This is a genomic window from Kitasatospora sp. NPDC096204, assembly GCF_044763205.1.
Classification (GTDB): Bacteria; Actinomycetota; Actinomycetes; order Streptomycetales; family Streptomycetaceae; genus Kitasatospora.
Window position 1 is genome coordinate 112558 of sequence record NZ_JBIWFT010000006.1, and the last position, 115343, is coordinate 227900.

Below are 115343 nucleotides of genomic sequence, written 5' to 3' on the forward strand. Positions count from 1 at the left end.
GCTGGCAGCCCAGCCGCCGGGAGCCGACCGTGTGCACCACGCCCTCCGGCAGGGCCGCCGCGACGCGCCGGGCCAACGCCCGGGCGGTGGCGGTGTGTCGGGCCGACTCCGGGGCGGGGGAGGCGACCGGCTGCTCGGGCACCGTGCGCACCTCGCCCGTCCCCAGCGAGACCACCGCGCGCGGCCGCATCGGCTCGGCGCCCCGGCGGGAGAGCACCACCAGCTCGCCGACCCGGGCCGGGGCCGCGGTGAGCCGGGCCGCGCAGTCGGCGGCCACGCGCTGCGGGTCCTCGCCGCGCCCGAGGGTCAGGTGCGGGGTGAAGCCCCCGGCCCGGCCGCGGCAGCGGGGGAAGCGCCGCTCCAGAGCGTGCCGCAGCGCCGCCCACGGGGCGGGGGACGCGGCGGCCGGGTCCAGCCAGACGGTGGCGTCCTCGCGGTGCCCGAAGGTGTGCACGCCCTCCAGCCGCGCGGTGAACGGCGCCACCTCGGCGGCCGCCGCGCCCAGCAGCGGCAGGGCGCGGTCGAACTCGGCCTCCGGGACGAAGCCGAACAGCAGGTTGACGTGCGGGGGCCAGCGGCGCAGCCGCGGGTCGTACGCCTCGCGCAGCCGCTGGATCGGCGGCCACAGTTCCTCGGGCGGCAGCCAGGCGACGGCGGTACGGGCGGTGGGCGCGGCGTCCAGGACGTCCGGTGAGCGGCCGGCGGAGCCCTCGCCGTCGAGCGCGAGGTCGACGGCCACCCCGTAGTGGTCGGAGGGCAGGAGCCCGTCCTCGGCCGGGCGGTCGCCGAGCAGGACGGCGGCGGTGGCGCGGGCGCCGTCGCCGCGGTGCAGCACGCGGTCCAGGCGGCCCGGCCGGCCGGTCAGCGAGGAGACCGCGGCGAGCGGGTTGGCGGTCGGGTCGAAGGTCGGGGTGTCGTCGGCCGGCCCGCGCACCTCGGTCCAGGCGTCCCGCAGGCCGAGCGCGGCGGCCGGTCCCGACGCGTCGGAGCGGGCGTCGTTGAAGTCCCCGAGCAGCAGCAGCTCGCCCTCGACCCCGGCCAGGCCCTCGGCCAGTCGGGCGAGTTCGGCCTGGCGCCGGCCGGCGCCGTCCGGTGAGTGGTCGCTGCTGAGGTGGACGGCGGCGACGGTCAGCGCAGAGCCGGCGGTCCGTACCGAGAGGGCGGTGACGGCCTTGTGCGGGCCCAGCGCGTGCCGTCCGGCCGCCAGCACCGGCAGTCGGCTGAGCAGCAGCAGGCCGTGGTCGTCGATCTCGGGCCCCAGCGGGTCGGCGCCCACGGTGTACCCGGCGCGGACCCAGGGCGCCGCCAGCAGCAGCGCGACCAGGGCGGGCTCGACCTCCTGGAGGGCGATCACGTCGGCGTCGGCGGCCGCCAGCGCGGCGAGCAGCAGGGGCCTGCGGCGGGCGGTGGCGATGCGGTCGCCGTCGTAGCGGTCCCAGAGGGTGTTCCAGGTGACCACGCGCAGGCCGGCGGCGGCGGTCGGGGCCTTCTGACCGGCCTCCGCGGGGCGCCAGCCGCCGTCCGGGTGCCAGGCGTACGGGGTGGTCGCGGTGAAGAAGGGTGCGGGCAGCCGGGGCGGGTCGGTGCGGCGCCCGGCCTCGGTGCGGTCGAGCAGGTCGACGCCCGAGGCGCGGTCCCAGACCCGTACGCCGTCCGCCTCGACCCAGTGCACCCGGTGCCAGGGGATCTCGCCGGAGGCGGTGAAGGCCTCCAGCGGGACGCGCTCGGTGCGGTCGTCGCGCTGGCGCACGCCCAGGGTGAACCGGGCCGGGTCGAAGCGGGCGTCCCAGCGGATGCGCTGGCAGATCTGTTCGATGGGGCGCATCAGTCCTCCTGCTCGTCGAGCGTGCCCGCCGTGTCCTCCACCGTGCCACCGGGGCCGACGTACCAGGTGCGGTGCGCCTGGCCGGGGTACGGCGGGCCGTAGCGGTGCAGCTGCGAGGTGAGCACCTCGGCGGGCACCGGGTGCGGCCGGACGGCGTTACGGCGCCGCAGCTCGTCCGCGCCGACCACCGGGACGACCTGGGTGACCAGGGCGTCGCGGCGCTGGGCGACGGCGTGGACGAGGGAGCGCTGCTGCCGGTTGAGCGAGGTGGCGTCCCAGACGGCGGTGGGCCCGGTGGGGTCGCCGGGGACGAGGGCGGCCTCCAGTCGGGCCAGCCCGACGCGCAGCACCGCGGCGTTGTCGCGCTGGTCGGCGCGCGAGCCCCGGGCGGCACGCAGGTCGTCCAGGCTGATCCGGGCGGCCACGTCGGTGAGCCCGGCGGCGAAGCCGCTCTTGCCGCTGCCGGAGGGGCCGCAGAGGTGGACCAGCCGGGGGAAGCGGCCGTCGCGCCAGCGCCAGGTGGCCGCCGCGGCCTCCTCGGCGGTGGCGATCCGGCCCAGGGCGTACGCCTCGCGGGCCTGGGCCCAGCAGCGGTCGGCGGCGTCGCGGTCCAGGCCGGCCAGCGCCTCGCGCAGGCCGGCCCGCAGTGGGGCGAGCGGCGCCCGGTCGAGCAGGCCGGCGTCCTCGGCGTACAGCGCGGACCAGGCGACCAGCTCGCGTTCGGCCGGGCCGGGGGCGGCGGTCGCGGCGACGGCGTGCAGCACCCCGAGGTCGGCGGCGGCCGAGAGCCTGACCAGCCCGGCGCGGCGCTCCTCGTCCGGGTAGGGCCGTTGGAGGGCCGGGTGCAGCCCGACCAGGTCGGCGACCTGCCGGGCCAGCGGCAGGCCGAGCGGCCCGGCCAGCAGAGGGGCCAGCGACTGGCGGGGGGCGGTGCGCAGCGCGGTGGCGAGCACGCCGGCCAGCCGGGCGTCGCCGCCCCGGCCCAGTTCGTCCAGCCGGGCCGATACCTGGGCCAACTCCTCGGGCGGGACGGTGAGTTCGGGGAGACCAAGGGCGGCTGCGAGGGCGGGGGGTTCGGGCAGCGCGCCGGACCGGACGGCCCAGAGCGCGGCGCCCGGGCCGAGGCCGTTCTCCACCACCGCGGCGTGCATCCAGTGGGTGTCGGTGCGCACGTGGCGCGGGCGCACCCACTTGGCGACCCGCTCGCCGAACTCGGCCCGGGGGAAGCCCCGGACGGTCCGCACCACGTACCCCTCCTGACGGTCGAGGTCCAACCGCAGGGCGCGCAGGGCCCGTTCGTCGTAGCGGCCGCGCCACAGCACCCGGGGGGCGGGGATGCCGAGGCGGCGCAGGAAGCGGACGGTGTCGTCCCAGTCCAGGCAGTGGTCCCGGCCGTCGGGGCCGCCCGTCGCGCCCGGCCCGCTTGTGCCGCCCGTCGTGCCCGTCGTGCCCGTCGCGCCCGTCCAGACCGAGAAGCCGTAGAACCAGCTCTCCAGGTCGGTGTACGGGATCGAGTGCCGGGCGAACAGGTTCTCGCCGCAGATCCGCCAGCCGTCCGGGATGCGCGGGGCGATCCGGCCCTGGAGGCCCTTCACCCAGGCGCGGGAGGGGTGGTGGGCGGAGTCCAGCGAGCGGGCGTGCAGGCCGTCGCGGTAGAGGGTGGTGTTCTCGCCGTCCAGTTTCTCGGTGACGACGACCTCGGCGCCGGCCAGCGCGGACAGGTCCCCGGCGCGTACGTCGTCCGCCGCGGCGCCCGGTGACCAGGGCAGATGCGGCGTCCGGGGGTAGTGCACACGCATGTCCGGCTCCCTGGTCGTTCTTGATCCGGCGGACACTGTAGGAGCGGCCGCGCGGCCCGGGCCACCGAATAACCGGGGGCCTCCGGTCGCCGGGGCAGGGCCTGGCGGCGGAATCCGGACGACACGCGGGCAGGAACGTCACTGCACCCCCGCGCCGCGCCCCCGCGGTGCAATGGCGCGACCCGACACGCCGTCACCAGGGGAGGCCGACAGTGGAGACCAGGACGAGGGACGCGGATCCGGTCCGGGTGCTGGACGTGGCGAGCGCCGACTACCGCCGGGCGTTCGAGCTCTTCCTGGCCGGCACCGACGAGAAGCCGATCACCCACGCCCGGCTGGGCGAGATCGCGGCCGCCCTGCCGCACCGCCGGGTCCTGCTGGACCTCGGCGCGGGCGACGGCCGCACCACCGCCTACCTGGGCCGCTCCTTCGAGCGCACGATCGCGGTGGAACCCAGCGCCGCGATGCGGGAGAAGCTCCGTACGGCCTGCCCCGACGCCCTGGTCCTCCCAGAGCCGCTCGACCGGGCGCACCCGCCCGAGCAGGCCGACCTCGTCCACCTCTCCCACGTGCTCTACTACGTGCCCGAGGCGGACTGGCTCGGCACCGTCACCCGCGCCCTGGACTGGACGGCACCCGGCGGCACCCTCCTGGTGGTGCTCCAGAACCCGGAGAGCCCCTGCATGCGGATGGCCGCGCACTTCACCGGCGTCCGCTACGACCTCGGCCCGCTCGCCGACCGCCTGCGCGAGCGGCACCCGGAGCACGACCACGCCCTCGAGACGCTCGGCCTCCACTACCGCACGCCCCACCTCGCCGAGGCGGTGGACGTCGCCGAGTTCATGGTCAACGTCGCCGACCTGGCCACCCTCGACCCCCGCCCCTCCCGCACGGCCCTCACCGCCTACGTCCAGGAGCACTTCGCCCTCCCGGCCGGCGGCTACGCCATCGGCCACACCCAGGACATGCTCATCATCCGCCGCGCCACCCGCACCTGACCCGCAGCCCGCAGCCCGCAGTCGGCAGCCCGGGGACCGTCTCCGGTTGAGCCGCCGCCCGAGTTGTGCACGACCTCTCGTCAATTCGATGTTTGAAAGTCGAGAGAGAGTGCTGAACTGGCCGATTCCCCTGCGGACGAGCTCGGGAGCGTGTGAGGATGGCGGGCGTGCCGCCAGCTCCCGAACTCCGCCGTTGGCTTTCCAGTCAGCCGCCGGATGCCCTTCAGCACCTGCTCGCCTTCGTCGCCGTCGTGCACGGCCACCCCTTCGCGTACCGGGGCGAACCGACCCGGCAGGCCCGCGCGAACGCCGCGGGCATGCGTTCCTGGGTCGCCAAGGCGCCCACGGACCTGCTCCTGCACATAGCCGCGGTCGGGCACGAGGTGGCCGACCAGATGGCTCGTCAGCACGGCTTCACGAAGCAGGGTTTACGGGGCGCGGGCACCGATTTCCTGACGGCGGTGTTGACGAGCCTGCCACCGTCGCTCGCCTGCCTCGCCCTCCACTGGTATCCGCTGGCCGACGAGGACATGCCCGAACGCGGCCGGGTCCTGGAGCACTGGGACGCACTGTGGGAGGCCGCCGTCACGCCGGCCGACTGGCCCGAGCCGAAACGCCGCCGCGCGAGCAGAGCGGAGCCGCCCGCGTTCGGCGCGGCCGCGCAGGAGGACCAGTGCGGCGACCCGCACAGCACACGATCCGAAGCCGCAGACGGGGAGAACTTGGTGTCTGACGACCTGGCGGGGCAGCTCGAAGCCGCTGCGCACCGCCTGCGCAGGGAAGGCGAGGCGCTGGCCGGTCGGCTGGAGAGCCTGGCGGTGGACGTCCGCAGGGGAGCGGGGCATCGGGACACCGGCCTGTCCGCGGCAGTGGACGCCTGGTTCGACCGGCGCGCCGCCACGGCCGAGTTGGCGCTCGGACTCGGCGCCGACGTCCGGTGGACGGCCGCGCAGACCCATGACGACCTCGACCGGATCCTGGCGGACGTCCGCTCGGCGAAGGCCGACGAGGAGATCGCGGCGGCGGAGGCCGAGCGCGCGGAGCTCGTCGCCATGGTGGCCACGGTGAACTACGCGGGCGTACGGAGTGCGCTGCAGGTGGAGATCGACGCCATCGACGCCCGGCTCCGGGAGTTGCGGTCGGTCGCGGAACGGCAGCCGGTGCCCGGCCCGGCCGACGTCACCCGCCCCGAGGAGTCCGCCGGGCCGGACGGGGCGGCCGACGCCGCGGGTGAGGAGCCGGCGTCCCCGGCCGGTGCGGAGGCGGATGTCGTCCCGGCCGCGATCGAGCGCGAAGCGCAGCCGCCGGAGGCCGCGTTCGAGGCGTCCGAGCAGCCCGTCGACACCCTCGACGCGCCGGTCCCCGAGGAGGAGTTCGCGGTCCAGGAGACCGTGCCGGCGGAGCCCACGGCGGGCGCCGGCGCGACCGGATCCGAGCCGGCGCCGGCCGGCGAGGCCCCGGAGACCGCACCGACGGAGCCGCCGGCGTCCCCGCGGACCGCGGCCGAGCCGGAGAGCCGAGTCGGGCCCGCCGCCACCCCCACCGTCACCGCCACCGCCACGGTCGCGATCGGCGAACCGCCGGTCGTGCCCGAGCAGTCGGTGGAGAAGCGCGCCGTTCCCCCGCTCGGCATCCCGAAGCAGACGTCGGCCGAGACCGAGCCGAAGACCGCCGAGCCGGTCGCGGCACCGGTGACCGTCGGGCCGACCGCTGAGCCGACCGTCGAGCCGACCGACGTCTGGACGCGGACCGGTGACGGCCCCTCCCCGGTCGCGCGGCTGATCTCCGAGGGCCGGCTGGCCGAGGCGTACTGGCTGACCACGGCCGCCCGGGAGCGCCGGGAGCGGCGCCAGTCCCTGGCCTTCGCCACGTCGGCGTTCGGGCTGGCCCCCGGGCAGCAGGCGGCGATAGCCCTGCAGATCAGCGTCGAGGACGGCACGCTGCCGACCGCGGAGGACCGGGACGGCTACCTCATCGCGCTGGCCGCCGCGGTGCGCAGCGGACTGCAGGCGGGGTGGGCGCTGCCGATCGTCAACGACTTCGCCCAGCTCCCGGGCCTGCCCGAGGTCTGGAACGAGCTCTTCAGGACGCTGGCCCTGGAGATCCGCAGGGGGGTGTCCGTCCAGCCGGGCGACGAGGTCCGGCTCGGGCAGGACGACACCGTCGACCCGGCGGACCTGCGTGACCGGGCGGAGGCCCTCAAGGCCCGTCTGGGGACCAGCAAGACGGCGTACCAGCTCGCGTCGCGGGTGCTCCAGACCCTGCTCAAGGACGACGCGGAGCTGGGGCACACCCTCAACCTGATCGTGGCGTGGTCGGCGGGCGGTGCCACCTCCGAGGAGCTTCGTCAGGACCTGGAGAACACCTACGGGGAACACGACGCGATCGATCGGATCATCGGGGAGACGACGCGCCGGGTCAGTTCGCCCAACCAGCGGAAGACCAAGATCATCGCCACCGCCCGGGACCAACTCCGGGGGCGCATCGGGGAGGTGATGGCGCTGCTGCGCGAGGCGGTCCAGGTCGCCGAGATGCCGCCGCGCGGCGACAGCCGGCGGCTCGGAAACGAGCTGGTCGCGGCGCTGCGGCCGGCGCGGCAGGCGGCGCTGCTGCCGGGCCCCGGCGGCGAGGCGGTCCGACTGCTGCTCGACTGGATCGGCACCGGGGACTCCCGGGGCGTCTCACGGGCCCTGCCCGGTCTGCCCGGCACCGACGTGCTGCTCGCCCTGCCCCGCCTGGCCTGGACCGCGGCGGCCGACGGCCAGGACACGCCCGACCTCTGCGCTCCGGACTCCCTGGACGCCATGCTGGAGCTCGTGCGGCCCGCCGACCCGGGGAAGGCCTTCGGTGCCCACCTCGACCGCGGAGACCTGCACATCGCCGGGCGACTGCTCGACCTGGCGGTGGCGGGCCGGCCGGGCACCGTCGCCGCGCCCGAGGCGAGCCAGCTGGACGCGTGGCGGCGCAGGCTCGGCGACGCCGAGGCCCACTGGCGGGAGCGGGCCGACGCGGCCCTGCGCCAGGCCGACAACCTCTTCGCGCAGGTCCGCCTGCAGAACCTGCTCACCCCCGAGCAGGAGAGCCACCTGGCGGCCCAGCTCCTCGACCTCAAGACCTCGGACCGCAGCCTGCGGTTCCGTCCGCTGCTGGAGCGGGTGCGGGACGTCGTCTCCCAGCTGAACGACCGGATGGTGGAGAAGACGGACCAGCTGCGCGAGCAACTGGTCGAGCTGAAGCTCGAAGAGGCGGACCTCGCCCGGATCAGCGCGCTGATCGACCGCGGCGACGTCGCCACCGCCGAGGAACTGCTCACCTTCGCCCGCAAGGGCGACCGCATCCCGGAACAGGTCGTCGAGACCGGCACCGAGCTGGCGGCCTTCCTGGAGGGCGTGCGCCACCCGGACTCGCCCAAGGCCGGCAGCACCGGAGCCGACGCGCGCTGGTGGTTCGACCACTACGCACGCGGGCGCTCCGGTCAGGCGGAGACCGAAGCGGTCACGGCGGCCCTGGCGGCCTGGGAGGCGCTCGGACGCCTGAACGAGCGCCGCAACTCCTTCCAGAAGCACGTCCCCAGCGTGCTGCGGATGCTCGGCCTGAGCGTCAAGGGCCCCGTCCGACTGGTGGACCAGGACCGCAAGGACTGGCAGGTGATGACGCTCTCGATCACCGCGGAGATCAGCGACAACGTCCCGGGCTACGTGTCCCTGATCGGCTCCCGTGCCAAGGGCGTCTACCGGGTCCTCCTCGTCGGCACCGAGGAGGTCGGCGCCGACGCCCTGCTGCGTCACCTGCCCGAGTCCGCACTCGGCGCCAACATCATCCTCTACCTGCAGCCGCTCGGCATCGGCGGGCGCCGGCGGCTCGCCCAGGCCTCCCACCAGAAGCCGCAGCAGGCGATCGTCGTGGACCCGGCGGTGTTCGGCTGGATCGCCGCCGGTGAGGCCCGCTCCTTCCGCGCGGTGCAGCGGGTGACGCTGCCGTGGGCCGCGTACCGGCCGTACGAGCCCTTCCGGGCCGGTCAGGTCGCCGCCGAGGTGTTCAAGGGCCGCGACCACGAGAAGCGCACGATCATGGCCCGCGAAGGCGGCCTCTTCCTCTACGGCGGGCGGCAGCTGGGCAAGTCCTCGCTGCTCCAGCAGGTGGCCGACAGCTTCCGGTCCGGACACGGCGGCAACCAGGTCGCGGTCTACACCGACCTCCGGTTCGCCGAGATCGGGCTCAGCCGGCTTCCGCAGGAGATCTGGAGCGTGCTGGCCCAGCAGCTGAAGGCCGCCGGGGTGCTCGACCGCAGCGTCTCGGAGCACGCCACCCCCACCGCCATCGGCGACCAGGTCCAGCAGTGGCTGAACGCGAGCGAGGAGCGCCGCATCCTCTTCCTCGCCGACGAGGCGGACGCCTTCCTCAACGCGGACGCCCGGCCGGTCGAGACGGCGGGGGCGCAGTCGACCTTCCGGACCCTCACCGGCCTGATGAAGCTGATGGCCGACACCGAGCGCCGCTTCAAGATCGTGTTCGCGGGCCTGCACCAGGTGCAGCGCTACAACCGGCTCACCAACTCCATCACCGGGCACGGCGGCGAACCGGTCCTGGTCGGTCCGCTGCGCGCGAAGGCCGCGATCGACCTGGTCGTCGAGCCGCTGGCCGCGGCCGGACTCTTCTTCGAGAACCCCGACCTGGTCTGGAGCATCCTGGCCCTGACCAACAACCAGGCCAACCTCGTGCAGATCGTCTGCGAGGGACTGGTCGAGGAGATGCAGGGCCGCTCCCTGTCCGCGGAGGGCGGGCGCCCCCGGATCACCAACGCCGACGTGCAGAAGGTCGTCGAGAACGGAGGCATCCGGGACAAGATCCGGGACCGGCTCCGCCTGACCATCGACCTGGAGGACCGGTACCGGGTCCTGACGCTGATCCTGGCCCTGCGCAGCCTCACGGACGGCTACGCCCGCGGCTACACGCCCCAGGAGCTCCAGGAGGAGGCGCACCGGGTCTGGCCGGACGGGTTCCCGGAGCAGAACGGCGTGGACGAGGTCAGGACCGACCTGGTGGAGATGGAGGGCCTCGGCCTGGTCCTCCCGCTCCCCGGCCGGAGCAACAGCTTCGTCATGCGCAGCCCGAACCTCGTCAACATGCTCGGCACCCGTGACGAGCTGGAAGCGGAGCTGCGCACCAGCGAGTTCACCCAGAAGTACGACTACAACCCGCGCGTCGCCCGCCGGTCCATCGGCGTCGACCGCGAACGGGTCATGCGGATGAGCCCGTTGACGGACGAGCAGTGGCACGCCGCGCTGTCCTGGCGCACGTCGGTGATCACGGCCACGGCGGCGCTCGGTGCCGGCGCCCTGGCCAGGGCCGCGGAGCAGCACGTCGGACAGGCGCGCCAGGTGGTGCCCGTGGCGCCCGCGGAGCTGACCCAGACGGTCACCAAGTGGGCCCGGGAGCGCTCGCCGCACCTGCTCTTCGTCGACCTGCGGGGCGTTCCCGTGGCGCGGGTGCGGGCCGACGTCGAGCGACTCGCCAAGTACGCCTCGGCGTCGGAGGAGGACGGCAAGGAGATCCCGCGCCGGCGCGCGCTGGTCGTCGTCGACCCGTTGACCGCGCTGCGCCCCGAGTTCCCGGACGTCTTCCGGACGCAGCCGCGGCGCTGGAACACCACCAGCCTGCGGGCCTGGCCGGAACAGCCCTTCGTCTCGGTCCAGGAGCGTCGCAACCTGATCGAGGTGACCGGGGGCTGGCCCGGCTTCGTCGAGCGGGCCATCGCCCAGTACCTGCAGGGCACTCCCCGGGAGAGGGTCTTCGACGGGCTCCGGGCCCGGACGGACGACCCGGAGTTCGCCCGTGACCACCTGCGGCGGGTCGGCCTCTCCGACCGCCGGGTCGGGCAGCTGGCCGGCTGGGCCGACATGTTCAGCGTGGAGGAGCACCGGCAGGGCAGGGCCCACACCATCCCCCAGGACCTGGCCGTCGTGCTCGACGACGACCTGGACGAGGCCGAGGCGCTGCTGGCGGACCTGGAGGCCCTCGGGGTCCTCGACGACGACGGCGAGGTCCTCACCGTCGACAGCGTCACCTTCCGCGCCCTCAAGACCGTGGCGGGCGCGCAGGGCGGGGCGGTGTGACCGAGCTCATCGATCCGGCCGGCGCGCTGTCCGCGGAGGCGGTCCGGTACCTGCCGGGCGCACGGCGCCACTGCGCCGGGGTGCTCGCCGACCTGCGGGCCGGGCTGAGCTGCGTCTGGCTGTTCCCGGACGCCGAGGTGGAGTCGGACCGTGCCGACCGGGCCGTGGAGCAGGTGATCCACGGCCTGGACGACGTCGTGGACGTTCCCGGCCGGGAGCCGGGTCCGCGCCCGGCCCCGGCGCCTGCGGACCCGCCGGAGCCGTGGGGTTCCTGGGAGCCGCTCGGCAGCGGGGGCGAGCCGGGCGATCACCGCTTCGAGGACGCCTTCGACGTCGACGACGGCTTCGGGGACTGGGACGCGTTCGGGGCCGTCGGCGGTGGCGGCCACCGGGCGTCCGCCGGCCTGCCGCCGGCCCCCACCCTCGACACCCCGTCGTCCGGCGGCCCGGACACCGACGTCGCCGCGCGCCTGGCCCGCAGCCTCGGCCTGGACGGGGACCTGGTCTCCGGGCTGGTCGGCGGCGCGGACGGCCGTACGCCCGTGCTCGTCGTCCGGGCCTGGACCGAGGCGGACCCGCGCGCGGTCTCCCGGCTGATACGTCGCTTCCAGGCCGCCGTGAAGGAGGCCGGCCTCAAGCCGAGCGATCGTCCGCGTCTCCTGGTGGCCTCCCGCCTCCAGGACCTGGAGGCGGACACCACCGGGCTGCTCGACGGAACGGTGTCGAGGCCGCACTGGTGGTGGGGGGTCTGGAACCACCTCGACACGGCCACCGTGGTCGCCGACGCGATTCCGCACACGGGCTTCGGAGGGGCCCACGACCGCATGACGCCGGCCAAGCTCATCCGGCACGCCCTGCGCCGCGAGACCGTGGTCCAGACGGCCGGGCCGGATCTGGGACTGGCGGTGGAACTCGCCAGGGCCTGGAGCGGCAGGACCGGCGACCTGGCCTCCGCGCTCCGTGCCTGCTGCCCCGTGGACACCGCCGTCGAGCAGGGCGCCCAGGGGCAGGCCACGCCCGGAGCGGCGTACGCGCCGCTGCCCGAGAACGGCCTGCGCGAACGCTGGTCGGCCGGGCTGGTCGACAGCTGGGAGGGGCAGGTCCGGCACAGCCCCCGTGCCGGCGCGGGGACGTCCGGTGGCACGGAACTCGACAAGCTGGTCTGGCAGGCCCAGAACCGCGTCCTGCTGCCGCTCATCGACGACGCCCGCCTCGGCTTCGTCGAGCTGCTTCCACGCATAGCGGTGCGCGGTGTCACCCGACTCGTCGACACCTACGTCCGGAGGTCCCTGCGAGAGGCCAACGGCTCGTCGGCGGATGCGGCATCCATGGAACTCGGCGAGCTCTACGACGCGGCGGTGCACCGGGACATCACCCTGACCGACGTCCAGTTCGCCCGGCTGCGCACGCTCCGGCGGGCCCGCAACAAGCTCGCCCACCGCACGCCCGTCGACGACGCCCTGCTCCAGGACCTGCTGGACGCGCTCACCGGCTTCTGACACCCGCGCCCGGCGAGGCGTGGCCCGGCGGGCCGGGCAGGGGGAATTCGGTTGCGGCCGTGCCGCGCAGGAGGACGGTCTCCACGCGCTGCCCGTCACCTGGTGACCGGTGCCGCCGGCCCCGACCGACGGCCGGGGCGGCGGCACGAGCAGCCGGGGACGAGGCCTGGCGGCACCTGACCGGCTGGAAGCGCCGGCTCGACCTGCCGGAGGCCGGCCACCTGTCGTTCTGCGACGTGCACCGGCTGGTGGACGCCCTCGGCATCCGCGAGCAACTGCCGCCCGAGGGCCTCGCGGAGCAGTACGGCAGCATCAGGGGCGACCGCGCGCTCGCCGCCACCCGGGCGTACCTCGGCGCGTTCTTCGACCGGCACCGGCACCGGCACCGGCACCGGCACCGGCTCGACCGTCCGGGCCGGCTGCTGGACGGGCCGTCGGCGGCCTATCCGGAGGTCCGCTTCGCCCAGTAGGCCACCGCCTCGGCGGATCCGGCCCGGTCTGCCCCGGTCCGCCCCGGTGCGCTCCGGCCCGCCCCGGCGGCCGGGGCGCCCTCGGCGAACGATTCCGGTCAAGGTCGCGCCGGTCTCCGCCGGTCGTGTCCTGAGACGAACGTTCGGACGGGGGAAGAAGATCCGGACTCTTGCCCCGGCCGAATTAGTCATCTTAACTAGGCACCCATGGCCGTAGATCCACTGCGGTTCGTCATCGCCGGCCTCACCGGCACCCGTGTGCGCTGACCCGGTTCGCCCATGTTCCGACGGGTGCCGACCACCCGTCACCCCAGAGCCCGGTGCGCGGTCGAAGCTGTCCGACCGGGCACCGAGCGAGGCGACCCCTCCGTACCGCCGGGTCACCGGCCCGCCGCCGCCACGCACCGCCGCCACCGCGCCGTCGATCCCCGCAGTGACCCTCCCCTGGAAAGGTCTGGCCTTGTCGGAGACGCACCAGCCCCACGGCACCACCCCGGACCACGCGGACACGCCCCCCGCGCGACAGGGCGACGGCCCGGCGGCGGCCGGAGGCCCGCTCCCGGAGCTGTCGCCGGGGCAGCGGCGGCTCTGGATGCTGGCACAACTGGACGGCGCCGACACGGCGTACAACGAGACCCTGGCCTTCGCCCTGCGCGGGCCGCTGGACCGCGCGGTGCTCGCCCGGGCGTTCGACGAACTGGTCTCCCGGCACGAGGTGCTGCGTACCCGGCTGGTCGCCACCGGCGGCGGTGTCCACCAGCTGGTCGGTCCGCCCGACTCCGGCTACGCCCTGGTGACGGACGATCTGACCGGACTCCCGGACGCCGGGGCGCGCGTCGCCGCCCTGCAGCGGGCGGAGACCGAAACGCCGTTCGACCTGGGCCGGGGCCCGCTGGCACGCGGCCGGCTGATCGCGCTGGCCGAGGAGCACCACGTGCTGCTGCTGACACTGCACCACACCGTGTTCGACGGCTGGTCCATGAACGTGATCCTGCGCGAGGTCGGAACGCTGTACACGGCCTTCCGCGACGGCGCGGACTCCCCGCTGCCGCCGCTGTCCCCGCAGTACGCCGACTACGTCCGCTGGCAGCGCGAGTGGGCGGCCGGGGACGAACCCGCGGTGCAGGCCGCCCACTGGCGGGCGGCGCTCGCCGGCGCGCCGACCCTGCTCGAACTGCCCACCGACCGCCCCCGCCCGCCGGAACAGGACTACCGCGGCGGCCGGGTGCCGGTCCTCATCGACGGCGAGCTCGGCACCGCCCTCAAGGAGCTCGCGCGGCAGCAGGGCGCCACGCTGTTCACGGCCGTGCTGGCCGGCTGGTCCGTGGTGCTGTCGCGGTTGACGGGCCAGAGCGACGTCGTCGTCGGCGTCCCGAGCGCGAACCGCCGCCGCGGCGGTTTCTCCGAGCTGGTCGGCTTCTTCGTCAACTCCCTCGCCGTACGGGTCGATCTGGCGGACTCGCCGACCGGATCGGCCCTGCTCAAGCAGACGCGCGCCACGCTGCGGGCCGCCCTGCAGCACCAGGACCTGCCGTTCGAGCAGGTGGTGGAGCTGGTCAACCCGCCGCGCAGCACCGCCCACACACCGCTGTTCCAGACCATGCTCGCCTGGCAGCCCTCCCGCAACGGCGCGCTGGACCTGCCCGGGATCGAGGTCGAGCCGTTCCCGATCCCGTACGCCGGGGCCAAGTTCGACCTGGCCCTGTCGCTGGCCGAGGAGGAGGACGGCCGGGTGACCGGCTACCTGGACTACGCCCGCGCGCTGTTCGACCATCCGACCGTCGAACGCTACGCGGGCTACCTGCACCGGGTGCTGACCCAGCTGGTCGACCGGCCCGACCTGGGCGTGGACGACCTGGAACTGATGGACGAACAGGAGCGCCGCCTGGTCCTGTCGGACTGGAGCGGCGCCGACCGCGCCCGCCGCGCCCTCCCCGACGACCGGGCCGACGCGCCGGCCGGCTTGGTCGAGCGCTTCCAGGCCCAGGTGCGGACCCGCCCCACCGCTCCGGCCCTGGTCTGCGCGGGGGAGCGGCTCGACTACGCCGAGCTGGACCGCCGCGCCAACCGGCTGGCGCACGCGCTGATCGCCCGCGGCGTCGGCCCGGACCAGGTGGTCGGCCTGCACACCGGACGCTCGACCGAGCTGGTCGTGGGCGTCCTCGGCATCCTCAAGGCGGGCGCCGCCTACCTGCCGCTGGACCCGGGGCAGCCGGTCGAGCGGCTGGCCGCGATGGTCGAGGACGCGGCGCCGGCCCTGGTGCTCAGCGACGCCGACCTCCCGCCCGAGGGCCGGCACTCCCTGCGGGCCGTCGAGGCCGAGGCGCGGCGCGACGACGCGCCGGAGGTCGCCGCCGGGCCGTCGCAGCTCGCCTACGTCATCTACACCTCGGGCTCCACCGGCCGCCCCAAGGGCGTGGCGGTGACCAGGGGCAGCGTCACCAACCTCCTCGACACCTGGCTGGCGCGGTTCGGCGCCACCCCGGGTGAGGCGGCCTCCGCCTGGTCGAGCATCGGATTCGACGCCTCGGTGCACGAGTTGCTGCTGCCGCTCACCACCGGCGCGGTGCTGCACCTGGTCCCCGACGAGCTGCGCGGCGACCCGGAGGAACTGCTGGCCTGGATGCGCGAGCACCGCGTCGTGCAGGCCTTCCTGCCGCCGTCCTACGTCACGTGGATCGACGAGGACCCCGCGGCCCGCCTGGCTGGGCTGGCGCTCCGTCAGCTGCTGACCGGGGTGGAGCCCCTCCCGGAGCGGGCGCTGCACCGCCTCCGGCAGGCGCTGCCGGGCCTGCGCGTCTGCTACGGCTACGGGCCCACCGAGGCCACCCTCTACAGCACCGCCTACACCGACCCGCGGCCGCTGGACCGGCGCTGCCCGATCGGCCGCCCCCTGGACAACACCCGCCTCTACCTGCTCGACCGCCGGATGCGGCCGGTGCCGACCGGGGTGACCGGCGAGGTCCACCTCGGCGGGGCGAGCCTCGCCCGGGGCTACCTGCACCGCCCGGACCTGACCGCCGAGCGGTTCCTCGACGACCCCTTCGTGCCCGGTGAACGCCTCTACCGCACCGGGGACCTCGCCCGCTGGCTCCCGGACGGCAACGCCCAGTACCTCGGCCGCGCCGACGACCAGGTCAAGCTGCGCGGCTTCCGGATCGAGCCGGGGGAGGTCGAGGCCGCGCTGCTGGCCCTGCCCGGTGTGCGGGAGGCGGCGGTGCTGGCCGACCGCGACGCCACGGGCGAGCTGCGCCTGGTGGCGGGCGTGGGCCTGGGCGTGGACCGGGAGGACGCGCGGCCGCGCCGACCGCACGAGTGGCGTGCCGCCCTGGCGCGGCGGCTGCCGGACTACATGATCCCCGCGCTGTTCGTGGAACTGCCGCGGCTGCCGCTCAACCGCAGCGGCAAGCTGGACCGCGCCGCGCTGCTGGACGCGGCCCGCTCGGTCACCCGTACCCAGGTCAACACGGCGAGCCCGCGGGACCACGTGGAGATGGCGCTGCACACCATCTGGCGGCGGGTGCTGCTCCATCCCGGCATCGGGATATCCGACGACTTCTTCGAGCTGGGCGGCACCTCGATATCCGCCATCAAGGTGGCCCTGGCCGTCCGCGAGGAGTTCGGCGAGACCCTGCCGATCCGCGAGATCGTGCAGAACCCGACCATCGAGGCCCTGGCCGAACGGATCCGGGCGGGGGCGTCGGGCACCGCGGCGGGCGCACCGGACGGCAACCTGGTCGAGTTCCGTGCGGGGGACGGCCGGCGGCGGGTGGTCTGCGTCCATCCGGCCGGCGGCACCGCCTTCTGCTACCTACCGCTGGCCGCGGCGCTGCCCGAGCGGGTCGGCGTCCTCGGGGTGCAGTCGCCCGGGATCAACCCCGGGGAGACGCCGCTGCCCACGGTCGAGGCCATGGCGGAGCGGTACCTGGCCCTGGTCGAGCCCCGGCCGGACGAGACGCTGGTGCTGTGCGGGCTCTCCTACGGCGGCCTGGTCGCCCACGAGATGGGCCGCCGGCTGGCCCGGGCCGGGCACACCCGGTTCAGCGTGGTGCTGCTCGACACCCACGGCACCGAGGACGCCGAGCGGCTCGCCTCGATCGAGCCGGTGCCGATGGCGGAGTTCCGCGACAAGCTCGTCCGGTTCAACGGGATGTACCCGGGGATCGAGGACGAGCAGATCGAGCGGTACTTCCGGATCTACAACCACAACCGGATGACCGCCCGCGACTACCAGGCGCCGCCCTCGCCGGCCCGGCTGGTGCTGGTCGAGGCCGCCGGGGACGGGCCCGAGGAACCGGAACAGCGGCAACAGGAGCAACAACAGGCGCTTGAGGTACGCGAGTTCTGGCGGCGGCGGGCCGGCGGCGGCCTGCTGGTCGAGCCGGTCGCCGGCGGCCACTGGGACCTGCTGGAGAGCGCGGCGGTGCCCCGGATCGCCGAGCTGATCGCGGCCGAACTGGACCGGTTCCCGGTGCCCCCGCCGCATGGACAGCCGTCCGCCGAGCCCGCCGTGGAGGCCTGATGCGTGCCGAGAGCGCCGTACCCGCCACGCCCCCGGCCACCGGCCTGGCCCGGGCCGTGCACGAGCGGGCCCTGCGCACCCCCCGCGCCCCCGCGCTGGTCGACGGCGACGTGCGGCTGGACTACACCGGCCTCGACGCCGCCGCCGCGGCCGTGGCCCACGGGCTGCGCCGCGCCGGCGTCCGCCCCGGCCAGGCGGTGGCGGTCTGCCTGCCACGCTCCTGGCAGCTGGTCTGCGTCATGCTGGGCGTCCTGCGGCTCGGTGCCCAGGTCGTCCCACTGGACGCGCAGAGCCCGGCGGACCGCAGGTGCCACATCCTGACCGACTCGGGCAGCGTGGCACTGGTCCACGGCGGGACGGCGCCCGACGGCCTGCCGGGCGGGCTGCCCGCGCTGGAGGCGGCGGCGCTGCTCGCCGCCGGACCGGCCGGCGACGACACGGTCTCCACCGGGGCGCCGGTGTCCTTCCTCTTCTACACCTCGGGCACCACGGGCCGCCCCAAGGGCGTGGAGGTGCGGGACGCCGGGATCCTGCGGCTGGCCGCCCCCGGGTACATCCGCATCGAGGAGGGGGCCCGCTACTCCTGCCTGTCCAACCCGGCGTTCGACGCCCTCAGCTTCGAGGTCTGGGTGCCGCTGCTGACCGGCGGCTGCTGCGTCGTCCTCGGTGACGAGGCCGTCCAGACGCCGCACCGGCTGGCGGCCGCCCTGCTGCGGGAGCGCATCGACACGGCCTTCGTCACGGTGGCCCTGTTCAACGCGGTGGTGGACACGGAGCCGTCCTGCTTCGCCGGGGTCGGACAGCTGCTGGTCGGCGGCGAGCAGCTGAACGCCCGGCTGATCCGCCGCTGGTACCGGCACAACGCGACGGCCCCCACCCGGCTGCACAATGTCTACGGCCCCACCGAGGGCACCACCTTCGCGCTGTGCCACCCCGTCCCGCGCGACTTCGACGGGGACGTGGTCCCGATCGGACGGGCGCTGCCGCAGACCGGGGCCGTGCTGGTCGTCCCGGACGGCGACCGGGCCGCGGCGCCCGGCGAGGTGGCCGAACTCCTCCTGTCCGGTGCCGGTCTCGCGGCCGGCTACCGCAACCTGCCCGAGGAGACGGAGCGCCGCTTCGTCCGGCTGCCCTGGTACGACGACGGCCACGCGACGCACTACCGCACCGGGGACCTGGTGCGCGCCGACGCCGACGGCCTGATCGAGTACGTCGGGCGCGCCGACCGCCAGGTGAAGGTCCGCGGCTTCCGGATCGAGCCCGGCGAGCTGGAGCGGCAGATCCTCGGGCACCCGGCGGTGCGGCAGGCGTACGTCTGCACCCGCAGGGCCGGGGAGCACGGCCCGAACGAGCTGCTGGCGTACGTCGTCCTCGGGCAGGAGGTGCCGTTCGAGGAGTTCGACCGCCACCTGGCGGCCGGGCTGCCCGGCTACATGAGGCCGCATCACATCCACCTCGTGGACGCGCTGCCGCTGACCGCCAACGGCAAGGTCGACCAGGCCGCCCTGCTGCGCCGCGAGGACCGGCCCTGGCGCCGCCCGGAGTGCGGGCGCGCGGACGCCGGGGCCACCACCGACCGGCAGCGCGAGGTGCTGGCCCTGGCGGCCGAGGTGCTCGGGGTGCCGGACCTGCGGCTGGACGACACCTGGATCGCCTCCGGCGGGGACTCGCTCAAGGCGCTGCGGCTGCGCTTCGAGGTGCGCCGGCGCTGGGGCTGCGAACTGCCGCAGGCCCGCGTGCTGACCGGGGACGTGGCCGGGATCGCCCGGGCCGTGGCGGAGGCCGGGCCGGCCGCCGACCCGCCCTATCCGGTGCCGCCCGCCCCCACCCTGGCCCGTTCGGCGCCCGCCACCAGCGAGCAGCAGCGCCTGTGGCTGCTGCAGCAGCGGGCGCCGCGCTCCCGGGCCTACGCGGTGGAGCTGGCCTTCCGGCTGGACGGCGCGGTCGACGCCGACGCCCTGCGGGCTTCGCTGCGGGAGCTGGTGCGGCGGCACGCGGCCCTGCGCACCGCCTTCCGGGCCACGCCCGAGGGCCTGCGCCAGCTGGTCGGGGAGCCGTACGACCCGTGGACCGAGCCCGAGCCCGGCTGTTCCCCGGAGGAGGTCGGCACCGGCGGCGAGGACGGCGTCGCCCGCGCCGAGGCGAATCGTTTCTTCGCTCCGTCGTTCGACCTGGCGCGCCCCCGGATGCTGCGCGCCCGCTGGCTGCCCCAGGACGGCGGCGGGGTGCTGCTGCTCCACCTGCACCACATCGCCGTCGACGGCTGGTCGCTCAACGTCCTGCTGGCCGACCTGTCGACCGGCTACCGGCACGCGCTCGACGGCGCCGCCGAGGCCTCGCGCCCCACGGACGGCGCCCCGGCGCCCACCCCGCTGGACTACGCCGCCTGGCAGGCCGACTGGTTCGCCGGCCCCGCCTACCGGGCCCAGCGTGCCGAACTGCGGGCCCACTACGCCCGGACGGACGACTCGCCCGACCATGAGGCGCTCGACCACGACCCGCTCGACCACGGCCCGCTCGACCATGACCCGCTCGACCACGACCCGCTGGGCCCGGCCGGCACCCGGCCCTCCTCCGCGGCCCGCCTGCTGCACACCTCGCTGGACGTCGTACGGCGCGCCGCCGTGGACCGGCTCTGCGCCGAACTGGGCATGACCCGCTTCGAGTTGCTGCTCGGCGTCTTCGCCTGGAGCCTGTACGGGGTGACCGGCGCGGCCCGGCCGCGGATCGCCGCCCCGGTGGCCAACCGGCCGGTCCAGGAGTTCGAGGGCAGCGTCGGCATGTTCGCCAACACCGTGCTGCTGCCGCAGGCCGTCGCGCCCCGCGAGGACCTGCGCGGCCAGCTGCTGCGCCTGGGCGCCGACGCCCGCCGGGTGCTGGACCGCCAGGACGTGGCGCTGGCCGACGTCCTGGCCGACCGGGAGCCGGCCGGGGGCGGCACCCCCTTCGACTACCTCTTCGTCCTGGAGAACACCGACTTCGCCGCGCTGGCCCTGCCCGGCTGCGCCTCCCGCCCCCTGTGGTGGGCCCCGGCCGAGGCCAAGTGCCCGATGACGCTGTCCGTGGTCGAGCACGAGGGCGGTCTCGACTGCCTGTGGGAGTACGCCGAGGAGCGCTTCGACGCCGCCGAGGCGGCGGCCATGGCGGGCCTGTTCCGGCGGGGCCTGGACCTGCTCACCGACGGCGGGACGGCGACCCCGGCCGACCTGGCGGCGCCCTACCGCCGCGGGCTTCCGGAACCCGGCCGCGGCGCCCCGACGGCGCTCGCCTGGACGACGGTGGCCGAGGGCTTCGCCCGGCAGGTCGCGCGCACACCCGCCGCACCGGCCCTGAAGTCCGAAGGCCGGTCGGTGAGTTACGCCGAACTCGACGCCCACGCCGCGGCGCTCGCCGCCGAACTGCGGGCCGCCCACCCGCTGCCGGAGGAGGACGACCGCCCGTGCTGCGTCGCGCTGCACCTGCGGCCGTCGGTCGAGCACGTGGTGGCGCTGCTGGCACTGGTCCGGCTCAACGTGACCATCGTGCCGCTGGACCCGTCCTACCCGCCGGCCCTGCGCCGACAGGTGCTGGACCAGGCGCAGCCGCTGTGCGTGCTGCTCCCGCCGGGCGGTGACCCGGAGTTCGACGCCGTCGACCCGGGCCGCGTCGCACGCCACCCGGTGGTGCTGTCACCCCTCACCACGGCGGCCGCACCCGCCGCCGCCCCGGCGCACCGCGGAGCCCGTCCGCTCTACACCCTGTTCACCTCGGGCTCCACCGGTGTCCCCAAGGGCGTGCAGGTGTCCGACCGCACCCTGGCCAACCTGCTGCAGTGGCAGGCCGAGTCGGGAGGACTGTCGGCCCCGGCGGCCACCCAGCAGTTCTCCATGCTCTCCTTCGACGTGTCCTTCCAGGAGGTCTTCGGGACGCTGTGCGGCGGCGGCTGCCTGCACCTGGTGCGGCCCGGCTGGCGCCAGGACGCCCCCGCACTGCTGGAGCAGCTGGAGACGGCCGGGATCGAGCGCGTCTTCATGCCCTACGTGGCCCTCCAGCTCCTCGCCGAGCACGCCGTCCACCTGGGCCGCTACCCCTCCCGGCTGCGGGAGGTGGTCACCGCGGGCGAGCAGCTGGTGTGCACCGACGCGATCCGCCGCTGGTTCGCCGGCCTGCCCGGCGCACGGCTGTTCAACCACTACGGCCCGACCGAGACCCACGTGGTGAGCGGCCTGTGCCTGGACGGCGACCCGTCCCGGTGGCCCGAGCGCCCCGCCATCGGGCGGCCGGTGGCGGGCGCGGTGCTCACGGTGGTCGACGAGGCCGACGAGCCCGTTCCCCCCGGCCGGGCCGGCGCCCTGCTGATCGGCGGCACCATGGTGGCGCGCTGCTACCTCGGTGACCCGAAGCTCAACGCCACGCGCTTCGTCGAGCTGCCAGGCCTCGGCCTGTGCTACCGCAGCGGCGACCGGGCCCGGTTCGACCGGCAGGAGCGGCTGCACTTCCTGGGCCGCGACGACGACCAGATCAAGCTCAGCGGACACCGGCTCGAACCGGGACAGGTCGAGGCGGCCCTGCTGCGGCACCCGGACGTCGTCAACGCCGTGGTGGCCCCCGACGGCGGGGAGCTGGTGGCCTGCCTGCAGTGCCGCGGCGAGGCGCCCACCGCCGAGGACCTCACCGCGCACCTGGCGCCGCTGCTGCCGGGACACGTCCGAATCGCCCGCTTCCGGGTGGTGAAGGAGCTGCCCAGGACCCCCAGCGGCAAGCTGGACCGCCGGGGCGCGCTGCGCTCCGCCGGGCGGGAACTGCGCCGGCCGACGGCCCGCGCGGCCGGCCTGACGGCACGCGAAGCCCTGCTGACCGAGGCCTTCGAGACGGTCACCGGTCTGACGATCGACCCGGGACAGACCTTCTTCGACGCCGGCGCCTCCAGCCTGGCCCTGATGCGCTTCCACCTCCGCTGCACCACCGAGGCGGGCCTGCGCTTCACCGTCGCCGACCTCTTCGAACACGTCACCATACGGGCGCTGGCCGCCTTCCTGGACCGGCCCGCACCGGCCGCCGCCACCGACCCGCTCGCTGTGACCGGCCCGCCCGCCGTGGACGAGTCGGTCACCGTGGACGAGCCGACCGCCGTGGACGAGCCGATCGCGGTCGTCGGCATGGCGGTCCGGCTCCCCGGCGCGTCCGACCTCTCCGCGTTCTGGCGGATGGTCACCACGGGCGGCACCGGCATCGAACACTTCGACGCCGCCGACGGCCTGGTCGGGGCACGCAGCCAGTTGGACGGCCCACTGGACTTCGACCCGGACCACTTCGGCATCAGCCGGCCGGAGGCCCGGCTGATGGACCCCCAGCAACGGCACCTGCTGATGAGCTGTGTCGAGGCACTGGCACACGCCGGGATCGCCGACCCGTCGGGTCTGCGCGTCGGCCTGGTCGCCGGCGCCGGCGAGAACACCTACTTCCAGTCCATGCTCCGCGAGGCCGACCCCGAACGCCTGCCCGACGGCTTCCAGTTGGCCCTGCACCACGACAAGGACTTCCTCGCCACCAAGGCGGCCTACCACCTGGGGCTGACCGGCCCCGCCTTCACCGCCCAGGCGGCCTGCGCCAGTTCCCTGGTGGCCGTCCACGTCGCCGCCGGGATGCTGCGCCAGGGCGACGCCGAGGTGATGCTGGCCGGCGGAGTCCTGGTCGACCCGACCCTGACCGACGGATACCGCTACCAGCCGCAGCACATCTTCTCCGTGGACGGCCACTGCCGGCCCTTCAGCGACGACGCGAGCGGCACCATCGGCGCCAGCGGCGTCGGCGTGGTGGTGCTCAAGCCGCTCCGCCTGGCCCGCCGCGACGGCGACACCGTCTACGCCCTGATCACCGGCTCGGCGCTGAACAACGACGGCTCCGACAAGCTGAGTTACAGTGCCCCCTCACTCGCCGGGCAACGCGAGGTGATCCGTGCCGCCCTGCGCCGCAGCGGTCGCACCGGCGCCGACCTCGGCTACGTCGAGGCCCACGGCACCGCCACCCGGCTCGGCGACCCGGTCGAGGTCGGCGCCCTGCGCCAGGCCTTCGACCTGGACCGCTCCGGCCACTGCGCACTGACCTTGGTCAAGAGCCAGATCGGACACCTGGGCGCGGCGGCCGGAGTGGTCGGACTGGTACGGGCCGCGCTCGCCGTCCACCACGGCGTGATCCCGCCCAACGTCGGCTTCCACGCCCTCAACCCGCAGCTCGGCGCCGACCCCACGCCGTTCCACATCCCCACCGAGGCCCGGCCCTGGCCCGCCGGCCGGGACCGCATCGCGGCGGTGAGCAGCTTCGGGATCGGCGGCACCAACGCCCACGCCGTGCTGGAGGCCGACCGGCCGGCCCCGGGGACGGCGGGCGCAGCGGCGCCGGACACCGCCGCGACTCCCTGCCTGCTGCTCTCCGGCAGCAGCGAGGCGGCCCTGCGCGCCGACGCCGCCCGGATCGCCGACTACCTGGAGGCCCGGCCCGCCGCCTATCCGCAGGTACTGCGCCACCTCCAGGCGGGCCGTCCCGCCCGCCGCCGACGGCTGGCGGCGGTCTGCCCCGACGCCGCCACCGCCGTCGCCTGGCTGCGCGGTGCGGCGCCGATCACGGACGCGGGAACGGAGGAGGCCCGTACCGGGGAACCCGTCCCGGCCGAAGGCCGCACCGCCGAGGAGACGGCCGCGGCCTGGCTGGCCGGAGCGAGGATCGACTGGCCCGCCGGCCCCGCCCAGGCACCCTGGGACTTCCCGCCGCCCGCCTTCGCGCTGGCGGAGTTCGACTTCCCCCGCGCCACCGCGACCCCGGCCCCGGCCCGCCCGGCGGTTCCGGCCGCCGCCGACGTCCCGCGGCGCCTGCCGGAGGACGCCTGGCTGCACCAGCCGCACTGGGCCCGGCTGCGCCGCGCGGGCACGGCGACCGGTGCGCCCGCCTCCCGGCTGCTGGTGCTGCTCACCGACGGACCGGCGCCCCCGGACGCGGTCCGCGCCTTCGAGGCCACCCACGCCCGGGTGGTGCGGGTCCACGCCGCCGAGGCGTTCGCCCGGCGGGGCGACGACGCCTACGAGGTCGACCCGGCCGACCCCGCCTCGCTCGGCCGGCTCCTCGACGCCCTGGCGGACACGGGAGCGGGCGACGGCGGCATCGACTGGCTGCACGCGCTGCCGCTCGGGATCGGCGGGCCGGTCGGCCGGGACAGCCTGGCCAGGGCCCGCTGGGCCTGCCTGGACACTCCGGCCGCGCTGCTGCGGGCCGCTGCCGAGGCCACCCGGTCACTCCGGCTCAGGCCGTGGTGGCTGTCCTACCGGGCGAGGCCGGTGGACGGCCCGGTGGGGCGGCCGGAAGCGGGCCTGCTGGCCGGTGCCGCCGAGGTGGCACCCCAGGAGGGAGTCGCGGCGGGCCACTGGGTCGACCTCCCCGACGCCGACCCCGCCTCCTGGGCCGCACCCCTGGCGGCGCTGCTCGCCGAGACCGCGACCACGGCGGACGCTGCCGTACTTCCGCGCCGGCTGGCGCTGCGCCGGGGCCACTGGTGGGAGCAGGTCACGCTGCCGGTGTCCCCGGCCGTCCCGGGCTCCGCCGGACCACCCGACCGGGGCGTGCACCTGGTCCTGGGCGGCACCGGCGGGATCGGCCGCGGCATCGCCGCCTGGCTGCTGGAGCACGGCGCCGCCCGGGTCCTGCTGCTGGCCAGGCGCCCCCGACTGCCGGAGGAGCTGACGCCCTGGGCCGACCGGGTCGAACTGGTCGACGCCGACCTCGCCGAGTCCACGCCCGAGGAGGTCCTGGCCCGGATCGGCCGTCACACCGAGCGGCTCGACGGAGTGGTCCACGCCGTCGGGGCGGCGAGCGGCGGCATGATCACCCGGCGCGACGCCGGGGCGATGAGCCACGCGTCCGCCGCCAAGCTGCAGGGCGCCCTGCTGGTCGAGCAGCTGATCGAGCGCTACCGGCCGTCGACGGCGGTCTACTGCTCGTCGATGTCCGCGGAGCTCGGCGGCGTCGGCCAGTTCGACTACGCGGCCGCCAACAGCCTGCTCGACGGCTTCGCCCAGTACCGGTCCGGCGAGGCCGAGTCCACCGTCCGGATCGGCGTGAACTGGGACGTGTGGAGCGAGACCGGCATGGCGCTGCGCGTGCCCCAGGCCGACGCCCGCCACCGGGCGCACCTCTCGGTCGGCCTGACGGTGGCCGAGGGCCAGCGGGTGTTCGCGCGGGCAGTGGGACTGCAGCTGCCGCAGGTGCTGGTCTCCACCACCGACCTCCGGGAGTCCCGCGCGTTCTACGCGGCGCCCGGCGCCCGGGCCCTCGTGCCTGCCGACACGTCACCGGTGTCCGCCGACGGCGCCACCGCGGCCGGTGCGGCCGGTGCGGCCGACGCGGCGGACCTGAGCGCGGCCGTCCTGCTCCGCGGCTGGCTGTGCGACTGGCTGGACGTCGACCACATCGATCCCGACGCCCCGCTCTACGACCTGGGCGCCGACTCGCTGACCCTGCTCGACCTGATCGGCGTGGTGAAACGTCACCTCGATGTCGAGCTCGACGTCGCGCGGTTCAGCCACCGGGTCTCCCTCACCGAGATCCTCACCCGGTTGTCCGAGGCGGCACCCACCGGGGCCGTCGCCACCGAGGACGTGGTCCCGGTGGTCTGGCAGCACGGTACCGGAGCCGACGTGCTGTGCCTGGTGCACCCGGTCGGCGGCGACATCCAGGCCTACCGGTCCCTGGTGTCGGCACTGGGCCCCCGGCTGACCGTCTGCCTGATCGCCGATCCCGCGCTGGAACGGCCCGGGGCCGCGGACTGGACGCTCGCCGAGCGGGCACGCCGCTACGCCGCCGCCCTGCGGGCCCGCTTCGCGGACGGCACCCGGCGACTGCACCTGGCCGGCTGGTCCTTCGGCGCCTGGGCGGTGATGGGGATGGCCGCGGAGGCGGAGGCGATCGGCCGGCCGGTCCACGGCGTCCACCTGATCGACCCGCCGCCGCCCGGTTCCGGCGCGCTCTTCCAGGGCTACGACGACGCCCAGCTCCAGGCGGTGTTCGAACACGAACTCGGTCAGGGCGGGTCGGGGCCGGCCGGCCCCGAGGCGCACGGCTACGCCGAACGCCTGGTCCGGTGCTGCCGGGCCAACCTGCGGAGCATGGCCGAGTACCGGATGCCGCTGCTGAGCGCCACGCCCAGCCGGCTGTGGCTGGCCGGGCGACCGGTACCGGGGCTGCCCTCGCCCGGGTCACCGGAGCGGCAGCGGGAGCTGTGGCGCCCGCACCTCCCGGAACCCAGCACCTGGCACCGGCTCGACACGACGCACTACGGCATCGTCCGCCCGCCCCATGTGCACGCGGTGGCGGCGGCGATCGACGCGGCCTCGGACGACCCGCCCGGGGAGCGCGGCGACCGCCCCCGAAGGTGATCCCGGCACGCTCCCCGGCCCCGGTGCTCCGGGCCGCACCAGCCGCTCCCGTCCCGCACCGACGCCCCGCCCGACCATCGGAGACCGTCCCTCGTGAACCCCTACCAGTCCCTCCCCGCGCGCTCGTTCTGGCGCTCCGCCGTGGCCGAGCCGGACCCGCTCGCCATCGACGACCTGTGGACGCCCGCGTTCGCCATCGGGCAGGACGAACCGGTCCTCACCGCGGGATCCTGCTTCGCCGCGCACATCGGCCGGGCCCTGCTGGAGCGGGGCATGAACTGGTACGACGCGGAACCGGCCCCGCCCGGGCTGACCGAGGAGGAGCGCAGGGCGCGCCACTACGGGGTGTTCTCGTTCCGCACCGGGAACATCTACACCGCCGCCATGCTGCGCCAGTGGCTCTCCTGGGCCTTCGGCCGCACGACCCCGCCCACCGAGGCGTGGCTGGAGGACGGCCGGTACCACGACCCCTGCCGCCCGTCCGTCGAACCCGGCGGCCACGCCTCCGCCGAGGAGATGCTGGCGGCCCGGGTCAGGACCCTCACCGCCATCCGCGAGGCCGTCACCGAAGCCGGCTGCCTGGTCTTCACCATGGGCCTGACCGAGGCGTGGCGGGACCGTGCCGACGGCACCGTCCTGCCGTCCTGCCCCGGCACCGTGCGCGGCACCTTCGACCCGGACCGCCACGTCTTCCACCAGTTCACCTTCGAGGAGGTCCGCCGCGACCTGACGCGGGCCCTGGCCCTGGCCCGCGAGGCCAACCCCCGGCTGCGGGTCCTGCTGACCGTCTCACCGCACCCGCTGACCGCGACCGCCACCGGCGGCCACGCGCTCACCGCCAACACCTACTCCAAGTCGCTGCTGCGGACGGTGGCCGGGCAACTGACCCGGGAACTCGACGACGTGGACTACTTCCCGTCGTACGAACTCATCACGGGCCTGCCGTTCCGCAGCCGGTTCTACGCGCCGAACCTGCGTGAAGTGACGCCCGAGGGCGTCGACTTCGTCATGCGCCACTTCATGGCCGGGCTGTCCCGGCCGGCGGCGGACCCGCGCCCGGCGGCCGAGCCGCGCCCGGTCCCCACCGGCGCGCCGGCGGCGGAGCCGAAGGGGGTGGACACCTGTGACGACGCCGTCCTCGACTACTACCGCCCCCGCTAGGTTCCTGCTGCTCGGCGACTCGCACGCGGGCCCGATCGGACGGGCCGCGAAGGCCGCCCGGATCCCCTTCCAGGGCGGTCCGATCGGCGCCGGGCGCGAGTTCACCGACGACTTCTTCGAGCCGCGCGAGCACGACGTCGTGTTCCGCAAGGCCGAGGCCGACGCCTACTACCGGAGCTTCCTGGCCGACCTGGACGTGGCCGGCCTCGGGCACCTCGCGGTCCCGCTGGTGTGCACCTTCGGCCTCAGCTCGCACTTCGTCGCCACCCGGGAGAACTGGCACCTCCACCGCCGCCGCGACGGCGGCTTCGCCCCGGGCTTCCTCACCGGGCCGCTGTTCGACGCCGTCGTCCGCGCCACCGTCCGCGACGCACTGGCCTTCTACCGCCATGCCCTCGGCCTCGGCCTGCGGGTGCTGGCCGTGCTGCCGCCGCAACGGGTGCCGGAGCAGTCCGACCCGGCGGTGTTCATGGCCGCGCAGGAGACCGTCCGAACCGCGCTCGACGAACTCGGCGTCGAGCTCGTCGACCTCCGGGCCCGCACCACCGGACCGGACGGCCTCCAGCGCCCCGAGCTGTGCGAGGCCGACGACGCCATCCACGGCAACCTCGCCTTCGGCCGGCTGGTCCTCGCGGACCTGCTGGCCCGCGGGCTGTGACGACACCGAACACCCCACCACAGGAGCAGGTCATGGAGCAGTACGAACTGGACGCCGTCAGGGCCGTCACCACCAGGCCCGCCAAGGAGTACCGGACCATCGCCGTCGACCCCGTCACCCCGGTGATCGGCGCCGAGGTCACCGGCGTCGACCTCTCACAGGAGTTGCCGGGCGAACAACTGGCCGAACTGAAGCAGGCGTTCCTCGACCACCACGTCCTGGTGTTCCGCGACCAGCACCTGACGGACGAGGACCACAAGCGCTTCGCCGCGCACTTCGGCGAACTGCGCCCCGTCAACCCGCCCCCGGTCGACGCCGATCCGTACATCCTGGAGATCAGCACCGATGCCGCGGCCGAGAACGTCGCCGGCAACGGCTGGCACGCCGACGGCACCGCCGACGCCGAACCCTCGCTCGGATCGATGCTCTACATCACCCGCGTACCGGAACCGGGCAGCGGCGGCGACACCCTGTTCGCCAACATGCACCTCGCGTACGAGATGCTGTCCCCGACGATGCGCGGACTGCTCGACGGCCTGACCGCCGTGCACGACGGCCTCGTCGCCTTCCAGGGCTACACCCCGCCGCCGGGATACGTGATCCCCAAGAACGAGCACCCGCTGGTGGTGCGGCACCCCGAGACCGACCGCAGGATCCTCTACGTCAACAAGGCCTACACCGCGCGCATCCCCCAGCTGTCGGCCGACGAGAGCCGGGCCCTGCTCGATCTGCTCTGCGCGCTGCCGGCCCAGCGGCCCATGCTGACCTGCCGCATCCGCTGGACCCCCGACACCCTGGTGTTCTGGGACAACCGCTGCGTCCAGCACCACGCCACCTACGACTATCACCCGCACACCCGCTACGGCCGCAGGGTCGCCATCGACGGTGGGCCGCTCAAGGGCTGAACCAGCCCGGGCCCGGGCCGCTCAGCCGTTGAGCGGCCCGGCTCAGGCCGCGTCCGCGCGGGCCAGACCGTCGGCGAGGCCGTCGGCCAGCCGCGCCCAGGTGGCGCGCTCGCCCTGCTCGTCCTGCCCGACGGCGTGCACCCGCACCACCGCGCGGACCCGGGCGAACGGGCAGGTCTCGGCATAGGCGTCCGGATCCGCCGCCGCGTAAGCGGCCGCCAGGGCCGCCGAGTTGGCCAGCGCGTTCGCGTCGGCATGGGCCCGCACGTTGGCCGTGGTGTTGAGCTCCGCGTAGGTCTCGCCGTACCGGGTGGCCTCGGCCGCGTCGTAGCCGTTCGCCAGAGCAAAGGAGCCTGCGGCGGCAGCGGCCGTGGCATGGGCCTCGGCGTACGGGTACGCGTGCTGGAAGAGCTCCCGCAGCTCCGGTTCGAGGGCCGCGCGCCACGTGGCCTCGTCGACCCGACGGCCGCTCAGCGCACCCGCGTGCAAGGCCAGGACGGCCTGGAGAGGTGCGGCGGACCTGCCGTGCCGCTCGCTCGCCTCGGCCAGCACCGGGCCGACGGTGAAGCAGTGCCAGTCGTGGATCACGCCGAACGGTACCCGGCCGTCCAACCGCTCCAACTCCCGCCGCACCCTGCGCTCCCAGGCCCGAGCCGCGTCCGCGTCCATGCCGTCGGACAGCACCTCCGCCACCTGCGCCAGCCAGGCCGGCCCGGTCGGCCCGCCTCCTGTCGGTGCCGCCCCGCCGGGGGCCGGGGCCGGTGAGTCGGCGCCGAGGGCGGCGGAGTGGGCGGCGGGAACGGTCTCGGGTGAGGTCATCTGGTCTGCTCCTGAGTGGTGGACTGTCCGACTCCTCGCCTACCCACGCGGACGACTCGGGTCACCTCGGCGTCGAGGTCCGCGCCGGGACGCACGAAAGGTGGTGGCCGGGGAAGGAGTCCTTCCCCGGCCACCACCCTTCTCCCTGTCAGGGGCGGTTCAGCCCGATCGGGGTCACACGGCCGATCCTCCCTGTGCGGCCAGGAGGGGCATCAGCCAGTCGAAGTCGGTCAGCATGAAACCGGTGCTGAGGTAGGGCAGCTCCGAGTCGAACTCCGTCGGCAGTGTCCAATCCTGGTACTGGTACTGGAGGTAGGGGTTCTGCCACGCCATCAGGTGGTCGCCGCTACCGCTGTCCTCCTGCTTCGGGCTGTCACTCTGGTGCCAGCCGTCACCGTGGCCGTGGCCATCCCCGTGACCGTGACCGGGGTGGTGGTCGCACTTCTCCTCGCACGGCGGGAGGCACCGGGCGAGCGCCGAGGACGGCGGAGTGGTCACCGGTGGCGTCCCGGGCGGGGAGTTCGGCGGCACGTAGGAGGCGGTGACGGTGTTGACCGTGTCCTTGCTGATCAGGCTGGAGCAGTAGAACGTCTTCGTCTCTCCCGCCGCCAGGTCGAACGACCCGGCCGCCGTCTCGCAGCTCCGCTCCTGGGCGTCGTTCAGCGTGATGCCGGTCAGATCCATGGTGCCGTCGTTGGTGACGGTGATCTGCCAGAAGACCAGGCACTTGTCCGGTTCACACATGTCAGCGGGCCCGTTCCCCTTGCGCAGGGTCACCTCCTTGACCCACGGCCCGGTCCCGCCGGCACCACAGTCGGCGGCGTTGTCGGACTCGCAGACCTTCTTGTCGACGATCAGCGACTGGGTGCCGGTCACGTCGACGGTGGCCTCGGACGGGGGCGTGGTGACCGGGGTGCCGTCCGGGGCGTGGCCCGATGCGGTCACGGTGTTCACCGTGCGCTGGGTGACGTTCGCCAGGTCACAGAAGACCTGACGCGACGCGCCCACCGCCAGGTCGAACGTGCCCGCAGCGGTGACGCAGGACGGGGAGACGCTGTCCGTGAGGGTGATGCCGGTGACGGGGACGTTGCCGGTGTTGGTGACGGTGATCCGCCAGTAGGCGGTGCTCCCCGAAGGCACGGTGGTGTTCTTGGCCCACGGTCCCGGGCCACCCGCCATGCAGTCGGCGGCGTTGGTGGAGGTGCAGACCTCCTTGTTGATGCTGATCGACGGTGCGGCGGGCGGGGTCACGTCGACCGTCGCGTCGGACGGGGGCGTGGTGACCGGGGTGCCGTCCGGGCCGTGGCCCGTCGCCGTCACGGTGTTGACGGTGTGCGCGGTGACGTTCGTCAGGTCGCAGAACACCTGGTGCGAAGCCCCGACCGCCAGGTCGAACGTGCCGGCTGCGGTGACGCAGGACGGGGAGACGCTGTCCGTGAGGGTGATGCCGGTGACGGGAACGGTGCCGGTGTTGGTCACCGTGATTCGCCAGTACGCGGTGTTCCCGGAGGGGATGGTGGTGCTCTTGGCCCAGGGGCCGCTGCCGCCTTCCACGCAGTCGGCAACGTTGGTGGAGGTGCAGACCTCCTTGTTGATGCTGATCGACGGAGTGGGCGCAGGCACGTCCACCGTCGCGTCGGACGGGGGCGTGGTGACCGAGGTGCCGTCCGGGCCGTGGCCCGTCGCCGTCACGGTGTTGACGGTGTGTGCGGTGACGTTCGTCAGGTCACAGAACACCTGGTGCGAAGCACCGACCGCCAGGTCGAAGGTGCCGGCTGCGGTGACGCAGGACGGGGAGACGCTGTCGGTGAGGGTGATGCCGGTGACCGGTACCGTGCCGGTGTTGGTGATGGTGATTCGCCAGTACGCCGTGCTCCCGGACGGGATCGTCGTGCTCTTGGCCCAGGGGCCGCTACCGCCTTCCACGCAGTCGGCAACGTTGGTGGAGGTGCAGACCTCCTTGTTGATGCTGATCGACGGTGCGGCGGGCGGGGTAACGTCGACCGTCGCGTCGGACGGCGGTGTGGTGACCGGGGTGCCGTCCGGGCCGTGGCCCGTCGCCGTCACGGTGTTGACGGTGTGTGCGGTGACGTTCGTCAGGTCGCAGAACACCTGGTGCGAAGCACCCGCGGCGAGGTCGAAGGTCCCCGCAGCAGTCACGCAGGACGGGGAGACGCTGTCGGTCAAGGTGATGCCGGTGACGGGAACCGTGCCGGTGTTGGTCACCGTGATCCGCCAGTACGCGGTGTTCCCGGACGGGATGGTGGTGCTCTTGGCCCACGGGCCCGGACCGCCCTCGACGCAGTCGGCGGCGTTGGTGGAGGTGCAGACCTCCTTGTTGATGCTGATCGACGGAGTGGGCGCAGGCACGTCCACCGTCGCGTCGGACGGCGGTGTGGTGACCGGGGTGCCGTCCGGGCCGTGGCCCGTCGCCGTCACGGTGTTGACGGTGTGCGCGGTGACGTTCGTCAGGTCACAGAACACCTGGTGCGAAGCCCCGACCGCCAGGTCGAACGTGCCGGCTGCGGTGACGCAGGACGGGGAGACGCTGTCCGTGAGGGTGATGCCGGTGACGGGAACGGTGCCGGTGTTGGTGATGGTGATTCGCCAGTACGCGGTGTTCCCGGAGGGGATGGTGGTGCTCTTGGCCCAGGGGCCGCTGCCGCCTTCCACGCAGTCGGCAACGTTGGTGGAGGTGCAGACCTCCTTGTTGATGCTGATCGACGGTGCGGCGGGCGGGGTAACGTCGACCGTCGCGTCGGACGGCGGTGTGGTGACCGGGGTGCCGTCCGGGCCGTGGCCCGTCGCCGTCACGGTGTTGACGGTGTGTGCGGTGACGTTCGTCAGGTCACAGAAGACCTGGTGCGAAGCCCCTGCGGCGAGGTCGAAGGTCCCCGCAGCAGTCACACACGACGGGGAGACGCTGTCCGTGAGGGTGATGCCGGTGACGGGAACGGTGCCGGTGTTGGTGATGGTGATCCGCCAGTACGCGGTGTCGCCGGAGGGGATGGTGGTGCTCTTGGCCCAGGGGCCCGGACCGCCCTCGACGCAGTCGGCGGCGTTGGTGGAGGTGCAGACCTCCTTGTTGATGCTGATCGACGGTACGTCCACCGTCGCCTCGGACGGGGGCGTGGTGACCGGGGTGCCGTCCGGGCTGTGGCCCGACGCGGTCACGGTGTTGACGGTGTGCTGGGTGATGTTCGTCAGGTCACAGAAGACCTGGTGCGAAGCCCCCGCCGCGAGGTCGAACGTTCCCGCGGCTGTCACACACGACGGCGAGACGCTGTCCGTGAGCGTGATCCCGGTGACGGGGATGTTGCCGGTGTTGGTGACGGTGATCCGCCAGTAGGCGGTGCCACCGGGAGCGACCGTCGCGCTCTTCGCCCATGGCCCGGGTCCACCGTTCGCACAGTCGGCGGCGTTGCCCGAGGTGCAGACCTCCTTGTTGATCGTCAGCTGCGGCGCACACTCCGGACCGGGAGTGACCTGGAGGGTGACGGTGTTGGAGGTGACGGGAGCGCCGCCGTTGGTGACGGCGGAGGCGTGGTCGGAGACGGAGGTGACGGAGCAGTCCGTGCCCACCGTGGTGTCGTAGCAGATCTGCGGGGCGTCACCGACGAAGGTGACCTGCATCTGCGGCTGGCCGCCGGTGAAGGAGGAGTCGCTGATGAGGTCGATGTTGCCGATGACCTGGATGGGCTGGTCGGTGATCGATACCGAGGAGATGTCCGCCGTCCCCGTGGCCGGGTCGAACGGGAAGGTGCCGATGGTGGTGCCGTCGGACGCCAGCACGGTCACCGTGGACTGGGCGAAGTCGACGGTGGTCGGGTCGATGCCGACGAGGCTGACCGTCCCGTAGGACCTGACGTGTCCGGTCAGCCCGTCGCAGTAGTACGCCGAGGGGTTGATGGTGCTCTGGGCCCTGGTCTTGAGGCAGGGCGAGGCCCCGGTGACCGGGTCGAGGGAGAACAGGAAGCCGGTGTCGCCGAGGCTGTACTTGCACTGGCCGTCGTAGGCGAAGCCGTACGGACTGGTGTTGCCGCCGTTGACGTTGGGCGGGCCGTTGACGACGCCGTCGGTGCCGTACCGGGTGCACGGGCCCTGGATCGTCCAGTCGTAGCAGAACAGGCTGCTGCTCAGGGTCGGGGTGTTGCCCGTGTAGAGCCAGAACGGGAACTCGGTCTCCAGGTGCCCGTTGGGGGAGGTGATGGTCAACGGGACCTGGTAGTTGGCCTCACCGGGGCCGACGTTGGTGCTGACCAGGGCCTGGAGACCGGGGGGCGCGGCGATCGGGTTGCCGGCGAAGTCGAAGCAGACGGGGGTGCCGATCGGCGGGTTGGTCTGCTGGTAGACGCCGCCCGCGATGGTGCAGACGCCGGTGGCGGCGCCCGAGGAGTCGTGCATCGCGAAGACGTTGTCGACCCGGGCGGGTCCGCTGCTGATGGGGGTGACGATGACCTTGGGGGTGGCCCAGCCGGTGCAGGCGGCGCCGGTCGACGGGTCGAAGCAGCCCATCACCCCCGGCAGCGGGTTCTGCTGGTTGTCGGTGGCGTAGACCTTGCCGTTGATGACCGTCATGGTGCCGACGTAGTCACCGGGGAAGCCGGTGGGCTCGTTGGGGGGCAGCCCGATGTCGAAGGTGCCGCAGGAGGCGTTGGTGGTGCGGTCGTAGCAGAGGATCTCTCCGGTGCTGGACACCGCGTAGATCAACCCGTTCGGTGCCTCGACGACGCCGCCGATGGTCGAACCGCTGCCCTGCTGGAGGACCGTGAAACCGCAGCTGGCCTGGGCCTGGAGGTCGATGCAGCCGACTCCGATGCGCTGGTAGACGGCCCGGTCGACCGCCGCGTAGTACAGCTTGGAGCCGTCCAGCACGTAGGTCGGGGTGCGGGTGCTGCCGAGGTCGCCGGTGGTCGCGCCGGGCACCGAGGAGTTCAGCGGCTGCGGCCAGGTGGTGGGTGCGCCGCTCGGGGTCGGGCAGGGGCCGTTGGTCAGCAGGTCCGTGCAGACCACGGCGGCGGTGTTCGAGGACCCGTGGTGGTAGATGTTCCAGGCCTGGGGCGTGGCGACACCGTTGATCGTGGCGGTGAAGAGGATGGGGGTGAAGCCGTCGCCACCGGTGGCCGTGTTGACCGGCTTGAACGGTGGCGGGATCGGGACGACCGCGCCGGTCGCGGGCGCGGAGAGTTTGGGGTTGGTCGCCTGGACGGCGTTGGTGGCCGTGCCCTCGTCGGTCGTGGTGAAGGTGGTGCCGCCGTTGGTGGACCACTCCTTGCTGAAGCCCGGGGGCACCTGGAGCGAGCCGGGCACATAGGTCTGGGCCTGCGGGGTGCTGCCCGGTCCGCCCTGGATCACGTCGGTGATCGTGGTGGAGACCGGTGTGTTCTCCGGGTTGGTGGCGGAGACCACCCAGCGGATCGGGTCGCCGGGCGAGGCGGTGGTGGTGCTGCCGGTGGCGAGGTCGGTGCCGGTCTTCGTCAGGGTCACCGGCAGCTGACGGCCGGTGTGACGGTCGGTGGCGCCGGCGCCACCGGCGGTGGACGTGGTCGGGTTGTCGGCGGCGTACGCGGCCGCGGGCGCGGTGAAGGACGCGGACGCGGTGGCGAACGCGACGAGGAGGGGCAGCGCCGCCCGGGTGAGGCGGTTTCGGAGCGCTACCGGTCCATGGCGTCTTCGCTCGCCTCCGCTGATGGGTGGACAGCGCCTCATGAGAATTCCCTTCGATTGAGCGACCCGGTGTCACACGGTGTGCTGGACGGTGGTGGTGATGTGGGCGGGCAACCGTGGGGCAGGGACGCGCAGTGAATGAGTCGCTACCCACAGTGACCGTACGGGTGTAGTATGACTTCTGAAAATCCGACATATAGCTTTATTGCCTCCAAATGAGGAGGCATTCACCCTGGTGTGTGGGACAGCGGGCCGACCGGCCCCCGGGATGCGGAAGGGCGGCCGGAGCAGTGCGCTCCGGCCGCCCTTCCTGTGGCGGTGTCAGACGAGGCCGGTGACCAGGAGGAGATCGCTGACCCGTTCGGCGCCCGAGGTGACGGTGACTCGGTAGAGGCCCGGCCGGGGGAGCGTGACAGCGGCGACCAGGGTCGCCTCGCTGAGGAGGAGCCGGGGTGTGGCCACGGTCACCCCGGTGGCCTCCTCGACGATGCGGCAGGCGGTGTCCTCCGGCGGTGCGCCGTGCACCATCAGCGGCCACGGCTGCCCGGAGACGGCCGTCTCGGGGAGGGACAGGCCGAGCCCGGGGCGCTGGAGGGATCCCGTGGCCGGGTGGGGCCGATGGGCGGCCGGCCGCCGGTCGGTGAGCACGGACCGGACGAGCTCCAGGACGTTCGGGTCCGAGGGGAGGGTGCCGTGCCGGCCGGACACGTACAGGACGGCGTTCGAGGCGGAGGGCGCGGCGGCGTCGCGGGGGACGAGACCGTCCCCGCCGCGGTCCCAGCGGACGATCTCGCCGGTCTCGCTCCGGTACGGGCGGCCGCCGGCGTGGGTGCGCGGTGCCGTCAGCAGCGGCTCGACGCCGTCCCCGGTGAGCCGCAGGCCCTGGACGGTCGGCTGGCCGATGCCGACGACGGCGCGGGTGCGGGGGAGGAAGGGTGCACGGGACTCCGCGGCCCGTGCGGCCCGTGCGGCGGCGGCGAGGTCAGGGTCGCCGCCGAGGCGGTGGACGTCGTCGAGGTGGAGTCGGCGCGGTCCGTCGTCGGTCTCGACGCACCGGAAGTCCGGCAGCAGGTCGTACACCCCGGGCAGGGTGGCGGCCAGGCCGTGCAGCGAGCGCGGAAGGAAGCGGCGACGGCCGCTGAGCAGCTCGGCGACGGCGGGGGTGCCGCCGGGGACGGGTGTCAGCGGTGGTGGGAGTGTCCGGAGGCGTGGGCGAGGTCGTCCACGAGGGTGGGGGAGGGCTGGGGGATCTCGCCGTGGTCCTCGTCGTCGGAGTCGACGGGCAGCTGGTGGACGACGGCGGCGACGCGGGCCGGCAGGCGCAGCGTCAGGCCCTCGTGGCAGGCGGCGAGGGTCTCGGCCCACACGGCGGGCGGGAGCGGCCGGCCGGGCCAGGGAGCGGTCGGCGCGGCCCGGTCGCGGGGTTCGGCGGCCAGCCGGTCGGCCTGGTTGCGCCAGTAGTCGGAGTCGCGGAACTCGCCGCGGCTGGCGTGCAGGAAGGACAGGCAGCTGGCGGCGGTGGTGCTGCCGCCGCCGGCGGCGAACTGCAGCCAGAACTGGCAGCCGTCGTCGTGTCCGGTCAGGTGGAGCAGCGCCGCCAGGACGAGCGCGCCGCCGGGGTGGACGCGCTGCCGGTTGTTGGTGAGGGCCTTCAGGGAGTCGGCGGCCTCGGGCTGGGCGATGATCAGGGTCGCGGCGAGGTCGAGTTCGTGGCGGGCCTGGAGGTGTTCGGCGCCCAGGGGGGATCGGGCGCGGACGAGGCGGCGCAGGTCGGGGGCGGACACGCCGTCGGGCAGCTCGACCGGTTGATCGGGTTCGTCGTCGTACCCGTAGGGCCAGTTCCAGGGGGCGGCTGCCCGGCGGTCGTGTCCCCGTGTCACTTCATGTCCTCCGTGGTGGTCTCGGCGCCGAGGAGCCGGCGGAGCCTGGCCAGGCCCTGGCTGGTGGTGGTGCGGGCGTTGGTCTCGGTGATGCCGAGGTAGGTGGCGATCAGCGGGTAGTCGATTTCCAGCATGTAGCGGAGGACGATCATGTCGTACTGGCGCTCCGGCAGACGCAGGATCGCCTTGTAGAGCGCCTCGTAGTCGTTGTCGAGGTTCTCCAGGCTGATGCGGGCCTGGGCGTGGGCGCGCCGGATGGCGACGGCCCAGTCCGGGAGGACCGCCCTGGGCGGGGTCTGGCCGGTGCTCAACTCCCGGTCGGCGATGCACCGTTTGGCGATCATCCAGGCGTGGGCCTCGACGTCGGGCTGGCTCAGGACGCCGACCCAGTTCTGCCGCAGTTCCCGGCGGATGCCGCGGACCGCCTGTTCGACGAGTTCCGGGTCGTGCAGCCGCGCCCGGGCGACCGCACGCCAGGCCTTCTCGTGGCGCTCGCAGAACGGCCGGTACGACAGTCGGTGAGTGGGCCGAACCGCTGCCCACTCGTCGTCACTGGTCAATGATCCTCCTCGTCGGCCCCCGGGGGACGACGTTCGGCCGACCCGGGGTCGGGCACGGTGGGGTCCGTGGAGGACGCGCCGTCCTCCCTACGGACATCCAATCGTTCCGGGGAGCCGAATGTGAAGGCAATCACAAAAAGGCTTATACGACCTGACATTGATGATGAGTTAAATGATGATCAGTCATATTCGATCGGAAGCGGTCGGGTCGGACTCCGGGACGGACGCCCCCGGTCGAGCCGGGCAGCCCGCGCCCGTCGAGGCGGGACGGCGCTTGATTGTCCGCTGCGGGGTGTGGGCATAGTGGACGATGGCCCGCGCCAGGGGTTCGCCACGCCTCACCACGGGGTTCGTGGTGCGCGCCGGCCTGCGGGCGTGACAACAGCCGACGCAGGGGGAAACGCATGGCAGCAGAGCAGCACGACGAGACCGTCACACCGTCGGACGCCGAGGTCAACCTCGCGATCCACCGCCCCCACACGGCACGGATGTACGACTACTTCCTCGACGGCACGACCAACTTCCCCGCCGACCGGGAGGCCGCCGGACACGCCCTCGCCGTCTTCCCGCAGGCTCCGTTCGCGGCCCGCGCCAACCGGGCCTTCATGCACCGCGCCACCCGCGCACTCGCCCGGAGCGGCATCACCCAGTTCCTCGACGTCGGCACCGGCATCCCCACCTCGCCCAACGTCCACGAGATCGCCCAGCGGACCGAACCGCGGGCCAGGATCGTCTACGCCGACAACGATCCCATCGTCCTCACCCACGCCCAGGCCCTCCTCCACAGCAGCCCCGAAGGGCGTACCGCGTACGTCCAGGCCGACGTCCGCGAGCCCGAGGCCCTGCTGGAGGCGGTTCGGGCCACCGGTGTGCTCGACTTCACCCGGCCGATAGCCCTGAGTCTCGTCGCCCTGCTCCACTTCGTCCCCGAGGGTGCCCACGAGATCGCCGAGACCCTCAGGAACGCGATGCCGGTCCGCGGTTCGGCCCTCGTGATGAGCCACTTCACCCCCGACTACGCCCCCCAGGACGCGGCCCGGATGGAGCGGGTCTACCGCGACAACGGCAACCCCGTCCGGGCCCGCGACCACGACGAGTTCAGCCGGTTCTTCACCGGCTGGGACCTCCTCGACCCCGGCATCACCTCCACCCCCCGCTGGCGCCCCGAGCCGGACGACGAACGGATCAGCGACGCCCAGGCGTCCTGCCTGGCCGCCGTGGCCATCCGTCCCTGAGCCGCCCTCGACGCCAGTCTGGCAGGCCGACGGCGCCGATGTGAAAGGCCGTCGCGACGAATTCGCGCCGGACCTTCGACTGCGCTCCGGACGAGCCGGCGCCCCCGGGTCCGGACCGTGAGGTCCCGGACCGGGGGGCGCCGTGACGCCTGGGTCAGGACCGGACGCTCGCCCCCGCCCAGGCCCGGTTGCCGAGGAGGGTCTTGATGTCCGAGGCGAGCCCGTTGTCCGGGTTCACCCGGAAGCCGAGCTCGTAGAGGGTGTTCTTGTCCCAGTTGGTGGTGAGTAGCCGGACCGGGACGTCGCCGGGGTGGGCCTGGAGGGCGAGCTTGAGTTCGGCGACGACCCGGGGGTTGATCCGGGCGGCGGGGACGGTGATGTGGACGGGCGGCTTGGTGCCGAGTTCGGCGGAGGAGACGTCGAGGGTGGTGATCTCCTGGCCGAAGACGCTCAGTGACCCGTCGCGCTCGTTGAGCCGGCCGCGGATCGAGATCACGTTGTCCTCGATCATCTGCTCGGCCATCAGGTTGTAGGTCGCGGGGAAGAACAGCACCTCGACCGAGCCGTCGCGGTCGGCGAGGGTGATGATCGCCCACGCGTTGCCGGCCTTGTTGATCCGCCGGTCGACGCCGGTGATCAGCCCGGCGAGGCGCACCTCGCCCTCGGAGCGGCCGGAGCCGAGCAGTTCGGCGATCGAGGTGTCGCGGCTCTGGGAGAGGATGTGCTCGGCGCCGTCGAGCGGGTGGCTGGAGACGTAGAGGCCGAGCATCTCGCGTTCCAGGGCGAGGAGTTGGCGGCGCGGCCACTCGTTCTCGGTGAGCTGGAAGTCCAGTCCGATGCCGGGGCCGTCGTTGCCGCCGTCGAGGGCGCCGAACAGGTCGTCCTGCCCGATGGCCTGTTGCTTCTTCACCCCGGTGACGGCGTCGATCGCGCTCTCGTGCACGGTGCTGAGCGAGAGCCGGGAGTGGCCGAGCGAGTCGAAGGCGCCGGCCTTGATCAGGGAGTCGACGGTGCGCTTGTTGCACACCACCAGTTCGACCTTGTCCAGGAAGTCGGCGAAGGAGGTGTACTTGCCCTGTTCGTCGCGGGTGCGCACCAGGGACTCGATCACGGGCACGCCGACGTTGCGCACCGCCTTGAGGCCGAACCGGACGTCGCTGCCGACGGCGGTGAAGTCGACCACCGACTCGTTGACGTCGGGGGAGAGGATCTTGATGCCCATCTGCCGGCACTCGGCCAGGTAGACCGCCATCTTGTCCTTGTCGTCGGCGACCGAGGTGAGCAGGGCGGCCATGTACTCGGCGGGGTAGTTGGCCTTGAGGTAGGCGGTCTGGTAGGAGACCAGGCCGTACGCGGCGGAGTGCGACTTGTTGAACGCGTAGCCGGCGAACGGGACCAGGACGTCCCAGACCGCCTGGATGGCCTCGTCGGAGTAGCCGCGTTCCTTGCAGCCGGCGTGGAAGGGGACGAACTCCTTCTCCAGCACCTCCTTCTTCTTCTTGCCCATCGCCCGGCGGAGCAGGTCGGCCTGGCCGAGCGAGTAGCCGGCGAGCACCTGGGCGGCGCGCTGCACCTGCTCCTGGTAGACGATCAGGCCGTAGGTGGGGCCGAGGACCTCCTTGAGGGGCTCCTCCAGCTCGGGGTGGATCGGGATGATCTCCTGCTGGGCGTTCTTGCGAAGCGCGTAGTTGGTGTGCGAGTTCATGCCCATCGGGCCGGGCCGGTACAGCGCGGAGACGGCGGAGATGTCGGCGAACTCGGTGGGCTTCATCAGGCGCAGCAGGGCGCGCATGGGGCCGCCGTCGAGCTGGAAGACGCCGAGGGTGTCGCCGCGGGCGAGCAGCTGGTAGGTGGTGGGGTCGTCGATCGGGATGTTGTCGATGTCGACGTCGACGCCCCGGTTGGCCTTCACGATCTTGATGCAGTGGTCGATGATGCCCAGGTTCCGCAGACCCAGGAAGTCCATCTTGATCAGGCCCATGGCTTCGCACGACGGGTAGTCGAAGCCGGTGATGATGGTGCCGTCCTTGTCCCGCATGTGCAGCGGGATCAGGTCGAGCAGCGGCGTCGAGGAGAGGATCACCGCGGCCGCGTGCACGCCGGTGCCGCGGATCAGGCCCTCGATGCCGAGGCCGGTGTCGATGATCTTCTTGACGTCCGGCTCGTTCGCGTAGAGCCCCCGGATCTCGGTGCCCTCGTTGTAGCGGGGGTGCTTCTCGTTGAAGAGGTCGGCCAGCGGGACGCCCTTGCCCATCACGTCCGGCGGCATCGCCTTGGTGATCCGGTCGCCCATCGAGAACGGGTAGCCGAGGATCCGGTTGGCGTCCTTGACGGCCGCCTTGGCCTTGATCGTGCCGAAGGTGTTGACCTGCGCGGTGTACGCGGAGCCGTACTTCTCGGTGACGTAGCGCACCATCTGGTCGCGCTGGCGGTCGTCGAAGTCGATGTCGACGTCCGGCGGGTTGATGCGCTCGGGGTTGAGGAAGCGCTCGAACAGCAGGTCGTGTTCCAGCGGGTCGAGCTGGGTGATGCCGGTCAGGTAGGCGACCATCGAGCCGGCCGCCGAGCCTCGGCCGGGGCCGACCGGGATGCCGTTGTCGCGGCCGTACTGGCAGATGTCGGCGACCACGAGGAAGTAGGCGTCGAACCCCATCGGGGTGATCACGCCCATCTCCAGCTCGACCCGGTCGAGCACCTCCTGGCTCGGGTTGTCGCCGTAGCGGTGCTGGAGGCCGGCCGCGATCTTCTTGCGCAGGTACGAGGCCTGGGTCTCGCCCTCGGGCACGTCGAACTGCGGCATCCGGTCGACGTAGGTGAAGACCTCCTCGTACGACTCGACCCGCTCGGCGATGGCCAGGGTGTTGTCGCAGGCCTCCGGGAGGTCGCGGAACAGCTCGCGCATCTCCTCGGCGGTCTTCACGTAGTAGCCCGAGCCGTTGAACTTGAAGCGGTTCGGGTCGTCCTTGTTCTTGCCCACGCCGACGCAGAGCAGGCTGTCGTGGGCGTCGGCCTGGTCGGCGGTCACGTAGTGCGAGTCGTTGGTGGCCAGCAGGGGGATGTTCAGCTGCTTGGCGAGCCGGAGCAGGTCCTCGCGGACGTCGCGCTCGATGTCCAGGCCGTGGTCCATCAGCTCCAGGAAGTAGTTCTCCTTGCCGAAGATGTCCTGGTACGCGCCGGCGGCCTTCACGGCCTCCTCGTACTGGCCGAGCCGCAGCCGGGTCTGCACCTCGCCGGAGGGGCAGCCGGTGGTGGCGATGACGCCCTCGGCGTTCGCGGCGATCAGCTCGCGGTCCATCCGGGGCTTCATGTAGTAGCCCTCCATCGACGCGAGGGAGGAGAGCTTGAACAGGTTGCGCAGGCCGGTGGCGTTCTGTGCCCACATCGTCATGTGGGTGTAGCGGCCGCCGCCGGACACGTCCTTGCCGCCCTCGCCGTCCGCGCCGGTCGGGCGCTGGCCGCCGGGGGACCAGAACACCTGCTTCTTCAGGAAGCGCGAGGACGGTGCCACGTACGCCTCGATGCCGATGATCGGCTTGACGCCGGTCTTCGCGGCGGCGTGGAAGAACTCGTAGGCGCCGAACATGTTGCCGTGGTCGCTCATCGCGATGGCGGGCATGCCCTGTCTCTCCGCCTCGGCGAACAGCTTGCCGTTCTTCGCCGCTCCGTCCAGCATCGAGTACTCGGTGTGGACGTGCAGGTGCGCGAAGCTGTCGGACACGGCGCTGTGCTCCTGGGACGGGTGTCGGGAGGGGGAGCGGTCCACGCTAGCCGATCGGCGGCGGCGACGCGCCGGGCGGGGGTCGGTTGCCGGGACCTTGACGCATCCTTCCCGCTTCCCTGACGGGCTCTGCGCGTTCGCGACGGAGCCGGGACCACCGTCGACCGAACTCGCCGCCGGGGGTGGGCCGTTGCGCGCCGTGCGGGTGCCCGCGGAAGCCACGGCGGGCCAAGTTCGCGGTTTTCCACGATGCCCGTGCGTGGTGGCCGCGTGCCAGTCTGTGACTGCCACCGCAGCCCGCGACCGGGCCGGGCGGATCCGTCACAGGAGACCGGCCGTTCGCGGGGAACTCCAGGAAGGACATTGTCATGAACAGGCGAATCCGTGCGGCCTCGCTCTGCGCCGTGCTCGCCGCCGCGGTCCTCGTCGGCGGTACGGCCCAGGCGTACGCGACCGCGGCCTCCCCCGCCCAGGCGCCGGCCGCGGCGCCCGCGGCCGTCACGCCCGTCGCCCAGGAAGGCGCGTCGGCGCTCGCGATCGACATCTGGCACTGGGTCGGCCGGTACGACTCGTACTTCGCCGCGGAGGCGGCGTACTGGGTGCTGTACGGCATGGGGAGCGCCGTGATGATGAAGATCGAGCAGACCTACGCCGACAACGCGCCGAGGTGGGAGCTCTACATCCAGTGAGCCCCCGGCGCCGGCACCGAGCCGCGCCGCCCGCCGACGTGAACAAGGCGAGCGTGACACACGTCCGCTCGCCCAGCCTCGAAGAGAGTTGGTAGACCCATGCGCATGACCTCCATGACCGGTCTGGGCCGTACGGCCGCAGGAGCGCTCACCGCCGTGCTGATGGCGGCCGGAGCGGTCGCCCTCGCCCCGTCCGCGCAGGCCGCGGCCGGACAGGCCACCGGGCCGCAGGCGTCCGCGGAGCAGAGCCAGGCCGCCGGGAGCGAGGCGGCGGGCGTGCCGCTGCTCTCCGCGGAACGTTCCACGAAGGTCACGCTGTCCAACAGCACCGGGTCCGGCATGACCAAGACGTGGGAGAAGCTCGACCACGGCTGCTGGTCGAACGACATGCTGCCGTCCGACTACATCCCCACCGGCAAGTCGGCCAGCTGGCAGAGCGAGTCCTGCGGGTTCGCGACCGGGACGGAGGGGAGCATCACCTACACCCTCGCCGACGGCGGCGAGGTCAAGCTGCACTGGAACAACCCCTACTGGGGCAGCAACGACTACAGCTGCGACGTCCCGGACGGCTACACCTGTTCCAGGAGCGGTGGCAGCGGGGACAACGCCTCCACCACGTTCAGCATCGGGAAGAAGAGCAAGGCCGCCGCGGCGCCCGCCCTGATGAGCGCCTCCCGGAGCACGAGCGTCAACCTGACCAACAACTCGGGGAAGCTGCTCACCCGTTCCGGCGCGAGCCTGCAGTGGGGGATCTGGTCCGACGGCATGATGCCCCCCTCCATGATCCAGTCCGGTGTCACCGCGAAGTGGGCGAGTGAGTCGGAGGGCCTCATGACCGGCACGGAGGGCACGGTCACCTTCAACGTGGTCGGAGAGCAGAACGGCGTCACGGTGCACTGGAACAACCCCTACTGGGGCGGCAACGGCTACAGCTGCGACGCCCCGTCCGGCTACAAGTGCACCTGGCAGGGCGGCAGCGGTGACAACGCCGCGGTCTCCTTCACCCTGTCCAAGGCCTGATCACGCCGGATCGAACCGGTGCCGCCCTCGTCCGGGTCGGGTGCTCCGCACTCCGGGCGAGGGCGGCACCGGCTTCAGAGCACCGTCACGAGTTGGGTGCGCCGGGCGATCCGCAGCTTCCGGTAGGCGTTGGTGAGGTGGGTCTCCACGGTGCGGCGGGTGAGGCACAGCGCGGAGGAGATCTGGGCGTTGGTGTGCCCCGCCGCGGCCAGTTCGGCCACCCGCCGTTCGGCGGAGGTCAGCGCGTGCCCGCCGTTCCTGTTCCGCACCCCGCCGCCGCGCAGTGCCTGCTCCGTCAGGTCGAGGAGACGGCCGACGGGACGGCCGTCGGCGTCCGGACCGCCGACCGGGTCGCCGGGCCCCGCCGCGGGCACGGCCAGCCGCCGGGCCACGGCGTGCGCCTCGCGCAGGGTGTCACGGCCCTTGCGGCCGTTGCCCGCGTCGAGGTGGGCCCGGCCGAGGTCGACCAGGGTCTCCGCGAGTTCCACCGGCGCGGGACTCGCCCTGAGCAGTTCGGCGCCCTCGGTCAGCGAGCCCAGGGCCAGCTTGCCGCCCACGGCCGCGGCGTACGCCCGCAGCGCCCGGCCGACGGTGCGGGGCGTGCCCCAGGTCCGGGCGTGGCGAAGTTCCTCCTCGGCGAGTTCGCGGGCCTCCTCCCGTCGGCCGAGCCGCACCAGGGCCAGCGCCGCCCCGGAGCGCCACGGCGTGGCGACCGGGCTGACGAAGTCATGGGCGCCCTGGCCGGCTCCGCAGGCCAGGTAGTCGTCGAGGGCCGCCTGCCAGTCGCCGTCCGCCGCGTGCAACAGGGCCCGGGCGTAGCCGAGTTCGTTCCACTCCCAGGAACTGTCGCTGCCGGACGGGCCGACCAGCGCCACCGCCTCCCAGGCCCCGGCGCGCCGGCCGGTCTCGCGGCGGGCGGTCGCCACCATGGCCGCCAGGTGCGGCAGCCGGACGCCCTGTCCGGCCGTCGCCTCCACCAGCGGGGCGTTCTCGGCGATGACGCGGTCGAACTCGCCCGCCCAGAGCGCCGCCTCGGCGCGGACGCTGAGCAGGCACTGCAGTCCCACGTCCGTGAGGTCCGGGGGGACGGGCGGGACGGGCAGGCAGAGGCCGGCCAGCTCGCGGGCCTCCTCCAGGCAGTCCGCCCACTGCAGCAGGGTGGCCGCGCTGCCGAGCCAGGCGGTCCGCAGCCGCGGGTCCACCGGGGCCGCCAGGCGCGGCCGGACCCGGGCGAGCGCCTCGGCCGCCGAGCAGAGGCCGGCCCCGGCCTCGTACTCGGTGATCAGGCCGCACACCAGCGGCTCGATGGCGGGCGGTGCCGTCGGGGCGAGCGCGCGCAGACCGGCGACGGCGCCGCGCCAGGCGTCGTTGTCGTGCGAGGAGACGAGCGCGCCGAGGGTCTGCAGCACCTGGACGAGCTCGTCGTCGTCGGCGACGAGGCTGGCCTGGCGCAGGACCCGTAACGCGGTGTCGGGATCCCGGCCCGCGACCAGGGCCGCGCTGAGCGCGGTCGCCGCGGTCGCCCGTTCCCGGTGGCAGGTGTGCAGATCGAGTCCGGTGTGGAGCCGGCGGATGGCGGCGGTCGCGTTGTTCGGCAGCTCCAGGGCGCCGAGGCGCAGGGCGAGGGCGGCGCGCCGTTGCGGATCGAGCGGGCCGCTCAGGGCGTGGCGCAGATACCCGGCGGACTCCGCGGGCCGGCCGGCGCGCAGCGCCTCCTCGGCGGCCTCGGCCAGGGCGCGGGTCATCCACGGCTCGCCGGGCCGGTCCAGGTGCAGGAGTCGGGAGGCCACGGCGGTCGCGGGCGCGCCGCTCTCGTCGAGCAGTTCCGCGATCCGGGCGTGCAGCGCGGCGACCTCCCGCGGCTCGGCGGCGGCGAGTACGGCCTCCCGGGCGAAGGGGTGGCTCAGCAGTCGGCTCAGCCGGCGCACCGACCGCTCGCCCGGGGGCCGCCCGGACGGGCAGAGGCCGGAGAGCCGGCGGAGCAGGGCGGGGTCGGCGGGTGTTCCGCCCTCGGCCGCGACGGCGACGGCGAGGCAGGTGTGGCGCAGGCACGGATCGGCCTCCCGCCGCAGCCAGTCGCCGATCGCCTCGCGGTAGCGGCCGCGCGGGCGGGCGGACGGCAGGAGGGGGAGCGGCCCGTCGGCGAGGTCGGCGACGAGCGCCCGTACCAGGGCCGGGTTGCCGGCGCCGGCCTCGACGCAGGTCACGGTGGACTGCTGGTCCAGTCCGGCGGCCCGGGCGAGGCGGACGACGGCGGACACGCTGAGGGCGGGGAGGGCGACGGACACGCCCGTGGCGGGCGGGAAGGGCGCCGGGCCCGACGGGTCGGCGCACTCGGTGACCACCAGCAGGACGGGGATGTCGGCGAGGCGCCGGGCGAGGTAGCCGATCCAGCGCCGGGACGGCTCGTCGGCGCGGTGGAGGTCGTCCACCGCGAGCAGGGCGGGCCGCTCGGCGGCGGACCGGGCCAGTCGCGTCACCAGCCCGTGGAACAGCCGCTGTTCGTCCGGCCCGGCGAGGGCGGAGAAGGGAACGGCCTCGTCGTCCGGGAACAGCTGCCGGACGAGCCCGAACGGGAACGCCGTCTCCTCCGGTACGCCGCGCGCGCGTCCGATGTGCATGGCGTCGCCGTCGGCCTGCTGCCGGACGATCGCCTCCAACGCGGTGCTCCGCCCTCTGCCGGCCACAGGCGCCGAGAGCAGGACCCAGCGGCCGCCGCCCGCTCGGGCCGATGCCGCGGCTGCCGCGGCCATGTCAAGCACCTCGTCGCGCTCCAAGAGCATGTGTCGACCAACCCCTTCGGCTGTTCGTCCCGCGGTGCCGGTCGGGGCTCGCGCCACCCGCCGGGATTCGGCCTCCGTGGCACCGGAGCCGGATGTCCGCGGGAACACCATGACGATCTCGTCTTGGGTCGATCTTTGCCCGGGTGCGGGGCGCGTCCGCTCATCGCGTGGAAAACGGCGCGATCATGCGTGTGGCCGTGCCGGATCCCGCTGCTTTTATCACGTTTCACATACGAACTTTCCGGCGGTGGCAGTCCGTCGCGGAACTGTGGTTCGAGTGGGAACGGTCCGGTCCGGCAATTCCTCGGACGCGTGTTCGGTGACTGCGGGGGCGTCAGCCCGTCGGGTTGCCGTCCGTCTGCCAGTCCCTCGGTGACATGCCGTAGGCCGTGCGGAAGGCGCGGCTGAAGTGGCTGGAGTTGGCGAAGCCCCAGCGGCGGGCGATGCCCGCCACGCCGAGGTCCGCGGCCATCGGGCGCAGCAGGTCCCGGCTGCAGCGCTCCAGGCGCTGGGTCCGGATCCATCCGCCGACCGTGACGCCCTCCTGCTGGAACAGCTTGTGGAGGAAGCGCACCGACATGAAGTTCGCCTCCGCGATGGTGGACGGCGAGAGGTCCGGGTCGCGCAGGTTGCGCAGGATGTGGTCCTTGACCCGCTCCAGCGAGGCCGCGCTCTGCGAGTCCTGCGGCCGGGTGCGTCCGGCCCGGTCGTCGATGAGCAGCGCCAGCAGGTCGAGCGCCGTGGACGCGGCCCGGCGCCCGACGGCCTCGTCCAGCCCGGCCGCCTCGCGCGCCATCTGCCGGAGGTAGGTCGCCAGCAGCGCGGCACTGCCCTCGGAGCCGCTGAACGCCGTCGCGGTGAGCGCCCGCAGGTCCTTGTCCCGCACGTGGAGTTCCGCGCGGGGGAAGTGGAAGGAGGTGAAGGTGAAGTCCTCGTCGATCCTCTTGCGGAACACCCGGGAGGTGTCGGTGAGGGAGAACTGGCCGGGCCGGACGAGCGTCTCCCTGCCGTCCTGCTCCTTGAGCGAGGTGCCCCGCTCCTGAACGCTGAGGATGAGCGTCGGCGAGTCGTCGTCGGTGAGCAGGCGCCGGTCGCGGGTCAACGTCTGGGGCCCCGCCTGGACCCTTGAGATCCGTACCGGGCCGAGCCGGTGGCCGGTGATCTCCCCGGGCGACGGCACCTCCTCCAGGAGGTTCACCTCCAGCGGCACGAAGGTGTGGCACATCGCGTCGTGCCACGCCTCCGCCCGGTCGGAGGCGGGCAGCGACGCGGTGGAGAGCGACGCGGGCACCGGGTTCCTCTCAGCTCGGTCGCCCCGGCTCGGGGGTTCCGGGACAGCCTGCCGGTCGGCCCGCGGCGGGGCATCGCGTGAACACGTGAGATCAGGGAGGAACCGTCCTCACCCGCCTCACTTGAGGGCTCCGTCGGTCGCGGCGGTGGTGACGTGGCGCTGGGCGACGACCAGCAGGACGGCGGCGGGCACGGACGCCAGGACCGCGGTGGCCATGACGGCGTTCCACTGGTCGGTGTGGGCGCCGATGTACTGGTACACGCCCAGCGTGACCGGCCGGACCGTCTCCGTGCTGGTCAGGGTGAGGGCGAAGAGGAAGTCGCTCCAGGCGAAGAGGAAGGTGAACACCGCGGCCGTGACCAGCGCGTTGGTGCTCAGCGGGAGCACCACGGAGCGGAGGATCCGCAGGCTGCCGGCACCGTCCACGCGCGCGGCGTCGACGATCTCCCGGGGGATGGTCCGCATGGACGCCCGCAGGATGACGATCGCGAACGGGACTCCCGCGGTGGAGTCGGCGAGGATCAGCCCGAGGTGGGAGTTCAGGAGCCCCAGGTCGCTGTACGCGCCGTAGAGCGCGTCGGCCACGACGATGCCCGGCACCATCTGGGTGACCAGGACGCCCAGCAGTACGAGGTCGGTCCCGCCCGGCCGCAGCCGCGTCAGCGCGTACGCCGCCGGGGCGGCGAGCGTGAGGCTGAACGCCGAGCTGCCGAGGGCCACGACGAGGCTGGTGACGAGGTTGCGCCCCTGGTCGCGCAGCGCGGTGGCGTAGCCGCCGAGGTCCGGGTGGAGCGGGAACCACCCTCCCCGCAGGGTGTTGCCCGCGGGCTGGAGGGAGGCGTTGACCATCCAGTAGACGGGGAACAGCATCAGCGCGAGCAGGGTGATCCCCACGGCGGTGGAGAGCGGGCCGCGGCGGCCGGGCGCGCGTTTCACGGGCTCGCCTCCCAGGCCGCGCGGGCGCGCCGGTCGACGCGCAGGTAGGCGAGGGCGGACACCAGCGACAGGACGACGAGCAGGTTGCCCATCGCGGCACCGCGCCCGAAGTCGTACTGCCGGAAGGACAGTTCGTAGGACTGGGTGGCGAGGGTCTCCGTGGCGCCGGCCGGCCCGCCGCCCGTCACCACGAGGATGATGTCCAGCACCTTGAGCGTGTAGACCACGCCCAGTACCAGCACCACGCTCACCACGGGCCGCAGCAGCGGCCAGGTGATGTGGCGGAAGGTCGCCAGGCGGCCGGCGCCGTCCAGCGCCGCCGCCTCGTACACCCGCGTGGGGATGTCCTGCAGACCGCCGTACAGGATCGCGGTGTTGAAGGGGATCCCGACCCAGACGTTGACGAGGACCACGGCCAGCAGCGCCTGCGAGGTGCCGGTGAGCCAGGGGACGCCGGAGGACGAGAGGTGGAGGCCGCGCAGCACCGCGTTGACGACCCCGCTGTCGGGGTCGAGCATCCACCGCCACGTCGTCCCCGAGACGACCAGCGGCAGCAGCCACGGCAGCAGCAGGAGCGAGCGCAGCAGGCCGCCCAGCGGGAAGCGGCGCCGGAAGAACAGGGCGAGGGCCAGGCCGACGGCGAACTGTCCCAGGACCGAGCCCGCGGTGAACAGGGCCGTGGTCAGCAGGGTCGTGGGGAACCGCTCCGAGGAGAGGATCGCCGCGTAGTTCCGCAGCCCCACGAACGGTGCCTCACCGGTGTAGAAGGTCGTGACGGTGTGGTGCCGGAAGCTCGTCACGAGGTTCTCGGCGAGCGGGTAGCCGAAGAACAGCAGCAGGTACGCCGCGGCCGGCGCGAGGAACATCCACGGTGCCCACCGCTCCCGGCGCCGCGGTGGGGCCGGGTCAGTTGTCGGTCGCGAGCCGCTGCGCATGCCTGAGGGCTTCCTCCGGGGTCTGCTCGCCCGTCAGCGCGGACTGGATCGCGGTGTAGATCCCGGTCGCCGCCTGGGGCCACCTGACGCCGAGTTCGCCGGTACGGGCCCGCGCCGCCTCCACGCTCTTCGTGAAGGCGGCCATCGACGGGTTCTGCTCGGCGTACTGGGCGGCCACCGCGGTGCGGGAGGGCACGGTGAAGTGCTGCCGGGCCGCGGTGAGCATGTTCGCCGGGCTGTTCAGGCACGCGAGGACCTGGGCGGCCTTCTCCTGCCGGGCCTTGGAGGGGCCCTTCGGGACCGTCCACACCTCGCCGCCGAGCGGGGTGACCGGGGTCTGCCCCAGCTGGGGCACGGGCACCGGGGCCACCCCCCAGTGCAGGGTCGCGTCCTGGTCCAGGGCCGGGATCCGCCACGGGCCGTTGATCATCATGGCGGTCTTCCCGGCGACGAACTGGTCGTGGACGTCGGCCTGCGTCCAGTTCAGCACGGACTTCGACATCGACCCGCTGTTCACCAGGTCCACCCACAGCCGGAGCGCCTGCGCGGCCTGGGGGGTGTCCAGCTGCTTCTCGTCGCCGCCGTTGGACCACAGGAAGGGCAGGAACTGCCAGGTGCCCTCGAAGGTGGGGTTCGCGTCGACCGCCATGCCGTAGCGCCCGGGGCGGGTCAGCGCGGCGGCCGCCGCCTTCAGCTCGTCCCAGGTCCTCGGGACGGCGACGCCGGCCTCGGCGAGCATGTCCTTGTTGTAGACCAGGGCGACCGTGCTGACGTTGGGGGCCAGCCCGTACACCGTGCCCTCGTAGGTGCCCGCGGACCGGATGCCCTCGGCGAAGCCGTCGGCGTCGATGCCGTACGCGTCCAGCGGGGTCAGCGCGCCGGTCCGGGCGATCTGCTGCAGGTCGGGGTTGTCGAGCATCAGCAGGTCGGGGAGGGTCCGCGACGACGCCTGCTGGAGGACCTTCGGGATGAGGGACGCCCCCGGGACGCTGGTCTGCTCGACCTTCACACCGGCGCTCCGGCCGCAGGCGTCGAGCATCTCGCCCCACTGGGCGTGCTCGGATCCGTCGGTGTAGTAGTCGAGCGCGGTGATGGAGGTGACCTCACCCCCGGCCGAAGCGGAGCCGGAACCGCTGCCGGCGCCGCACCCGGTGGCGGCGAGCGCCAGGAGGACGGTTCCGGTCAGGAGGGCGGCGGTACGCCGCGCCGGCGGGCCGGCCGGTGAGAACATGCTGGTGCCTTTACCGAGTGACGGGGTGACCTGGTCGGTCGCGGGGAGGGACCGGACCGCAGGAGTGCCGTCAACAGTGGTCCGAGCGGTCCCTTCCGTTCGAGCGCCCATTAAACAGGTCGCCGTCGGCGGCCTGATCGGCGCCCTCCGAGACGGCCCGCCCGCTCAGCCGTCGGGCAGCGACGCGACCAGGTTGGCGAGCTGGACCCGGGAGCTGATCGACAGCTTCCGGAAGACGGCGGTCAGGTGGGTGTTGACCGTGTGCGGGGAGACGACGAGCGTCTCGGCGGCCGACCGGTTGGTGTGGCCCCGGGCGATGAGGTGCGCGACCTTCCGCTCCGACGCCGTGAGGGCCCCCCACCCCTGGACGGGGCGCGGCGCGGCGGCCGCCTTCCGCCGGCCGGCCTCCGGCCCCTCCGGCACGCGGCGCACCTCCTCCACCGCGGCGTGGGCGCCCGACTCGGCGAAGGCGCCCCGGGCCTGGGCCAGCGCCGCCGTGGCGCGGTCCTTCCGCCCCGCTGCCAGGAGCGCCCGGCCGAGATCGGCGTACGCGGCGGCCAGGACCAGCCGGCGGGGGCTCCGCGCGAGCAGCTCCACGGCGTGTTCGAGCACGGCGGGGTCGTTCGCCACCAGCCCGCGGGCCTGGGCCGCGATGCCGGTGGCGGTCGGCACCGACGGGTTGCGCCCGGCGTGGGACTCGGCCTGCGCGGCCAGGTCCTCGGCGAGTTCGGGCGCCCCGCCGCGCAGGGACATCCGGACCGCGGCGTCGACCCAGTCCCGCAGCAGCCGCCAGCGCATGAAGGGTCCCTCCTGCTGGACCAGGCGGATCCGGTCGACGGCGAGCCCGAGGTCCCCGTCGGCCTCGGCGTGCACCGCCTCCAGGAAGCGCACCGCGGCCGTGTTGCCCGGGTTCGGCTTGACCGCGAGGCGTTCCCGCGCGGCGGCCAGGTGCTCCCTCGCCGCCTCCCGGTCGCCGCGCAGCAGGGCGATCCGGGAGCGGATCACCCGGCCGTTCACCTGCTGGACGGGCACCCCCACCTCGTCCTCCAGGCGTTCCATGGTCTCGAAGCCGGCCTCGGCGTCGTCGAGCCGGCCGAGCCCCAGGTCGTGCTGGCCGCGAGCCCACAGCAGCATGGCCTGACGCGTCGCCCCGGCCTTCTCCGCCGGCCCCAGGAGCAGGCGTTCGGCCGACGCGAAGTCGTCCACGTGCAGGTGCGCGACGATCTCCTCGGGGAGGAAGCCGGAGTCGATGGCGTTCAGCGCGACGAAGCGCTCCAGCCCGAGCGCCGTCTCACCGGCGTTCAGCGCGATCTCGCCGAGCCCGGACAGGGCCAGGACGTGGGCCTCCCGGTCACCGGCGGCGGTGGCGGCGCGCAGCGCGGCCTCGCCGGCCTCACGCGCGGCGAGGAGGTCGCGGCCCCGGGACAGGGCCAGCGCGCGCAGGGCTGCCAGCCGGGCACAGATCTCCGGGGCGCAGCCGCCGGTGGTGAGCGCGGCCTCGGTCCGGCGGCGCAACTCCTCGGTGAGGTCCAGGGACCACAGCGTCCCGCCGAGGGCGGCCTGGAGCCGGCCGAAGGTCGCCAGCGGCGGCAGTTCGGCCAGCAGCCGGTCGCCCGCCGACAGCGCCTCCCGGTTCCGGCCGGCCCGGGTCAGGGTGAGGATCGCCTGCTCGCCCACGGCGAACTTCAGCGGTCCCGGCGACGGCACCAGTTCGAGGGCACGCGTCATCAGGTCGGCCGCGAGGCCCGGCGTGACCGGCAGCACGTCCTCGGCCGCGCGCCGCAGCAGCGCCACGGCCTCCTCGTCCCCGGGCACGGCTCCCCGGAGGATGTGCGGCACCGCGTCGACCGGCCGCCCGCCCGCGGCGACCAGGTGACGCGCGGCCTCGCGGTGCAGGGCCTTGCGGGCCGACGGCGGGACGTCGGCGTAGACCGCCTGGCGCAGCAGGTCGTGCCGGAACACCAGCCGGTCGCCGTCGTCGTCGAGGAGCCCGGCCCGTACGGCCTCCTCCAGTGCCGGGACCAGTGCGGCGGCGGACCGGCCGCAGAGCGCGGCGGCGTCCTGGAAGCCGAACCCGCGGCCCAGCACCGCCCCCATCCGGAGGAAGCGCAGGGTGTCGGGCCGCAGGGAGCCGAGCCTGCCGCGCACGCCCACCACGAGCCCGGAGGGCACGGCCTGCTCCGCGGCGTCGGCGGTCCCCAGCCCCGCCAGCAGCTCGACCGCCAGGAACGGGTTCCCGCCGGCGCCGTCGAGCAGGTCCCGTACCCAGGCGTCGGCCGCCGTGCCGAGGGCGTCGTCGGCCAGCTGGCCGATGGCCGCGCCGGACAGCGGGCCCAGCGCCACCGTGACCGTCGGAAGGTTGCCGGTGGCGGCCGCGACGACCTCCTCCGCCGGGCCGGCGGGCTCCTGGCGCGCGGTCAGCAGCCACAGCACCGGCGAGGTCCGCAGCCGGGTCGGGAGCTGCCGCAGGGCGAACCGGCTCAGCGCGTCGGCCCACTGCACGTCGTCCAGGCCGATCAGCACCGGCCCGCTGCCCGCCAGGGCCTCGACGGCCTCCGCCAGGCGCTCCACCAGCCAGATCCGCTGGTCGTGACGGCGGGCCAGGTCGACGAAGGAGCCGTCGGACAACAGCGGCCGGTCGCCGTGCAGGAGACTGGCCGCCAGGGACGAGAGCGGCACGACGTGGTGCAGTTCCTCGGCCTTGCCCAGACCGACCGAGAAGCCCGCGGCCCCGGCCCGGGAGACGGCCTCGGCGAGCAGCGTGGTCTTGCCGATGCCCGGTTCCCCCCGGATGAGGGCCAGCCCTCCGCCCCCGGTGCGGGCCACCGAGGTGATCAGCGCCTGGAGCTGCTCGAGCTCGGCCTCCCGGCCGCGCAGTCCACTGCGGGACAGCGGACCGCCCGACCCTGCCATGTCCGCCCCTCTCCCGTCGCACCCGTCCTGCTGTCGTTCGCAGCTTCCAGAGGGTACGCCGTTCGTGGCTGCCTCACCTCGGGCCGAAGGCAGCGCCGTTCGCGCTGTCCGCGCCGGCCCGTCAGCGCGCCATGGTGGCGTGGGTGACGGTCGGCTCCCGGGTGAGCAGCGTGCGGGCGTCCGTCTCGAAGGCGTGGTCGGTGCCGGTGTAGCGGCCGTGGTGCTGGGCGCAGTGCTCCGACCACGACGTCACGGTGAAGGTCTCGACGAACCGTTCCGGCCGGGCGGCGTCCCGGTACAGGCCCCAGGTGACCGCTCCGGTCCGGCGCCGGGAGGCCTCCACCCTTCGCATCGCCGCGGCGAAGGCCTCGGCCCGCTGCGCCCGCACCTCGTACGTCACGGTCACCAGCACCGGCCCGTCCTGCGGTGCCGGCTCGACGGCCAGCCGGGGTTCGGGCCAGGCCTCCGAGAGCGTCGGGTCGTTCCGGCCGCCGAGCAGCGGCAGCAGCCGCAGCGTCAGCACCCCGCCGAGCAGGGACCCCGCCGCCAGGAGCATCGCCACCGACACGCCGGCGTGCTGTGCCACCTGCCCCCAGACCAGCGAGCCGACGGCGCTGCCGCCCTGGAAGACCAGCAGGTAGAAGGCCGAGGCACGGGCCCGCACCCAGGCCGGCAGGGCGACCTGGAGGCTCGCGTTCAGGGTGGACAGCGCGGTGATCCACGCCGCTCCGGCCAGGACCAGGGCCAGGAAGGCCACCGGCACGCTGCCGCTGACGGCCAGGGCCACCAGCGCGCCCGCGAAGACGGCCCCGGCGAGCGCCAGCGAGCCGTTGCCGCCGATCCGTCGGGACATCGCGGGCAGCACCGCCGCTCCCGCGACCGCTCCCAGCCCGACGGCGCCCAGCAGTACGCCGTACCCGGCCGCACCGAGCCCGAGGGACTCGTGCGCGGACACCGGCAGCAGCGCCCACAGGGCGGAGGCGCCGGGTACGAACAGGGCGCTGCGCAGGAGGATCCGGCGGATCCGCGGTGCGCTGCGCACGTACCGGCCGCCGGCGCGCATGGCCGCGAGCAGGTGCTCGCGCTCCTGCCCCGGCCGCGGCGACCGTTCCTGCTCCCCGGGCCGCCAACCGGCCAGTACGACCAGGATCGCGAGGAAGGAGGCGGCGTTGACGGCGAAGGTCCAGCCGACGCCGAGGGCGGCGACGAGGACCCCGCCGAGGGCCGGGCCGACGGCGCGCGCCAGGTTCATGTTCACCGCCCCCAGGGCCGCGGCCTGGCGCAACTCCTCCCGCGGGACGAGCGAGGGCTGCACCGCCTGCCAGGCCGGGCCGTTGAGCGCGTTCCCGCAGCCCAGGAGGAAGGTGAGGGCCAGCAGCGTCCAGGGCCCGAGCACCCCCGCGAAGGCCAGCGCGGTCAGCACCGCGGCCACCAGCGCCATGGCGGCCTGCATCGTCAGCAGCAGGCGGCGCCGGTTCACGAGGTCCGCGAGGACCCCGGCCGGCAGGGCGAGGAAGAGCACCGGCAGGCCCGCGGCGAGCTGGACCAGGGAGACCTGGCCCGCGCCGTGGCCGACCAGCAGCCACTGCGCCCCGACGGTCTGCATCCAGCTGCCCACGTTCGAGGTGAACTGGGCCAGCCAGAGGTCGCGGAAGACCCTTCGGCGCAACGGCGACCAGGCCGAACCGCTCGCGGTGCCGTTCTGTCCGCCGTCGGTCCCGGTCATCGACGCACCACTCGCTCGTCCTCTCTCACGCTGCCCACCGGACGCCCGACGACGCGACGGTACGGGGGAGTCGACGTCGCCGGGCGGCCCCAGGAGAGCCCCTCACTCCCTGTCCCTGGAACGCTAGGCGGCGCGGTGCCGAGGGACTTGCCCGTCAGCGCCCACCACTGTGCGGATCCTGCACGCCTGCCGACGCACGGCCCCCCGGAGCATCGGGAACGTGTGTCGCGGGCACCCCGTCCCGGCGGCCTTGCTACAGAGCGATGAAGCTTCGTCGGCCAATCCCTACGTCGGTCGGTGGTCACCCGGTCCGGTGCGCGGCGAGAATCGTCACGACGAGCCGCCGCCCATCTCCTCGGCGGGGCAGGCGCACGCCGCCCACGCCGACCGGCGCAATCCGGCCTGAACCCGCCCGCAGCCCTGTCGCGTCCGGCCGTCCGGCGCCAGTCGAAAGGTCGCCATGCCCTCCACCCGGCCCACCGTCGTGCTCGTCCACGGCGGCTGCTCCGACGCCAGTACCTGGTTCGGCGTCGTCGCCGAACTCCACTGCCGCGCACTGACGGTGCTCGCCGTCGCGAACCCGCTGCGGGGCCTCGCCCATGACGCCGCCTACCTGGCCGACGTCGTCGCGGGCATCGACGGTCCCGTCGTCCTGGTCGGCCACTCCTACGGGGGCGCCGTGATCACCGAGGCCGGGGCCGCCCCCAACGTCCTCGCGCTGGTCTACGTGGCCGCCTACCTCCCCGACGTGGGGGAGAACTACTGCGCGCTCGCGCGCCGTTTCGCCCCCTCGCCGCTGATCTCCCGGCTGCGGCACACGGAGTTCACCAGCGGCGGCACCGAGCGGGCGACGGAGCTCTCCGTGCCCGCGGACTGCTTCCGGCCGCTGGTCGCCGCCGACCTCGACGCGGAGGTGGCGCAGGTGCTGGCCGCGATCCAACGCCCCGTCGCCGAGCGGGTGGTGACCGACGCGCCGACGGTGGCGGCCTGGCGCGGGAAGCCCTCGTGGGCCCTGGTGACGGGCGCCGACCAGGCGCTGCCGCCGGCCGTCCAGCGCTTCACGGCCGAACGCGCCGGCGCCACCGTCCTCGAACTGCCCGACGCCTCCCACAGCGTGGCCGTCTCCAGGCCCACCGCGGTCGCGGAGCTCATTCACGAGGCCACCGGGGGTCGGTCGTGTACAGTCGGCGGATCTCCGGATCGAGGGAACCGCACCCGATGAACATTGAGGCGCTCGTCGTGGGGGCGGTCGACGCGCCGCTCGCCCCGGCCGGAATCCGTGCACGATCAGACCAGCGGCGCCGGCGCCCCGGCAGTACGGTCGGTGGCGTGTCACGGGCTCGGGCGGACCGGCGTTCCGCTCGGCTCGGACCGAGTCCACGGCGGGGCGCGCAACGCCTTGCCGCGTCCCTTCGATCAGGTCAGGAGCGAAGAGTTGTCCGAGCCCACCCCGCAGCCTGACCGGCGCCCGGTGCTCGACCGGGCGCTCCAGGAGTTCCTGGACGCCGGAGCCGGCCGGTCCGCCACGGAGCTGCCGGACCTCTCCGTCCTCGCCCGCGACCTCGCACCGGGTGCCGGGTCGGGCGGTTGGCCGGACGGTTGGCCGGGCGGGTGGGCGGACGAGTGGCCGGCTGACGGCGAGTTCGAGGACGAGGACGGGTTCGAGGACGACCCGTGGGGCATCGAGTCGGAGTGGCTCGCCCTGCCCTGTGAGTCCGCGGGGCGGGTGCACGTCCAGGTGACCAGACCCGTCGGCGCCGCCCGGCCCAGTCCGGTGGTGCTGTTCCTGGCCGGCCTGGGCTGGTCGCTCGGTGATGCCGACTGCTACGCCGCGCTGGTGCGGGAGTTCGCGCTGGGCACGGACGCCGCCGTCGTGTACGTGGACTACGCCCGGGCCCCGGCGGCGCGCTACCCGGTGGCCGTCGAGCAGTGTTACGCGGTGGCCCGGTGGATCCATGAGCACGGGCATGAGATCGGGCTGGCGGGGGAGCGGATCGCCGTCGTCGGGGATTCCGCGGGGGCCAACCTGGTGGCGGCGCTGACGCTGCTGGCCCGGGAGCGCGGCGAACTCCCGCTGGTCCACCAGGTGCTGCTGTACCCGGTCACCGACGCCGACTTCGACACCCCGTCCTACCAGCGCTTCGCCACCGGCTACTTCCTGCACCGCGACCACATGCGCCGGTTCTGGGACGACTACCTGCCCGAGCGGGATCGGCGGATGGAGGTGACGGCCGCGCCGTTGCGGGCGTCGCTGGAGCAACTGGCCGGGTTGCCGCCGGCGCTGGTGGTCACCGCGGAGGCCGATGTGTTGCGGGACGAGGGGGAGGCCTACGCGGCCAGGCTCCGGGCGGCCGGGGTTCCGGTGGTGGCCACGCGCTACCAGGGGGTGATGCACGGCTTCCTGCTCGTCGGCGGTCTCCATCCCACGGGCACCACCCGGGCCGCGCTGATCCAGGTCGTCGACACCGTGCACATGGCGCTGCACAGCCGACCCTGGTGAGGTGAGCGCCGGCGGCGCCGGGCGTCAGAGCCGGTCGTCCGACGGTGCGGGGCGGTCCTCGGCCCGGCCGCCCAGCGCCCGCCGGGCCTCCTCGGCGGACGGGGTGTCACCGCCGAGCCGGGCCACCTCGGCCAGCGCCGCGCGGTGGGCCACCTCGTGGGCCAGGGCCGGGTCCGTCGCGGTGTCCGGGATCACGCCGGTGCCCTCCCAGTTGCCGCCCGAGACCGGGTTGATCGAGCGGGCGGTCGGGATGGTGGCCTCCAGGTGGGGGTGGAGGGTGAAGCCCCGGCGCGGGTTGGCGCCGCCGCCGGACACCTCGCCGACCACCACGGCGCGGCCGCGCTGCTGGAGGTCGTACGCGAGCTCCTCGCCGCCCGAGAAGGTGGCCCCGCTGATCAGCACGTAGAGCGGCTTGCTGCCGCCGAACCGCGGGCCTGGCACCTGGGCGGGGCTCCAGAATTGCTGCTCGGCGTCCTCCTCGCGGTCGTAGAGGGTGTTGAGGTGCGTCGGCTCGTCGAAGAGGTGGCCGCAGATGTGGGCGGTCGTGTACGGGTGGCCGCCGACGCACTCGCGCAGGTCCAGGATCAGGGCCTCGGCCCGCGCGACCAGGGCGAGCGCGGCGTCCAGCGACCCGCCGGTCATGTCGAGCGGGAAGAGGATCGGCGCGAGCTTCAGCAGGGCGACCCCGCCCGCCAGGCGCTCGATCCGGGGCACGCCGCCCAGCGAGAGGTCGGCGGCCCTGGTCAGCTCGGCGAGGACGGCGCCGTCCTCCTTGTCCGCGGGGATCGGGTGGGGGTGGAACTTCAGCCGCAGGTGGCCGTCGGCGTTGACCGACCGGAGGTCCTCGGTGACCAGCCGGCCGAGCGTCTCGGCGTCCTCGGCCCGGTGGTAGCGGCCCTGGGACAGCGCCTCGGCGAGGCGCCCGGCGATCCGCTTGCCGACCTCGGGGAAGACGTAGAGCTCGGTGGTGAGCCGGCTCACCTCGGTGACGATCCCGGTGATCTCGGCCGACTGAAGCCCCGCCATCTGTTGCCCCCCGCTGGTGATGATCGATCAGGTCGGCACGAGTAGAGCACGCGGCTTGCGAAAGCGTCAAGAAAATTGGACGCTTTACGGGTGGAGGATCAGACCCAGGACCAGGAACTCACCATCGAGAGCCCGCAGCAGTACAAGGCGCTCTCCCACCCGCTGCGCCAGCGGCTGCTGCTGGCGCTCGGTGGGGAACCCGTCACCGTCGGCCGGCTGGCGGCGCTGCTGGACAGCCGCAAGGGCACGGTGGCGCACCACCTCAAGGTGCTCCAGGACGCCGGCGTGGTCCGCATCGTGGAGACCAGGAAGGTGCGCGGTGGCAGCGAGCACCTCTACCAGCGCACCGCCCGGCGGATCACCGTGGCCGGAGCGGACGCCGGGCCGACCACCGCGCTGCTCGGGGCGGTGGCCGAGGAGTGCGCCAAGGCCCCGCGGGAACCGCTGCTGGTGCTGCGGCACCTGCGGCTGACGGCCGACCAGGCCGAGCGCCTCGGCGCCGCGCTCCAGGCCCTGGTGGACGAGGCCGTCGAGGCCCCGCAGGGAGAGCCGGTGCACGGCGTGCTGGTGGCGCTCTACGAGCAGGGCGGCGGGCGCGGCTGACCGGTCGCCCGGACGGGCCTCCGCCGAAGACGTCGAGCGCCCTCGGCGGAGGCCCGGGTTCCGTTCGGTGCGCGGACCGAACGCAGCCGGTGCACCGTCGGAACAGGCCCGGGCCGGGCACGTTCCTAGCCTGGGGACCGACACCGAGGGGCTCCGGAGGTCCGCTCCGGTGCCGCGCGTTCCACCGGCGGCCGGCGCCGCGACCAGCAGGAGGAAGACCATGGAACAGACCGTCAGCGACAACGCGGAGAAGTCGCGCTTCGAGATCCGTGACGGCGGGGAGCTCGCCGGTTTCGCCGAGTACCACCGGTCCGGCGGCGAGATCGCCTTCATCCACACCGAGATCGACCCCCGGTTCGAAGGACGCGGCCTGGGCGGCGTGCTGGTGCGCGCGGCGCTGGACGCGGCGCGCGGGCAGGGGCTCGCCGTCCTGCCCTACTGCCCCTTCGTCCGGGGCTGGATCATCCGGCACCCCGAGTACGCCGACCTGGTCCCGGCCTCGCACCGGGCGCGCTTCGGCCTCTGAGGCGTTCGGGCGGTTCGCTGCCGCAGTTCTGCCGCCGTTCCGACGCCGCTCTGACGCATGCCGACGGGCTCGGGCCCCGGGTGGGGATCCACCCGGGGCCCGAGCCCGTCCGGCGTCGGCCGCCCGGGCGGCGGAAGCGGGCCCGTGTCCACGGCCCCGGCCGGATCGGCCGGGCGTTCGCGTCGACGACACCAGCCCGCGGCCGGCGGGAGGTTCTGCTCGCTCCGCGCCCGGGACTGTCCCGACAACGCACGACCACGGCCACCCCGGCCCGTCGCCGACGGCAGTGCGCTGCCGGGCAACTGGCGATGCGTTGCGAAGTCCGTCCGCCCCTCGCCGGTTGCCTAGGTTCGCTGGGTGGCCCGACCGGGCCGCGACCAGCCGAGGGATAGGCGAAACCCCATGCAGTTCGGGATATTCAGCGTCGGTGACGTGACGGCCGACCCGACCACGGGTCGGGAACCGAGCGAGCGCGAGCGGATCAAGGCGATCCTGGCCATCGCGCTCAAGGCCGAGGAGGTGGGCCTGGACGTCTTCGCCATGGGCGAGCACCACAACCCGCCGTTCGTCCCGTCCTCGCCGACGACCATGCTCGGGTGGATCGCCGCGAGGACCGAGCGGATCGTGCTCTCCACCGCGACCACCCTGATCACCACCAACGACCCGGTGAAGATCGCCGAGGACTACGCGATGCTCCAGCACGTCGCCGACGGCCGCGTCGACCTGATGCTCGGGCGCGGGAACACCGGCCCGGTCTACCCGTGGTTCGGCCAGGACATCCGCCAGGGCATCCCGCTCGCGGTGGAGAACTACGCGCTGCTGCGCCGGCTGTGGCGCGAGGACGTGGTGGACTGGGAGGGCCGCTTCCGCACCCCGTTGCAGGGCTTCACCGCCACCCCGCGACCGCTGGACGGCGTGCCGCCGTTCGTCTGGCACGGCTCGATCCGCAGCCCCGAGATCGCCGAGCAGGCCGCCTACTACGGCGACGGCTTCTTCCACAACAACATCTTCTGGCCGCAGGAGCACACCCGGCGGATGGTCGAGCTCTACCGCGAGCGCTACGCCCACCACGGCCACGGCACGCCCGAGCAGGCGATCGTCGGCCTCGGCGGGCAGGTGTTCATGCGCAAGAACTCCCAGGACGCGGTGCGCGAGTTCCGCCCGTACTTCGACAACGCCCCGGTGTACGGCCACGGGCCCTCGCTGGAGGAGTTCACCGAGCAGACCCCGCTGACCGTGGGCAGCCCCCAGGAGGTCATCGAGCGCACCCTCGGCTTCCGCGAGGCCGTCGGCGACTACCAGCGCCAGCTGTTCCTGATGGACCACGCCGGCCTGCCGCTGAAGACCGTGCTGGAGCAGCTCGACATCCTCGGCGAGGAGGTCGTGCCCGTGCTGCGCGAGGAGTTCGCCAAGGGCCGGCCCGCGACCGTTCCCGACGCCCCCACCCACGCCACGCTCCGGGACGCCGCCGCCACGCCCGGGGACGACGCCCCCGCCACCTCCTGACCAGGACGGAGTTCTTCCCCATGGAACCGACCTCGCCGATCACGCTGGCCGTGGTCTCGGGCGGCCTCAGCCTGCCCTCCTCCACCCGCCTGCTGGCGGACCGCCTCACCGAGGCCGCCTCCGCCGAGCTGGCCCGCTCGGGCCGTGAAGTCCTGGTGCTGGTCCACGAGTTGCGCCCGCTGGCCACCCCCATCTCGCACCACCTGCTGTCCGGCTTCCCCTCGCCGTCCCTGGGCGACGCGCTGGAGCAGGTGAGCACGGCCGACGCGCTGATCGCCGTGTCCCCGATCTTCTCCGCCTCCTACAGCGGACTGTTCAAGTCGTTCTTCGACCTGCTCGACCCCGGCGCCCTGGAGGGCAAGCCGGTGCTGATCGGCGCGACCGGCGGCACCGCGCGCCACTCGCTGGCCCTGGAGCACGCGCTGCGTCCGCTCTTCGCCTACCAGCGCGCGCTCGTCGCTCCGACCGCCGTCTTCGCGGCCTCCGAGGACTGGGGCGGTACGGGCGACAGCCGCACCGACACCCTGCCGCGGCGGATCGAACGGGCCGGGGCGGACCTCGCGGCGCTGACCCTCGCGGCCCTGGCGAATCCGCGGCGGGCCGACGGTCCGACCGTCACCCCCTCCGCGCTCGGCTTCCACTGACCCGGCGCGCACCCCCGGGGATCCGCTCCCGCCGTCACGAACCCGACGGCGGGAGCGTCCGCGTGTCCGGGCCGCCCGGTGCGGCCCCTGACCGCCGACCCTTCGACGGGGCCTCTTAACATCATTTGGCACTGTTCGACGGACGCCGACGCCCGCGAGCCCGCGTGCCCGCCGTCCGACACCGAGGAGGAACGTCCATGCAAGCCCGGAAGATCGGCGCGGTCGCCGCGTCAGCGGTGGCGGTCCTGGCTGCCCGCGACCTCGTCCAGAAGAGGCATGCGCTGCTCCGGAACTTCCCGGTGGTCGGGCACGCCCGGTACCTGCTGGAGCGGATCGGGCCGGAGCTGCGGCAGTACATCGTGACCTCCAACGAGGAGGAGCGCCCCTTCAGCCGTGACCAGCGCACCTGGATCTACGCGTCGGCGAAGGAGGAGAACAACTACTTCGGGTTCGGGACCGAGGTCGACGTCGAGCACGTCCAGGGCCACGCCTACCTGAAGCAGCGCACCTTCGCCGGCGCGCTGCCCGACACCCACGACCCGCAGGCCCCGCTGCCCTCGGCCAAGGTGCTGGGCGGGCCGCGCGGGCGCGCCAAGGCGTTCCGTCCGGCGAGCGTGGTGAACATCTCCGCGATGAGCTTCGGCTCGCTCTCCGGCGCGGCCATCACGGCGCTCAACAAGGGGGCCGCGCTGGCGGGCACGATGCACAACACCGGCGAGGGCGGCCTCTCCCCGCACCACCGCAACGGCGGCGACCTCGTCCTCCAGCTCGGCACGGCGTACTTCGGCTGCCGCAACCAGGACGGCAGCTTCAACCTGGACAAGCTGAAGGAGGTGGTCGCCGGGGCCCCGGTCAAGGCGATAGAGATCAAGCTCTCCCAGGGCGCCAAGCCCGGGCTGGGCGGGATGCTTCCGGGCGCGAAGGTGACCCCGGAGATCGCCGGGATCCGCGGCATCCCGGTCGGCGAGGACTGCGCCTCCCCGTCGCGGCACACCGCGTTCGGCGACGTCGACTCGATGCTCGACTTCGTCGAGCTGCTCGCCGCCGAGACCGGCCTGCCGGTCGGGGTGAAGAGCGCGGTGGGGGAGACGGGCTTCTGGCAGGAGCTGGCCGCCCTGATGGCGCGCGGTGACCGCGGGGTCGACTTCGTGACGATCGACGGCGGCGAGGGCGGCACCGGGGCGGCGCCGCGGACGTTCGCCGACTCGGTGTCGCTGCCGTTCCGGATGGGCTTCTCCCGGGTCTACGGCACCTTCGCCGAGCTGGGGCTGACCGACGACCTGACCTTCATCGGCTCGGGCAAGCTCGGGCTGCCCGAGAACGCCGCGGTGGCCTTCGCCCTCGGCGCCGACATGATCAACGTGGCCCGTGAGGCGATGCTGTCGATCGGCTGCATCCAGGCGCAGAAGTGCCACACCGACAAGTGCCCCACCGGCATCGCCACCCAGAACCCGTGGCTGGCCCGCGGCATCGACCCGGCGTCCAAGGCCGACCGGACCGCCAACTACCTGCGCACCCTGCGCAAGGAGCTGCTGAAGGTCTCGTCGGCCGTCGGCGTCGCCCACCCCGGGCTGATCACCGCCGACGACATCGAGATCCTCAACGGCGACTACGAGGCCCGCACCCTGGCCGGGGTCTACGGCTACAAGGACGGCTGGGGCGAGCTCGGCCCGCAGCTCGCCGAGGAGATCACGGCGCTGATGACCGCCCCGCGGACCGTCTGACGCGTCGACGGAGTCACAGCCGCGGCCCGTGGTGGCCGGCCTCCAGGGCGCCCGCACCGACACGGATCGGTGCGGGCGCCCTGTCGTGACCGCCGGAAGCATCCGGGGAAATTGGTCCAGACCTCAAATGGTCCAGACCTATTGACGTGCCTTGCCGCCCCTCCTACGATCCGGTCCGGCACTGCTCCGCACATCCCCCCACTTCACCCAGAGCCGGGCGTCACGCCCCCACGCGTCGGTCATGTCCATGACGCTCGGCGGAAAGGGAGCACAGCATGTTTCGTCGGAGGTCACGCACGCCGCGCCCGTCGGGCGGGAGCGAGCCGCTCGGAACGCCCCGGCCGCGGCGGGCGGCCGTGGAGCGCGCGACGCGGGTGGACCGGACCGGCCGCGCCCGGCCCGGGTCGACCGTCCTGCACCGAGCCCTCGCCGGGGTGAGCGCCGCCGCCGTCATCGGGGCCGGCCTCGCCGTGGCCGGCACCGTCACGGCCGGGGCCGCCACCCCCAACCTGGTGGCCAACCCCGGCTTCGAGAACGGGCTCTCCGGCTGGACCTGCTCCGGCGGCACCGCCGCGACCGTCGGCAGCCCGGTCCACTCCGGTGCCGCCGCGCTCCAGGCCACGCCGACCGGCCAGGACACCGCCCAGTGCAGCCAGACCGTCAGCGTGCAGCCCAACTCCCAGTACACGCTGAGCGCCTACGTCCAGGGCAGCTACGTCTACCTGGGCGCCACCGGCAGCGGCGGCGACCCGTCCACCTGGACGGCGGGCAACGCCTCGTACGGCCAGCTCAGCGTGGGCTTCACCACCGGGGCGAACACCACCTCGGTGACCGTCTACCTGCACGGGTGGTACGGGCAGCCCGCGTTCTACGCGGACGACGTGTCGCTCACCGGCCCCGGCGGCAGCAGCCCCTCGCCGACCGCCACCACGCCGACGACCCCGCCGCCGACCAGCACCCCGCCGACCACGCCGCCTCCCACCAGCACCCCGCCGACCACGCCGCCGCCCACCACCACCCCGCCGGGCGACACCTGCCCCACGAAGCCCAAGCCCTCGGGCAAGGTCCTCCAGGGGTACTGGGAGAACTGGGACGGCGCCTCCAACGGCGTCCACCCCGGCATGGGCTGGGTGCCCATCACGGACAGCCGGATGGCCGCGCACGGCTACAACGTCATCAACGCCGCCTTCCCGGTGATCCTCTCGGACGGCACCGTGCTGTGGCAGGACGGCATGGACACCAACGTCAAGGTCTCGACCCCCGCCGAGATGTGCCAGGCCAAGGCGGCCGGGGCGACGATCCTGATGTCGATCGGCGGCGCCGCCGCGGGCATCGACCTGAGCTCCGGCACCGTCGCCGACAAGTTCGTCGCGACCGTCGTCCCGATCCTCAAGAAGTACAACTTCGACGGCATCGACATCGACATCGAGACCGGCCTGTCCGGCAGCGGCGACATCAACACGCTGTCCGCCTCCCAGGCCAACCTGATCCGCATCATCGACGGCGTGCTGGCCCAGATGCCCGCCGGCTTCGGCCTGACGATGGCCCCCGAGACCGCGTACGTCACCGGCGGGAGCGTCAACTACGGCTCGATCTGGGGCGCCTACCTGCCGATCGTCAAGAAGTACGCCGACAACGGCCGGTTGTGGTGGCTGAACATGCAGTACTACAACGGCAGCATGTACGGCTGCTCCGGCGACTCCTACCAGGCCGGCACCGTCCAGGGCTTCACCGCGCAGACCACCTGCCTGAACAACGGCCTGACGATCCAGGGCACCACCGTCAAGGTGCCCTACGACAAGCAGGTGCCCGGCCTGCCGGCCCAGCCCGGCGCGGGCGGCGGCTACATGGACCCGGGCCTGGTCGGCCAGTCGTGGAACGCCTTCAGCGGCTCGCTGAAGGGGCTCATGACCTGGTCGATCAACTGGGACGGCTCGAAGGGCTGGAGCTTCGGCGACAACGTCAAGCGGCTCCAGGGCCGTTGACGTCCCGCTGACGGGCCGCTGGGATCCCCGTCGAGATCCCGCCGAGATCCGCTGAGACCCACTGAGACCCACTGAGACCCACTGAAGTCCCGCGCCCCGGTGCACCGTTCCCGGCGCGGCCCCGGTCCCCGACCGGAGCCGCGCCCGGCCCGGAGCCCGGGGCGGTCGGCTCCCGGCCCGTGGTCAGATGGTGGCGGTGTCGATGACGAAGCGGTAGCGGACGTCGCTGGTGAGGACGCGCTCGTAGGCGTCGTTGATCTGCTCGGCGCCGATCAGTTCGATCTCGGCCGCCACACCGTGCTCGGCGCAGAAGTCCAGCATCTCCTGGGTCTCGGCGATGCCGCCGATGCCCGAGCTGCTCATGCTGCGGCGGTTGCCGTACACCGACCGGAGGTCGACCTGCAGCGGCTCCTCCGGGAGGCCGAGGTTGACCATGGCGCCGTCGGTGCGCAGCAGCGAGAAGTAGGCGGCGACGTCCAGCGGCGCGGAGACGGTGTTGAGGACGAGGTCGAAGGTGCCGGCCAGCTCCCGGAAGGTCGCCGGGTCGCCGGTGGCGCGGTAGTGGTCGGCGCCCAGCCGCAGGCCGTCGTCCTTCTTGCGCAGGGACTGGGAGAGCACGGTGACCTCGGCGCCGAGCGCGTGGGCGATCTGCACGCCCATGTGGCCGAGCCCGCCGAGGCCGACGACGGCGACCTTCCGGCCGGGGCCGGCGTTCCAGTGCCGCAGCGGGGAGTAGGTGGTGATGCCCGCGCACATCAGCGGGGCGGCCCTGTCCAGCGGCAGCGCGTCGGGGATGCGGACGACGTAGTTCTCGTCGACGACCACGTTCTTCGCGTAGCCGCCGTACGTGGGCAGGCCGTCCTTGCCGACGGCGTTGTACGTCCACACCGGGCCGTCGGCACAGTACTGCTCCAGGCCGGCCCGGCAGTTGTCGCAGACGCGGCAGGAGTCGACCATGCAGCCGACGCCGACCCGGTCGCCGACGGCGTACCTCGTGACGCCGGGGCCGACCTCGGCGACGACGCCGGCGATCTCGTGCCCGGGCACCATGGGGAAGGTGGCCTCGCCCCAGCCCTCGCGGGCCTGGTGGATGTCGGAGTGGCAGATGCCGACGAAGGCGATGTCGATCAGCACGTCGTGCTCGCCGACCGCGCGGCGCTCGATGGTCGTGCGCTCCAGCGGGGCCTTGGAGGCCGGTACGGCGTAGGCGGCGACGGTGGTGGTCATGGGAGTGTGTCCCTCTCTGCGGATGCGGATGCGGATGGAGCCGCGGCCGGGTCCGGGGTGGCGGCCGGGCCCGGTCACGGGCGGGCGGTGGCCGGGTGCCGCACGGGAGGCCCGACGGCTGCCGTGGCGAGTACGGCGACACCGTAGCCGAGGACGGTGGCGAACAAGGGCGGGTCCGTCCCGCCGCGCGGGTCGCGGGCCCGCCGGTTGTTCGGCGTTTTGTTCAATGACCGAGGGCCGAACCAGAACAACCCCGGTGCGCTACACCGGTAGCGCACGTCACACCCGTGCCGTGTGTGACACGGGACCTTGAGCCGCACCAGCGCCGAACGCCGGGAGAGTCCACCAGATGACGACGCTCTGCATCGCGAACAGCCGAACCGAGGAGATGGTCGGGGACCTCACCGGGATGACGCCGCGGGAGCGGCTCTTCTCCGGGTGCGCGGCACAGCGGATGCTCTGGTGGGCCGAGGACGGCGACGTCCTGGTGCTGCCCTGCGGCCCCGACCCGGAGTTCCTGGCGTACGTCACCGGGCTGACCGGCGTGCGGGCCGACACCCTGACCTTCGTGGTGCCGCCGCCCGGGGCCCAGGGCGACCAGGTGCTCACCACCGACCGCCTGGCCGACCCGGGCTTGCGCGCCGAGCTGCGCCGCGTCCTGGACGGGCGCACCGTCGACGAGGTGCTGGCCATCTCGCCGAACGGCGCGGTCGCCGAGCTGGCGGACGCGCTCGGCGTGGCCCACGCCATGCCCGGCTGGTCCTTCGCCGCCCAGGGCGGCAACGCCCTGGTCAACAGCAAGGCGGGGTTCCGGGCGCTGGCCGCCGGCGCCGGGGTGCCGATCCCGCCCGGGCTGGTGGCGGGCACGCCCGTGGAGGTGGAGGCCGCGATCGAGCGGCTGCTGGCGCGCGGGCACAGCGTGATGGTGAAGGTCGAGTACCAGGGAGGCGGCCTCGGCAACGAGATCCTCGCCCGGGACGAGAAGGTGGAGGCGGTCGGTGCCGAGCGGGTGGTGCCGCTGCCGGACCGGGCGGCGGTCGCCGGGTACGTCGCCGAGCGGTGGACCTGGCTGACCGGTGGGCGCGGCCAACGGGTGGTGGTGGAGCGCTACTTCGCCGACTCCGTGCCGCTGTACGCCCAGTTCCTGATCGAGGACGCGGCCGTGTCGCTGGCCGGCTGCGGCGAGATGCTGATGCGGCCGGTGGTGGTCGGGGAGATCACCCCGCCGGTCACTCCGGCCCCGGAGGTGCTGGCCGGACTCGTGGACCAGGGCGCCCGGCTGTGCGAGGTGCTGCGGGTGATCGGCTACCGGGGCACGGTCAGCGCGGACGCCGTCCTGACCCCCGAGGGCGAGATCTACTTCCACGAGACCAACGCGCGGCTCACCGGCTCCAGCCACCTGCTCGACATCTTCTTCGGCCGCCTGCTGCGCGCGGAGCACCGCGGCTCGCGCCACATCCTGGAGCTCGGCGGCCTGCGGGCGCCGTCCCTCGCCGAGGCCGTGGCGGCCACCGGCGCGGCCGGGCTGGCCTTCGACCGGGTGGCCGGCACCGGCGTGCTGTTCAGCAGCGACTTCGGGCCCGCCGACGGCTCGCTGATGTACTGCGTGATCGCCGGGACCCCGGAGGCCGTCCGCGCCCTGGAGGCCGCGCTGCTCGCGCTGTTCGCCGGATGAGGCCCGAACGGACCCCGGACCCGACGGAGGAGATCGACGGGATGAACGAGAAGGACGAGAAGGACGAGAAGGACGAGAAGGACGAGGTGACCGTGGACGGGAGCGGGATGCGCGCGCTGGTGATCCACCGCTACGGCGGGCCGGAGGAACTCCGCGTCGAGACGGTGCCGGAGCCGCAGGCCGGACCCGGCCGGGTGCTGGTCGACGTCACCCTGGCCGGGCTCAACTACGCCGACCTGGAGTGCCGCACCGGCGAGTACCTGCGCTTCCCGCTGCCGGCGGTGCTCGGCGTCGACGTGGTCGGGCGGCGCCGCGAGGACGGCCGGAGGGTCGTCGCGCTGCTGCGCACCGGAGGCGGGTACGCCGAGGTGGCCGTCCCCGAGGCGGCGCACACCGTGGAGGTGCCGGACGACGTGGCCGACGAGCAGGCGCTCGGGCTGCTGGAGCAGGGGGCGACGGCCTACGGCGCGCTGACCCTGGCGGGCCGGCTGCGGCCGGGCGAGGCCGTCGCGGTGACCGCGGCCGCGGGCGGGGTCGGCCACCTGGCGGTGCAACTGGCCAGGGAACTGGGCGCGGGCCGGGTGGTCGGCCTGGCCTCCACCCCGCAGAAGCGGGAGTTCGTGCGCTCGCTGGGGGCCGACACCGTGCTCGACCCGGCGGACCCGGACCTGGCCGAACGGCTCGCGGAGTCGGGCGGGTTGGACCTGTTCCTCGACTCGGTCGGCGGCCCGGTGCTGCGCGCCGGGCTGGCCGCGCTGGCCCCCTTCGGTCGGCTGGTGTCGGTCGGGGCGCGGGAGGGGGTCGAGGACCGCTTCACGATGGGCGAGCTGACCGAGCGCTCGGCGGGGGCCCAGGGCTTCTGGCTCAAGCACGTCCTGACGGACCGGAAGCTGTTCGAGGACGTCGCCGGCCACATGTTCCGGCTCGCCGCCGAGGGACGGCTGGTGGCGCGGATCGACCGGACGGTGCCGCTGTCCGGGGTGGCCGGGGCGCACCGGGCGATGGCCGCGCGGGAGACCGTCGGCAAGGTGCTGGTGGACGTCCGCCGCGAGGACTGAGCGGCGTGCCGGGGAGGCGGGCCGACCGGCCCGCCTCCCCGGTTCGTGCGTCAGTACCCCGCGACCTCGTCCAGGCCGTGGCCGCGCAGCGGGACGAGGAAGCTGCGTTCGAACACCACCACGGTCTCGCCGGTGGACTTCGTCCCGGTGGTGCGGCAGCGCACGATGCCCTGCCCGGCGCGGCTCTTGGAGAGCCGCTTGGCGAGGGTCTCGGTCTCCGCGTAGAGGGTGTCGCCGGCGAACACCGGGTGGGTCATCCGGATGTTCTCCCAGCCCAGGTTGGCGATGGTGCGCCCGCTCGTCGAACGGGCGGTCATCCCGCCGACGATGCTCAGCGTCACCAGGCTGGAGACGATCGGCTTCCCCCACGGGGTGTGCGCGCTGTAGGCGGCGTCGATGTGCAGCGGGGCGTCGTTCATGCTCAGCATGCTCATCAGCACGTTGTCGAGCTCGGTGACGGTCCGCCCGGGGCGGTGCTCGACCACCTCGCCGACCTCGAACTCCTCGTAGTAGCGCCCGACCACCTCGCGGTAGCGGCGCTCGCCGATCCGCCGGTAGCCGGCGGGTTCGGTTGTGTCCATCGCGGCTGCTCCCAGGTCCTAGAGGTCTGCGGTGAGTTCCTTGACGTGGCCGGCGAAGTCGCGGATCATCCGCTCGTCCATGTCGGCGCGCATCATCAGCCGCAGCCCGGCCTCGCCCTTGGGCACGATCGGGAAGAACACCGCCGAGCTGTAGTAGCCGCGCTCGAAGAGCTGGGCGGACAGCTTGACCGCGCGCTCGGCGTCCCCGACGTCGACCCGGCGCACCGGCAGGCCGTTGCCCGCGAAGGTGGTCGGCAGCAGCTCGTCGAAGAGCTCGATGTTGCGGGTCAGCTTGGCCTGGAGGTCGGCCAGTTCGGGGGAGCGGTGGATGGCCGCGCTGGCCAGCGAGGCGCCGACCAGCGGCAGCGGGATGTTCTGCGACCAGCCGACCGGGCCGGCGTGCCGGTGCAGGAACTCGAACTGCTCGCGGTTGCCGAGCATCGCGACACCGCCGCTGGTGCCGAAGCCCTTGCCGAGGCTCGCGGTGATCACCGTCAGCGGGTTCATCTCCAGCCGGGAGCGGACGTAGCCCTCACCGCGCTCGCCCGTGATGGACAGCGAGTGGGAGTCGTCGATGTAGAGGAACAGCCCGTACCGGTCCTGGAGTTCGAGCAGTCCGTCGAGGGCCGCCGTGCCGCCCATCGAGTACGCGCCGTCGGCCACGTAGGCGACCCGCGGGTACTTGCGGCAGATGTCCTCCAGGTAGTTCAGGTCGTTGTGCGGACAGGTCAGCACCAGCGACTCGTCCGCGCAGATCGGCTTCGCGTAGGCCATGCAGAAGTGGCAGAAGCGGTCGAAGACCATGACCCGTGGCCCGCCGCCGCCCTGACAGGTGCCGTCCAGGTGACCGGAGGCGATCAGCGGCAGGATGCCGGCGGTGAGCGAGGTACAGGACGCCCCCGGCAGGATGTGGGCGCCGAACAGTTCGCCCAGCTCCTCCTCCAGCCGGACCAGCAGGTTGTGCCGGATCCGGGTGGTGGAGACGACCAGCGAGGTGCTGCGGGACTCGGTCAGCGCGTCCACCGCGCCGGCCAGCAGCGCGGGGTGGTTGTTCAGGCCCAGGTACGAGCAGGAGACCATGTTGGCGAACTCGTGGCCGGTCTCCCGGACGATCAACCGGTTGTTCGACTCCGAGTCCGCCGTGATGCCGATCAGGCCGTTGGCGGCGGCCGCCTGCCAGACCGGGTCGGCGCTGGCCAGCATGGCCTCGGCGTTGCGGTACCGGCGCGGGCCGAGGATGGATTCTTCGGTCATCGTCACTTCTCCGTCGAGTGGTTCGGGGTGTCGGTGGGCGCGTGGCCCCGTGGGTGCTGTCGTGGGTGGTGCTGGGGGTGGGGGGAGACCTCGGGCCGGGGCGGGTCGAACTGCTCGATCAGCCGCTGCGAGGCCTCGAAGAACGGCATGCCGACCATCACCCCGTCCACCACGGTGACCGAGCGGCCGTTCTCCAGGCCCGCCGCGACCACCCGGCGGGCACGTTCCAGCAGCTCCTCGCCCGGGCTGAACACCTCGTTGATCAGACCGAGCTGGCGCGGATGGACGGCGATCTTGCCGCTGAACCCGAAGTCCCGGGCGAGCCCGGCCTCCCGGCGCAGCCCGGCGAGGTCGGTGACCTCGAAGAACGGGGCGTCCATCGCCTCCACCCCGGCGGCGCGGGCGCTGTTCACCACCCGGCCGCGGGCGTGGGTCAGGGCCTCCCAGGAGAGCCGGGCGCCGACCGCGAAGGCGTAGTCGGCCGAGCCGAAGACCAGTCCGCGCAGCCGGTGCCCGGCGGCCGCGATGGCGGGCGCGTGCTCGATGCCCAGCGGGGTCTCCACGACGGCCAGGAACTCCGTCTCCGGGCAGTCCGAGGCGAGCGCGCCGGCGGCGATCTCGATGTCCCGGGCGGACTCCGCCATCGGGATCAGCACCAGGTCCGGCTTGACCCGGTACCGGGTGATGGCGATCAGGTCGCGCAGACCCTCCGGTCCGGAGAGGGTGTTGATGCGCACCGCGCTGCGCGCGAGCTTGGTGGACGGGAGGGTGAAGAACTCCTCGGCGAGCCGACGGGCCTCCTCCTTTCGGGCGGGTGGGACCGAATCCTCCAGGTCGACCATGGCGATGTCGGCCCCGGACTGATGGCTCTTGGCGTACCGCTCCACCGCCATCGCGGGTGTCGACAGGAGGGAACGGCAGTACCGCGTGAACTTCATGGATATCTCCGAAGTCAGCGAAGGCTGCGGGTTCCGGTTCTATCCCACCGGCTTTGTTCGGCGCCGTGCGGCTGGACATTGAACACCAACTCGGAACAACCGACCCGCACGCACCATTGTTTGACGCCGACGGTCCTGTGCATGATGAATCAACGGGGGGGATGGACACGAGGCACGCGCGGCGCGTGTGGCACGTGTGGCACGCGAGGTTTTCAGGACACCGCTTCAACGGAGAAGGGGGCCGTAGTGCCGCGTCGGGAAAGTCCACTTGACCCCGGGGACGGGCCGCTGCTGCGCTTCGCGGGTGATCTGCGGGCCCTCAGGGAGCGCGCCGGGGGTCTGCCGTACCGTCAACTGGCTCTCCGCGCCCACTGCTCGGCGGCCAGCCTCTCGGTGGCCGCGGGAGGACGGCGGCTGCCCAGTCTGGCGGTCACCCTCGCCTATGTGCAGGCCTGCGGCGGGGACGTGCGGGAGTGGCAGCACCGCTGGCAGCTGCTCGCCGCCGAGCTGGCCGCCGAGACCGCCGCCCGGCGGCGCGCCCAGGACGTCGGACGGGCCCCCTACCCGGGCGCGGCCGCGTTCGAGGCCGTCGACGCCGAGCGGTTCTTCGGTCGGGAGGCGCTGCTGGGGCGGCTGATCGCCCTGCTGACCGAACGGCGGCTGGTGATCGTCTCCGGGCCGTCGGGAGCGGGCAAGTCCTCGCTGGTCAGAGCCGGGTTACTGGCCCGGCTCGGCGGGGTTCCGGCCGCCGGTGCGGATCCCGGGAGACCGGCGGCCGGGGGTGGGGCACAGCGGCCCCCGGCCGACGACGGTGCCCCGGTGGCGCTGCTGACCCCCGGTGAGCGGCCGATGGAGGCGTACGCGCTGGCCCTCGCCCGGCTCGGGCGGCGAGCCGGGGACACGGCGCGCGGCGCGGCGGGAGCGACGGCCGGGGACCCGGTGCTGGTGGTGGACCAGGGCGAGCAACTGCTCACCCGCTGCCGGGACGCCGCCGAGCGGGCGCGCTTCCTGGACGCGCTGGTGGCGACCGCCACCGGCGGTCCGGGCGAGACGCCGGACGGGCTGCCGCCGGCGGCGCCGGCCCGCTGCCGGGTGGTGCTGGTGCTCCGCTCGGACCAGTGCGGGCCGTTGCTCGCCGAGCACCCGGCGCTGGCCGAGGCGGCCGGTCGGCACGGGATGCTGCCGGTGGGGCGTCCGGCGCCGGACGAGCTGCGGCGGGCGATCACCGAGCCGGCGGCACGGTCCGGCTGTACCGTCGAGGGCGCCCTGCTGGCCGTCCTCATCTCGACCGCCGCGCAGCAGCCGGGCGCGCTCCCGCTGGTGTCCGCGGCGCTGCTGGAGACCTGGCGGCGGCGCAGCGGCAACGCGCTCACCCTGGCCGGGTTCCAGGCCACCGGAGGCTTCGAGGGCGCGCTGGCCCGGACGGCGGAGACGCTGTACAACGGACTGGACGCCTCCGACCAGGCGCGAGCGCGGTCGGTGTTCCTTCGGCTCGGCGGGGAGTTGGTCGGTGCCGGCGAGGAGGCCGCCGGTGGCGTGCCGGGCCCGGCCGAGGGGCTGGAGCCCGGCGGCGGGCCGGTGTCGGGCGGCGCCCTGGTGCCGGGCGGCGACGAGGGAACCCGCAAGCCGGTCCGGCGGGCCGAGTTCGACGACCCGGGGGTTCCGGAGGTGGTGGAACGGCTGGTCCGGGCACGGCTCGTGGTGGTGGACCGGGACACCGTCGAGCTGTCCCACCAGGCGCTGCCGCAGGCCTGGCCCAGGCTGCGCGGCTGGTTGGCGGAGGGGCGTGAGGCGCTGGGGGAGCAGCGCAGGCTCTCGGTGGCGGCCCGGGGCTGGGCGGCCTCCGACCGGGATCCGGAACTGCTGTGCAGGGGCGGCCGGTTGGAGCAGCTGATGCGGCGGGTGGCGGCCGGGGAGCTGGCCACGGCCGGGGTCGAGCGGGCCTTCCTGGCGGCCTCGGTCAGGGCGGCCGTCGCCGACCGGCGCCGGGCGCAGCGGCAGAACCTGGCGGTGGCCGGGGTCGCCGCGGCGGGCGGGGCGCTGCTGGCCCTGGCTGGCGGGAACCGGATCCGCCGGGCCTGGCGGTGGTGAGCGCGGTGGTGAGCGCGGGGCCGGGGCCTTCGCCCGGGCGCTCGTCCGGGGCTTCGTCCAGGGCTTCGTCCGGGGCGGCCGCGGGGCCTTCGGGCCGGCCCTCGCGCCGACCGGCTTCGGGGGGCGTGACACGGGTATTGATCAGCGTCGGAACAACAGGAGTCGAACAACGGGCGAGGCGCGCTCAGGTGCGTCGCGACGGCCCTTTCGGTGTCGATCACGGTCCTTGCGCGGCCGTGGTGGTCCGGGTAGCTTGACAGTCGATCCCGGCCCTTCGAAAGGCGAATTCGCCTGCCAGGCCGGTGAATTCCCGTACGCCGCGGTCGGCCGGAGCCGGCCCGGCGATTAATCCGTCCAGCGACGCGGTTCGAGGCCGTGCGGTTGCGAGCCGTCACGTGCGCCGTGTCGTCCACGATTCCCCAAAACCCGTGTCAAGGGAGAGCCATGTCCGATTCGGCCCGTCCGGTCCACAGCTGGGACGAGTTCAGCACACTGCGGGAGATCGTGGTCGGGACCGCCGTCGGCGCCCGGCTGCCCGAGCAGAGCGAGCCGTCCTCCTGGCTGTCCTGCTTCCCGAAGACCAGTGCCGCCGACCTCGCCTCGATCGAGGCCGGCCCCTACCCGCGGCAGGTCGTGGAGGAGACCGAGGAGGACCTGGACGCGCTGGTGGCCACCCTGCGCGGCCTCGGCGTCACCGTCCACCGGCCCGAGGCGGTCGACCACGCGGCCGGTTTCTCCTCCCCGCTCTGGGAGGCCGACGGCGGCTTCCACTCCTACTGCCCGCGGGACCTCACCCTGGTGGTCGGCGAGACGCTGATCGAGGTGGCGAGCCCGATGCGGCAGCGCTACTTCGAGGTCTTCGGGCTGCGCGGCCTCTTCCAGGACTACCTGCGCCGCGGTGCGCGCTGGCTGGCCGCTCCCCGGCCGCGACTGGGCGACGAACTCTTCGAGTTCGACGCGGACGGGCTGCCGCTGCTCGGCGAGGCCGAGCCGGTCTTCGACGCCGCGAACGTGCTGCGACTCGGCCGGGACGTGTTCTACCAGGTCTCCCGCAGCGGCAACGAACTCGGCCTGCGGTGGCTGGAGTCCACCCTCGGTCTGCTCGGCGACGGCGGCCTGCGGCTGCACCCGCTGCGCGACGTCTACGGCTACACCCACATCGACAGCACCATCGCGCTGCTGCGGCCGGGGCTGGTGCTGCTCAACCCCGAGCGGATCGGCCCGGACACCGTCCCGGAGCCGCTGAAGGGCTGGGACGTCCTGTGGTGCCCGCCGGCCGAGCCCTCCGGCGACACCCCCGAGCACGCGCTCAGCGAGAGCTGGATCAGCATGAACCTGCTGATGGTCTCCCCGGACACGGCGATCGTCGAGTCCGGCCAGGAAGGCCTGATCAAGGTGCTGGAGCACGCCGGGATCACCGTCCTGCCGCACCGACTGCGGCACTCCCGGGTGCTCGGCGGCGGGTTCCACTGCGTCACCCTGGACATCCGGCGCGACGGCGGGCCGGAGGACTACCTGTCCTGACCGGCGCGGGCGAGGGGGCCCGCCGCCCTCGCACCCGGGGCAGGGTCCCGATCGGGCCGCGTCCGGCTGACAGTGCCGCGTGGCAGAGTTCGCCCCATGAACATCGCTACCACGTTGCACAGTTGGGACGAGTCCGTGGCTCTCTTCGAGCGCCGCGGCCTGCCCGTCTCCTCGTACGAGAACCTCTACGAGGAGTCGTACGACGTCCACTCCGGTGCCCTGTCGATCGACGGGCACCTCGACCTCGACGCCACCGAGCCGTACGGCACCGGCTACGTCGTGGACGGCGACCTCGACGTCAGCGGCGCCGTCCTCAACCTCGACGACGGCTGTCCCGCGCTGATCGTGCTCGGAGACCTGCGGGCGGCCGCCGTCTACCTGGAGGGGGACGCCAAGCTGCTGGTCCGCGGCAGCGTCCACGTGGAGGCCTTCGTCGGCAACATGACCGACAAGCTGGTCATGCTCCACGGGGACCTGCACGCCCGGGTCACCGTGCTGTCCGCCGGATTCGAGCCCGATCTGGTCGAGGGCACCCTGCACGGCCCCGTCCTGGCGCCCGCCTACCTCGCCTCCGGCTACCCGGCGTCGGTCGGTGCCGAGGCGGTGCTGGTGCCCGAGGTCCTGTGCTCCGGCGCCGACGACGACCCCGACGGCCAGGGCGTGTTCGACACCCCCGGAGTCCACGGTGGCCGCCTGCGGAGCCGCATCGAGGCGGGCCTGCCCGTGACGCAGGCCGGCGGGCTTCCCGGCCGGTGAGCGGGATTTCGGGAGCGACCACCCCTCGCCGTGGCGCAGACTGGGGCGAGTACTTTTTCACACCGGAGGATGGATTCTCATGGCTGACCGGCCCCTGACGCTGATGGCGGTGCACGCCCACCCCGACGACGAGGCCACCGGGACGGGGGGTGTCCTCGCCCGGTACGCGGCGGAGGGCGTCCGCACGGTCCTCGTCACGTGTACGGACGGCCGCTGCGGTGACGGACCGGGAGGGGTCAAGCCGGGCGAGCCCGGGCACGACCCGAAGGCCGTCGCCGCGATGCGCCGACAGGAACTGGAGGCCAGCTGCGAGGTGCTGAAGGTCACTCACCTGGAGCTGCTGGAGTACGCCGACTCCGGGATGATGGGCTGGGCGAGCAACGACGAGCCCGGGTCGTTCTGGCGCACGCCGGTGGAGGAGGGCGCCGCCCGTCTCGCCGAACTGATGCGGCGGTACCGGCCCGACGTGGTCGTCACGTACGACGAGAACGGGTTCTACGGCCACCCCGACCACATCCAGGCCCACCGCATCACGATGGCGGCGCTGGAGCTGGTCGAGGAGCCGGCGTCGAAGGTCTACTGGACGACGGCGCCGCGCTCGGCGATGCAGCGCTTCGGCGAGGTCATGCGGGAGTTCGGCGGGGACTGGGAGGAGCCGGACCCGGCGGAGGCGGCCGAGACGCCCGACATGTCGGAGATCGGCCTGCCGGACGAGGAGATCACCACCTGGGTGGACACCACCGCGTTCGGCGGCCGGAAGTTCGACGCCCTGGCCGCGCACGCCAGCCAGGGCGAGAACATCTTCTTCCTGAAGATGGGGAAGGAACGGTTCACCGAACTGATGGGCGTGGAGACCTTCGTGCGGGTCAAGGACACCACCGGCGCGGCCGTCCCCGAGAACGACCTCTTCGCCGGCCTGCGCTGACCCCGGAGCAGCGGTGTGCCGGCTGCGAGGTGTGGGCCTCGCAGCCGGCACGGCGTGGACGTGGTGTCCGTGGGCGCATCCCGTCAGAGCGCCGCCAGGGCGATCGGGGCCACCGTCTTGAGCACCTTGAACGCGGTGTCCCAGAAGGCGTCGGCCTCGACGCCGGGGGAAGCACCCAGGGCGCCGCCGGCGCGGCCGCTGCGGTCGATCGACGGGGCGAGCGTCGGGAGCTGCGGGGTGGGGGTCCATGCCCGGTACTCCTCGCGGACGTCTTCCATGGTCATGGTCGCTCTTCCCTTCGTGGATGGTGGTTGCTCAACGTCGCCCCGTCACCGAAGATGACCGGACTGGTGCGCAACCTCCAGCGGATGTGACGGCGCGAATCGTCGGACGCACCCCTAGAGCGAGCGCAGGACGGAGAGCAGCAGGTCGACCTCCTCCGGGCTGTTGTAGACGTGCAGGCTCACCCGCACCGAGCTCTCGCTCTCGCCGGCCCGCGCCTGGCAGTGGCCGTCGCAGCGCACCATCAGGCCATGGCTGGCGAGGACGAAGCCCAGGTCGTTGGAGCCGATCCCGCGGTGCCGGAAGGTGACGATGCCCTCGCGCTGTTGGACCGTGGAGTCCGCGGCCAGGCTCGACTGGCAGCCGAGCACCTCGTACGGGTCCAGGGTCCGCAGCCCGTCGGTGAGCCGGGCGGCCAGGGCGGTGTTCCACCGCCGGATGCGGTCCGGCCCGGCGGCGTCGAGCCAGTCCAGGGCGGCCTCCAAGCCGGCGATCCCGCTGGTGTTGGGTGTGCCGCTCCAGCCGCCGGGGGCGAAGGCCGGGCCCCGGGTGTTGCGGGCCCAGACCGCGCCGGTGCCGGGCAGGGCCATCGCCTTGTGCCCGGAGAAGACCACGAAGTCCACGTCCAGCGCGGTGACGTCGACCGGCAGGTGGCCGACGCTCTGCGCGGCGTCCAGGCAGATCGGCACCCCGGGCCCGACCGCGGCCCGGATGCGGTGCACGTTCATGTCGCCGCCGTACACGTGGTGCACATGGGTGGCGGCGACGAACGCCGTTCGCCCGGTGACGAGTTCGGCCAGCGCGTGGTGGTCGTAGTCGTGCGAGGCCGGGTCGTACGGCAGCTCGTGCACCGTGATCCGCACGCCCTGGCGGGCCAGCAGCCGCTGCGCCTCCAGCCAGGGCAGGGCGTTCGCCTGGTGGTCGGCGAACGGCACGATGATCTCGTCGCCGTCCCGCAGGTGGTGGGGGAGCCAGTCCAGGGCCACCGCGCGCAGCCCCTCGGTGGCGCCGCTGACGAAGTGGACGCCGGAGCGCTGCTGCGGGGCCGGGTCGCCCAGGAAGCGGGCGACCCGGGTGCGGGTGCGCTCCACCAGCGCGGTGGTGGCGTTGGCCCAGGTGTACGTCCCGCGGCCGGCGTTGGCGTTGCCGGTGGTCAGGTAGCGCTGGACGGTGTCGAGCACCGCCCGGGGCTTCTGCGAGGTGGCCGCGCTGTCCAGGTACGCCTGCTCGGGGTTGCCGGTGATGATGGGGAACTGGGCCCGCAACCCGCGGTGCCAGTCGCGGAGTTCGTTGAGGGTGGTCATGGTCGCCTCCGCTCAGTCCCGGACCAGCGGCGCGCCCGCGTCGCGCCAGGCGATGACGCCGCCGGCCAGGCTGCGCGCGTCCCGGTGTCCCATGCGGGTGAGCAGCGCCGCGTACGTGGCCGACTTCTCGCCGACCGGGCAGGCCAGCAGCACCGGCTGGTGGGTGCCGAACGGCAGGCCGCCGTGCAGGAGTTCGTCGAACAGCTCGTCGACGATGTTGATCGAGCCCTCGATGTGCAGCGCCGCGTAGGCGAAGGGGCCGCGCAGGTCGACCACCAGCGGGCGCTCCTCGGCGATCCACTTCCGCGCGGCGTCGACGTCGACGACCCGGGCGGCGGCCAGCTCGGCGGGGGTCACCGTGCCCACCGAGTTCGGCCGGGCCGGCTGGTTGAACAGTTCGGGACGCCGCCGGCGGATGTAGCTCAGGTAGCTCTCCACCCGGTCGCAGACGATGAAGACGGCGGTGTGCCGCTCGCCCGTCCCCCGCTGCGCCAGTTCGGCGTCCACGGTGCGCAGGTGGCGCAGCGCGCCGAAGAAGGCGCCGCCGCCGGTCGGGCCGGCCGGCAGGCCGCAGCGGCGCACCAGGGTGAGCATGCCGTCGATGGCCTGGTCGGCGGTCACGGTGGCGATGGAGTCGTAGGTGGCCGGGTCGAACAGCCCGACCTCGTGCACCTCGTCGATGGTGCGGATGCCCGGGATGAAGTCGGACTTGTGGGCGACGAGTCCGACCACCTCGACGCTCGGGTCGTGGGCGCGCAGCACGGCGGCGACGCCGGTGGACGAGCCGGCGGTGCCGACGCAGGCGATGAAGTGCTCCGGGGCGCGGCCGTCGAGGTCCCGGACGATCTCGGGGCCGGTGCCGGTGAGGTGGGCGTCGAGGTTGAGCCGGCTGTAGTACTGGTCGGTGTGGAGGTAGCCGGAGCCGGTCTCGGAGAGCATCCGGTGGATGCGGGTGAGCGGGTCGTCGGTGTCGGTCGGGTCGAGGCACTCGGTGCGGCCGGGCAGCTCCTCGATCTCCGCGCCCAGCAGCAGGAGCAGGTCCTTGATCTCGGGGACCTTCATCCGGTTGGTGACGCTCCTGAACGGCAGTCCGTGCATGCCGGCGATCAGCGCGAGCGCCTTGGCGGTGTTGCCGCTGGACAGTTCCACGATGGTATCGCCGCGCTCGACGGCGCCGGGGAGGGCCTCGCGGGTCATGTTCCAGGCGGCGCGGTCCTTGACCGAGCCGAACGGGTTGAGCAGCTCCAGCTTGGCGTACAGGTCGACGTGCCGCAGGCCGGTGACCGCCGGGTCGATCCGGACCAGCGGGGTGTTGCCGATCGCGTCGGTGATGCTGTCGTACCTCATGCGTCTCCGTCCCCCCGGGGTCCTGCGGCCGCCACGTCGACGGGCCAGTACTGCTCGTCCAGTCGCCACCGCCAGGCGCCGTCCTGCCGGTACGCGGCGACCTTGCGCGCGACGGGCTGGCGCAGCGCCTCGCCGGCGCCGAAGTCCATCAGGTAGCCCGCGGTGTTGGCGAAGGCGAGCAGGTCGCCGGGGGCGGGGAGGCGGGGCAGGAAGACCGTCCGGCGGGTGATCAGGTCGGTCTCCAGGCAGAGGTTGCCGATCAGGTGGACCCCGACCGGCTCCTCGGGCGGGCCGCCGGGCGCGGTCGGGGTGCCGGGGCGGGGGATCAGCAGCGGGTCCATCAGCACCCCGTGCTCCTCCAGGCCCACGTCCCGCGCGTTCATCTCCAGCCGCACCAGGCACGCGCCGGCCGGTGTGTGCCGGACCTCCAGGACGCGGGCGAGTGTCGCCCCGCACTGGTCGGCCAGCGCCCGGCCGGGCTCCACCGCCAGGTCGTACAGGTTCTCCAGCAGCAGGGTGCCGAGCGGCCGTCCGAGGGTGGGCGCGGGGTGGGAGAGCAGCTCGTCCAGGTAGGCCTCGGCGGCCACCGGGCGGTGCGCCGGGTAGAGGCCGAGGGCGCCGCGCAGCCGGCCGGACTCGGCGCGCAGCCCGTAGCCGTGGCCCTGCCAGGTGAGCGGGGGCCGCCGGCCCAGGACGGCGTCGGCGAGCTCGGTGGTGTACCGCTCCCACTGGGCGGCGTCGGCCAGGTAGTTGACCCCGAAGCCGCCGCCGATGTCGATGGTGCGGGGGTGCAGGCCGCGGCGGCGGCACTCGTTCATCACCGTGACGCAGGTTTCCAGGGCGACGGCCTTCTCGGCGATGCCGGTGGTGTCCAGGTGGTAGGCGACGCCGGTGGTCTCGACGGCGTCGCGGTGGCGTTCCAGCGCGTCGAGCAGCTCGTCCAGTTCGGCGACGTCGGTGCCGAACCGGCTCGGCCGGGTGAGCACGGTGACGCCCGGCGCCCGGAAGCCGGACAGCCGCGGCATGACGCGCACCGGGGGCAGGGCGTGCTTGCGCACCAGGTCGGCCAGCTCGTCGAGTTCGGCGCGGGAGTCCAGGTGGACGGTGACGCCGGTGCGGGCCGCCAGCCAGAGGTACTCGCGGTTCTTCGGCCCGGTCGCCATGATCCGGTCGGGTGCGCAGCCGGCCCCGAGCCCGTGCTGGAGTTCGGCGAGCGAGGCGACGTCCAGTCCGGCGTCGGTGGCGGCGAGCCGGCGGACGAGGGCGCTGGAGCGGTTCGCCTTGTGGGCGAAGTGGATCCGGCCGGTGAGGTGGTGCTTGCGGTAGACGGCCTGGAAGCGGGCCAGGTTGTCCGCGAGCTGTTCGGGCAGGAGCAGGTTGAGGGGGGAGCCCAGGGCGTCGGTCAGCGTGTGCAGGAGGTCGCGTTCCTGCAGGAGGGATCGGAGCGGGGCCTCCAGTCGTGGTTCGAGATACAGCGGTAAGGGCCGCATGCGAAACCAGCTCTCCCTGAGAAGTCGGCGTGCGGGGGCCGCAGCCGCCGACAGGCTGCCCCGTGTCGGCCCTCGTCCCCCCGGTGGTCCGCGCGTCGGTGTGGCGCGCGGGCGGTCGGACACCCGCGCGCGGCTCCCACCGCGGAGGCGTCGGCGACCTCGGGCAACGGTAACCCTTTCCCTGGGTGATCGACAGGGCGCTTTCTGTCACGCCATCGCAAAGACTGTGCCGATCCGGAACCCGCCCTTCCCGTCAGGGTCCTGAGCAGGGGTCAGCGCAGCGCGACCAGCACGGAGCTGGTGCCGTACTGCCACACCGGTCCGGCCTGGCGGAAGCCCGCCTCCCGCAGCAGTTCGCCGTGCCGGGCCGCCGACAGGTCGTTGCCGGTGCCGTCGGTCGGGGGCAGCTGTCGCTCGCGGGCCGTCAGCAGGTCGGCGAACTCGGGGACCCGCCCGGCCGCGGCCCACCACTGGGACCAGTCCTCGGCGGCGCCGGTGCCCTTGCGCTGGGCGTGGCGGCGGCCGATCGCGTGGGCGAGTTCGGCGAGCGGCCGGTCCTCGGGGATGAGGTGGTCGCCGTTGACCAGGACGCCGCCGGGCCGCAGCACGCCGGCGAGGTCGCGGTAGATCCCGAGCAGGGCGTCCGGCGGCGGGTAGTGCAGCGCGGTGGTGGACACCACGGCGTCCAGCGGGCGGTCGAGGCCGAGTTCGTCGATCCAGCCGGGCCGGCCGATCAGGGTCTCGACCCAGCGCGCGATCTCGGGGTGTCGGGCGCGGCCGAGGGCGAGCAGCAGCGGGTCGATGTCGACGGCGAGGATCTCGGCGTGCGGCAGGCGGGCCGCGACCCGTGCCGACAGTGAGCCGGGGCCGCTGCCGAGGTCCGCGACGAGCGGCCGCCGGCGGCGGCCGACGGTCTGTTCCAGGACGTCGGTGATGACGGTGAACCGCTCCTCGCGCTCCACCGCGTACCGCTCCTGCTGGCGCTCCCAGCGGTCCACCCAGGCGCCGGCCAGGGCGGCGTCCACTCGCATCCCGACTCCCGCCGTGTCCGTGCGCATTCGAGGCTTCGCCTTCCGCCCATGTTTGTCATGTTCACCGGGCTCCGCAACCGGTCCGGCGCGGGAGATCCAGCGAAACGATATCCGTTTTCATGTGAACCTTTCCACTCGGTGCGCCCGGAGGTGCCGCACCCCGGGAGGCGATCGCAGGACCGCCACAGCGCGGGCCGCTGCTGTTCCAGCGGTGTTCAACCGGGCGCTCCTGACGGCGGCAGGTCAACCCCCTAGGTTCCCTGGGGAACTGCGAGAAGGAGCCATGAAGGAAACCCAACCTGCCGTACGCGCCCGTGGACTGACGAAGTGTTTCGGCGACGTCGTCGCGCTCGACGCCATCGGGCTGGAGCTGACACCGGGGCGGATCCACGGGCTGGCCGGGCCGAACGGCGCCGGGAAGACCACCCTGCTCGGGCTGCTGCTCGGGCTGGCCGTCGCCGACGACGGCGAGCTGGAGGTGCTGGGCAGACCGGTCGGCCGGGCGCTGCCCGCGCCGCACGGGGTGGCCGGCTTCGTGGACGGGCCCGGGCTCTACCCCTCGCTGACCGCCCGGAAGAACCTCGCCGCCCTGGCGACGCTGCGCGGGCAGAGCGACCGGGCCGACCGGATCGACGCGGTGCTGGCCGAGGTCGGCCTGAGCGAGGTCGCCGACGACCGGGTGCGGGGCTTCTCGCTGGGCATGCGGCAGCGGCTCGGACTGGCCGCGGCGCTGCTCACCGAACCCCGGCTGCTGGTCCTCGACGAGCCCTCCAACGGCCTGGACCCGGCCGGCAAGCAGCACGTGCACGGGGCGCTGCGGCGGCTCGCCGCCGACGGCGTCACGGTGGTGCTCTCCAGCCACCGGATGGACGACCTGGAGGCGCTCTGCGACGAGGTCACCATCCTGGCGACCGGGCGGGTCCGCTTCTCCGGCCCGCTCGCCGAGTTGGCCGCGGAGCACCGCGAACTCGACCACCGGCTGCTCACCTCCGACCCGGCCGCCGCGCGCCGGGTGGCCGCCGGCGTCGCCGGGGTGCGGGTCCTGGCCGGAGCCGGGACGGGACGCGCGGTCGAGGCGCTGGTGGTGCGCGCGTCCGGGCCGGCCGTCGAGGAGCTGGTGGCCGCGCTGGTGCGCGCGGGCGTACGGGTGCGCGGGGTCGCACCGGTGGTGCCGCCCCTGGAGGCGGCGTTCCTGGCCCTGACCGAGCAGCAGGAGGACGGGCGATGACCGCAGTCGCAGTCGGCCGCACGGCGGCCGTCGTCGCCGCCGAACCCGGGGCCCGCCCGGTGCCGGTGGCCCGGGTGTACCGCTTCGAACTGGTCAAGCTGCTCTCGCAGTGGCGGACCAGACTGCTGATGCTGGCCTGCCTGACCGCCCCGGCGCTGTTCACCGCCGCCGTCGCCCGGCAGGGCACGCTGCCCTCCGACACCCTGTTCGGCCGCTGGATGCACGCCACCGGCTGGGCCGGGCCACTGGTGGTGCTGGGCTTCGCGGGCTCCTGGGCGCTGCCCCTGCTGACCTCCGTGGTCGCGGGTGACGTCTTCGCCGCCGAGGACCGGCTCGGGACCTGGCGGCACCTGCTGGTGACGGTCCGCTCGCCGCGGCGGATCTTCGCGGCGAAGGCCCTGGCCGGCGTCACCGTGATCGTGCTGCTGGTGGTCGCGCTGGCGGTCTCCGGCGCGGTCGGCGGTCTCGCCGCGGTCGGCGACGAGCCGCTGGTCGGCGTGGACGGGCACCTGCTGGCGCCGTCGGACGCGGCCGGGAGCGTCCTGCTGGCCTGGGCCTGCGCGCTGGCGCCCACCCTGGCGCTGGCGGCGCTCGGGCTGCTCGGCTCCGTCCTGCTGGGCCGCTCGCCGATGGGGCTGCTGGTCCCCGCGCTGGCGGCGGTCGCGATGCAGCTCGCCCAGGTGCTGCCGCTGCCGGTCGCCCTGCGCCTCGCCCTGCCCGGCTACGCCTTCGTCTCCTGGAACGGGCTGTTCGCCGAACCGGGCCGGCTCGACGAACTGCTGGTCGCCGTCGCGGTCAGCCTGGTCTGGGCCGCGGTCGCCACCGCGGCGGCCTACCTGCTCTTCGTCCGGCGGGACTTCACCACCGGCAGCGAGGACGGGGTGGTGGGGCGCCGCACGCTCTCCTACGGGGTGCTGCCGCTGGCCGGCCTGCTCGCGCTGACCACCGGCGCCGTCGCGGCGGCCACCCCCTCGACCGGCTCGGGGATCTCCCAGGCGAAGGTGCAGCAGGAGGTCGCCACCGTGTTCGCGCACCTGTACCGGCTGCAGACCGAACAGCTGCACCGCCCCGCCGTGACGGAGGCCGAGCTGCGGGCCGGCGCGGCCTGCCAGCGGGGCGACGGCCAGGTCGACCCGGAGGGGCCGGGCAACGACTGGCGCTGCGTGGTCACCTGGCACCTGCCCGGGACGGACGCGCCGGGGACGGCCGTCTACCAGCTCGACGTGGCCTCGGACGGCCGGCTGACGGCCGACGGCGACGGCCCGAAGGAAGTGAACGGCTACTTCCTGGTGCACACCCCGACCGGGGACGCACCGAACCCGCTGTGGCAGTTCGACGGTCAGGTCGCACTGCTCGCTTCCCCAACGAACGCACCGAACCCAACGAAGGGCTGACGCCATGCAGGTAACGCGTCGTCGACGCAGCCGGAACGAGCACGTGGTCCTCCTCGGCCGCCGGGTGGGCCGCCGGGCCGCACTCGCCACGGCCTGCGTCACGGCGGTGGCCGTGGCCACCGGCACCGCTTTCGCGAGCACCCAGCAGTTCGGCACCGACCGGGTCGGCCAGACCACCGCCGACGGCCTGGTGATCTCCAGCGACCAGTACCTCGCCCCGTACGGCAGCCGGCAGGTCATCGACAACGGCAAGATCATGGGCTCCGCGGTCAGCCCGGACGGCGGCCACCTGGCCGCCGCGGTCGCCGACGGCGACTCGGCCCTGGTCGTGGTGGACCTGAGGACCGGCAAGGTGCGGCAGCGCGTCGGCACCAACAAGGCCGACGAACTGCGCATCCCCAACGGCTCGGTCGGCCAGGAGTCCCCGGTCTACTCGCCGGACGGCAGGCAGCTGTGGCTGGGCCAGCAGGACGGCTACACCCGGTTCACCGTGCAGCCCGACGGCACGCTGGCCAAGCCGGTGGCGGTGCCGATCCCGGCCGACGGCGACAAGCACGCGCTGGCCTCCGGCGCGGTGTTCTCCGCCGACGGCTCGACCGTGTACGCGGCGGTCAACGGGCAGAACCGGGTGGTCGCGATCGACGCGGCGAGCGGCGCGGTCAGGCAGAGCTGGACGGTCGGCAACGCGCCGCGCGCCGTCGCTCTGGTCGGCGGCAGGCTGTACGTCTCGAACGAGGGCGGCCGGGCGGCCACCGCCGAGGACACCACGGTCAACTCGTACGGCACCCAGGTGCCGGCCGACCCGGCGACCGCCGCCACCACCACCGGCACGGTCAGCGTGATCGACCTCGCGTCCCCGAGCGCGGCCGTCGGCTCCATTCCCGTCGGCCTGCACCCGACCGCGCTGTACGCGAAGAACGGCGTGCTGTTCGTCGCCGACACCGCGAGTGACGAGGTGTCGGTGATCGACACCGCACACGACAAGGTCGTCCAGACCATCTCCACCAAGCCGTGGCCGGAGGCCTCCGTCGGCTACGAGCCGACCGCGGTGACGCTCACCGAGGACGGCCGTCTGCTGGTCACCCTCGGCCGGGCGAACGCGGTGGCCGTCTACCGCTTCGCCGGCGCGCAGGAGCCGGTGAGCTACGTCGGCCTGCTGCCCACGGACTACTTCCCGGCGGAGGTCGCCACCGTCGGCTCCAAGGTGATCGTCTCCAACGCCCGTGGCATCGACGCCCGGCGGCCCAACGGCACCGGCGCCCACAAGACCCACGACACCACCTCCAGCCTCACCTCCTTCACACTGCCGAGCGACAGGGAGATCCGCTCCCGGACGGCCGGGGTGTTCCGGCAGAACGGCTGGACCGACAACGCCGTCAAGCTCGCGAACGGCCACAAGGCGAAGGCCGAGCCGGTGCCCAGGCGGATCGGCGACCCGTCGCCGATCAAGCACGTCTTCCTGCTCGTCAAGGAGAACCGGACCTACGACCAGGTCTTCGGCGACGTCACCCGGGGCAACGGCGATCCCAAGCTGGCCCAGTTCGGCGCCGAGGTGACGCCCGACCAGCACGCGCTGGCCGAGCAGTTCGGGCTCTACGACAACACCTACGACATCGGCACCAACTCCGCCGAGGGCCACAACTGGCTGATGCAGGCGGACAATCCGGAGTACACCGAGTCCTCGGCCGGCGAGTACGAGCGCAGCTACGACACCGAGGACGACGCCCTGGGCCACCAGCGCTCCGGCTTCCTGTGGACGGGCGCGCAGGCCGCGGGCCGGACCGTCCGCGACTTCGGCGAGTTCCACCAGTTCCTGGACAAGCCCGCCGACGCCACCTGGCAGAACCTGTACTGCGACGCCAGGACCATGGACGAGACCGGGCAGGGCAGCGCCTACGCCCTCAGGTCCTCCTCGCCGATCCCCTCGCTCAACAGCGTCTCGGTGCCCGGCTTCCCGAAGTTCGACACCGACGTGCCGGACCTCTACCGCTACCAGATCTGGAAGCAGGACTTCGAGCAGAACGGCCCGGCCGACCTCAACATGCTGTGGCTCTCCAGCGACCACACCGGAGGCCCGGCGAGCCCGGCCGCGCAGGTCGCCGACAACGACCTGGCCACCGGGAGGATCATCGACGAGATCAGCCACAGCGAGTACTGGAAGGACTCGGCGATCTTCGTCGTCGAGGACGACTCCCAGGCCGGCCTCGACCACGTGGACGGCCACCGCGCCCCGATCCAGATCATCAGCCCCTGGGCGCAGCACGGGGCCGTGGACAGCCGCTACTACTCGCAGATCACGATGGTCCGCACCATCGAGCAGATCCTCGGGATCCACCCGATGAACCAGAAGGACAGCGCGGCCACCCCGATGACCACGGCCTTCACCGACCGGCCGGACTACACCCCGTTCGACGCGGTGCCCAACCGGACGGCGCTGACCGACGGCCTGAAGACCCCGCCCTCCTGCGGCCTCGATGTGCCCGGGCAGCAGGACCTTCGGGCGGCGGCCGCGCCGGCCACGACCGCGCCGCCGGCGGCGGAGCAGGCCGTCGCGGCCCGGTGGGACGCCTGGAAGTCGCAGCAGCGGCTGACCGGCCCGAACGCGGTGCCGGACCACGCCAACCCGGCGCAGATGGAGCACCTGGTCTGGTACCAGACGCACAACTGGACCACGCCGTACCCGGGCGAGGACGCGGTCCTCGCGCCGGAGGACGTGCCCGGCGCCTACCTGCCGTCGCCGGAGAACGACGGCTGATCCCGTACGGCATCAGGGCCCCGGGTCGCACTGGCGACCCGGGGCCCGCGCGCTCCCGGCCCGCGGCTCCACGCACCCGCCCGGACCAGCCGGACCGCGCACCCCGGGGTGGTCGGTACCAGGCTGGACCCGGAGCCCGGTGACGGCGGACCACCGACCGGTGCGATCCTCCGCCGCCGTCGAGTCGAGGAGGAGTCATGGCCGACCAGCCTGAGGAGAAGGGCCGCATCGTGGTCGGGGTGGACGGCTCGGAGTCGTCCGAGCGGGCGCTGCGCTGGGCCGTGCGCCAGGCGGAACTCACCGGCGGCGCGGTGGTGGCGGTGATCGCCTGGGAGTACCCGACGTACCACGGCGCGCGCGGCTGGTTCCCCCCGGCGGCCACCGACGAGCGGGAACTGGAGGGCCGGGCGCGCCAGGAGGCCGACCGGGCCGTCCGACAGGCCGTGGGGGAGGACCCGCCGGTCGAGGTGCGCACCGAGGCGCGCTACGGCTCCCCGGCGGGATCGCTGGTCGAGGCGGCCCGGGGAGCGGACCTGCTGGTGGTCGGCAGCCGCGGCCTCGGCGGCTTCAAGGGCATGCTGCTGGGCTCGGTGGCCCAGCACTGCACCCGGCACGCCACCGTCCCGGTCGTGGTGGTCCGCGACGAGGAGCGGTGAGCGGCCCACCGGCCCGGGGGCCGTCCTCGGGCGAGGAGGCCTCAGACGAAGAGCACCGTGGACGCCGACGGGACGGCCAGTGAGCCCACCCGGCGCGGGACGCCCGTCACGCCGTCCACGTCGAACCAGGTGACGTCGCCGGAGTGCTCGTTCGCCGCGTACAGCCGGGTGCCCGTGGGGCCCAGCACCAGGTCGCGCGGCCGGCGGCCCCCGCAGGGCACCGAGGTGAGCACCCGGGCCCGCTCGCCCGTCCCGTCGAGGGCGAGCACCACGATGGTGTCGGTGCCGCGCTCCGCCGCCCACAGGAACCGGCCGTCGGGGGAGACCACCGGGGCCGAGGGGGAGACCGGGCCCTCGACGCCGTCGGGGAACAGCGGGACCTCCGCGACCGGTTCGAGCGTCCCGGCCTCGGCGTCCCAGCGGCAGAGCGTCACGACGGGGCGCAGCTCGCCGAGCACGTACGCGTGCCGGCCCGAGGGGTGGAAGGCCAGGTGGCGCGGCCCGGTGCCGGGCGGCAGCGCGGTCTCCCCGTGCGGGGCCAGCCCGCCCGTGGCCGGGTCCAGGGCGCAGATCCGCACCGAGTCGGTGCCGAGGTCGACGCCGAGCACCCAGCGCCCCGACGGGTCGGGGAGCACCTGGTGGGCGTGCGGGCCCCGTTGGCGGTCCGGGTGCGGGCCGCTGCCCCGGTGGCGCAGTACGCCGCTCGGGGGCCGCGGGGTGCCGTCGGCGGCGAGCGGCAGCACGCTGACGCTGCCGGAGCCGTAGTTGGCGGTCAGCAGGTGGCCCCGGCTGACGCTCAGGTGGGTCGGTTCGTCCCCGTCCACCGGTACGGGGTCGCCGAGCGGCCGGGGCACCGGACCGGCGATGTCGTAGGCGGTGACGGCGCCCGGCGCGGTCTCCGAGACGGCGTAGAGCACCGGGCCGCCGTCCGCGGCCCGCCCGAGCGCGAGGTAGGACGGGTCGACGGCGTCGACGACACCGGTGGCGGTGAGGGCGCCGGTCTCGGGATCCGGCGAGGCCAGGACGATCCCGCGCCCGCCCGTCGAGGTGAACGACCCGATGAAGGCCCGCTCCGCGCCGCTGTCCGCCATCGCAACCTCCGCCGTCCGCCGTCCCGTCGTGCGCGCTCAGACGGTAGCAGCCACCCCCGCCGCGCCCGGGGCAGGAGCACGCGTTTTTTCACCGGAATGCACCGCTGCCGGGGCGGCCGGATCGCGCGGCGGCCCGATCCCCGGGAACGTGGGAGCCGTTGGCCGCGCGGCCGGTCACGGCCGCCCGGTGGGGCGGGATCCGTGCAGCCCCGTGCCCCGTGGTGGTGCGACAGCCCCGTGGTGGTGCGGCAACAGGAAGGACGGGCCAGTGAAGGCCTTCGTGATGAAGGAGATCGGGCGGGTCGGCTTCCTGGAGAAGCCCGTGCCGCGGCCCGGCCCGAACGACGCCGTGGTGCGCACGACCCGGGCGCTCATCTGCACCTCCGACTCCCACACCGTCAAGGGCGGCATCGGCCCCCGGGAGAACCTGACCCTCGGGCACGAGGCGGTCGGCGTGGTGCACGAGGTGGGCAGCGAGGTGAAGGACTTCCGGCCCGGCGACCGGGTGCTGGTCGGCGCCATCACGCCCGACTGGGGAGACCTCGCCTCCCAGAACGGCCACCCCTCGCAGTCCGGCGGGCCGCTCGGCGGCTTCAAGTTCGCGAACCTCAAGGACGGGGTCTTCGCCGAGTACTTCCACGTGAACGACGCGGACGCCAACCTCGCCGCGATCCCCGACGCCATCTCGGACCAGGACGCGGTCTACTGCGCCGACATGCTCTCCACCGGCTTCATGGGCGCCGAGCACGGCGCCATCCCGGTGGGCGGGACGGTCGCCGTCGTCGCCCAGGGGCCGGTCGGCCTGATGGCGACGGCCGGGGCCAGGCTGCGCGGCGCCGGCCTGGTCATCGGGGTCGAGTCGGTGCCCAGCCGGCAGAAGCTCGCGCGGACGTACGGGGCGGACGAGATCGTGGACTTCACCCGGGAGGACGTGGTCGAGCGGATCATGGAACTGACCGGCGGGCAGGGCGTCGACACCGCCATCGAGGCGCTCGGCGCGGACGCGACCTTCCAGACCTGCGTCAAGGTCACCAAACCGGGCGGCACCGTCTCCAACACCGGCTACTTCGGCGAGGGCGAGTTCGTCCGCATCCCGCGCGTCGAGTGGGGCGTCGGCATGGCGGACAAGACGATCGCGACGGGGCTCTGTCCGGGCGGCCGGCTGCGGATGGAGCGGCTCCTGCGGGTGCTCGCCGGCGGACGCCTCGACCCGTCGCACATGACGACCCACGAGTTCGCCTTCGACGACATGGAACGGGCCTTCGAGGTGTCGGACAGGAAGCTGGAGGACGTCGTGAAGGTGATGATCACCTTCTAGACGGCCCGCCGCGGCGTGCGTCCGCGGCGATCGAACCCCCCGGCGCTGCGGAAGCGAGGCGGCATGTACGACCCCGATCCACCGTTCCGGCCGGTCCGCCGGCGCAAGGGCTACCTGCCGCTGGAGGACCTCGGCCTGATCGGGAACGGCGCGACCGCCGCGCTGGTCGGCCTGGACGGCGTCATCCCGTGGATGTGCCTGCCCCGGTTCGACTCCGAACCGCTGTTCTGCGGCCTGCTGGACCACGCCCGGGGCGGGCACTTCACCCTCGCCCCGGAGGAGCTGGTCGAGGCCAGGCAGCGCTACGAACCGGACACCGGCGTCCTGACCACCGAACTGCGCTGCCCCACCGGCCTGGTGCGCGTCACCGACGCGCTGACCGTGCGCTCCGGCGCCGACCTCACCGACGACGCCCCCGCCGACCGCGGCGAACTGGTGCGCTCGGCCGTGGTGGTGGACGGAAGCGTCCGGCTGCGGGCGGAACTGGAGCCGCGCGGCGGCGCCCAGGCCCGGGCCCTGTTCAGCGGACTGGAGGTCCGGCCGAACCGGCGCCCGGACCTGCGGCTCCACCTGCGCTCCAACCGCCCGCTGAGCGGCCTGCGCAGCACCCACGAGCTGCGCCGCGGCGAACACCTGGACCTGGTGCTCTCCTGGGGCCGCTTCCACCGGCACCACCGCTTCGACGCCGAGGCGACCCTGAAGGGCACCGCCGAGGCCTGGCGCCGCTGGATGGGGCACTTCGCGTACGACGGCCCCCAGGAGCCCCTGGTGAGGCGGGCCGCGATCACGCTGAAGCTCTGCGACGACTGGGCCAACGGCTCGCTGGTCGCGGCGCCCACCTCCTCGCTGCCCGCGCCGATCGGCGGGATCCGCAACTGGGACTACCGCTACAGCTGGATCCGCGACGCCGCGTTCGCGGTGTTCGCGCTGCGCCGGATCGGCTTCCGCGGCGAGGCCGACGCCTTCCTCGGCTGGGTCCTCGACGCCTTCGAGGCCAGCCGGGGGCCCCGGATCATGTACGACCTGCGGGGCGGCCCGGTGCCGGACGAGGTCGAGGACGGCGAACTGGAGGGCTACCAGCGCTCCGCCCCGGTGCGCTGGGGCAACGGCGCGGCCGACCAGCGCCAGCACGACGTCTACGGCGAGATCCTGGACTGCGCCGACCAGTGGCTGCGGGCCGGCGGCGAGATCCAGCCCGGGCTGTGGGACGGCCTGGCAGGGCTGGCCGACACGGCCGTGCAGGCCTGGCGGCAGCCGGACCAGGGCATCTGGGAAGTGCGCAGCGAGGGCCGGGTGTTCACGTACTCGGCGGGCCTGTGCCAGGTGGCCCTGGACCGGGCCGCGCAGATCGGCGAGCGGCTCGGCCTGCCCGCCCGGACGGACCGCTGGCGCGCCTCGGCCGAGGAGCTGCGCCGGCTGATCCTGGAGCAGTCCTGGGACGAGGACGCCAGGACCCTCAGCGCCCACCTGGACGGTGGCGGCGCACTGGACGCGAGCCTGCTCGCGCTCCCGCTGCGTCAGGTGGTGCCGGTCGACCACCCGCGGATGGTGGCGACCGTCGCGGCCGTCTCCGAGCGGCTGTCGGCGGGCGGCGGGCTGCTCTACCGCTACCTGCACGAGGAGTCCCCGGACGGCCTGCCGGGCGACGAGGGCGCGTTCGTGCTGTGCAGCTTCTGGCTGGTCGACAACCTGGTCGGCCAGGGCCGGATCGACGAGGCCGAGGAGCTGTACGCCTCGCTGTGCTCCCGGGCGAGCCCGCTGGGGCTGATGTCCGAGCAGATCAACCCGTCCACAGGAGAGTTCATGGGCAACTTCCCCCAGGCGTTCAGCCACATCGGGATCATCGCCGGCGGCGTCAGCCTCGGCCGGGCGAGGGCCGGTGGGCGAGGATGATCGACCGGCTCGCGATCCTCGGCGCGACCGGGGACCTCAGCGCCCGCTTCCTGCTGCCGGCGCTGGCCGCGCTGCGGGCGGCGGGGCACGTCGGCGACTCGCTGCGGGTGACCGGGGCGAGCCGGGAGGACTGGGACACCGGGCAGTACCGCGCCTGGGCCGAGGAGCGGCTCGACCGGCACGGCGGGGACCTCCCGGCCGACGCCAGGAAGGCGGTGCTCGACGCCCTGGGCTACCGGCGGGCCGACGTCACCGACCCGGCCGACGTCGCCGCGGTGGTCGCCGGGCAGGGGCCGGTGGCCGTCTACCTCGCGCTCCCGCCGGCGCTCTTCCCGGCCGTGGTCACCGCCCTGCACGCGGCGGGCCTGCCGGCCGGCAGCCGGATCGTCCTGGAGAAGCCGTTCGGCGAGGACCTGGCGGGCGCGCAGGAGCTGAACCGGCTGCTCGCCGATCTGGTGCCGGAACAGGCGGTGTTCCGGGTCGACCACTTCCTGGCCATGACGACCGTCCAGAACGTGCTCGGCAGCCGGCTCGCCAACCGGGTGCTGGAGCCGATCTGGAACAGCACCCACATCTCCCACGTGGACATCGTCTGGGACGAGACGCTGGCGCTGGAGGGCCGGGCCGGGTACTACGACCACGTCGGGGCGCTCAAGGACATGGTCCAGAACCACCTGCTGCAGCTGCTCTGCCTGGTGGCGATGGAACCGCCGATCACGCTCGGCGAACGGGACCTGCGCGACCGCAAGGTGGACGTGCTGCGCTCGGTGCGGCCGCTGACCGAGCACGACGTGGTGCACCGCACCCGGCGGGCCCGCTACCTGCCCGGCCGGATCGGGGAGCGTGACGTCCCCGCCTACGTCGCGGAGGAGGGCGTCGACCCGGAGCGCCGCACCGAGACCTTCGCCGAGGTGGAACTGGAGCTGGACAGCTGGCGGTGGGCCGGCACGACGTTCCGGCTGCGCAGCGGCAAGGCCCTGGGCGAGGACCGCAAGGAGGTCGCGGTGCACTTCCGCCCGGTGCCGCACCTGCCGTTCGGCCACAGCGGGGAGGCCCGGCCCAACGTGCTGCGGTTCGAGCTGGAGCCGGAGGGGCTGGCCCTGGAGCTGACCGGCATCGGCGCCCACGCCCACGGACTGGCGCCGATCCTGCTGACCGCGGGGATGGAGCCGCCGAACCTGCCCGCCTACGGCCGGCTGCTGCTGGACGTCCTGAACGGGGATCCGGCGCTGTCCATCCGCGGCGACGAGGCCGAGGAGGCCTGGCGGGTGCTGGAACCCGTACTGACCGGCTGGGAGCGGGGCCTGGTTCCGCTGGACGAGTACCCGGCCGGGTCGCAGGGGCCGCCCGCGAAGTGGTGGTAGGCGCTCCGATGCCCCCGGGTGGTGAGCGCCGCACCCCGTGCGTCGTGGTCATGGGGGTGGCCGGCACGGGCAAGTCCACGGTGGCCAGGCTGCTCGCGGAGCGGCTCGGGGTGCCCTTCGCGGACGGGGACGACTTCCACCGTCCCGACTCCATCGCCCGGATGGCGGCCGGCATCCCGCTCGACGACGCGCGGCGCGGGCCCTGGCTGCGGGCGATCGGGCGGTGGCTGGGCGAACGGGACGCGGCGGGCGGCGGCGGGGTGATCACCTGCTCCGCGTTGAAGCGGCGCTACCGGGACACCCTGCGGGAGGCCAGCCCGGACGCCTTCTTCCTGCACCTGACGGGCAGCCGCGAGCTGCTGGCGGACCGGATCGGCGGGCGTACCGGTCACTTCATGCCGCGATCGCTGCTCGACTCGCAGCTCGCCGCGCTCGAACCGCTCCAGCCGGACGAGCGGGGCGCGGTGCTGGACGTCGGCCCGGCTCCCGGCCCGCTCGTCGAGGCGGCCCTGGAGCTGCTGCCGGGGCCGGGCGGTGTCACTCACGGCACACCCGATTGATTCCGTCGCGTTCCGGCACATCCGTCACAGGGGCCCGGGAAATCACTCGGATATTGCCGCGAATGATTGTTCGAGTGACTGGTGAGATCTGAACCTTGTATTTTCAGCCAAAGAATGTGCGCCCCTCATCGGCCGTTCCGGCCACGGCCGGGAGTCGCACCTGGGATTTTGGGGTTCCGATTACCGATGGAGTCGCTTTCCGTTCAATCGGTAGGGGTTGCGAGCGGCTGAGCCGCCGTGAAGACTGTTGCGCGTTCGTCGTCCGGACGTTCGGGACGGCAGGGATTGCGCGACTCCTCGGCCGCGCCGGCGCGTACCGCGCGGCGGGTGCGGGGGCGGATCGCGAATAAGGGGGATGGACATGCCGGATACGGCCATTGTGCAGGTGGGGGCCGGGAGAGCGGTCCGTCGACGGGGGACGGGTTTCTGTTGGATCGTTCCGGCGGGGTAGGGGTATTCGGCCGGTTCGCGGTTCACCGCGCGCCCTTGTGCGGGGCCGCCGTGCACCGCCCGGCGGAGGAATTCCGGTCGCATTCGCACCGCCCGCCCCGGGCGCGACGGTGCGTCCCCGGAACGGCTCCGCGTGGCCGGTACGGCGCGCGTTCGGCGGGTGCCCGGGGATTCCCGTTCCCGGGGCGGCCGGCCGGCGCGGGCCGGGCGTGCGCCGAATCCCCTCGTTCCCGCGCGTCCTGAAGCGGGCGCATCGAGCAGTCGGCACCGAAGGCCGCGGAATTCCCGCTGTGCCGCACACCAATCCGCAATTCCACCGCGGCGCCCGGCGCGCCCGCGGCCGAGAACCAGTGGGAGCTTCCGTCATGCCGTACGCCAGCCCGGCGCCCGCCCGAGAACGGGCGCCGCTCCTCCCGCGCGGCGAGCTGCAGCAGCGGCTCGACGCGCTCGCGCGCGCCCACCGGGTGCCCGGTGCCCAACTGGTGCTGGACACCGGCGCGGAGACCGTCGCCCTGCACACCGGGGTGGCGGACACCGGCACCGGGGAGCCGTTCACCGAGGACACCGCCGTTCCGGTGGGATCGCTCACCAAGCCCTACACCGCCGCCCTGGTGATGCTGCTCGCCGACGACGGCGACCTCGACCTCGACGACCCGGTGGCCGAGCACCTTCCCGAGCTGAGACAGCTGCCTGAAGTAACGATTCGTCACCTGCTCGGCCACACCGGCGGACTGCCCACCGGGCCGGACTCCGACGCCGCCGCCCGCACCACCGCGACCCGTTACCTGTCCGCCGTGTGCACCGCTTCGGACGCGCTGTTCCGGCCCGGGACGGACTTCTCCTACTCCAACGCCGGCTACGTCGCCGCCGGGCGCCTGGTCGAGACGGTGACCGGGATGCCCTGGCACGAGGCGGTGCGCGCCCTGCTGCTCGAACCCTTCGGCGCCGTACCGGTGTTCGTCGACACCACCGCACCCGGGCGGCCGGTCGCCACCGGGCACGCGCTCAACGCCGCGACCGGCCTGGCCCGGGCGGTCCGGCAGAACCTGGCCCCGCTGGAGGCCCCGGCCGGCGCCCTGCTGGCGAGCGCCGCGGACCTCGCCGCCCTCGGCGCCGCCCTGGTCGGCCGGGCCAAGGCGCTGCCCCCGGACGTCGCCGAGCTGATGCGCCGTCCCCAGCCCGGCGCCCGGCCCGGAGCGCTCGCGGACGGCTGGGGCGCCGGCGCGGCGCTCTACCGGCAGGACGGGCGGCTCTGGTGCGGCCACGACGGCAACGCCATGGGCACCTCCTGCCACCTGCGGGCCGACCCGGACAGCGGCGTCGTGGTCGCCTTCACCGGCAACGCCGGCGCTGCCACCGCCCTGTGGCGCGAACTCGCCTCCGAACTGCCGGAGTTGTCCGGGATACGGGTGCCCGCGGCGATCGACCCGGTGAGCGCCGCAGGACCGGTCCCGCTCGCCGAGGCCGAGGCCCTGGCCCAGTGCGCGGGCGACTACCGCAACGGTTCGATCCGCTACCGGGTCGAGTCGGCCGGCGGCGGACCGGCCACCCTCTCGGTGGACGGCGACCTGCCGCTCCCGCTGCGCTGCTACTCCGACCTCTCCTACGACCTGCTCGACCCGGACACCGGCCGCCCCGAGCCCGGCGGACGCTTCCACCGGGACGCGGCCACCGGCCGGATCGACCGGGTGCAGGTCTCCGGCCGCACGGCCCGCCGGGCCGCCGCCGACTGAACCGGCCGGCCCGCCGCCGTTCGCCCGCACTCCCGTATCACCGCCACACCGTTCCCCCGGGCCCGAGGGGCGGCTACCGCCTGCCCCGGTGCCCTCGTCGTCGCCCCCATCGGAAGGACCTTCCGCCATGGCCGACCGGCCTGCCCAGCCCGTGCGCCCGTCCGCCCCGCCGCAGGCCGGCGGCACCGCCGGAGCCCCGGGAGCCGTCGCACCCCGGACCCTCGACGCGCTGTTCGCCGCCCAGGCGGCCCGCACGCCCCACGCACCCGCGGTGACCGACGGCCGGCGTGCCTGGACGTACCAGGACCTCGCGGAACGCGTCGAGAGGCTGGCCCGCGAGCTGCGCCGGCGCGGCGCCGGACCGGAGCGCACGGTGGCGCTGGTCCTCCCGCGCTCCATGGAACTCGTCGCCGCCGAACTGGCCGTCGTCCGGGCGGGCGCCGCCTTCCTGCCCGTGGACCCGGCCTACCCCGCCGAGCGGCGGGCGCTGATGCTCGCCGACGCCGACCCCGTGATCGTGCTGGACGACCCGGCCGCGGTCCACGACACGCTGGAGACGGGCGACCTCGGCGACCCGGGCGCCCCGGCCGTGGCGGGCACCGACCACCCGGCGTACGTGATCTACACCTCGGGCTCCACCGGCACCCCCAAGGGCGTGGTCGTCACCCACCGCGGCATCGCCGGCTTCACCGCCGCCGCCGTCGAGAACTACGCGGTCCGGCCCGGGGACCGGGTGCTCCAGTTCTCCTCGCCCAGCTTCGACGCCTCCGTCCTGGAGCTGTTCGTCTCCGTCCTCACCGGCGCCACCCTGGTGATCCCCCCGGACGGCCCCTGGCTGGGCGAGGAACTCGCCGCCGTCCTGGACGAGCACCGCATCACCCACACCCTGATCCCGCCCGCCGCCCTGGCCACCGTCCCCGCCGGCGCCGGCCGGCACCTGCGCACCCTGATCGTCGGAGCCGAGGCCTGCCCCGCCGAACTGGTCGACCGCTGGGCGCCCGGCCGACGCATGATCAACTCCTACGGCCCGACCGAGGCCACCATCGTCGCCACCTGGACCGGACCGCTCAGCGCCGGCACCGGCACCCCCGGCATCGGCGGCGCCCTGCCGCACGCCCGGGTGTACGTCCTCGACGAGGCCATGCGGCCCCAGCCGGACGGCGCCGACGGCGAGCTGTACCTCGGCGGCGAGGGCGTCGCCCGCGGCTACCTCGGCCGCCCCGGCCTGACCGCCGCGCGCTTCGTCGCCGACCCCTTCGGCCCGCCCGGCGCCCGGCTCTACCGCACCGGCGACCGGGCCCGCCGCAACGCCGACGGGGAACTGGAGTTCCTCGGCCGGCTCGACCGGCAGGTCAAGGTCCGCGGCTTCCGGATCGAGCCCGGCGAGATCGAGGCCGCGCTGCGCGCCCACCCCGCCGTCGACCAGGCCGTCGTCATCGTCCGCGAGGACGAGCCCGGCCACACCCGGCTGGTCGGCTACGCCACGCCCGCCGACCCGGGGCACGCCCCCGACCCGGCCGAGCTGCGCACCGCCCTGGCCGCCGCGCTGCCCGCCCACCTGGTGCCCGCCGCCGTCGTCGTCCTGGCGGCGTTCCCGCTCACCCCACAGCTCAAGATCGACCAGCGGGCGCTGCCCGCGCCCGCCCGGCGCACCGCCGCCGCACCGCTCGCCCCGCGCACCGGGCGGGAACGGGACCTGGCCGCCATCTGGGCCGAGGTCCTCGGCCTCGACGCGGTGGGCGCCGAGGACGACTTCTTCGACCTCGGCGGCGACTCCGTCCTCGCCGCCCGCACCCTGACCCGGATCGCCGAACGGCTCGGCGCCCGCCTCACCCTGCGGGACGTCTTCACCGCCCGCACCGTCGCCGCCCTCGCCCCACTGCTCGACCAGCCGGCCACCGCCGCGCCCGACGAGCCCGTCCCGCCCGCCCCGCGCGGCGAGCCGCTGCCGCTGTCCAGCGCCCAGCGCCGGCTCTGGTTCCTGGACGACCTCACCCCCGGCGGCACCGCGAACAACACCGGCGTGGCCCTGCGACTGCACGGCCCCCTCGACCGGGACGCCCTCGGCCGGGCCCTGCGGCGGCTCACCGCCCGGCACGACTCGCTGCGCACCACCGTCGACACCGTCGACGGACGACTCGTCCAACGGGTCGCCGAACGGGCCGAGCCGCCGCTGCGCACCGAGGACCTCGGCGCCCTGCCCGCCGGGGAGCGCGCCGCGACGGCCGAACGCCTGCTCGCCGAGGAACTGGCCCGGCCCTACGACCTGACCACGGGCCCGCTCACCCGACTGCTGCTGATCCGGCTCGCCGCCGACGAGCACCTGCTGCTGCTGGCGCAGCACCACATCGTCACCGACGGCTGGTCGGTGGGCGTCCTCACCCGCGAACTGGCCGAACTCCACCGGGCGGAGGCCGCCGGCGAACCGGACACCCTGCCCGACCCCGCCCTCCAGTACCCCGACTACGCCCACTGGGAGCAGCACCGCCGCACCGACCACGCACCGGACCTCGCCTACTGGAAGCGCACCCTGGCCGGCCTGCCGACCCTGCGGCTGCCCACCGACCGCCCCCGGCCCGCCGAGCGCGCCGGCCACGGCGCGGCGCACCGCCACCACCTCCCGGCCGGGCTGGTCGAGCGGCTGCGCCACCTCGCCGCGGGCCGCGGCACCACCGTGTTCACCCTGTTCGCCGGGGCGTCCGCGCTGCTGCTCTCGCGCCACTGCGGCCAGCGGGACGTCGCCCTCGGCACCGTCACCAACGGGCGGGAGCGGCGGGAGCTGGAGGAGGTGACCGGCTTCTTCGTCAACACCGTGGTGCTGCGCGGCGACGTGGACGAACGGGCCACCGTCGACCGCTTCGTGGAGAGCATGCGCACCACCCTGCTGGACGCCTTCGCCCACGCCGAGGTGCCCTTCGACCGGGTGGTCGAGGAACTCGCCCCGCCCCGCGATCCCAGCCGGACCCCGCTGGTCCAGGTCGTCGTCGTCCAGCAGACCCCCACCACCCCGGCGCCCACCGGGGGACTGCGCTTCACCGACCACCCGCTGCCCCGCCCGGCCGCCCGCTTCGACCTGGTGCTGGAGTTCACCCCCGACGAGGCCGGCGGCTGCACGCTGACGGTGGAGTACGACACCGACCTGTTCGACCGGCGGACCGTGACCGCGCTGGCCGACCGGCTGCACCACCTGCTGGCCGGGATGGCGGACGGGCCGCAGCGCACCCTCGCCGAACTGCCGATGATCCCCGAGGCGGAGCAGCGGGCGCTGCTCGACGCCCGGAAGGCACCCGTGGAACTCCCGGGCGCCCTGGCGGCCGCACTGCCCGGGTGGACCGGGGCGTACGTCCTCGACCGCGGCATGCGCCCCCAACCCGTGGGCGTCCCGGGCGAGTTGTACCTCTCCGGTGACTTCCCCGAGCAGCCGGGCGAGGGAGCCGAGCGGTTCGTCGCCGACCCGTACGGCGCGCCGGGGGAGCGGCTGTACCGCACCGGGGAGCTGGTGCGGTGGACGGCCGACGGCGAACTGGAGCACCTCGGCCGGGTCGAGCACCGGGCCGGGCCCCGCGGCCCGCGGACCGACCCGCAGGAGGTGGCGGAGGCGCTGCGGCGCTGCCCGGGCGTGGCCGAGGCCGCCGCCGTCCTCACCGAGGGCACCGGGCGGCTGGTCGGCTACGCGGTGCCCGTCCCCGGCGGCCGGATCGAGCCCGAGGCGGTGCGCCGCACCCTCGCCCTGACCCTGCCCGACCACCTCGTCCCCGCCGTCGTGGTGCCGCTGAGCGCCCTGCCGCTGGGCCCCGACGGCACCCTCGACCGCGGCCGGCTGCCCGACCCCGGACCGGCCGCCTCCGCCACCCGCCACGTCGCCCCCCGCACGCCCGCCGAACGCGCGCTCGCCGGCATCTGGGCCGAGGTGCTGCGGCTGGAGCGGGTCGGCGCCGACGACAACTTCTTCGACCTCGGCGGCGACTCCATCCTCGGCATCCAGGTGGTGGCCCGCTCCCGGCAGGCCGGACTGGCGGTGACCTCCCGGGACCTCTACCGCCACCAGACCGTCGCCGCGCTCGCCCTGGCCGCGGAGGACGCCCAGGCCCCGGCCGCCCACGCACCGGTCGCCGCCACCGGCGACGCCGTACCGACCCCGATCCAGCGCTGGTGGTTCGACCGCGCCGCCGGCCGGGCCGGCCACTTCGGCCAGGCGCTCTCCCTGCTGCTGCCCGACGACCTCGACCGGGCGGCGCTGGAGGACGCCCTGAACGACCTGGTCGCCCACCACGACGCGCTGCGCTCGGCCTTCACCGCCCCGGACGACACCGGGGCCGTCCGGTGGCGGATCCAGGAGCCGGCCGCCCGGATCCCCCTGGCCCGGCACACCGGCCCGGACCGGGACACCCCGCACTTCGGCCCGTACGACCTGGGCGGCGGCGGGCCGCTGCTGCGCGCCGTGCTGCACGAGCGCGCCGAAGGGCGCCCGCCCGTCCTGCACCTGGCGGTGCACCACCTGGTGGTGGACGGGGTCTCCTGGCGGGTGCTGCTGGAGGACCTCGACACCGCCTACCGCGCCCGCCGGGACGGCCGGGACGGGACCGCCGCGCTGCCGGCGAAGTCCTCGCCGCTGCGGCAGTGGTCCGAGCGGCTGAGCGCCTTCGCCGCCGGGGGCGGCTTCGAGGACGAGAGCGCCTACTGGGCGCGCGCCGTCCCCGCGCAGAGCGCCGAGCCGTTCGCGGCGGAGCTCGCCGGCCCTGACACCTACGCCACCGAACGCTCCGTCACCGTCCGGCTGAGCGCCGCCGACACCGCCGCCCTGCTGCGCACCCTGCCCGACACCTACCGCACCCAGGCCAACGACGTGCTGCTGAGCGCGCTCGGCCGGGCGCTGTGCGCGGAGAGCGGACTGGAGCGGGTCGTGGTGGACGTCGAGGGCCACGGACGCGAGGAGCTCTTCCCCGACCTCGACCTCAGCCGTACGGTCGGCTGGTTCACCACCCGCCACCCCGTCGCCCTGGCCGCCCCCGCCGGAGCCGACTGGGACACCGTCCTCAAGCAGGTCAAGGAACAGCTGCGCGCCGTCCCCCGGCGCGGCCTCGGCTTCGAGGCGCTGCGCCACCTCGGCCGCCCCGGCACCGCGCCCGAGATCCCGCCGGCCCGGATCGGCTTCAACTACCTGGGCCGCATCGCCCTGCCGGACGACCCGGACGGGCTGTTCCGCGGCACCTTCCGGCCGCTGGAGCTGGACGCCGACCCGGCCGTGGAACGCCCCCACCCGCTGGAGGTGGTCGGCCGCCTGGACGGCGACGCGCTGGAGTTCACCTGGTTCCACTCCGCCGCCGTGCACCGCGGCGGGACCGTCGAGGCGCTGGCCCGGCGCTTCGCCGCGGAGCTGGCCGACCTCGCCCGCCACGCGGCCCGCCCTGGTGCCGCCGGGCGCACCCCGTCCGACTTCCCGCTGGCCCGGCTCGACCAGGCGGCGGTCGACCTGGTCACCGGCGCCGACCCGGGCGCGGTGGAGGACGTCCTGCCGCTCACCCCGACCCAGTCCGGCATGCTCTTCCACGGTCTCGCCGAGGAGGACAGCGGCGCCTACTTCCAGCAGCTGGACTTCGTCCTCGACGGGGTGCCCGACCCGGCGCGCCTCGCCGAGGCCTGGCAGTGGGTCACCGACCGCACCGCGGTGCTGCGCGCCCACGTCCGCTGGCAGGAGGTGCCCGAGCCGCTGCTGGTGGTGCACCGCCGGGTGGCCGTGCCGGTCACCCACCTGGACTGGCGCGAGCTGCCCGAGGAGGAACGCCGCACCCGGATGGCGGAACTGCTGGACCGCGACCGGGCCCGCGGCCTCGACCTGGCGAAGGCCCCGCTGCAGCGGCTGCTGCTGATCCGGCTCTCGGACGGCCGGGTGCGGGTGCTCTGGTCCTTCCACCACCTGGTGCTGGACGGCTGGAGCCTGTTCCAGGTGCTCTCCGACGTCTTCGCGGTGCACGCCGCCCTGGTCCGTTCGGGAGCCGCCCCGGCCGGCCCGGGAGCGGACGTCCCGTACGGCACCGTGCCGGAGCGCCGCCCCTACCGCGACTACCTCGCCTGGCTGGCCGAGCGCGACCACGCCGAGGCCGAACGGCACTGGCGCACCCGCCTCGCCGGCCTGGCCGAGGCCACACCGCTGCCCTACGACCGGGAGCCGGTGCGCAGCCACCGCGCGGAGTCCACCCGCGCCGTGCCGTTCACCCTGCCCGCCGCCGCGACCAGGGCCCTGGAGGACCTCGCGCGCGGCTCCGGGCTGACCCTCAACACGCTCGTCCAGGGCGCCTGGGCGGTGCTGCTGGGCCGCCAGGCCGGGCGGGCCGAGGTGGTGTACGGCACCACCTCCTCCGGGCGGCCGCCCGAGCTGCCCGGCGTCGAGACGATGACCGGCCTGTTCATCACCACCCTGCCGACCCGCACCACGCTGCCCGCCGACGGCACCCTGCTCGACTGGTTGCGGACCCTCCAGCGCGAGCAGAGCGAGGACCGTCGGCACGGCTTCGTCCCGCTCGTGCGGATGCGCTCCCGCACCGAACTGCCCGAGCAGACCGCCCTGTTCGACAGCCTGGTGGTCTTCGAGAACTACCCGGTCGACGAGGACGCGGCCGACGCCCACGGCCTGCGGCTGCGCGACCTGGACGGCATCGAGACCACCAACTACCCGCTCGCCCTGCTGGCCTACCCGGGCCCGGAGCTGTCGCTGCGGCTCTGCTACGACCCGCGGCTGTTCGACGAAGCCACGGTGCGCCGGCTCGCCGGGCAGCTCACCGCCGTCCTGGCGGGCATGCCCGAGGGCGCCCACCGTCCGCCCGCGCGGCTGCCGCTGCTGACCGGGCAGGAGCGCCGGCGCGTCCTGGTCGACTGGAACGCCACCGCCGCCGAGGAGCCCGCCGCCGACATCGCCGAGCTGTTCGCCGCCCAGGTGCTCCGCACTCCCGGCGCGATCGCCCTGGAGGCCGGCGACCGACACCTCACGTACCGCGAACTCGACGCCCGCGCCGCCGAACTGGCCGCACGGCTGACCGCGCACGGGGTCCGGGTCGAGCAGCCCGTCGGGGTGCTGATGGAACGCTCCGTCGACCTGGTCGTCGCCCAGCTGGCGCTGGTCCGCACCGGCGGGGTGTACGTGCCGCTGGACGGCCGGGCGCCGCGCGAGCGGCTGCACCGGATGCTGGCCGAGGCCGGCGCCGACCTGCTGCTCACCGACGCCCACCGGGCGGGTTCGGCCGCCGAACTGCGCCCCGCCGAGCGGGTGCTGCGGGTGGACCTGCCCGGCGACCGGCAGGCGCCGGCCCCGGCCCCGGCTCCGGCTCCGACGGCCGTCCACCCCGACAACGTCCAGTACCTGATGTTCACCTCGGGCTCCACCGGCACCCCCAAGGGCGTCGCGGTGCGCCGCCGGGACGTCGCCGCACTCGCCCTGGACCGCGCCTTCGCCGGCCACGACCGGGTGCTGGTGCACTCCCCGCACGCCTTCGACGCCGCCACCTACGAACTCTGGGTGCCGCTGCTGCGCGGCGGCACCGCCGTCCTCGCCCCGTTGCGGGACCTGGACGCCGCCGCCGTCCGGCACGCCGTCACCGAGCGGGGCGTGCGCCACCTGTGGCTGACCGCCGGCCTGTTCCGGCTGCTCGCCCAGGAGGACCCGGGCTGCCTGCGCGGCGCCCGCGAGGTGTGGACCGGCGGCGAGGCGGTGCCCGGCGCCGCCGTCCGCAAGGTCCTGGCGGCCTGCCCCGGCCTCACCGTCGTCGACGGCTACGGACCGACCGAGACCACCACCTTCGCCACCCGCCGGGCCTTCCGGGCCGGCGACGACCTGCCCGCCGTCCTGCCGATCGGCCGCCCGCTGGACAACACCCGGGCGTACGTCCTGGACGGCGCACTCCAGCCGCAGCCCCCGGGCGTCACCGGTGAGCTGTACATCGCCGGGGCAGGCCTCGCCCGGGGCTACGCGGGCCGCCCCGGCGAGACCGCCGCCCGCTACCTCGCCGACCCCTTCGGCCCGCCCGGCGGCCGGATGTACCGCACCGGCGACACCGCCCGGTGGAGCGAGGACGGCGAACTGCACTTCGTCGGCCGCGCCGACGACCAGATCAAGATCCGCGGCTTCCGGATCGAACCCGCCGAGATCGAGGCCAGGCTCACCGCCCACCCGGCCGTCGCCGAGGCCGTCGTCTCCCTGCACCAGGACGCCGGACGCAAGCGCCTCGCCGCCCACCTGGTGCCCGCCGAGGGCGCCGAGCCGCCCGGCGCCGCCGACCTGCGCGCCCACCTGGCCGCCGACCTGCCCGACTACATGCTGCCCGCGGCCTTCGTCACCCTGCCCGAACTCCCGCTCACCGCCAACGGCAAGGTGGACCGCCGCAGGCTCCCCGCCCCCGACTGGTCGGCGGGCGGCGACCGCCCCCACCGCGCCCCCGGCACCGACCGCGAACGGCTGCTCGCCGCGATCTGGTCCGAGCTGCTCGGCGTCGAACGGGTCGGGCTGGACGACGACTTCTTCCTGCTCGGCGGCGACTCCATCCTGAGCATCCAGGTCGTCTCCCGGGCCCGCGCCGCCGGACTCGCGCTCTCCCCGCGCGACCTCTTCCGGCACCCCACCGTCGCCGCCCTGGCCGCGGCCGCCGGCAGCGCCGTCACCGTGGCCGGCACCGAACCCGTCAGCGGCGAGGTCGGCCTGACGCCGATCCAGCACTGGTTCCTCGACCCGAACCCGCCGCACGCCGGGCGGTTCGACCAGTCCGTCGTGGTGGAGGCCCCCGGCACCGTCGACCCGCAGGCCCTGCGCCGGGCGCTGGCCGCCCTGTGGGCGCACCACGACGCGCTGCGCTCCCGCTTCACCCGCGCCGGGGACGGCACCTGGCGGCAGCACTGCGCCCCCGCCGACGAGGCCGCGCCCGAGCTGCTGGAGGTGTGCGCGCCGGGCGCCGCGGAGGAGGCCGGGGACCGCTCCTTCCGGCTGGACGGCGGCCCGCTGCTCACCGCCCGTCTGCTGCGCGGCACCTCGGGGGCCGGCGACGGCACCCGGCCCGACCGGCTGCAGCTGGCCGTCCACCACCTGGCCGTCGACGGCGTCTCCTGGCGGATCCTGCTGGAGGACCTGGAGACCGCCTACCGGCAGGCCGTCGAGGGCCGCCCGCTGCGGCTGCCCGCCCGCACCAGCTCCGTGCGGGAGTGGGCCCGCCGGCTGGCCGAGCACACCGCGGCCGGCGGCTTCGCCGCGCAGCGCGCCCACTGGGCGGCCGCCGCCCGGGCCTGTGCCGAGCCGCTGCCGGTGGACGGCGAGGGCGGCAACACCGCCGCCGACCTGCGCGAGGTGACCGTCCGGCTGGACCGCGAACGCACCGACGCCCTGCTGCGCCACGTCCCCGCCGTCTACCGCACCCGGATCGACGACGTCCTGCTCACCGCGCTCGGCCGGGTGCTCGCCGACTGGACCGGACGCGGCACCGTCGCCGTCGGCCTGGAGGGCCACGGCCGCGAGGACGGCCTGTTCGACGGCCTCGACCTGTCCCGTACGGTCGGCTGGTTCACCTCGCTCTTCCCCGTCGCCCTGGACGTCCCCGCGGGCGACTGGGGCACGGCGCTCAAGGCCGTCAAGGAACAGCTGCGGGCCGTGCCCGACCGCGGCCTCGGCCACGGCGCGCTGCGCCACCTCGCCCGGGACGAGGCGCTCGCCGACGCGCCCGCCCCCGGCATCAGCTTCAACTACCTGGGCCGCTTCGACTGGTCCGCCGACGGCGCCGCCCTGGTCCGCGCCGTCCCCGGCGGCCTCGGCGGCACGGAGGCCCCCGGCACCGAGCGCCCCCACCTGCTGGACGTCGTCGCCCGGGTCGAGGACGGCCGGCTGGAGATCGGCTGGTACTTCAGCGCCGGCCGGCACCACCCGAGCACCGTCGACGGGCTGGCGCGGGCCATGCTGGGCGCGCTCGAGGAGATCGTCGCCCACTGCGCCGAGCCCGGCGCCGGCGGCCGCACCCCGTCCGACTTCCCGCTCGCCCGGCTCGACCAGGCGGCGGTGGACCGGATCGCCGGGGACGGCCGATCCGTCGCCGACGTCCACCCGCTGACGCCGATGCAGGCCGGGATGCTCTTCCACAGCCTGCTCGACCCGGACGGCGACACCTACGTCAACCAGGTGCAGCTGGTGCTGTCCGGGGTCACCGACCCGCACACGCTGGCCGAGGCCTGGCAGCAGACCGCCGACGCCAACGCCATCCTGCGCACCCGGCTCAGCTGGCAGGACGGCGCCGAACCGCTCCAGGTCGTCCACCGCCGCGCCGCCGTCCCGGTGACCCACCACGACTGGAGCGGGCGCCCCGCCGGGCAGGTCGAGCGGGACACCGCCCGGCTGCTCGCCGAGGACCGCGCGGCCGGGCTCGACCTCGGCGCCGCGCCGCTGCTGCGGCTGACCCTGATCCGGCTGACCCCGACCCGGGTGCGGGTGGTGTGGACCTTCCACCACGTGCTGCTCGACGGCTGGAGCGCCGCCCAGGTCTTCGACGAGGTCTGCGAGCGCTACGCCGCCCTCACCGCAGGCCGCGCCCCCGCCCCGGTGGAGCGCGCGCCCTACGCCGACTACCTGCGCTGGCTGGCCGGCCAGGACCGGGCGCAGGTCGAGCGGTACTGGCGCGACACCCTGGCCGGCTTCCCCGCCCCCACCGAACTGCCCCGGGACCGCCGCCCGGCCGGCGCCCACCGCGCCTCCTCCTCGGCCTCGGTGCGGGTCGCGCTCGGCCCGGAGCTGTCCGACCGGCTGCGCGACACCGCCCGGCAGGCCGGGCTGACCGTCAACACCGTGCTCCAGGGCGCCTGGGCGCTGCTGCTGCACCGCTACGGCGGCGGGCAGGACGTGGTCTTCGGCACCATCGTCTCCGGCCGGCCCGCCGAACTCCCCGGCGTCACCTCGATGGTGGGGCTGTTCATCAACGCCCTGCCGACCCGGGTGCGGATCGACGCCGCCCGCCCGCTGCTGGACTGGCTGCGGGAGGTACAGGACCAGCAGTCCGAGGCCCGCCGGCACGACGCCGTCTCGCTGGCCCAGCTCCAGGGCTGGAGCGAACTGCCCGGCGGCACCGCCCTGTTCGACAGCATCGTGGTCTTCGAGAACTACCCCTTCGACGCCGAGTCGCTGACCAGGCACGGCCTCGGCGTGGAGACCGAGCACGTGCTGGAGCCGACCAGCTACCCGCTCAGCGTGGTGGTGGCGCCCGGCGCGGACATCGAGGTCAGCCTGGACCACGACCCGGCCGCCTTCGACGCCGCCACCGTCGAACGGCTCGGCGCGAGCCTGCGCACCCTGCTCGCCGGGATGGCCGCCGGCCTCGACCGGGCGGCCGGTGAACTGCCGCTGCTGGACCCGGCCGAGGGGCGCGCCCTGTTGGAACGCCTCGCCGGCCCGGTGCGCGAGGCGCCCCGGCGGACCGTGCCGCAGGCCTTCGCCCGGCAGGCCGCCCGCACCCCCGACGCGCCGGCCGTCCGCTCCGGCGACGAGCTGCTGACCTACCGGGAGCTGGACGAACGCTCCAACCGGCTGGCCCGGCTGCTGATCGGGGCCGGGGCCGGCCCCGAGCGCTTCGTCGCGCTCGCCCTGCCCCGCACCGTCGAACTGGCCGTGGCGCTGGTCGCGGTGCTCAAGAGCGGCGCCGCGTACCTGCCCGTCGACCCCGGGTACCCGGCCGAGCGGATCGCCTACCTCTTCGAGGACGTCCGGCCCGACGCCGTGGTCACCGGCGCCGACGCCGGGCGGCGGCTGCCGGACGGCCCGTACACCCGGATCGTCCTGGACGACCCGGCCGGCCGGGAACGGCTCGCCGCCGCCCCCGCCGAGGCCGTGCGCGAGGAGGAGCGGCACGGCGCCCTGCTCCCGGAGCACCCCGCGTACGTCATCCACACCTCCGGATCCACCGGCCGCCCCAAGGGCGTGGTGGTCGCCCACGCCTCGGTGCTCGCCCTGACCGACTGGGCGGCCGCCGAGTTCGCCGGCCACGGCGTGGAGCACGTGCTCGCCGCCACCTCGCTCAACTTCGACGTCTCGGTGTTCGAGATCTTCGCGCCGCTGCTCTCCGGCGGCTGCGTGGAACTCCTGCGCGACCTGCTGGCCCTGGCCGAGCGGCCGGGCCCGCTGCGAGCCGGGCTGCTGAGCGCGGTGCCCTCCGCCCTCGGCGGACTGCTCGCCGACGGCGCCGTCCGGCTCGCCGCGGACACCGTGGTGCTGGCCGGCGAGGGACTGCCCGCCCGCACCGTGCGCCAGGTCCGCGAGGCCGTCCCCGGCTGCCGGGTGCTCAACATCTACGGCCCCACCGAGGCCACCGTCTACGCCACCGCCCACACCTGCGACCCCACCGACCCGGACCGCGACCCGCCGATCGGCCGGCCCGTCGGCGGCGCCCGCGCCTACGTCCTGGACGAGCGGCTGCGCCCGGTGCCCGTCGGTGCGCCCGGGGAGCTGTACCTGGCCGGCACCGGCGTGGCGCGCGGCTACCTGCGCCGCCCCGGGCTGACCGCCGGGCGCTTCCTGCCCGACCCGTACGGCCCGCCCGGCAGCCGGATGTACCGCACCGGCGACCGGGTGCGCTGGAGCGCCGACGGCGAACTCGACTACCTCGGCCGCGCCGACGACCAGGTCAAGGTGCGTGGCTTCCGGATCGAACTCGGCGAGGTCGAGGCCGCGCTGGCCCGCCACCCGCGGGTGGCGGCCGCGGCCGCCCGGGTGGTCGACCAGGACGGCCACAAGCGGCTGGTCGGCTACGCCGTGCCGCGCGACGGCGCCCTGCCCGACCCGGCCCAGTGGCGGGACTTCCTCGGCCGCACCCTGCCCGACCACCTGGTGCCCGCCCTGGTGGTGCCGCTGGAGCGGCTGCCGCTCGGCGCCACCGGCAAGCTGGACCGGCGCGCCCTGCCCGTCCCCGTCCCCGCGGCCCAGGGCACCGGGAGCGACCGGCAGCCGGGCACCGACACCGAGCGGACCCTCGCGGCGATCTGGCGCGAGGTCCTCGGCGTGCCCGAAGTGAGCGCCGACGACAACTACTTCGCCCTCGGCGGGGACTCCATCCTCGGCATCCAGATCGTCTCGGCGGCCCGCCGGGCCGGCCTCGCGCTGACCCCCCGCCACCTGTTCGCCCACCAGACCCTGGCCGAACTCGCCCGCGCCGCCGAACGGTCGCCACGCCCCGAGGCGGCCGCCGACCAGGGCGCCGTCACCGGCGACGCCCCGCTCACCCCCGTCCAGCACTGGCTGCTGGACACCCTCGACGGCGACCCGGCCCGGCTCACCCAGTCCGTCTCCTTCACCCTCGCCCCCGACACCGACGAGCCCACCCTGCGCGCCGCCCTGGCCGCCGTCCTGGACCACCACGACGCCCTGCGGCTGCGCTACGAACCGCTCGCCGACGGCCGGTGGCGCCAGCACGGCACCGCCCCCGGGCAGGCCCCCGACCTGCGCGTCCACGAGGCGGCCGAGGGCGAGCAGCGGGAGGCCGTCCTGCGGGAGCTCGGCGAGTGCCTGGCCGACGGCTTCGACCTCGCCGCCGGACCGCTGCTGCGGGCCGCGCTCTGCCGCTTCGCCGGCGACCCCCGCCCGGTGCTGCTGCTGGCCGCGCACCACCTGGTCGTCGACGCGGTGTCCTGGCGGATCCTGCTGGAGGACCTGGAGCGCGCCCACCGCGCCCTGGCCGCCGGCGAGCGGCCCGACCTCGGCGCCAAGACCACCTCCTTCCGGGCCTGGGCCGAGCGGCTCGCCGCGCACACCGCGGCCGGCGGCTTCGACCCGGAACTCCCGTACTGGCAGGGCCTGGTGGACGGCACCCCGCCCACCGGCCCGGACGACACCCTGCCCACCGGCCCGGACGGCACCCTGCCCACCGACCTGCCCACCGACCTGGACGGCGCCAACACGGCCGACACCGAGGAGTCGCTGACCTTCGCCCTGGGCACCGAGGACACCCGCCGACTGCTCCAGGACGTCCCCGACGCCTACCGCACCCGGGTCAACGACGTCCTGCTCTGCGCCCTCGGCCGGGTACTGGCCCGCTGGACCGGCCGCAGCCGGGTGCCGGTCACCCTGGAGGGCCACGGCCGCGAGGAACTCCTCGACGGCGTCGACCTGTCCCGCACCGTCGGCTGGTTCACCACGATGTACCCCGTCGCCCTGGACGTGCCCCCGGGCGCCGACACCGGCACCGCCCTGAAGGCCGTCAAGGAGAGCCTGCGCGCCGTCCCGGGCGGCGGCCTCGGCCACGGCGCCCTGCGCCACCTGCGGCCCGTGCCGGGCCTGGCCCTGCCGCAGATCGGCTTCAACTACCTGGGCCGGCAGGACTGGACCGCCACCCCCGGCGGCCTGCTGCACGCCCCGGCCGGCCCGCTCACCGGCGGCATGGACCGCACGGCCCGCCGCCCCCACCTGCTGGACGTGCTCGGGCAGGTCGCCGAGGGCCGGCTCTCCTTCACCTGGTCCTACTCCCGCGCGGTGCACCACGGCGGGACGGTCGCCAGGCTGGCCGCCGAACTCCTGGACGAGCTGCGGGAGATCGTCCGCCACTGCGCCGAACCCGGCGCCGGCGGCCGCACCCCCTCCGACTTCCCGCTGGCCGGCCTCGACCAGGCCGCCGTCGACCGGCTGGCCGGCACCGGACGGGAGGTGACGCAGATCCAGCCGCTCACCCCCACCCAGACCGGCATGGTGGTGCACGGCCTGGACGAGGCCGAACACGGCCTGTACGTCGAGCAGATCACCTTCGTCCTGGACGGCGCCCGCGACCCGGGCCTGCTCGCCGCCGCCTGGCAGCACGTCGTCGACCGCACCCCGGTGCTGCGCACCTCCGTGGTGCTGCGCGACGTCCCCGTACCGCTCCAGCTGGTCCACCGTGAGGCCACGCTGCCGGTCACCGAACACGACTGGAGCGCCCTGAGCCCGGCCGAACGGCGCGACCGGCTGGAGGAGCTGCTCGCCGACCGCCGGAGCCGGCCGCTCGCCCTGGACCGCGCCCCGCTGCTGCGGCTCGACCTGATCCGGCTCGGCCCCGACGCCGTCCGGGTGGTGTGGGAGTTCCACCACGTGCTGCTCGACGGCTGGAGCGTCTTCCACGTCCTCGCGGACGTGCTGGCCGCCCACGCCGCCCTCGCCCGCGGCGAGCGGCCCGCCCTGCCCGAGCGCCGGCCCTTCGCCGACTACGTCGGCTGGCTGGCCGCCCGCGACACCGCCGCCGCCGCCGAGCACTGGCGCGGCGTGCTCGCCGACCTCACCGCCCCCACCGCGCTGCCCTACGACCGCCGGCCCGCCCAGGGCGACACCGCCCGCTCCGGGGACTGGCTCTCGCACCGGCTGGACGAGGCGAGCACCGAGCGGCTCCAGGAGTTCGCCCGCCGCCACCGGCTGACCCTCAACACCGTGGTCCAGGGCGCCTGGGCGCTGCTGCTGTCGCGCTGGAGCGGCGAACGGCGGGTCTGCTTCGGCACCACCGTCTCCGGCCGGCCCACCGACCTGCCCGGCTCCGACGGCATCGTCGGCCTGTTCATCACCACCCTGCCGGCCCGGGTCGCCGTCGACGGCCGGCAGCCGTGCGCCGAGTGGCTGCGCGCCCTCCAGGAGGACCAGGCCGAGGACCGCCGCCACGACCACCTGCCGCTGGCGCGGATGCACGGGCTGAGCCAGGTCCCGCCGGGCACCGAGCTGTTCGACAGCCTGGTGGTCTTCGAGAACTACCCGGTCGGCGACGCCACGGCCGGCGCGTACGGCCTGCTGGTGCGCGAACTCGACGCCCGGGAGGCCACCAACTACCCGCTCACCGTGGTCGTCTCGCCCGGCGAGCGGCTCGCCGTGGAACTCGGCCACGACCCCCGCCACCTCGACCGGCAGACCGCCGGCCGGCTCGCCGACCAGCTGCTGCACACCCTGTCCGCGCTGGCCGCCTCGGACGGCACCACCCCGCTGGACGAGCTGGACCTGCTGCCGCCCGGCGAACGCGAGCGACTGCTGTACGGCCCGGCCCGCCCGGCGCTCGCCCCGGTGCCCCCGACGACCCTGCCCGCCCTGGTCGAGGCCGCCGCGGACCGGTGGCCGCGGGCCGTCGCCCTCAGCGCCGCCGGCCGGGAACTGACCTACGCCGAGGCCGAGGCCCACGCCGACCGCCTC

Annotated in this window: 62 protein-coding genes and 1 pseudogene (2 of these 63 only partly in view); 37 read left to right on the forward strand and 26 right to left on the reverse strand. The window is 74.3% G+C overall.

Annotated elements, in window-relative coordinates; genetic code table 11:
• On the reverse strand, window positions 1-1825 hold the 5' portion of the coding sequence (locus tag ACIQ87_RS08830; RefSeq protein WP_402403643.1) for an RNA repair domain-containing protein. It extends 1067 nt beyond the left edge of the window; only the first 1825 of its 2892 coding nucleotides appear in the window; it begins with the start codon at window positions 1823-1825; its stop codon lies beyond the left edge, outside the window.
• Window positions 1825-3624 (reverse strand): RNA ligase family protein, encoded by a 1800-nt coding sequence (locus ACIQ87_RS08835; RefSeq protein WP_402403646.1) that lies wholly within the window; start codon window positions 3622-3624, stop codon window positions 1825-1827. The genes ACIQ87_RS08830 and ACIQ87_RS08835 overlap by 1 nt, the downstream gene beginning before the upstream one ends.
• Before the next feature lie 212 nt (window positions 3625-3836).
• On the opposite strand from ACIQ87_RS08835, the gene ACIQ87_RS08840 reads away from it, so the two are divergent.
• The 9 genes from ACIQ87_RS08840 (at window position 3837) to ACIQ87_RS08880 (ending at window position 29357) form a co-directional block, all read left to right on the forward strand.
• The gene (locus ACIQ87_RS08840; RefSeq protein WP_402403649.1) at window positions 3837-4622 is read left to right on the forward strand and encodes a class I SAM-dependent methyltransferase; all 786 of its coding nucleotides are present in this window, start codon (window positions 3837-3839) and stop codon (window positions 4620-4622) included.
• A gap of 167 nt (window positions 4623-4789) precedes the next feature.
• A complete protein-coding gene (locus ACIQ87_RS08845) occupies window positions 4790-10738 on the forward strand; it encodes a hypothetical protein (RefSeq protein ID WP_402403652.1) in 5949 nt (1982 codons plus the stop codon).
• On the forward strand, window positions 10735-12237 hold the full coding sequence (locus ACIQ87_RS08850; RefSeq protein ID WP_402403655.1) for a hypothetical protein: 1503 nt from the start codon (window positions 10735-10737) through the stop codon (window positions 12235-12237). Before ACIQ87_RS08845 ends, ACIQ87_RS08850 begins: the two co-directional genes overlap by 4 nt.
• A gap of 59 nt (window positions 12238-12296) precedes the next feature.
• The gene (locus ACIQ87_RS08855) at window positions 12297-12707 is read left to right on the forward strand and encodes a hypothetical protein (protein ID WP_402403658.1); all 411 of its coding nucleotides are present in this window, start codon (window positions 12297-12299) and stop codon (window positions 12705-12707) included.
• Window positions 12708-13161: 454 nt separating this feature from the next.
• Window positions 13162-17229, forward strand: a complete 4068-nt coding sequence (locus ACIQ87_RS08860; protein WP_402403857.1) for an amino acid adenylation domain-containing protein — start codon at window positions 13162-13164, stop codon at window positions 17227-17229.
• The gene (locus ACIQ87_RS08865; RefSeq protein ID WP_402403661.1) at window positions 17229-26633 is read left to right on the forward strand and encodes an amino acid adenylation domain-containing protein; all 9405 of its coding nucleotides are present in this window, start codon (window positions 17229-17231) and stop codon (window positions 26631-26633) included. Before ACIQ87_RS08860 ends, ACIQ87_RS08865 begins: the two co-directional genes overlap by 1 nt.
• Before the next feature lie 93 nt (window positions 26634-26726).
• Window positions 26727-27794, forward strand: coding sequence for a GSCFA domain-containing protein (locus tag ACIQ87_RS08870; protein ID WP_402403663.1), 1068 nt, complete (start codon window positions 26727-26729; stop codon window positions 27792-27794).
• The gene (locus ACIQ87_RS08875; protein WP_402403666.1) at window positions 27757-28452 is read left to right on the forward strand and encodes a hypothetical protein; all 696 of its coding nucleotides are present in this window, start codon (window positions 27757-27759) and stop codon (window positions 28450-28452) included. Before ACIQ87_RS08870 ends, ACIQ87_RS08875 begins: the two co-directional genes overlap by 38 nt.
• A gap of 32 nt (window positions 28453-28484) precedes the next feature.
• Window positions 28485-29357 (forward strand): TauD/TfdA dioxygenase family protein, encoded by an 873-nt coding sequence (locus ACIQ87_RS08880; protein WP_402403668.1) that lies wholly within the window; start codon window positions 28485-28487, stop codon window positions 29355-29357.
• 42 nt (window positions 29358-29399) lie between these two features.
• On the opposite strand, the gene ACIQ87_RS08885 is transcribed toward ACIQ87_RS08880, so the two are convergent.
• From ACIQ87_RS08885 to ACIQ87_RS08905, 5 genes are all read right to left on the reverse strand, one after another.
• A complete protein-coding gene (locus tag ACIQ87_RS08885) occupies window positions 29400-30176 on the reverse strand; it encodes a SpcZ (RefSeq protein ID WP_402403671.1) in 777 nt (258 codons plus the stop codon).
• A 174-nt stretch (window positions 30177-30350) separates the two neighbouring features.
• Entirely contained in the window at window positions 30351-35885 is a 5535-nt protein-coding gene (locus ACIQ87_RS08890) for a hypothetical protein (RefSeq protein WP_402403674.1), read from the reverse strand.
• A 279-nt stretch (window positions 35886-36164) separates the two neighbouring features.
• A complete protein-coding gene (locus ACIQ87_RS08895; protein WP_402403677.1) occupies window positions 36165-36923 on the reverse strand; it encodes a hypothetical protein in 759 nt (252 codons plus the stop codon).
• Between the two features lie 101 nt (window positions 36924-37024).
• Window positions 37025-37723, reverse strand: a complete 699-nt coding sequence (locus ACIQ87_RS08900; RefSeq protein WP_402403680.1) for a hypothetical protein — start codon at window positions 37721-37723, stop codon at window positions 37025-37027.
• Window positions 37720-38283, reverse strand: coding sequence for an RNA polymerase sigma factor (locus ACIQ87_RS08905; RefSeq protein WP_402403682.1), 564 nt, complete (start codon window positions 38281-38283; stop codon window positions 37720-37722). Before ACIQ87_RS08905 ends, ACIQ87_RS08900 begins: the two co-directional genes overlap by 4 nt.
• Window positions 38284-38687: 404 nt before the next feature.
• Between ACIQ87_RS08905 and ACIQ87_RS08910 the strand changes: the two genes are divergently transcribed.
• Window positions 38688-39518 carry an SAM-dependent methyltransferase gene (locus ACIQ87_RS08910; RefSeq protein ID WP_402403685.1) on the forward strand — a complete coding sequence of 277 codons (831 nt, stop codon included), beginning with the start codon at window positions 38688-38690 and terminating at the stop codon, window positions 39516-39518.
• 154 nt (window positions 39519-39672) lie between these two features.
• Here the strand turns inward: ACIQ87_RS08910 and dnaE are convergent, their stop codons facing one another.
• Window positions 39673-43236 carry a DNA polymerase III subunit alpha gene (gene dnaE, locus ACIQ87_RS08915; RefSeq protein ID WP_402403687.1) on the reverse strand — a complete coding sequence of 1188 codons (3564 nt, stop codon included), beginning with the start codon at window positions 43234-43236 and terminating at the stop codon, window positions 39673-39675.
• Window positions 43237-43604: 368 nt separating this feature from the next.
• Between dnaE and ACIQ87_RS08920 the strand changes: the two genes are divergently transcribed.
• Window positions 43605-43925 carry a hypothetical protein gene (locus tag ACIQ87_RS08920; RefSeq protein WP_402403690.1) on the forward strand — a complete coding sequence of 107 codons (321 nt, stop codon included), beginning with the start codon at window positions 43605-43607 and terminating at the stop codon, window positions 43923-43925.
• 105 nt (window positions 43926-44030) lie between these two features.
• Window positions 44031-44945, forward strand: a complete 915-nt coding sequence (locus tag ACIQ87_RS08925; RefSeq protein ID WP_402403692.1) for a Crystal protein ET79 — start codon at window positions 44031-44033, stop codon at window positions 44943-44945.
• A gap of 74 nt (window positions 44946-45019) precedes the next feature.
• Here ACIQ87_RS08925 and ACIQ87_RS08930 read toward each other — a convergent pair whose 3' ends face one another.
• The 7 genes from ACIQ87_RS08930 to ACIQ87_RS08960 all read right to left on the reverse strand — a co-directional run bounded on the left by ACIQ87_RS08930 (window position 45020) and on the right by ACIQ87_RS08960 (window position 56760).
• A complete protein-coding gene (locus tag ACIQ87_RS08930; protein WP_402403695.1) occupies window positions 45020-47839 on the reverse strand; it encodes a LuxR C-terminal-related transcriptional regulator in 2820 nt (939 codons plus the stop codon).
• Window positions 47840-48062: 223 nt separating this feature from the next.
• Window positions 48063-49019: a helix-turn-helix domain-containing protein gene (locus ACIQ87_RS08935; RefSeq protein WP_402403698.1), complete on the reverse strand. Its 957-nt coding sequence runs from the start codon at window positions 49017-49019 to the stop codon at window positions 48063-48065.
• Between the two features lie 117 nt (window positions 49020-49136).
• Window positions 49137-49955 (reverse strand): carbohydrate ABC transporter permease, encoded by an 819-nt coding sequence (locus ACIQ87_RS08940; RefSeq protein WP_402403700.1) that lies wholly within the window; start codon window positions 49953-49955, stop codon window positions 49137-49139.
• Window positions 49952-50821, reverse strand: a complete 870-nt coding sequence (locus ACIQ87_RS08945) for a carbohydrate ABC transporter permease (RefSeq protein ID WP_402403703.1) — start codon at window positions 50819-50821, stop codon at window positions 49952-49954. Before ACIQ87_RS08945 ends, ACIQ87_RS08940 begins: the two co-directional genes overlap by 4 nt.
• A gap of 40 nt (window positions 50822-50861) precedes the next feature.
• Entirely contained in the window at window positions 50862-52121 is a 1260-nt protein-coding gene (locus ACIQ87_RS08950) for an ABC transporter substrate-binding protein (RefSeq protein WP_402403706.1), read from the reverse strand.
• A 165-nt stretch (window positions 52122-52286) separates the two neighbouring features.
• The gene (locus tag ACIQ87_RS08955) at window positions 52287-55034 is read right to left on the reverse strand and encodes an AAA family ATPase (RefSeq protein WP_402403709.1); all 2748 of its coding nucleotides are present in this window, start codon (window positions 55032-55034) and stop codon (window positions 52287-52289) included.
• Between the two features lie 121 nt (window positions 55035-55155).
• On the reverse strand, window positions 55156-56760 hold the full coding sequence (locus ACIQ87_RS08960; protein WP_402403712.1) for an MFS transporter: 1605 nt from the start codon (window positions 56758-56760) through the stop codon (window positions 55156-55158).
• Window positions 56761-57220: 460 nt separating this feature from the next.
• On the opposite strand from ACIQ87_RS08960, the gene ACIQ87_RS08965 reads away from it, so the two are divergent.
• Both ACIQ87_RS08965 and ACIQ87_RS08970 read left to right on the forward strand, forming a co-directional pair.
• Window positions 57221-57982 (forward strand): alpha/beta fold hydrolase, encoded by a 762-nt coding sequence (locus ACIQ87_RS08965; RefSeq protein WP_402403715.1) that lies wholly within the window; start codon window positions 57221-57223, stop codon window positions 57980-57982.
• 213 nt (window positions 57983-58195) lie between these two features.
• Complete coding sequence (locus ACIQ87_RS08970; RefSeq protein WP_402403717.1) at window positions 58196-59260, forward strand: alpha/beta hydrolase; 1065 nt, start codon at window positions 58196-58198, stop codon at window positions 59258-59260.
• Between the two features lie 24 nt (window positions 59261-59284).
• On the opposite strand, the gene ACIQ87_RS08975 is transcribed toward ACIQ87_RS08970, so the two are convergent.
• Entirely contained in the window at window positions 59285-60286 is a 1002-nt protein-coding gene (locus tag ACIQ87_RS08975; RefSeq protein ID WP_402403720.1) for a S41 family peptidase, read from the reverse strand.
• Between the two features lie 90 nt (window positions 60287-60376).
• Between ACIQ87_RS08975 and ACIQ87_RS08980 the strand changes: the two genes are divergently transcribed.
• From ACIQ87_RS08980 to ACIQ87_RS09010, 7 genes and pseudogenes are all read left to right on the forward strand, one after another.
• Window positions 60377-60889, forward strand: coding sequence for an ArsR/SmtB family transcription factor (locus ACIQ87_RS08980; RefSeq protein ID WP_402403722.1), 513 nt, complete (start codon window positions 60377-60379; stop codon window positions 60887-60889).
• Window positions 60890-61109: 220 nt separating this feature from the next.
• Window positions 61110-61415, forward strand: coding sequence for a GNAT family N-acetyltransferase (locus tag ACIQ87_RS08985; protein ID WP_402403725.1), 306 nt, complete (start codon window positions 61110-61112; stop codon window positions 61413-61415).
• Window positions 61416-61817: 402 nt separating this feature from the next.
• On the forward strand, window positions 61818-62921 hold the full coding sequence (locus ACIQ87_RS08990; RefSeq protein ID WP_402403728.1) for an LLM class flavin-dependent oxidoreductase: 1104 nt from the start codon (window positions 61818-61820) through the stop codon (window positions 62919-62921).
• 20 nt (window positions 62922-62941) lie between these two features.
• Window positions 62942-63565 (forward strand): CE1759 family FMN reductase, encoded by a 624-nt coding sequence (locus ACIQ87_RS08995; RefSeq protein ID WP_402403731.1) that lies wholly within the window; start codon window positions 62942-62944, stop codon window positions 63563-63565.
• 197 nt (window positions 63566-63762) lie between these two features.
• Complete coding sequence (locus ACIQ87_RS09000) at window positions 63763-65289, forward strand: FMN-binding glutamate synthase family protein (RefSeq protein ID WP_402403734.1); 1527 nt, start codon at window positions 63763-63765, stop codon at window positions 65287-65289.
• A gap of 275 nt (window positions 65290-65564) precedes the next feature.
• Window positions 65565-66128, forward strand: a pseudogene (locus tag ACIQ87_RS09005) (carbohydrate binding domain-containing protein); the annotation flags it as partial.
• A 42-nt stretch (window positions 66129-66170) separates the two neighbouring features.
• Window positions 66171-67274, forward strand: a complete 1104-nt coding sequence (locus tag ACIQ87_RS09010; RefSeq protein ID WP_402403860.1) for a chitinase — start codon at window positions 66171-66173, stop codon at window positions 67272-67274.
• Window positions 67275-67457: 183 nt separating this feature from the next.
• Here ACIQ87_RS09010 and ACIQ87_RS09015 read toward each other — a convergent pair whose 3' ends face one another.
• Window positions 67458-68501, reverse strand: a complete 1044-nt coding sequence (locus ACIQ87_RS09015; RefSeq protein ID WP_402403737.1) for an NAD(P)-dependent alcohol dehydrogenase — start codon at window positions 68499-68501, stop codon at window positions 67458-67460.
• A 349-nt stretch (window positions 68502-68850) separates the two neighbouring features.
• On the opposite strand from ACIQ87_RS09015, the gene ACIQ87_RS09020 reads away from it, so the two are divergent.
• Entirely contained in the window at window positions 68851-70176 is a 1326-nt protein-coding gene (locus ACIQ87_RS09020) for a peptide ligase PGM1-related protein (RefSeq protein ID WP_402403739.1), read from the forward strand.
• A 41-nt stretch (window positions 70177-70217) separates the two neighbouring features.
• Complete coding sequence (locus ACIQ87_RS09025) at window positions 70218-71234, forward strand: zinc-binding alcohol dehydrogenase family protein (protein ID WP_402403742.1); 1017 nt, start codon at window positions 70218-70220, stop codon at window positions 71232-71234.
• Window positions 71235-71284: 50 nt separating this feature from the next.
• Here ACIQ87_RS09025 and ACIQ87_RS09030 read toward each other — a convergent pair whose 3' ends face one another.
• The 3 genes from ACIQ87_RS09030 to ACIQ87_RS09040 are packed head-to-tail and all read right to left on the reverse strand — an operon-like array spanning window position 71285 to window position 74007.
• Window positions 71285-71815: a MaoC family dehydratase gene (locus ACIQ87_RS09030; protein ID WP_402403745.1), complete on the reverse strand. Its 531-nt coding sequence runs from the start codon at window positions 71813-71815 to the stop codon at window positions 71285-71287.
• Window positions 71816-71833: 18 nt separating this feature from the next.
• Entirely contained in the window at window positions 71834-73069 is a 1236-nt protein-coding gene (locus tag ACIQ87_RS09035) for an aminotransferase class I/II-fold pyridoxal phosphate-dependent enzyme (RefSeq protein ID WP_402403747.1), read from the reverse strand.
• A gap of 2 nt (window positions 73070-73071) precedes the next feature.
• Window positions 73072-74007: an HpcH/HpaI aldolase/citrate lyase family protein gene (locus ACIQ87_RS09040; protein ID WP_402403749.1), complete on the reverse strand. Its 936-nt coding sequence runs from the start codon at window positions 74005-74007 to the stop codon at window positions 73072-73074.
• A gap of 246 nt (window positions 74008-74253) precedes the next feature.
• On the opposite strand from ACIQ87_RS09040, the gene ACIQ87_RS09045 reads away from it, so the two are divergent.
• From ACIQ87_RS09045 to ACIQ87_RS09060, 4 genes are all read left to right on the forward strand, one after another.
• On the forward strand, window positions 74254-76098 hold the full coding sequence (locus ACIQ87_RS09045) for a hypothetical protein (RefSeq protein WP_402403751.1): 1845 nt from the start codon (window positions 74254-74256) through the stop codon (window positions 76096-76098).
• A 444-nt stretch (window positions 76099-76542) separates the two neighbouring features.
• Window positions 76543-77622 (forward strand): inosamine-phosphate amidinotransferase 1, encoded by a 1080-nt coding sequence (locus tag ACIQ87_RS09050; protein ID WP_402403754.1) that lies wholly within the window; start codon window positions 76543-76545, stop codon window positions 77620-77622.
• 96 nt (window positions 77623-77718) lie between these two features.
• Complete coding sequence (locus tag ACIQ87_RS09055; protein ID WP_402403757.1) at window positions 77719-78378, forward strand: hypothetical protein; 660 nt, start codon at window positions 77719-77721, stop codon at window positions 78376-78378.
• Between the two features lie 79 nt (window positions 78379-78457).
• Entirely contained in the window at window positions 78458-79303 is an 846-nt protein-coding gene (locus tag ACIQ87_RS09060; RefSeq protein WP_402403760.1) for a PIG-L family deacetylase, read from the forward strand.
• 83 nt (window positions 79304-79386) lie between these two features.
• On the opposite strand, the gene ACIQ87_RS09065 is transcribed toward ACIQ87_RS09060, so the two are convergent.
• From ACIQ87_RS09065 to ACIQ87_RS09085, 5 genes are all read right to left on the reverse strand, one after another.
• Complete coding sequence (locus ACIQ87_RS09065; protein WP_402403762.1) at window positions 79387-79587, reverse strand: hypothetical protein; 201 nt, start codon at window positions 79585-79587, stop codon at window positions 79387-79389.
• 114 nt (window positions 79588-79701) lie between these two features.
• Window positions 79702-80889, reverse strand: coding sequence for an aminotransferase class V-fold PLP-dependent enzyme (locus tag ACIQ87_RS09070; RefSeq protein WP_402403765.1), 1188 nt, complete (start codon window positions 80887-80889; stop codon window positions 79702-79704).
• 12 nt (window positions 80890-80901) lie between these two features.
• On the reverse strand, window positions 80902-82236 hold the full coding sequence (locus ACIQ87_RS09075) for a pyridoxal-phosphate dependent enzyme (protein WP_402403767.1): 1335 nt from the start codon (window positions 82234-82236) through the stop codon (window positions 80902-80904).
• On the reverse strand, window positions 82233-83726 hold the full coding sequence (locus ACIQ87_RS09080; RefSeq protein ID WP_402403770.1) for a Y4yA family PLP-dependent enzyme: 1494 nt from the start codon (window positions 83724-83726) through the stop codon (window positions 82233-82235). Before ACIQ87_RS09080 ends, ACIQ87_RS09075 begins: the two co-directional genes overlap by 4 nt.
• A 272-nt stretch (window positions 83727-83998) precedes the next feature.
• The gene (locus ACIQ87_RS09085) at window positions 83999-84757 is read right to left on the reverse strand and encodes a class I SAM-dependent methyltransferase (protein ID WP_402403772.1); all 759 of its coding nucleotides are present in this window, start codon (window positions 84755-84757) and stop codon (window positions 83999-84001) included.
• A gap of 283 nt (window positions 84758-85040) precedes the next feature.
• On the opposite strand from ACIQ87_RS09085, the gene ACIQ87_RS09090 reads away from it, so the two are divergent.
• The 4 genes from ACIQ87_RS09090 (at window position 85041) to ACIQ87_RS09105 (ending at window position 90790) form a co-directional block, all read left to right on the forward strand.
• Window positions 85041-85985: an ABC transporter ATP-binding protein gene (locus tag ACIQ87_RS09090; RefSeq protein WP_402403774.1), complete on the forward strand. Its 945-nt coding sequence runs from the start codon at window positions 85041-85043 to the stop codon at window positions 85983-85985.
• Entirely contained in the window at window positions 85982-87379 is a 1398-nt protein-coding gene (locus ACIQ87_RS09095) for an ABC transporter permease (protein ID WP_402403777.1), read from the forward strand. Before ACIQ87_RS09090 ends, ACIQ87_RS09095 begins: the two co-directional genes overlap by 4 nt.
• A 4-nt stretch (window positions 87380-87383) precedes the next feature.
• A complete protein-coding gene (locus ACIQ87_RS09100; protein ID WP_402403780.1) occupies window positions 87384-90134 on the forward strand; it encodes an alkaline phosphatase family protein in 2751 nt (916 codons plus the stop codon).
• Window positions 90135-90331: 197 nt separating this feature from the next.
• On the forward strand, window positions 90332-90790 hold the full coding sequence (locus tag ACIQ87_RS09105; RefSeq protein ID WP_402403783.1) for a universal stress protein: 459 nt from the start codon (window positions 90332-90334) through the stop codon (window positions 90788-90790).
• Window positions 90791-90831: 41 nt separating this feature from the next.
• Here the strand turns inward: ACIQ87_RS09105 and ACIQ87_RS09110 are convergent, their stop codons facing one another.
• Window positions 90832-91881: a lactonase family protein gene (locus tag ACIQ87_RS09110; protein ID WP_402403786.1), complete on the reverse strand. Its 1050-nt coding sequence runs from the start codon at window positions 91879-91881 to the stop codon at window positions 90832-90834.
• 268 nt (window positions 91882-92149) lie between these two features.
• On the opposite strand from ACIQ87_RS09110, the gene ACIQ87_RS09115 reads away from it, so the two are divergent.
• The 6 genes from ACIQ87_RS09115 to ACIQ87_RS09140 form a co-directional block, all read left to right on the forward strand.
• Window positions 92150-93199: an NAD(P)-dependent alcohol dehydrogenase gene (locus tag ACIQ87_RS09115; RefSeq protein WP_402403788.1), complete on the forward strand. Its 1050-nt coding sequence runs from the start codon at window positions 92150-92152 to the stop codon at window positions 93197-93199.
• A 63-nt stretch (window positions 93200-93262) separates the two neighbouring features.
• Window positions 93263-95092 carry a glycoside hydrolase family 15 protein gene (locus tag ACIQ87_RS09120; RefSeq protein ID WP_402403791.1) on the forward strand — a complete coding sequence of 610 codons (1830 nt, stop codon included), beginning with the start codon at window positions 93263-93265 and terminating at the stop codon, window positions 95090-95092.
• Window positions 95089-96456 carry a glucose-6-phosphate dehydrogenase gene (locus ACIQ87_RS09125; RefSeq protein ID WP_402403794.1) on the forward strand — a complete coding sequence of 456 codons (1368 nt, stop codon included), beginning with the start codon at window positions 95089-95091 and terminating at the stop codon, window positions 96454-96456. Before ACIQ87_RS09120 ends, ACIQ87_RS09125 begins: the two co-directional genes overlap by 4 nt.
• Window positions 96457-96464: 8 nt before the next feature.
• Window positions 96465-97016: a gluconokinase gene (locus ACIQ87_RS09130; protein WP_402403796.1), complete on the forward strand. Its 552-nt coding sequence runs from the start codon at window positions 96465-96467 to the stop codon at window positions 97014-97016.
• Between the two features lie 815 nt (window positions 97017-97831).
• The gene (locus tag ACIQ87_RS09135; RefSeq protein ID WP_402403799.1) at window positions 97832-99199 is read left to right on the forward strand and encodes a serine hydrolase domain-containing protein; all 1368 of its coding nucleotides are present in this window, start codon (window positions 97832-97834) and stop codon (window positions 99197-99199) included.
• A gap of 127 nt (window positions 99200-99326) precedes the next feature.
• Window positions 99327-115343 carry the 5' portion of a non-ribosomal peptide synthase/polyketide synthase gene (locus ACIQ87_RS09140; protein ID WP_402403802.1) on the forward strand. Its footprint extends 1698 nt past the window's final position, so the window shows 16017 of its 17715 coding nt (coding positions 1-16017); the start codon lies at window positions 99327-99329; its stop codon lies beyond the right edge, outside the window.

Excerpts from the sequence above, each read along its gene's own strand:
- ACIQ87_RS08920 (WP_402403690.1), top strand. The coding sequence starts at position 43,605 with ATGAACAGGCGAATCCGTGCGGCCTCGCTCTGCGCCGTGCTCGCCGCC.
- ACIQ87_RS09035 (WP_402403747.1), bottom strand. The coding sequence starts at position 73,069 with ATGACCGAAGAATCCATCCTCGGCCCGCGCCGGTACCGCAACGCCGAG.
- ACIQ87_RS08990 (WP_402403728.1), top strand. The coding sequence starts at position 61,818 with ATGCAGTTCGGGATATTCAGCGTCGGTGACGTGACGGCCGACCCGACC.
- ACIQ87_RS08960 (WP_402403712.1), bottom strand. The coding sequence starts at position 56,760 with ATGACCGGGACCGACGGCGGACAGAACGGCACCGCGAGCGGTTCGGCC.
- ACIQ87_RS08955 (WP_402403709.1), bottom strand. The coding sequence starts at position 55,034 with ATGGCAGGGTCGGGCGGTCCGCTGTCCCGCAGTGGACTGCGCGGCCGG.
- ACIQ87_RS09055 (WP_402403757.1), top strand. The coding sequence starts at position 77,719 with ATGAACATCGCTACCACGTTGCACAGTTGGGACGAGTCCGTGGCTCTC.
- ACIQ87_RS08995 (WP_402403731.1), top strand. The coding sequence starts at position 62,942 with ATGGAACCGACCTCGCCGATCACGCTGGCCGTGGTCTCGGGCGGCCTC.
- ACIQ87_RS08880 (WP_402403668.1), top strand. The coding sequence starts at position 28,485 with ATGGAGCAGTACGAACTGGACGCCGTCAGGGCCGTCACCACCAGGCCC.
- ACIQ87_RS09015 (WP_402403737.1), bottom strand. The coding sequence starts at position 68,501 with ATGACCACCACCGTCGCCGCCTACGCCGTACCGGCCTCCAAGGCCCCG.
- ACIQ87_RS08885 (WP_402403671.1), bottom strand. The coding sequence starts at position 30,176 with ATGACCTCACCCGAGACCGTTCCCGCCGCCCACTCCGCCGCCCTCGGC.
- ACIQ87_RS09105 (WP_402403783.1), top strand. The coding sequence starts at position 90,332 with ATGGCCGACCAGCCTGAGGAGAAGGGCCGCATCGTGGTCGGGGTGGAC.
- ACIQ87_RS08835 (WP_402403646.1), bottom strand. The coding sequence starts at position 3,624 with ATGCGTGTGCACTACCCCCGGACGCCGCATCTGCCCTGGTCACCGGGC.
- ACIQ87_RS09135 (WP_402403799.1), top strand. The coding sequence starts at position 97,832 with ATGCCGTACGCCAGCCCGGCGCCCGCCCGAGAACGGGCGCCGCTCCTC.
- ACIQ87_RS09130 (WP_402403796.1), top strand. The coding sequence starts at position 96,465 with ATGCCCCCGGGTGGTGAGCGCCGCACCCCGTGCGTCGTGGTCATGGGG.
- ACIQ87_RS09060 (WP_402403760.1), top strand. The coding sequence starts at position 78,458 with ATGGCTGACCGGCCCCTGACGCTGATGGCGGTGCACGCCCACCCCGAC.
- ACIQ87_RS09070 (WP_402403765.1), bottom strand. The coding sequence starts at position 80,889 with ATGACCACCCTCAACGAACTCCGCGACTGGCACCGCGGGTTGCGGGCC.
- ACIQ87_RS09050 (WP_402403754.1), top strand. The coding sequence starts at position 76,543 with ATGTCCGATTCGGCCCGTCCGGTCCACAGCTGGGACGAGTTCAGCACA.
- ACIQ87_RS09000 (WP_402403734.1), top strand. The coding sequence starts at position 63,763 with ATGCAAGCCCGGAAGATCGGCGCGGTCGCCGCGTCAGCGGTGGCGGTC.
- ACIQ87_RS09110 (WP_402403786.1), bottom strand. The coding sequence starts at position 91,881 with ATGGCGGACAGCGGCGCGGAGCGGGCCTTCATCGGGTCGTTCACCTCG.
- ACIQ87_RS09095 (WP_402403777.1), top strand. The coding sequence starts at position 85,982 with ATGACCGCAGTCGCAGTCGGCCGCACGGCGGCCGTCGTCGCCGCCGAA.
- ACIQ87_RS08925 (WP_402403692.1), top strand. The coding sequence starts at position 44,031 with ATGACCTCCATGACCGGTCTGGGCCGTACGGCCGCAGGAGCGCTCACC.
- ACIQ87_RS09075 (WP_402403767.1), bottom strand. The coding sequence starts at position 82,236 with ATGAGGTACGACAGCATCACCGACGCGATCGGCAACACCCCGCTGGTC.
- ACIQ87_RS09090 (WP_402403774.1), top strand. The coding sequence starts at position 85,041 with ATGAAGGAAACCCAACCTGCCGTACGCGCCCGTGGACTGACGAAGTGT.
- ACIQ87_RS09085 (WP_402403772.1), bottom strand. The coding sequence starts at position 84,757 with ATGCGAGTGGACGCCGCCCTGGCCGGCGCCTGGGTGGACCGCTGGGAG.
- ACIQ87_RS08865 (WP_402403661.1), top strand. The coding sequence starts at position 17,229 with ATGCGTGCCGAGAGCGCCGTACCCGCCACGCCCCCGGCCACCGGCCTG.
- ACIQ87_RS09065 (WP_402403762.1), bottom strand. The coding sequence starts at position 79,587 with ATGACCATGGAAGACGTCCGCGAGGAGTACCGGGCATGGACCCCCACC.
- ACIQ87_RS09030 (WP_402403745.1), bottom strand. The coding sequence starts at position 71,815 with ATGGACACAACCGAACCCGCCGGCTACCGGCGGATCGGCGAGCGCCGC.
- ACIQ87_RS08985 (WP_402403725.1), top strand. The coding sequence starts at position 61,110 with ATGGAACAGACCGTCAGCGACAACGCGGAGAAGTCGCGCTTCGAGATC.
- ACIQ87_RS08975 (WP_402403720.1), bottom strand. The coding sequence starts at position 60,286 with ATGGCGGGGCTTCAGTCGGCCGAGATCACCGGGATCGTCACCGAGGTG.
- ACIQ87_RS09020 (WP_402403739.1), top strand. The coding sequence starts at position 68,851 with ATGACGACGCTCTGCATCGCGAACAGCCGAACCGAGGAGATGGTCGGG.
- ACIQ87_RS09040 (WP_402403749.1), bottom strand. The coding sequence starts at position 74,007 with ATGAAGTTCACGCGGTACTGCCGTTCCCTCCTGTCGACACCCGCGATG.
- ACIQ87_RS08965 (WP_402403715.1), top strand. The coding sequence starts at position 57,221 with ATGCCCTCCACCCGGCCCACCGTCGTGCTCGTCCACGGCGGCTGCTCC.
- ACIQ87_RS08950 (WP_402403706.1), bottom strand. The coding sequence starts at position 52,121 with ATGTTCTCACCGGCCGGCCCGCCGGCGCGGCGTACCGCCGCCCTCCTG.
- ACIQ87_RS08890 (WP_402403674.1), bottom strand. The coding sequence starts at position 35,885 with ATGAGGCGCTGTCCACCCATCAGCGGAGGCGAGCGAAGACGCCATGGA.
- ACIQ87_RS08930 (WP_402403695.1), bottom strand. The coding sequence starts at position 47,839 with ATGGTGTTCCCGCGGACATCCGGCTCCGGTGCCACGGAGGCCGAATCC.
- ACIQ87_RS09025 (WP_402403742.1), top strand. The coding sequence starts at position 70,218 with ATGAACGAGAAGGACGAGAAGGACGAGAAGGACGAGAAGGACGAGGTG.
- ACIQ87_RS08910 (WP_402403685.1), top strand. The coding sequence starts at position 38,688 with ATGGCAGCAGAGCAGCACGACGAGACCGTCACACCGTCGGACGCCGAG.
- ACIQ87_RS09080 (WP_402403770.1), bottom strand. The coding sequence starts at position 83,726 with ATGCGGCCCTTACCGCTGTATCTCGAACCACGACTGGAGGCCCCGCTC.
- ACIQ87_RS08945 (WP_402403703.1), bottom strand. The coding sequence starts at position 50,821 with ATGTTCCTCGCGCCGGCCGCGGCGTACCTGCTGCTGTTCTTCGGCTAC.
- ACIQ87_RS09125 (WP_402403794.1), top strand. The coding sequence starts at position 95,089 with ATGATCGACCGGCTCGCGATCCTCGGCGCGACCGGGGACCTCAGCGCC.
- ACIQ87_RS09100 (WP_402403780.1), top strand. The coding sequence starts at position 87,384 with ATGCAGGTAACGCGTCGTCGACGCAGCCGGAACGAGCACGTGGTCCTC.
- ACIQ87_RS09120 (WP_402403791.1), top strand. The coding sequence starts at position 93,263 with ATGTACGACCCCGATCCACCGTTCCGGCCGGTCCGCCGGCGCAAGGGC.